The sequence below is a fragment of the Pseudoalteromonas sp. 4NS20-0020 genome (assembly GCF_057554385.1).
Map to the genome: position 1 here is coordinate 1 of NZ_BAAJMI010000007.1, position 115343 is coordinate 115343.

Annotated in this window: 94 protein-coding genes, 10 tRNA genes and 1 rRNA gene; 67 read left to right on the forward strand and 38 right to left on the reverse strand. The window is 39.7% G+C overall.

The features are described 5' to 3' along the window. Positions 1-82 precede the first annotated feature (82 nt). From rrf to ihfA, 6 genes are all read left to right on the forward strand, one after another. Positions 83-197 (forward strand): 5S ribosomal RNA (gene rrf / locus AC27JL_RS16580). Between the two features lie 700 nt (positions 198-897). Beyond that, positions 898-1953: a DUF2066 domain-containing protein gene (locus tag AC27JL_RS16585; RefSeq protein WP_243531040.1), complete on the forward strand. Its 1056-nt coding sequence runs from the start codon at positions 898-900 to the stop codon at positions 1951-1953. Further along, a complete protein-coding gene (hda, locus tag AC27JL_RS16590; RefSeq protein WP_170865585.1) occupies positions 1953-2663 on the forward strand; it encodes a DnaA inactivator Hda in 711 nt (236 codons plus the stop codon). The genes AC27JL_RS16585 and hda overlap by 1 nt, the downstream gene beginning before the upstream one ends. Before the next feature lie 82 nt (positions 2664-2745). Further along, positions 2746-3726, forward strand: a complete 981-nt coding sequence (pheS, locus tag AC27JL_RS16595; protein ID WP_487196105.1) for a phenylalanine--tRNA ligase subunit alpha — start codon at positions 2746-2748, stop codon at positions 3724-3726. Positions 3727-3741: 15 nt separating this feature from the next. Further along, the gene (gene pheT, locus AC27JL_RS16600; RefSeq protein ID WP_487196106.1) at positions 3742-6129 is read left to right on the forward strand and encodes a phenylalanine--tRNA ligase subunit beta; all 2388 of its coding nucleotides are present in this window, start codon (positions 3742-3744) and stop codon (positions 6127-6129) included. Between the two features lie 2 nt (positions 6130-6131). Next, the gene (gene ihfA / locus AC27JL_RS16605; protein ID WP_002960690.1) at positions 6132-6431 is read left to right on the forward strand and encodes an integration host factor subunit alpha; all 300 of its coding nucleotides are present in this window, start codon (positions 6132-6134) and stop codon (positions 6429-6431) included. Between the two features lie 70 nt (positions 6432-6501). Here the strand turns inward: ihfA and AC27JL_RS16610 are convergent, their stop codons facing one another. Then, positions 6502-7302: a DUF2989 domain-containing protein gene (locus AC27JL_RS16610; RefSeq protein WP_010557230.1), complete on the reverse strand. Its 801-nt coding sequence runs from the start codon at positions 7300-7302 to the stop codon at positions 6502-6504. A gap of 174 nt (positions 7303-7476) precedes the next feature. On the opposite strand from AC27JL_RS16610, the gene AC27JL_RS16615 reads away from it, so the two are divergent. From AC27JL_RS16615 to ccoG, 10 genes are all read left to right on the forward strand, one after another. Continuing rightward, positions 7477-8919 (forward strand): glyceraldehyde-3-phosphate dehydrogenase, encoded by a 1443-nt coding sequence (locus tag AC27JL_RS16615; RefSeq protein WP_006794496.1) that lies wholly within the window; start codon positions 7477-7479, stop codon positions 8917-8919. Between the two features lie 212 nt (positions 8920-9131). After that, positions 9132-10259 (forward strand): M14 family metallopeptidase, encoded by a 1128-nt coding sequence (locus AC27JL_RS16620; RefSeq protein WP_487196107.1) that lies wholly within the window; start codon positions 9132-9134, stop codon positions 10257-10259. A gap of 375 nt (positions 10260-10634) precedes the next feature. Further along, positions 10635-12137 (forward strand): alanine/glycine:cation symporter family protein, encoded by a 1503-nt coding sequence (locus AC27JL_RS16625; protein WP_008132031.1) that lies wholly within the window; start codon positions 10635-10637, stop codon positions 12135-12137. A gap of 170 nt (positions 12138-12307) precedes the next feature. Then, entirely contained in the window at positions 12308-12634 is a 327-nt protein-coding gene (locus AC27JL_RS16630; protein WP_008132029.1) for a hypothetical protein, read from the forward strand. 1 nt (position 12635) lies between these two features. Further along, on the forward strand, positions 12636-12917 hold the full coding sequence (locus AC27JL_RS16635) for a YeaC family protein (RefSeq protein WP_006794492.1): 282 nt from the start codon (positions 12636-12638) through the stop codon (positions 12915-12917). Beyond that, entirely contained in the window at positions 12907-15588 is a 2682-nt protein-coding gene (locus AC27JL_RS16640) for a DUF349 domain-containing protein (protein WP_487196108.1), read from the forward strand. Before AC27JL_RS16635 ends, AC27JL_RS16640 begins: the two co-directional genes overlap by 11 nt. A gap of 87 nt (positions 15589-15675) precedes the next feature. Next, entirely contained in the window at positions 15676-16230 is a 555-nt protein-coding gene (locus AC27JL_RS16645; protein WP_033025795.1) for a YceB family lipoprotein, read from the forward strand. Positions 16231-16311: 81 nt separating this feature from the next. Continuing rightward, a complete protein-coding gene (locus AC27JL_RS16650; RefSeq protein WP_487196109.1) occupies positions 16312-17616 on the forward strand; it encodes an ABC1 kinase family protein in 1305 nt (434 codons plus the stop codon). 87 nt (positions 17617-17703) lie between these two features. Further along, entirely contained in the window at positions 17704-19116 is a 1413-nt protein-coding gene (locus AC27JL_RS16655) for a sigma-54 interaction domain-containing protein (protein WP_487196110.1), read from the forward strand. 151 nt (positions 19117-19267) lie between these two features. Continuing rightward, positions 19268-20647: a cytochrome c oxidase accessory protein CcoG gene (ccoG, locus tag AC27JL_RS16660; RefSeq protein ID WP_487196111.1), complete on the forward strand. Its 1380-nt coding sequence runs from the start codon at positions 19268-19270 to the stop codon at positions 20645-20647. Between the two features lie 28 nt (positions 20648-20675). Here ccoG and AC27JL_RS16665 read toward each other — a convergent pair whose 3' ends face one another. Continuing rightward, the gene (locus AC27JL_RS16665) at positions 20676-21113 is read right to left on the reverse strand and encodes a hypothetical protein (RefSeq protein WP_487196112.1); all 438 of its coding nucleotides are present in this window, start codon (positions 21111-21113) and stop codon (positions 20676-20678) included. A gap of 80 nt (positions 21114-21193) precedes the next feature. Beyond that, entirely contained in the window at positions 21194-22111 is a 918-nt protein-coding gene (locus tag AC27JL_RS16670) for a M14 family metallopeptidase (protein ID WP_487196113.1), read from the reverse strand. 240 nt (positions 22112-22351) lie between these two features. Here AC27JL_RS16670 and AC27JL_RS16675 point away from each other — a divergent pair, with 240 nt between their 5' ends. Beyond that, entirely contained in the window at positions 22352-23989 is a 1638-nt protein-coding gene (locus tag AC27JL_RS16675; protein WP_487196114.1) for a type 1 glutamine amidotransferase family protein, read from the forward strand. Positions 23990-24092: 103 nt separating this feature from the next. After that, complete coding sequence (locus AC27JL_RS16680) at positions 24093-24341, forward strand: hypothetical protein (RefSeq protein ID WP_006794483.1); 249 nt, start codon at positions 24093-24095, stop codon at positions 24339-24341. Between the two features lie 147 nt (positions 24342-24488). Here the strand turns inward: AC27JL_RS16680 and AC27JL_RS16685 are convergent, their stop codons facing one another. From AC27JL_RS16685 to AC27JL_RS16695, 3 genes are all read right to left on the reverse strand, one after another. Further along, positions 24489-25073 (reverse strand): hypothetical protein, encoded by a 585-nt coding sequence (locus AC27JL_RS16685; RefSeq protein ID WP_039037915.1) that lies wholly within the window; start codon positions 25071-25073, stop codon positions 24489-24491. 523 nt (positions 25074-25596) lie between these two features. Beyond that, positions 25597-25673: transfer RNA gene (locus AC27JL_RS16690), tRNA-Pro, on the reverse strand. A gap of 110 nt (positions 25674-25783) precedes the next feature. Next, positions 25784-26407: an arylesterase gene (locus tag AC27JL_RS16695; RefSeq protein WP_010557243.1), complete on the reverse strand. Its 624-nt coding sequence runs from the start codon at positions 26405-26407 to the stop codon at positions 25784-25786. Between AC27JL_RS16695 and AC27JL_RS16700 the strand changes: the two genes are divergently transcribed. The 21 genes from AC27JL_RS16700 to AC27JL_RS16800 all read left to right on the forward strand — a co-directional run bounded on the left by AC27JL_RS16700 (position 26408) and on the right by AC27JL_RS16800 (position 40268). Further along, the gene (locus AC27JL_RS16700) at positions 26408-27121 is read left to right on the forward strand and encodes an ABC transporter ATP-binding protein (protein WP_248520297.1); all 714 of its coding nucleotides are present in this window, start codon (positions 26408-26410) and stop codon (positions 27119-27121) included. Then, complete coding sequence (locus AC27JL_RS16705; protein WP_487196115.1) at positions 27111-29612, forward strand: ABC transporter permease; 2502 nt, start codon at positions 27111-27113, stop codon at positions 29610-29612. The genes AC27JL_RS16700 and AC27JL_RS16705 overlap by 11 nt, the downstream gene beginning before the upstream one ends. Positions 29613-29741: 129 nt before the next feature. Next, positions 29742-30266 carry a crossover junction endodeoxyribonuclease RuvC gene (gene ruvC / locus AC27JL_RS16710; protein ID WP_008131991.1) on the forward strand — a complete coding sequence of 175 codons (525 nt, stop codon included), beginning with the start codon at positions 29742-29744 and terminating at the stop codon, positions 30264-30266. Between the two features lie 2 nt (positions 30267-30268). Continuing rightward, positions 30269-30886 (forward strand): Holliday junction branch migration protein RuvA, encoded by a 618-nt coding sequence (gene ruvA / locus AC27JL_RS16715; RefSeq protein ID WP_006794477.1) that lies wholly within the window; start codon positions 30269-30271, stop codon positions 30884-30886. Positions 30887-30893: 7 nt separating this feature from the next. After that, positions 30894-31901: a Holliday junction branch migration DNA helicase RuvB gene (gene ruvB / locus AC27JL_RS16720; protein WP_487196116.1), complete on the forward strand. Its 1008-nt coding sequence runs from the start codon at positions 30894-30896 to the stop codon at positions 31899-31901. A 974-nt stretch (positions 31902-32875) separates the two neighbouring features. Continuing rightward, the gene (tolQ, locus tag AC27JL_RS16725; protein WP_006794475.1) at positions 32876-33580 is read left to right on the forward strand and encodes a protein TolQ; all 705 of its coding nucleotides are present in this window, start codon (positions 32876-32878) and stop codon (positions 33578-33580) included. Next, positions 33567-33995: a protein TolR gene (gene tolR, locus AC27JL_RS16730; protein ID WP_006794474.1), complete on the forward strand. Its 429-nt coding sequence runs from the start codon at positions 33567-33569 to the stop codon at positions 33993-33995. The genes tolQ and tolR overlap by 14 nt, the downstream gene beginning before the upstream one ends. A gap of 4 nt (positions 33996-33999) precedes the next feature. Further along, complete coding sequence (gene tolA / locus AC27JL_RS16735) at positions 34000-34926, forward strand: cell envelope integrity protein TolA (protein WP_487196117.1); 927 nt, start codon at positions 34000-34002, stop codon at positions 34924-34926. 9 nt (positions 34927-34935) lie between these two features. After that, on the forward strand, positions 34936-36294 hold the full coding sequence (gene tolB / locus AC27JL_RS16740) for a Tol-Pal system beta propeller repeat protein TolB (RefSeq protein WP_010557248.1): 1359 nt from the start codon (positions 34936-34938) through the stop codon (positions 36292-36294). Between the two features lie 34 nt (positions 36295-36328). Beyond that, on the forward strand, positions 36329-36871 hold the full coding sequence (gene pal, locus AC27JL_RS16745; protein ID WP_487196118.1) for a peptidoglycan-associated lipoprotein Pal: 543 nt from the start codon (positions 36329-36331) through the stop codon (positions 36869-36871). A gap of 13 nt (positions 36872-36884) precedes the next feature. Then, complete coding sequence (ybgF, locus tag AC27JL_RS16750; RefSeq protein ID WP_008131976.1) at positions 36885-37634, forward strand: tol-pal system protein YbgF; 750 nt, start codon at positions 36885-36887, stop codon at positions 37632-37634. A gap of 171 nt (positions 37635-37805) precedes the next feature. Then, positions 37806-37881 (forward strand) — tRNA-Lys (locus AC27JL_RS16755). Positions 37882-37940: 59 nt separating this feature from the next. After that, positions 37941-38016 (forward strand) — tRNA-Lys (locus AC27JL_RS16760). A 48-nt stretch (positions 38017-38064) separates the two neighbouring features. After that, positions 38065-38140 (forward strand) — tRNA-Lys (locus AC27JL_RS16765). Positions 38141-38200: 60 nt separating this feature from the next. Then, positions 38201-38276, forward strand: a tRNA-Lys gene (locus AC27JL_RS16770). Between the two features lie 64 nt (positions 38277-38340). Then, positions 38341-38416 (forward strand) — tRNA-Lys (locus AC27JL_RS16775). 59 nt (positions 38417-38475) lie between these two features. Continuing rightward, positions 38476-38551, forward strand: a tRNA-Lys gene (locus tag AC27JL_RS16780). Positions 38552-38591: 40 nt separating this feature from the next. Continuing rightward, positions 38592-38667 (forward strand) — tRNA-Lys (locus AC27JL_RS16785). Positions 38668-38746: 79 nt separating this feature from the next. Then, positions 38747-38822 (forward strand) — tRNA-Lys (locus tag AC27JL_RS16790). A gap of 130 nt (positions 38823-38952) precedes the next feature. Then, the gene (gene nadA, locus AC27JL_RS16795; protein ID WP_008131973.1) at positions 38953-39993 is read left to right on the forward strand and encodes a quinolinate synthase NadA; all 1041 of its coding nucleotides are present in this window, start codon (positions 38953-38955) and stop codon (positions 39991-39993) included. A gap of 185 nt (positions 39994-40178) precedes the next feature. Further along, positions 40179-40268, forward strand: a tRNA-Ser gene (locus AC27JL_RS16800). A gap of 42 nt (positions 40269-40310) precedes the next feature. On the opposite strand, the gene AC27JL_RS16805 is transcribed toward AC27JL_RS16800, so the two are convergent. Beyond that, on the reverse strand, positions 40311-41969 hold the full coding sequence (locus AC27JL_RS16805) for a GGDEF domain-containing protein (RefSeq protein WP_010557271.1): 1659 nt from the start codon (positions 41967-41969) through the stop codon (positions 40311-40313). A gap of 102 nt (positions 41970-42071) precedes the next feature. Continuing rightward, entirely contained in the window at positions 42072-44741 is a 2670-nt protein-coding gene (locus AC27JL_RS16810) for a CHASE domain-containing protein (RefSeq protein ID WP_487196119.1), read from the reverse strand. A 291-nt stretch (positions 44742-45032) separates the two neighbouring features. Between AC27JL_RS16810 and AC27JL_RS16815 the strand changes: the two genes are divergently transcribed. After that, the gene (locus AC27JL_RS16815; RefSeq protein WP_487196120.1) at positions 45033-45902 is read left to right on the forward strand and encodes an alpha/beta fold hydrolase; all 870 of its coding nucleotides are present in this window, start codon (positions 45033-45035) and stop codon (positions 45900-45902) included. A 56-nt stretch (positions 45903-45958) separates the two neighbouring features. Here AC27JL_RS16815 and AC27JL_RS16820 read toward each other — a convergent pair whose 3' ends face one another. After that, positions 45959-46348 (reverse strand): DUF2750 domain-containing protein, encoded by a 390-nt coding sequence (locus tag AC27JL_RS16820; protein ID WP_010557274.1) that lies wholly within the window; start codon positions 46346-46348, stop codon positions 45959-45961. 214 nt (positions 46349-46562) lie between these two features. On the opposite strand from AC27JL_RS16820, the gene AC27JL_RS16825 reads away from it, so the two are divergent. From AC27JL_RS16825 to AC27JL_RS16875, 11 genes are all read left to right on the forward strand, one after another. After that, entirely contained in the window at positions 46563-47606 is a 1044-nt protein-coding gene (locus AC27JL_RS16825) for an alkene reductase (RefSeq protein ID WP_487196121.1), read from the forward strand. A gap of 189 nt (positions 47607-47795) precedes the next feature. After that, positions 47796-50072, forward strand: coding sequence for a TonB-dependent receptor domain-containing protein (locus tag AC27JL_RS16830; RefSeq protein WP_487196122.1), 2277 nt, complete (start codon positions 47796-47798; stop codon positions 50070-50072). A gap of 69 nt (positions 50073-50141) precedes the next feature. After that, on the forward strand, positions 50142-51266 hold the full coding sequence (locus AC27JL_RS16835; RefSeq protein ID WP_487196123.1) for an alkaline phosphatase family protein: 1125 nt from the start codon (positions 50142-50144) through the stop codon (positions 51264-51266). Continuing rightward, entirely contained in the window at positions 51263-52318 is a 1056-nt protein-coding gene (locus AC27JL_RS16840) for an alkaline phosphatase D family protein (protein ID WP_487196124.1), read from the forward strand. The genes AC27JL_RS16835 and AC27JL_RS16840 overlap by 4 nt, the downstream gene beginning before the upstream one ends. Before the next feature lie 182 nt (positions 52319-52500). Continuing rightward, positions 52501-55797 carry an exodeoxyribonuclease V subunit gamma gene (gene recC / locus AC27JL_RS16845; protein ID WP_487196125.1) on the forward strand — a complete coding sequence of 1099 codons (3297 nt, stop codon included), beginning with the start codon at positions 52501-52503 and terminating at the stop codon, positions 55795-55797. Continuing rightward, positions 55784-59350, forward strand: coding sequence for an exodeoxyribonuclease V subunit beta (recB, locus tag AC27JL_RS16850; protein WP_487196126.1), 3567 nt, complete (start codon positions 55784-55786; stop codon positions 59348-59350). The genes recC and recB overlap by 14 nt, the downstream gene beginning before the upstream one ends. Beyond that, the gene (gene recD / locus AC27JL_RS16855) at positions 59347-61362 is read left to right on the forward strand and encodes an exodeoxyribonuclease V subunit alpha (protein ID WP_487196127.1); all 2016 of its coding nucleotides are present in this window, start codon (positions 59347-59349) and stop codon (positions 61360-61362) included. Before recB ends, recD begins: the two co-directional genes overlap by 4 nt. Positions 61363-61366: 4 nt before the next feature. Beyond that, entirely contained in the window at positions 61367-61588 is a 222-nt protein-coding gene (locus tag AC27JL_RS16860; protein ID WP_487196128.1) for a hypothetical protein, read from the forward strand. 243 nt (positions 61589-61831) lie between these two features. Beyond that, positions 61832-63154: a methyl-accepting chemotaxis protein gene (locus AC27JL_RS16865; RefSeq protein ID WP_039037901.1), complete on the forward strand. Its 1323-nt coding sequence runs from the start codon at positions 61832-61834 to the stop codon at positions 63152-63154. A 402-nt stretch (positions 63155-63556) separates the two neighbouring features. Next, positions 63557-64624, forward strand: a complete 1068-nt coding sequence (locus AC27JL_RS16870; protein WP_487196129.1) for a hypothetical protein — start codon at positions 63557-63559, stop codon at positions 64622-64624. 54 nt (positions 64625-64678) lie between these two features. After that, a complete protein-coding gene (locus AC27JL_RS16875) occupies positions 64679-65734 on the forward strand; it encodes a hypothetical protein (protein ID WP_487196130.1) in 1056 nt (351 codons plus the stop codon). Between the two features lie 46 nt (positions 65735-65780). Here the strand turns inward: AC27JL_RS16875 and ttcA are convergent, their stop codons facing one another. The 11 genes from ttcA to ccoN form a co-directional block, all read right to left on the reverse strand. Next, positions 65781-66692, reverse strand: a complete 912-nt coding sequence (gene ttcA / locus AC27JL_RS16880; RefSeq protein ID WP_008126427.1) for a tRNA 2-thiocytidine(32) synthetase TtcA — start codon at positions 66690-66692, stop codon at positions 65781-65783. 95 nt (positions 66693-66787) lie between these two features. Next, a complete protein-coding gene (uspE, locus tag AC27JL_RS16885) occupies positions 66788-67714 on the reverse strand; it encodes a universal stress protein UspE (protein ID WP_487196131.1) in 927 nt (308 codons plus the stop codon). 100 nt (positions 67715-67814) lie between these two features. Continuing rightward, complete coding sequence (locus AC27JL_RS16890) at positions 67815-68546, reverse strand: FNR family transcription factor (protein ID WP_006794303.1); 732 nt, start codon at positions 68544-68546, stop codon at positions 67815-67817. A 67-nt stretch (positions 68547-68613) separates the two neighbouring features. Beyond that, positions 68614-69285: a sulfite exporter TauE/SafE family protein gene (locus tag AC27JL_RS16895; protein ID WP_008126423.1), complete on the reverse strand. Its 672-nt coding sequence runs from the start codon at positions 69283-69285 to the stop codon at positions 68614-68616. Then, a complete protein-coding gene (gene ccoS / locus AC27JL_RS16900; RefSeq protein WP_006794301.1) occupies positions 69278-69445 on the reverse strand; it encodes a cbb3-type cytochrome oxidase assembly protein CcoS in 168 nt (55 codons plus the stop codon). The genes AC27JL_RS16895 and ccoS overlap by 8 nt, the downstream gene beginning before the upstream one ends. Next, positions 69442-71817, reverse strand: coding sequence for a heavy metal translocating P-type ATPase (locus AC27JL_RS16905; protein ID WP_487196132.1), 2376 nt, complete (start codon positions 71815-71817; stop codon positions 69442-69444). Before AC27JL_RS16905 ends, ccoS begins: the two co-directional genes overlap by 4 nt. A gap of 8 nt (positions 71818-71825) precedes the next feature. Further along, positions 71826-72317 carry a FixH family protein gene (locus tag AC27JL_RS16910; RefSeq protein WP_006794299.1) on the reverse strand — a complete coding sequence of 164 codons (492 nt, stop codon included), beginning with the start codon at positions 72315-72317 and terminating at the stop codon, positions 71826-71828. Between the two features lie 149 nt (positions 72318-72466). After that, entirely contained in the window at positions 72467-73501 is a 1035-nt protein-coding gene (locus AC27JL_RS16915; protein WP_008126414.1) for a c-type cytochrome, read from the reverse strand. Further along, positions 73498-73683 carry a CcoQ/FixQ family Cbb3-type cytochrome c oxidase assembly chaperone gene (locus AC27JL_RS16920; protein ID WP_006794297.1) on the reverse strand — a complete coding sequence of 62 codons (186 nt, stop codon included), beginning with the start codon at positions 73681-73683 and terminating at the stop codon, positions 73498-73500. The genes AC27JL_RS16915 and AC27JL_RS16920 overlap by 4 nt, the downstream gene beginning before the upstream one ends. A 5-nt stretch (positions 73684-73688) precedes the next feature. Beyond that, the gene (gene ccoO / locus AC27JL_RS16925; RefSeq protein ID WP_006794296.1) at positions 73689-74363 is read right to left on the reverse strand and encodes a cytochrome-c oxidase, cbb3-type subunit II; all 675 of its coding nucleotides are present in this window, start codon (positions 74361-74363) and stop codon (positions 73689-73691) included. 12 nt (positions 74364-74375) lie between these two features. Continuing rightward, positions 74376-75809: a cytochrome-c oxidase, cbb3-type subunit I gene (gene ccoN, locus AC27JL_RS16930; RefSeq protein WP_006794295.1), complete on the reverse strand. Its 1434-nt coding sequence runs from the start codon at positions 75807-75809 to the stop codon at positions 74376-74378. 337 nt (positions 75810-76146) lie between these two features. Between ccoN and AC27JL_RS16935 the strand changes: the two genes are divergently transcribed. From AC27JL_RS16935 to AC27JL_RS16945, 3 genes are all read left to right on the forward strand, one after another. Beyond that, positions 76147-76572, forward strand: a complete 426-nt coding sequence (locus AC27JL_RS16935; RefSeq protein WP_487196133.1) for a hypothetical protein — start codon at positions 76147-76149, stop codon at positions 76570-76572. A 784-nt stretch (positions 76573-77356) separates the two neighbouring features. Beyond that, the gene (locus tag AC27JL_RS16940) at positions 77357-79801 is read left to right on the forward strand and encodes a TonB-dependent receptor (RefSeq protein ID WP_487196134.1); all 2445 of its coding nucleotides are present in this window, start codon (positions 77357-77359) and stop codon (positions 79799-79801) included. A 133-nt stretch (positions 79802-79934) separates the two neighbouring features. Continuing rightward, positions 79935-81287, forward strand: a complete 1353-nt coding sequence (locus tag AC27JL_RS16945) for a hypothetical protein (protein WP_008126399.1) — start codon at positions 79935-79937, stop codon at positions 81285-81287. Between the two features lie 46 nt (positions 81288-81333). Here AC27JL_RS16945 and AC27JL_RS16950 read toward each other — a convergent pair whose 3' ends face one another. The 8 genes from AC27JL_RS16950 to AC27JL_RS16985 all read right to left on the reverse strand — a co-directional run bounded on the left by AC27JL_RS16950 (position 81334) and on the right by AC27JL_RS16985 (position 90200). Then, a complete protein-coding gene (locus tag AC27JL_RS16950; RefSeq protein ID WP_008126398.1) occupies positions 81334-81585 on the reverse strand; it encodes a hypothetical protein in 252 nt (83 codons plus the stop codon). A 19-nt stretch (positions 81586-81604) separates the two neighbouring features. Then, positions 81605-82441 carry a peptidoglycan binding protein CsiV gene (locus AC27JL_RS16955; protein ID WP_487196135.1) on the reverse strand — a complete coding sequence of 279 codons (837 nt, stop codon included), beginning with the start codon at positions 82439-82441 and terminating at the stop codon, positions 81605-81607. After that, on the reverse strand, positions 82441-85914 hold the full coding sequence (gene mfd, locus AC27JL_RS16960; protein ID WP_487196136.1) for a transcription-repair coupling factor: 3474 nt from the start codon (positions 85912-85914) through the stop codon (positions 82441-82443). Before mfd ends, AC27JL_RS16955 begins: the two co-directional genes overlap by 1 nt. A 49-nt stretch (positions 85915-85963) precedes the next feature. After that, positions 85964-86857, reverse strand: a complete 894-nt coding sequence (locus AC27JL_RS16965; protein WP_203986798.1) for a carbon-nitrogen hydrolase — start codon at positions 86855-86857, stop codon at positions 85964-85966. Continuing rightward, positions 86854-87909, reverse strand: coding sequence for an agmatine deiminase family protein (locus AC27JL_RS16970; RefSeq protein WP_487196137.1), 1056 nt, complete (start codon positions 87907-87909; stop codon positions 86854-86856). Before AC27JL_RS16970 ends, AC27JL_RS16965 begins: the two co-directional genes overlap by 4 nt. A 106-nt stretch (positions 87910-88015) precedes the next feature. Continuing rightward, positions 88016-88621 carry a PilZ domain-containing protein gene (locus AC27JL_RS16975; RefSeq protein ID WP_006794671.1) on the reverse strand — a complete coding sequence of 202 codons (606 nt, stop codon included), beginning with the start codon at positions 88619-88621 and terminating at the stop codon, positions 88016-88018. Positions 88622-88788: 167 nt separating this feature from the next. Continuing rightward, positions 88789-89550: a haloacid dehalogenase type II gene (locus tag AC27JL_RS16980; protein WP_008126386.1), complete on the reverse strand. Its 762-nt coding sequence runs from the start codon at positions 89548-89550 to the stop codon at positions 88789-88791. After that, complete coding sequence (locus AC27JL_RS16985; RefSeq protein ID WP_487196138.1) at positions 89550-90200, reverse strand: peroxiredoxin-like family protein; 651 nt, start codon at positions 90198-90200, stop codon at positions 89550-89552. Before AC27JL_RS16985 ends, AC27JL_RS16980 begins: the two co-directional genes overlap by 1 nt. A gap of 124 nt (positions 90201-90324) precedes the next feature. On the opposite strand from AC27JL_RS16985, the gene AC27JL_RS16990 reads away from it, so the two are divergent. Beyond that, positions 90325-91212, forward strand: coding sequence for a LysR family transcriptional regulator (locus AC27JL_RS16990; RefSeq protein ID WP_487196139.1), 888 nt, complete (start codon positions 90325-90327; stop codon positions 91210-91212). Here AC27JL_RS16990 and AC27JL_RS16995 read toward each other — a convergent pair. Further along, the gene (locus tag AC27JL_RS16995; protein WP_276754741.1) at positions 91192-91707 is read right to left on the reverse strand and encodes a DUF2937 family protein; all 516 of its coding nucleotides are present in this window, start codon (positions 91705-91707) and stop codon (positions 91192-91194) included. The two genes, AC27JL_RS16990 and AC27JL_RS16995, sit on opposite strands and share 21 nt — an antisense overlap. A 120-nt stretch (positions 91708-91827) precedes the next feature. On the opposite strand from AC27JL_RS16995, the gene AC27JL_RS17000 reads away from it, so the two are divergent. From AC27JL_RS17000 to AC27JL_RS17010, 3 genes are read left to right on the forward strand one after another with little or no spacing between them, the layout of a single operon-like run. Next, complete coding sequence (locus AC27JL_RS17000) at positions 91828-92400, forward strand: RNA polymerase sigma factor (protein WP_487196140.1); 573 nt, start codon at positions 91828-91830, stop codon at positions 92398-92400. Beyond that, on the forward strand, positions 92397-93473 hold the full coding sequence (locus AC27JL_RS17005; RefSeq protein WP_010557301.1) for a FecR family protein: 1077 nt from the start codon (positions 92397-92399) through the stop codon (positions 93471-93473). The genes AC27JL_RS17000 and AC27JL_RS17005 overlap by 4 nt, the downstream gene beginning before the upstream one ends. Positions 93474-93482: 9 nt before the next feature. Next, complete coding sequence (locus tag AC27JL_RS17010; RefSeq protein ID WP_487196141.1) at positions 93483-96518, forward strand: TonB-dependent receptor plug domain-containing protein; 3036 nt, start codon at positions 93483-93485, stop codon at positions 96516-96518. A gap of 88 nt (positions 96519-96606) precedes the next feature. On the opposite strand, the gene AC27JL_RS17015 is transcribed toward AC27JL_RS17010, so the two are convergent. The 7 genes from AC27JL_RS17015 to AC27JL_RS17045 form a co-directional block, all read right to left on the reverse strand. Beyond that, positions 96607-97002: an ExbD/TolR family protein gene (locus AC27JL_RS17015; RefSeq protein WP_006794662.1), complete on the reverse strand. Its 396-nt coding sequence runs from the start codon at positions 97000-97002 to the stop codon at positions 96607-96609. Positions 97003-97253: 251 nt separating this feature from the next. Next, the gene (locus AC27JL_RS17020; protein ID WP_008126367.1) at positions 97254-97697 is read right to left on the reverse strand and encodes a ferritin-like domain-containing protein; all 444 of its coding nucleotides are present in this window, start codon (positions 97695-97697) and stop codon (positions 97254-97256) included. 175 nt (positions 97698-97872) lie between these two features. Beyond that, positions 97873-98811, reverse strand: a complete 939-nt coding sequence (locus AC27JL_RS17025) for a LysR family transcriptional regulator (RefSeq protein WP_006794660.1) — start codon at positions 98809-98811, stop codon at positions 97873-97875. Between the two features lie 16 nt (positions 98812-98827). Then, entirely contained in the window at positions 98828-100546 is a 1719-nt protein-coding gene (gene aceK / locus AC27JL_RS17030) for a bifunctional isocitrate dehydrogenase kinase/phosphatase (RefSeq protein ID WP_286889228.1), read from the reverse strand. A 142-nt stretch (positions 100547-100688) separates the two neighbouring features. Then, complete coding sequence (locus AC27JL_RS17035; RefSeq protein WP_487196142.1) at positions 100689-101174, reverse strand: DUF4124 domain-containing protein; 486 nt, start codon at positions 101172-101174, stop codon at positions 100689-100691. A 97-nt stretch (positions 101175-101271) separates the two neighbouring features. Beyond that, a complete protein-coding gene (locus AC27JL_RS17040) occupies positions 101272-102765 on the reverse strand; it encodes a DUF3413 domain-containing protein (RefSeq protein WP_487196143.1) in 1494 nt (497 codons plus the stop codon). Between the two features lie 4 nt (positions 102766-102769). Beyond that, the gene (locus tag AC27JL_RS17045; protein WP_006794656.1) at positions 102770-102982 is read right to left on the reverse strand and encodes a YejL family protein; all 213 of its coding nucleotides are present in this window, start codon (positions 102980-102982) and stop codon (positions 102770-102772) included. Positions 102983-103044: 62 nt separating this feature from the next. Between AC27JL_RS17045 and yejK the strand changes: the two genes are divergently transcribed. Further along, positions 103045-104061, forward strand: a complete 1017-nt coding sequence (gene yejK / locus AC27JL_RS17050; RefSeq protein ID WP_006794655.1) for a nucleoid-associated protein YejK — start codon at positions 103045-103047, stop codon at positions 104059-104061. A gap of 963 nt (positions 104062-105024) precedes the next feature. Here yejK and rne read toward each other — a convergent pair. Continuing rightward, positions 105025-108147, reverse strand: a complete 3123-nt coding sequence (rne, locus tag AC27JL_RS17055; RefSeq protein WP_487196144.1) for a ribonuclease E — start codon at positions 108145-108147, stop codon at positions 105025-105027. 778 nt (positions 108148-108925) lie between these two features. On the opposite strand from rne, the gene rluC reads away from it, so the two are divergent. Together rluC and AC27JL_RS17065 are read left to right on the forward strand one after the other, a co-directional pair. Then, positions 108926-109888: a 23S rRNA pseudouridine(955/2504/2580) synthase RluC gene (rluC, locus tag AC27JL_RS17060; RefSeq protein ID WP_006792311.1), complete on the forward strand. Its 963-nt coding sequence runs from the start codon at positions 108926-108928 to the stop codon at positions 109886-109888. 3 nt (positions 109889-109891) lie between these two features. Beyond that, positions 109892-110542 (forward strand): HAD-IA family hydrolase, encoded by a 651-nt coding sequence (locus AC27JL_RS17065; RefSeq protein WP_487196145.1) that lies wholly within the window; start codon positions 109892-109894, stop codon positions 110540-110542. A gap of 15 nt (positions 110543-110557) precedes the next feature. Here AC27JL_RS17065 and AC27JL_RS17070 read toward each other — a convergent pair whose 3' ends face one another. Next, a complete protein-coding gene (locus tag AC27JL_RS17070; protein ID WP_487196146.1) occupies positions 110558-111154 on the reverse strand; it encodes a Maf family protein in 597 nt (198 codons plus the stop codon). A 131-nt stretch (positions 111155-111285) separates the two neighbouring features. Here AC27JL_RS17070 and yceD point away from each other — a divergent pair, with 131 nt between their 5' ends. The 6 genes from yceD to acpP all read left to right on the forward strand — a co-directional run bounded on the left by yceD (position 111286) and on the right by acpP (position 115267). Next, positions 111286-111810, forward strand: coding sequence for a 23S rRNA accumulation protein YceD (yceD, locus tag AC27JL_RS17075; RefSeq protein WP_008126337.1), 525 nt, complete (start codon positions 111286-111288; stop codon positions 111808-111810). A 10-nt stretch (positions 111811-111820) separates the two neighbouring features. Next, the gene (gene rpmF / locus AC27JL_RS17080; protein WP_004587686.1) at positions 111821-111991 is read left to right on the forward strand and encodes a 50S ribosomal protein L32; all 171 of its coding nucleotides are present in this window, start codon (positions 111821-111823) and stop codon (positions 111989-111991) included. Positions 111992-112003: 12 nt separating this feature from the next. Continuing rightward, a complete protein-coding gene (gene plsX / locus AC27JL_RS17085; protein ID WP_010557311.1) occupies positions 112004-113044 on the forward strand; it encodes a phosphate acyltransferase PlsX in 1041 nt (346 codons plus the stop codon). Between the two features lie 53 nt (positions 113045-113097). Then, entirely contained in the window at positions 113098-114024 is a 927-nt protein-coding gene (gene fabD / locus AC27JL_RS17090; RefSeq protein ID WP_010557312.1) for an ACP S-malonyltransferase, read from the forward strand. A 10-nt stretch (positions 114025-114034) separates the two neighbouring features. Continuing rightward, positions 114035-114781 (forward strand): 3-oxoacyl-ACP reductase FabG, encoded by a 747-nt coding sequence (gene fabG / locus AC27JL_RS17095; RefSeq protein ID WP_006792305.1) that lies wholly within the window; start codon positions 114035-114037, stop codon positions 114779-114781. 249 nt (positions 114782-115030) lie between these two features. Beyond that, the gene (gene acpP / locus AC27JL_RS17100) at positions 115031-115267 is read left to right on the forward strand and encodes an acyl carrier protein (protein WP_006792304.1); all 237 of its coding nucleotides are present in this window, start codon (positions 115031-115033) and stop codon (positions 115265-115267) included. The last annotated feature ends 76 nt before the right edge of the window (positions 115268-115343 follow it).

Sequence of the window (115343 nt, forward strand, 5' to 3'; positions counted from 1 at the left end):
TGACAGAAAGACTTAAAAAATATTATCAGATATTTTCCAAATTCAGTTAGTGCGTAGAAATACGGATTAACGCCCAAATTTGCTTGGTGACAATAGCGTTTTGGACCCACCTGATTCCATGCCGAACTCAGTAGTGAAACGAAACAGCGCCGATGATAGTGTAGTATTTGCTATGTGAAAGTAGGACATTACCAGGCTTCAAATTGTAGAAAGCCGCTTCAGAAATGAAGCGGCTTTTTTACGTCTACAGAAAAGTAATCTTCAGCATTCCCTTCTCTAAAGCATCGCGTTTCTTAAGCGAAGCGCCTCTTTGTGAACAGTGTTTTGGCTATTAAATACACTGGCCTATGGTAGGTAACATTTCACTGTGACTCTCTACCGCTTTGGGCACCACGACATTAACAGGCTTCAAATTGTAGAAAGCCCGACTAGCAATAGTCGGGCTTTTTTACGTCTGTAGAAAAGTGATTTAGCAAAAAGCCAAGACCCCATGCCGAACTCAGTAGCGGTCGCTCTTGCACATCCTGTGCTCCCGGCATTTGTATTCCTATACATTATACAAAACTGTGCGAAAGCGAGCCCTTCAGAGGCTGACGCGACAAAACAGTTTTCTGTTTCCCTCAGCAGTAGCTAATAAAAGCTAGTATATTTTTAGAACTTAATACAGTTGTGTTGGCATTACTTTGAAGAGAATATGTCTTTTTAGAAGGTTTTGCTTTTGCTGCTCTTTTTTTGGCTGAGTGAATTTGTTTATAAATTTAGAGTTTCAATTAAATCAACAGTGTATGAGAGGCTTAATCTATAAGTATCAATATGTCATAGTAACAAATATAATTTTGCTTTGTTACTGGCTTTGATTTAGGATCAAATCAGTTTAAAACCAAGAACTAACATACAGTGTATAGATTATTAATAAGCATAATATCCATTTTAATTTGTTTTTCTGTTTCAGCAGTTGAGGTCACTGATCTATATCAAGATATTTTAAAAGTTGATGATAAATCAAGAGATACTCGATTAGCGGCAAGCCGTAAAGCCTTACTTAATGTTTTGGTAAAAGTAAGTGGTGATGAAACGGCGGATCAAAATCGATTAGCTCAACAGCGAACTAAAGATATCTCCGATTACATGCTTAAATTTGAATACGATGAGCGTGCTGAAGGTCAGTTAAAATTAATTGTTAAATTTGAAGCACGTAAAATTAATGCGCTTATAAAAGAATTAAGTCTACCTCTATGGGGTTCACAGCGTCCTTTAGTCGCTATTTGGCTAGGTATTGAAGATAATTGGCGAAGAGAGTTAGTCACACAAGAGAGCTATCCTCAGCTTGAACAATTAATTTACGATAATGCTCGAAGACGTGGCTTACCTGTTGTTGTGCCATTACTGGACTTACAAGATAGGCGTCTAGTAGGTATACCCGAGGTGTGGGGCAATTTCTCAGGACCTATAGAAGAGGCGTCTCAGCGGTATAGTGCTGAAAGAAGTATTACAGCCAAAATGTACAAAGACAATAACAGTAATAACTGGGTTTTAGATTGGCGATTCACAAATGATGATTTGTTTGATGAAAATCGTTTAGTTGGTGATAAACAACAAATTGTTAGTCAAATGATAGATACACTAGCTAGAGGGCTAGCAAGTGAATATGCAATTGATCCCAATGCATACTACGAGCAAGCTTCAGCTATTTTAACTTTAAAAGGGGCCGAAAATTTTGTAGATGTTGAACTAGCTAAAAGACGTTTACAGAGTTTAAGTGTAGTTACACAGGTTACGATTGCTCGAAAAACGACTGGGTTTGTTGAATACAAATTGAGTCATACAGGCGATGTTACAGATTTAAAAAAAGCGCTTGGTCTTGATTCTGCTTTTAAAGATTATGTCGACCCACGCGCTTTCTATCATGTTGTTGACAAAAATAGCCTTGAATATCAATGGATAAAACCATAGTGCTAACTCATGAACCAATGCAAATGGCGTTGCCTGTTACTCTGCCTGATGACGAGACGTTTGCATCGTACTTTGGTGGTGAGGACTCATTAGAAGTTAACCATCTAAAAGCGAGCTTTTCTGAGTTGGCAAATTCATTTCAATATACTTACTTGTGTGGATTGGGTGATTCGGGGAAGTCTCACTTGTTATACGCGACGTGCATAAAAGCGCAAGAACGTGGCCTCTCTAACATGTTACTTTCTATGCGCGAGGTTATCAATTTTGGCCCTATGGTCCTCGATGGACTCGAAGCGCTTGATGTATTGTGTATAGACGATGTCCACTTAGTTGCAGGGAACGATGCCTGGGAAAAGGCCCTGTTTAATTTTTTTAATCGCTTTAACGAACCCGGTAAAATGTTAGTCGTAACCGCAGACCTGTTACCAAATATGTTAAATATCTCGCTTCCTGATTTAGAATCTCGTTTGACTTGGGGAACCACCTTTCAAATACGTTCAATGAGTGATGATGATAAAGCGCAGGCGCTTGTTAAGCGGGCACACATGCGTGGGCTTGAGTTAAGTGATGAATGTGCACGCTTTTTACTAACGCGTCTAAGTCGAGATATGCGTGCTTTACTCGATGTATTAGACAAATTAGATCATGCATCTATGGCCGCACAGCGAAAATTAACAATTCCCTTTATAAAATCAACGTTAAAGCTCTAGTAGGTCTAGAATCTAGACCCCGCTTTCAGTTATCATTAGTCAATTAAATTGTAATCACCTTCTGTGAAAGATCAGGTATCGAATGAACTTAGAAAATATATTAGCGCAAGCACTTGAGGCGGTAGCCAGTGCCAGTGAAATCGCGCAACTAGAAGAGATCAGGGTTAACTACCTTGGTAAAAAAGGCGAAATCACTAGCTTACTTAAAACACTGGGTAAAATTGCTCCTGAAGAACGCAAAGAAGCAGGCCAGGTAATTAATCAGGCTAAGCAAGATGTGCAAGCTGCAATTAACGATAAGCGTGAGCTTTTAGTAAGCAAGGCACTAGAAGAAAAGCTAGCCGCTGAAACAATTGACGTTACTTTACCTGGGCGTGTGATGCCTACAGGTGGATTACACCCAGTAACACGTACAATTGAGCGTATTGAGAGCTTTTTTGGTGAGTTAGGTTTCGAGGTGAAATCAGGCCCTGAGATTGAAGATGATTTTCATAACTTTGATGCTTTAAATATCCCTGAACATCACCCTGCGCGTGCTGATCACGATACCTTTTATTTCAATCCTAAATTAGTATTGCGTACACAAACAAGTGGCGTGCAAATTCGTACTATGGAAACAGAACAGCCACCGCTACGAATTATCTCACCTGGGCGTGTGTATCGTAACGATTACGATCAGACACATACACCTATGTTTCATCAGGTAGAAGGGTTAATGGTTGATACCGATGTAAGCTTTACTGAGCTTAAAGGTATATTACATGACTTTTTGCGTAACTTTTTTGAAGAAGATATGGAAATTCGTTTCCGTCCTTCATTTTTCCCATTTACAGAACCTTCAGCTGAAGTAGATGTGATGGGCAAAGACGGCAAATGGTTAGAGGTACTAGGCTGTGGCATGGTACATCCAAACGTTCTTAAGTCTGTAGGTATTGATCCAGAAAAATACACTGGTTTTGCATTCGGCATGGGCGTAGAGCGCCTAACAATGTTGCGTTACGGCGTAAACGATTTACGTGCATTTTTCGAAAATGACTTAAAATTCCTAAACCAGTTCCGTTAAGAGTGAAGCAATAAAATGAAATTTAGTGAAAAGTGGTTAAGAGAGTGGGTTAATCCTGCTATTGATACGCAAGCTCTGTCGGAACAGCTTTCTATGGCTGGCCTTGAAGTTGACGGCGTTGAGCCAGCTGCAGCCAAATTTAATGGTGTGTTAGTAGGCGAAGTTGTTGAATGTGGTCAACATCCTGATGCGGATAAACTTCGCGTTACTAAAATTAACGTAGGTGGCGATGAGCTGCTTGATATCGTGTGTGGTGCGCCAAACTGTCGTGAAGGAATTAAAGTCGCGGTTGCAACCGTTGGTGCAGTATTACCTGGCGATTTCAAAATTAAAAAAGCAAAACTTCGCGGTCAGCCTTCACACGGTATGTTATGTGCATTTGACGAGCTAGGCATTAGCGAAGAAGGTGACGGCATCATGGAGTTACCGAGTGATGCACCCGTTGGCGTGGATTTACGTGACTATTTAAGCCTTGACGACAACATTATTGATGTTGATTTGACACCAAACCGTGGTGACTGCCTTGGTATTAAAGGTCTTGCTCGTGAAGTAGGCGTTTTAAACAGCATTGATGTAAACGTATTAGAAATCCCCGTTGTTGCTCCAACAATTGACGACAAAGTATCAATTGAGCTCGTGAACGAAGATGCATGTCCGCGTTACCTAGGTCGTGTAATAAAAGGTATAAATCTTGATGCAGAAACACCGTTATGGATGGTTGAAAAATTACGCCGTAGTGGCGTTCGTTCAATCGACCCGGTTGTTGATGTAACTAACTATGTATTACTCGAACTTGGTCACCCTATGCATGCATTTGATTTAAGTGCAATTGAAGGTGGCATTAAAGTACGTAGTGCAAATGCAGATGAAGAACTAGTACTGCTTGATGGTAATACAGCTAAATTAAACGAGTCTACACTCGTTATAGCAGATAATGATAAAGCACTTGCCATTGCTGGTATTTTTGGTGGTGAGCAATCAGGTGTTACTGAAAAAACAACAGACATACTGCTTGAAAGTGCGTTCTTTAACCCGGTAGCAATTGCTGGGCAAGCACGTAGTTACGGCCTACATACTGATGCATCACATCGTTATGAACGTGGAGTAGATTTTGCTCTACAACACGATGCAATGCAGCGTGCTACAGCGCTACTTCTTGAAATTGTGGGTGGTCAAGCAGGCCCTGTAGTAGAAGCCGTGGCGGCTGATAAGTTACCTAAGGTGACTGAAGTTCGTTTGCGTCGTTCGCGTTTAGACCGCGTAATAGGTCATCACATTGATGATGCTAAAGTAACTGATATTCTGACTCGCTTAGGCCTTGATGTTAAAGTAGAAAATGACAGCTGGAGTGCAGACGTACCTAGTTACCGTTTTGATATTCGCATTGAGGAAGATTTGATAGAAGAAGTTGCACGCGTTTACGGTTACAACAGTATTCCAAATGTGGCACCAACTGCAAAACTTAAGATGACCACTCATAACGAAGCGAGTATTGCACTAAGCAAATTCCGCAATACGTTAGTAACACGTGGTTACCAAGAAGCGATTACATACAGCTTTGTTGACCCTAAGGCACAAGCTATTTTGCATCCTCAAAGTGACGCACTTGTTCTACCGCATCCTATTTCAATTGAAATGTCAGCAATGCGTGTTAGCTTAATGCCGGGTCTATTGGCGTCTGTTGCATACAACCAAAATCGTCAACAACCACGTATTCGTTTATTTGAGCATGGTCTTAAATTTATAAGCGATGAAAATGCAGAAAATGGTGTATACCAAGTGCCTGTTATTGGTGGCGTTATTACTGGTTTGGTTCATGGCGAACATTGGGTTGAAGAAAAGCGCAATGTCGACTTTTATGACTTAAAAGGGGATGTTGAGGCATTACTTGCGATCACTAACGATGTAAGTCGCTTTGAAATTAAAGCAGAGCAGTCAGATGGACTTCATCCGGGCCAGTCAGCTGTTATTTATGTTGATGGTAAAAAGGTTGGTTTTTTTGGTGCATTACATCCTCAAGCGCAAAAGTCGTTAGATATCAATAACGCAACTTTTGTATTTGAAATTGAAATGTCAGCAATTGAAAAAAGAAATTTACCACAAGCAGAAAGCGTGTCTAAATTTCCTTCAAACCGTCGCGACATCGCGATTTTAGTGGCCGACAGCGTTAAATCTGGTGATATTTTAAACGCCATAGAAAAAGTTGGCGGAAATCAATTGGTTGACCTAAACTTATTCGATGTGTATAAGGGCAAAGGTATTGAGCCAAATTATAAGAGTTTGGCGATTGCTCTAACACTGCAAGCGGTTGATAGAACACTCGAAGAGAAAGATATCAATCTAGTAGTTGATAACGTGGTGGCCGAATTGGCCGAAAAGTTTAATGCATCGTTGAGGGACTAGATATGGCGCTTACTAAAGCCGACATAGCTGAACACCTATTTGAAAAGCTCGGGATCAATAAAAAAGATGCCAAAGATTTAGTTGAAGCGTTTTTTGAAGAAATCCGCTCAGCGCTAGAAAAAGGAGAGCAGGTTAAGCTTTCTGGATTTGGTAACTTTGATCTTCGAGACAAAAAAGAAAGACCAGGGCGTAATCCGAAAACAGGCGAAGACATTCCTATTTCGGCGCGTCGTGTTGTCACCTTTAGACCGGGTCAAAAATTAAAGACTCGTGTTGAAGTGGGCACCAGCAAAGCAAAATAAAAAAAGGCAGCGAAAGCTGCCTTTTTATTTATTCCTCGCTTAACTCTGCTTAAGCGGGGTTTATTATTATCTAAAATTCTCTAGGTGATACAAATTCACCCTCTAATACTTGTTGATAGGTTTGCTCGGCAAGTGAATCAAGTCCAGATAAGTTTTTACCAGTACTTAAGAGTTCCTGCTCTATTTCAAATAGATCTATATTTTCGATTCCCGACATTTGCGCTACTTTTGAAAATATATAAGCATGTTTAAATTTATCATGTTTATAAAACAGGCTGATAAGTGATGTGTACACCTCAGGATTGGGAATGCGCCCTTTTTGATTTAACTCTAGCGTTTTGTAGAGCAAATCAATCGTTTTTTCGTCATCAAACTTAATGTAATACGACGCTAAAAAAAACTGCATTTCAGCACTTTGTGTAACACTCGGATCGTCTTCTATAGCCAATAGTTTATTTAATGCACCTTGATTATTGTTTCTGGACCAATGGTAATAAAGTAAACCGGGGTGATTTGTATCAATAGTGTCTTGATAAAGGCGCGTCATTTCTTTAATGCTAGTAAGTTGTCCATCTATGCGAGACGTCTTCTTAGCTTTGAGCTTTATGTGCTCAATTTTAGCCGCCAGTGTTATACATTGGTTGTATGTTTCAAATTCTTTTAATAATTGATATTTATTTTCATCCGTTGGCTCTTTGTATTCGCTGTAACGCTTTAAGATAACTTCAGCACGCTCGTCTTTACAATGGCTGTCTTTGTTTAAATCAGAACAAAAGCCGGGTGTTTCCTTACAAACTTTTGCTAGCGTCACAGGTTCTTCACAACCCGCTAATGTTAGTAATCCAAGTAGTAAACTTGCTCTTTTTAGCATTCCTAAACCCCAAATAAATATCTACGCAGCCATTCTAGCGCAATCATTTAACGCCTAACAGTAGAGAATAACTTCAGATTAAATTAGAATAGCCGTGCCTGAAGTGCATTACTCTCAAAATATAGTGCACTTTTAAAGGCTATCCGTTCAAAATGATAAACTTAGGTAAATAAAATGACCTCATCTCACGAGTTAGAATACACAAATAGTTGGCAAGAGCGCCAAGATTACGCTGAAAGCATGCAACCTATCATTGGTAAACTTTACCGTAATCGTGGTATTGAAATCGCTGTATATGGCCGTCCTCTCGTAAATGCCAGCACTATTGAAATTATTAAATCTCACAAAACTGTTGCACAATTTGAAGGCACAAAATTACGTTTACGTGAAAGCTTCCCGTTTTTAGAAGCAATCAGCAAAATGGAATTAAACTCTGCTCGTATTGATATTGGTAAGCTTGCATACAGCTATTTATATAGCGACGTTGCTAATGGCCGTTCAGTTGAAGAGTTCGTTAAAGATGAATTAGCAGAAATAGCCGATTCAACAGTGAAAGAACCTCGCGATGTAGTTCTTTATGGATTTGGTCGTATTGGTCGTTTGCTTGCTCGCTTATTAATTGAAAAATCGGGTCCTTACGCCGATTTACGTCTACGTGCAATCGTTGTGCGTGGTGGTAAAGAAGGTGACCTTGAAAAGCGCGCTAGTTTATTACGTCGCGATTCAATTCATGGTCCATTTAATGGTTCAATCACCATTGATAAAGAGCGCAACGCGATTAAAGCGAACGGCAGTTACATTCAGGTTATTTATGCAAATTCACCTAGTGAAATTGATTACACCCAATACGGTATCGATAATGCGTTAATTGTTGATAACACAGGTATTTGGAAAGATGAAGCAGGCCTTGGTCAGCATTTAGAGTGTAAAGGTGCAGCTAAAGTATTATTAACGGCACCGGCTAAAGGCAATATTAAAAACATCGTATATGGTGTAAATAACCAAGATATTTTATCTGAAGATAAAATTGTCTGTGCAGCAAGTTGTACAACAAATGCAATCACACCCACATTAAAAGCGTTAAACGATAAGTTTGGTATTAATAATGGTCACGTTGAAACCGTTCACTCATACACAAACGATCAAAATCTAATTGATAACTATCACAAAGCCGAACGTCGTGGTCGTGCCGCAGCGCTTAACATGGTAATAACTGAAACAGGCGCAGCTAAAGCTGTATCTAAAGCATTGCCAGAGCTTGAAGGTAAGTTAACAGGTAACGCTATTCGTGTTCCTACACCTAACGTATCGCTTGCTATTTTAAACTTAAACTTAGCAACTAATACATCAGTTGAAGAACTAAATGCATTTTTACGCGATACAGCGCTGCACTCAGATTTACGTGACCAAATTGATTACACTGCATCAACAGAAATAGTGTCTACCGATTTAGTAGGTAGCCGTTATGCAGGTGTTGTTGACTCACAAGCGACAATTGTTGACGATAATCGTATTGTATTATACGTATGGTACGATAATGAATTTGGCTATAGCTGCCAAGTAGTACGTTGTATGCGAGATATGGCTGAAGTGTCATTCCCAAGCTTACCACGCTAATGTATATGTAGTATTTAAAAGCCAGCGTTTAGCTGGCTTTTTTAATGTGCAATCATTTTTAAAGTGTATGCCTTGTGCTACGCTTTGCTTATTCCAATACAGTGCGTGTTAGAGTTATAAAATACACTGTATTTACTGCGAGTAGTATTATTCGTGGTGTTAGTTCTGCGAGTTAAAATGCAGATGGGCTTATTCAAATTAAAGGTTTTTTCATGAAAATCAGTAGTAATTTCGACAGTGGTAATATCAAGGTAATTGATGCAACCGATCCGCTTAATATTCAATTAGAGATTAATAACGACCACAACTCTGAATTTTATCAGTGGTTTCACTTTCGATTAGAAACAACGCCTTACCAATTACATAAGCTTAATATTAATCAGCTTGAAAAATCAGCATACCCAGATGGGTGGGAAGGCTATCAAGCAGTCGCATCTTACGATCGCCAAACATGGTTTCGTGTTCCATCAAACTATGAAAATGGCACGCTAAGTTTTGAAATAGAGCCAGAGTGCGGCAGTGTTTATTTTGCTTACTTCGCACCATATAGCTATGACCGCCATTTAGATTTATTGTCGTGGGCGCAAATGCAAGGTGCTTGCCAACTTCAAACATTGGGTGAAACACTTGATGGGCGCGATATGAGCGTATTAAAAATTGGCGAGCCAAGCGAAGATAAAAAAGTAATTTGGGTAACAGCACGCCAGCATCCAGGTGAAACTATGGCAGAGTGGTTTGTAGAGGGATTACTCCATAAGTTACTTGATGATGAAGACCCACATGCTGCCGCATTGTTATCAAAGGCTGTATTTTACATCGTGCCAAATATGAACCCAGATGGCAGTGTACGTGGTCATTTACGTACTAATGCTAAAGGTGTTAACTTAAATCGCGAATGGCAAACACCTAGTATGGAAAATAGCCCAGAAGTGTATTTAGTCCTCAATAAAATGCGCGAAACAGGCTTAGATATGCACCTTGATATTCACGGTGATGAAGCCATTCCTTATAACTTTGTTGCTGGTAGCGAAGGTATTCCAAGTTACGATGAGCGACTTAAAAACTTAGAAGACAGCTTTAAAGCGGCGTTATTAACAATAACACCAGAGTTCCAAGACGAACACGGTTACCCGAAAGATGAGCCAGGCCAAGCTCTATTAACCGTTGCATCGTCGGCAACGGCTGAAGAGTTTAAAGCGCTTACATATACGATTGAAATGCCATTTAAAGACAATAACGATTTACCAGATCCTGATTACGGCTGGTCAGATCGTCGCTCGTACCAGTTTGGTCAAGACACGTTAGCAGCCATTGTTAATGTGGTAGATACGCTAAGATAGAGTATTGAAAAAAGGCATCAATTATTGATGCCTTTTTTATACACAAACTTAAAATTAATTAATATGTAAAATCGTTTTATAAACCCCTTCAATCAGAAGTCTATTTAAATTACTTTCTATAAACCTCCATTATATTCATACAAACCAAATACTGGTTAAATAACCCTCAAATAATACGTCGAAGCGCACGTTTTATCTGTAAATATGAAAATTAAGTGTTAACAAAGTTAGCTCACTTAAGTTAATATCAATAACAATCGAATTAAAGGTAGGCATATTTAAGCCCGATTTTTAATCGTTTTGTGTCGCGCATTCTGAGTAGCTAAAACAGAGTCTCGTAATTCATAATAAAAAATATAACTATAGAGGATATCCATGGAAGCTTTTGTAAGCGCTGTTAATGATGTTGTTTGGAGTAATGCCCTTATTTACTTATGCCTTGGCGCGGGCTTGTTTTATTCTGTATTAACTCGATTTGCCCAAGTCAGACATTTTAAAGAAATGTGTAAATTACTTTTTAGTCCTAACACATCTGAAAAAGGTATTTCTTCTTTTCAAGCACTTGCAGTGTCTCTATCGGGGCGAGTCGGTGTTGGTAACATTGCAGGTGTTGCTGCTGCTATCGGTTTTGGTGGCCCAGGGGCTATTTTCTGGATGTGGGTTGTTGCATTTTTAGGTGCAAGTACAGCCTTCGCTGAATCAACTCTTGGTCAAATTTATAAAGAAGAAGAAAACGGCCAATATCGTGGTGGTCCAGCGTATTACTTTGACCGTTGTTTAAAACAAAAATGGTTAGCTATCTTATTTGCTATTTCTGCCGTTGTTGCGTGTGGTGTTTTCCTACCCGGTGTACAAGCAAATGCGGTAGGTAACGCATTTACTCAAGTATTTGGCGACGGTACTATGGTGTCGACCAGCTTTGGCGATGTAGGCAGCTTTAAGCTAGTTGCGCTGGCTATTATTCTTATCGTTTTAGCATTTATCATTTTTGGTGGTATAAAACGTATTGCCAACTTTACTCAAATTGTTGTGCCATTTATGGCTTTGGGCTACATCGTGCTTGCCTTAATCGTAGTGTTTTTACATATCGATAGAGTGCCTGATATTTTTGCTATGATAATAAGCGACGCCTTTACTGCTCAAGCCGGATTTGGAGCTGCAATTGGCTGGGGTGTAAAGCGCGGAATATATTCAAATGAAGCGGGTCAAGGTACAGGTCCTCATGCAGCGTCTGCGGCAGAAGTAGACCACCCAGCGCAACAAGGTTTAGTTCAGGCTTTTTCAGTGTACGTAGATACCATCTTCGTATGTACTGCAACCGCACTAATGATTTTGTTAACACAACAATACAACATTGTTGGCGAGCTACCAGCTGGTCAATTTATTGTACAAAATGTTGATGCAGCAACTGAAGTAGGCTCTGCAGCATTTACGCAAATGGCTTTGTTTAGTGTATTTGGCGGTTTTGGTGAGGCATTTGTAGGTATTGCGTTATTCTTCTTTGCGTTCACTACTATTTTAGCTTACTACTTCATTGCGGAAACGAACATTGCTTACTTAAATCGTTACTTTAAAGGAAGTATTCCACTGGTTATTGTGAAGTTTGTGATCATGTTTATGGTAGCTTACGGAATGGTTAATAGCTCTGGGTATATTTGGAGCATTGGTGACATAGGTGTAGGCTTAATGGCGTGGATCAACATCTTAGGCATTTTAGCTATTTTCTTTGTCGCAAAACCGGCACTGTTATGTTTAAGCGATTACGAAGAGCAAAAGAAAAAAGGCGGTAAAATTACCTTTGACCCAATTAAGTTAGGTATAAAAAACGCTACTTTCTGGGAAAAACGCCTTGAAAAACAATCTAAAGATCCTGAGTAATTTAATACACAGTGTACTTGCAAGTTTGATTGGATAAATGGGTTTAAAACAATAAAAAGAAAGTTACATTATCTGTTATTGCTTTAAATTCAAAAAAGACAACAACAAATAAAACAAGTACAATAAAGGCGCCGCAAGGCGCTTTTTTTATGCGTAGTATGGAGAGATGTATGGCGATTATTCGTTGCCCAAAATGTGCAAAATCAATTTCAGATAAATACAAGCAATGTCCGCATTGCGAAAGTAACATTTCAGAGCTAAATGACGAGCAGGTTCAACAACTTCAGCGCGAACAGCAAATTAAAAAAAAGCAGATGTTTATAAATCACTCTTTCCTAGCACTTATTTTATTTTTGGGTGGTTTTTTCTGTTTATATTTTTTACAACCGCAAAAAGAAACCCTTGAGTGGTATGCTTACACCATCGCCATTGGCGTAGGGTGCATTTGGTATCTTATTAACCGTATTATTTTAGTGACTCTTAAAAAGAAAAGATGACATGAATATCGATAAACTCGTAGAAAATATTACTCCAGAATTATTTGAACGCCTGCAATATGGTGCATCCACTGGCAAATGGCCAGATGGCACTGTGTTATCAGATGAGCAAAAGCAACAAACAGTGCAGTTGGTTATGTTGTATCAAGCAAAGGTGGCTCAATCGAACGAGCAATTTACGATTGGTGCTAATGGTGAAATGATCCAAAAGACAAAAGCGCAACTACAAAAAGAATTCAAATCAGACAACGAAATAGCTAGGTTTAGTGAACATGATCTTTAAGCACCTTTTTACGCCAAAATGGAAACACCCTAAGCAACAGGTACGTCTTGATGCAATTGAAAAGCTAGATACGCAGCGCGATGCAAGTATTTTAAATACACTTGCATTAGAAGACAGCTCTGCAGAAATACGCCGAAAAGCGCTTCAAAAGGTAAATGATTTACCACTTTGGTGGAAAGCCTATAAGCAAGACCAAGCGTTGAAGGATATAGCTGAGCAGCAGATATCTAACGCGGTTTTAAACAGTGAAAGCACACTAACACCGCAAATTAAAAGTGAATATATAGAACGCTTTGCACCTGTAAAAACATTAGAAAAACTAGCGTTTGCAGAGAAAGAACTAAAAGTTCGCGTTAAATTACTTAAGCGTTTAGCAAACCCAAAATTAGTAGAAAAAGCTTTTAAAGAAGGCAGTGAAGAACTACAAAAGCAGCTAGTGGAGTTAGTTATTAACCACCAGCTTACCAAACCACTTGCTAAACATGCTAAAGGGGAAGCGAAAAGCACCCTTGATACGCATATTGAAAATGAGCGTCTGGCCAAAGAAATGCCACAAGAAGTTGAAAATTCAACGCGCGTTATTTTGGCAAAACTTAATGCGTTACGTGAAAAAACAGACTTTGCGTTGGTAAACCCACAAGCTGCTGAATTAATGGCTCAATGGCAAGCATTAGAGCTTAAATGGCTATCAGCAGAGCGAATAAAATCGCTAGATGAAAAGTACATAGCTATTACCAGCAAGCTTGATACTCATATAGCGCAACTTAAAGCTGAGCACGATAAAGAACAGCAACGTTTAGCATTAAAACAGCGTCAATTATTGGCATTAGCAACGCTTGAAGCATTAAGTGATGAAATTGAAAATGCGCTTCAATTAGGTTTAGAAACCCCAGAGCAAATTCAACAAGATTGGCTTGACGCTAAAGTAGCCCAAGCAAAACAAGCGATCGCAGAGACTGAGCTTGAAAATAACGCACAGTCTAAAGCGGTAATCGTAAGGCTTGAGGCTTTATTTTCACAAGTGGCTAAATTACCCGAGCTAACAACGGTAATTGCGCAATATAAAGAGGCATTGACCGCCTTACAACAAATTGAACCAGCGCAAAGCATTGAGCAATATGACGATATTCTTTCAGCGTTTAATCAAGCGTTTAAAGAAGCGCGTGGGCATATAGCTATGTTAGATAGCGCACTGCAAGGCAAGTTTAAAACTGAGTTAAACGCGCATAAAAAGCAGTTTTTAGTACCAATGAATGAGTTAGTTAAACCGCTTGAAAAAAATCAAAGCCAAGCAAAGCGAAAAGCTCGTGATGTTAAGCGCTTAATTGAAGAAGGCCGGTTCAATGTGGCATTTGGTGTATTTAAAGGTTTTGAAGAGCTATTTAATACATTAACAGCACGCTACCAGCAACCGCTTGAAAATATTAAAGCAGAGCTAGAGCAGCAGCTTGCTGACGCAAAAGATTGGCAAAAATACGCCGCTGCACCAAAGCGTGTTGCGTTACTTGAAGAAGTAGCCGCGTTAACCGAGCAAGAATGTACCGACCCGCAACAACGTGCAGAACAAGTAAAAATGTTTCGCACACGTTGGAATGAGCTTGGCCGATTAGATACAGATGAAGAAAAACAACAAGGTGTTCAGTTTGACGAACATATTGAATTGTTGTTTGCACCTTGTCGTAGTTACTTTGCCGAGCAAGAAAAAAACCGCGATGCAGCGAAGTTGCAACGAGAAAGCATCATTACTGATATGCACGCGCTTAGCACAGAGCCTACTAGCGAAGAAGGCTTTGATTGGAAACAGTTTGAAAGCCAATACAATAGGCTAAATAAAGCATGGCGCAGTGTAGGAAAAGTTGACCCTAAAACATATCGAGTTTTAAATGATCGCTATAAAAATGAGCAACAACAGGTGCTTGGTTTATTAAATGCGTTTCATAAAGGTAATGCTGCGCTTAAAAATGATTTAGTAGAACAAGCACAGCAGTTATCACAAAGTGACGACTTAGCAAGTGCTTGCCAGACGTTAAAGCAAATGCAGCAGCAATGGCAAACAATTGGCTTTGCGGGCTTGAAAGCCGAAAATGCGTTGTGGCAAAAGTTTCGTCAATATAACGATGAAGCATTTAGTAAGCGCAGCACTGAATTTGAGCAACAAAAGCTTGAACAGAATGAGTCAGACAAACAAGCCGCTGCAGAGCTTGCTGAATTAGAAGCGGTACTAGAGGCGGTTGAACAACGTGCGCAACTTCATGACCTAGAAACGAAGGTAAAGGGTTATGCACAATTCAGAACGCTTGCGCCAAAAGTGGCTACTTTGCTTAAAGCCATAGATGAAAAAGTGTCATTGCTTATGACTAAATCAGAGCAGGCTAACTTAGATGCTTTACTTAACGCGCTTCAAAATAATGAAGAAATACCTGCTCAGTATCAAGCACCGCTAAAAACAACGCTTAACGAAGAGCAACTTGTAACGCGTATGGAAATTTTAGCAAATGTGAGTTCGCCAAATGCATCACTTAGAATGGCAGAGCAAGTTGCTATGCTTGATGATAAACACCGTGGCGATCATGCTGATTTAAATTATTATTTAAAACAGTTGCTCGCGCTCAGTAACGGTTCAGTTGAACCTGACACACTAGCTCGATTAAAGACGACACTTGCAGCTTAATCATTAACATTACTTTAAATGTTGATTAAAACTTTAAAAGGCCGCTTAAATAGCGGCTTTTTATATCAACCAAACAAAGGATTTACCATGAGATTTTTATTACTTATTACTACGCTTTTTTTAACTGCCTGTAATAGCACGCAAGGTGTATCGGTATATTCATTTACAAATGCTGAAGTAGAAAGCGTATTAGCTAAAGAGTTGCCAAAATTAAGCGAAAAAGTAAAGCTAATGGGATTACCTGTTCAGCTTAACGTTAATGATTTAAGTGTTGATATAGGGCCAGATAATCGTGATGTTGTTTTACTTGGCGCTGACTCTAGCGCAGAGATCAACGCTTTTGCACTTAAGTACCCAATTCGTTTAAAGCTTCAAATAGAGGGCAGCCCATTTTACGATAGCGAGAAAAAAGCAGTGTTTTTGCGTAATATTAAACTACTGGGCTCAAGCGTTGATGCTGGTGGCTTTAGAGGCAACATTGGCGCGCTTGACGATCAAGCAATGGGTGTAATCAATACCTTTTTGGCTAACAACCCTGTATATACGTTAAACATGAACGATCCTAAAATGATGCTATTGAGCAAATTACCACTCGACATGAAAGTATCGCAAGGTGCAATTAAACTGGTTCCTAGGTTATAAATAACCAGGCTAATCAGATCGGCCTGCCTTAATTAATCGTATTAAATAACCTAACTATAAGCTAATTAGGTTCATTATATTATGGCAGCACCGCGTAACGTGCCCACATCGAGACTTTCTCGTTTTGCAAAATTAGGCTCATTAGCAACAGGCGTTGCGGGTAATATGCTGGTTGATGGCGCTAAAAGTGCACTAACAGGTAAGGGGTGGGATAACAAACGCTTACTTCTGCAGCCTAAAAATATTGAAAAACTTGCTGTGCAGCTCTCTCACTTACGCGGCGCAGCAATGAAATTAGGCCAGCTTCTATCTATGGATGCTGGTGACTTGCTCAGTCCTGAGCTCGCCCAGTTACTCGCTTTGTTGCGCTCTGACGCAAATCCAATGCCGCATAAGCAGCTGGTTGATGTTCTAAAAGAACAATGGGGAGACGACTGGCTTTCTCGTTTTTCTCATATTGAACTAAGACCTTTTGCAGCGGCTTCTATCGGGCAAGTGCATTTAGCGTATCAAGAAAATGGCGATAAGCTCGCAGTTAAAGTTCAGTACCCGGGTATTGCAAAGAGTGTTGAGAGCGACATAGATAACGTGATTACGCTGTTAACCCTATCGCGCCTATTACCTAAAGATCTCGACATTGAACCCCTTGTGAATGAGGCTAAGGCACAATTACTTGCAGAAGCAGATTACCTGCAAGAAGCAGATTATTTAATACGTTACAAAAATGCACTCAACGGCAATGCTCACTTTAAAGTGCCTGATGTTTACACTTCGCACAGTACGCAGCAAGTGCTTACAATGGAATATGTTAATGCTGAACCCATAGAGAGCATCACAGAGCAGCCACAAAGCCAGCGAAGTTTTGTTGCTGAGCAGCTTATTAATTTATTTTTTAAAGAAATGTTTGAATTTAAACTCATTCAAACGGATCCTAACTTTGCTAATTTTCATTATCAAACAGAGACGCAAAAAATCGTTTTATTTGATTTTGGTGCAACGCGAGAAATATCAACTGAGTTGAGTTCAGCTTATTTGGCGCTATTTAAAGCAGGTAGCGATAATAGCCGAGAGGGCGTATTAAAAGCAGCATCGCAAATTGGTTATTTTAAAGATGACATTATGGATAATTATAAAAATAACGTAATCGACTTGTTTTTAATGGCGTGCGAACCGCTCAGGCATGATGGTGAATTTGATTTTAAACATAGTGAGTTAGCACTTAAAATTAAGAATGCTGGGCTTGCACTTAGTGCCCAATCACAGCAGTGGCACACTCCACCAGTCGATGCGTTGTTTATACACCGAAAACTAGCCGGTTTGTATTTAATAGCTGCTCGTTTGGGGGCAAAAATTGATGTGCGTGCGCTTTTTAGTCATTTCGCATAAATGCTGAGCTAATATCGATACAAAGTTACTGGTGCAGTAATGTGTTAAAGTTGTCATAATGCTCGTGATATTTCGCGAGGTGTAGTTATGATAAAGCAATTTTTAAACGATCCAAAGTTATTACTTAATGCCGTGGGTGAGGGAATTTACGGATTCGACTTGTCTGGAAACGCTGTATTTGTAAACCCAGCAGCAGAGCGCATGACAGGGTGGAAGGCAGAGGAGCTACTAGGAAAAAAAATACACCAATATCACCACCATACTCGTGCCGATGGCACGCCTTACCCTGCAGATGAGTGTCAAATTTACTGTACCATGTTTGATGGTAAACGCCGTGAAGTTAACAATGAAGTGTTTTGGCGCAAAGACGGTAGCTCGTTTGCTGTTGAATATACATCCACTCCAGTGTATCGAAAAAATCAACTTATTGGTGCCGTTGCTATATTTCGTGATATATCGCAGCAGCAACAAACCCAAAATGATTTACAAAACGCACTTAAAAAAATAAAGCAGCTGAGTGAGCAGTTAAAAGACGAGAATAGCTATTTAATAGCAGAGTTGAATCAGGACTGGCAAGACTCTGGGCTTGTAGGGCAAAGCCATGTGTTCCAAACCATGTTAGAGCAAATCAAATTAGTGAGTGAAACCGACACTACCGTGCTTATTCTGGGAGAAAATGGCACAGGTAAAGAGCTAGTAGCACGCAATTTATATAGGTTAAGCAAACGCAGCAAGCATGCCTTTATTAAAGTAAATTGTGCAGCTTTTACACCAAGTTTATTGGAGTCTGAGCTGTTTGGGCATGAGAAAGGCGCTTTTACGGGGGCTAACGAACGTCGTAAAGGCCGATTTGAACTGGCCGATAAAGGCACACTTTTTTTAGATGAAATAGCCGAATTACCTCTAGAATCACAAAGTAAGCTACTAAGAGTGCTGCAAGAGCAAGAATTTGAACGGGTTGGTGGTAGCCAAACTTTGAGTGTAAATATTCGAGTTATAGCGGCTACAAACCGCGATTTGTGGCAAATGGTGCAAAAGGGCAGTTTTAGAATAGATTTATATTATCGACTTAATGTATTTCCTATTAAAGTGCCAGCCCTCAGAGAGCGAAAAGAAGATATTCCTTACTTATGCAGCAACCTCATACAGCAATTAAATAAACGCTTAGGGAAGCAGTTAAAAGGGCTAAGTAAAAAAGCAGTTACTAAGCTTCAAGCCTACGATTGGCCTGGTAACATAAGAGAGCTGCAAAATGTACTGGAGCGAGAAGCCATTTTGTCTAAACAATCTGTTTTACAGCTCAATCAACCACTCAATGGTGACACTACGCAAAATGTTGACGAGTCTCTTACCCTCGATGAGGCGCAAAGGCTGCATATAAGCCGTGTTTTAACACTTTGTAACGGGCAAATTTCTGGAAATAAAGGTGCTGCACTTAAGTTAGGGTTACCTGAAAGTACACTTCGCTCAAAAATGAGAAAGCTAGGAATTAGTAAATAATCGCGATATATAACGGCTTTCGTTATATATCACGATTATAAAAAGCGCGTGAATTATAAAGTTATTTAATATCAATAGATTAAATAAAGTTTCAGTTTGGTCTGAAAGTTGCAAATACTTAAACAACATCCGTTCTAATTAAGTAAGTAACATGAAGTTTGATATTAAAGAGCAAGACATGATCATTAAGCCCTATAACTCAGGGCCAATTTATATTCGCGAGCAAAAAGGCTTTTTTCAACGTATACGCCGTAATTTAGGCTGGTTGCTAATGTTAACGTTTATTGCCATTCCATGGATTCAATATAACGGTGAGCAGGCCGTACTGTTAGATGTCGCAACACAAACCTTTACTATTTTTGGATTAACACTTCTTCCTCAAGACTTTATGATTTTAGCCATGCTTTTTATGGTGGGAGCCTTTGCGTTATTTTTTGTTACTAATTGGCTTGGCCGAGTTTGGTGCGGTTACACGTGCCCGCAAACAATATGGATGTTGATGTTTACATGGGTTGAGCAACGAATAGAAGGTACACGCAATCAGCGCATTAAATTAGATAAGTCAAAATGGACATTTAGCACGTGGCGTAAAAAAATAGCTAAACACAGCGCGTGGATAGTTATTTCGGTTTTAACAGCGACCTCATTTATGGCGTATTTTATTCCGGCTAAAAATTTATACTTAGACATGCTTTCGTTTGATTGGTCTGGCATTACCACATTTTGGGTGCTTTTTTTTGCTGGGTGTACGTACGGTAATGCTGGTTTTTTAAGAGAAAAAATGTGCACCATTGCATGCCCGTATTCTCGTTTTCAGTCAGTGATGTTTGATAAAGATACCTTAGTTGTTACTTATGATGCTGAACGAGGAGAAAACCGTGGCCCACGTAAGCGTAAAGCTGATCCAAAGTCATTAAACTTAGGCGATTGTGTAGACTGTAATTTATGTGTGGAGGTATGCCCTGCGGGTATTGATATAAGAAATGGCTTGCAATATGAGTGCATAAACTGTGGTTTATGTATTGATGCCTGCGATGACACAATGAATAAGTTTGGCTACGACAAAGGCTTAATTAAATACGCGAGTGAAAAACAGATGGAAGGTAAAAAAACCAACCCATTTAGATTAAAGCTTGTTGGCTATGGTGCGTTAACTGCCTTACTTATCCTATCGATGTTTGCATGGATGATGCAGCGTACACCCATAGAGGCCTCAGTGCTTCGTGATAGAAACGCACTCTACAGAGTAAATTATGAGGGCCTAGTTGAAAACCCATACACACTAACCATTATTAACAAAACACAGCAATCAATGCACTACACAATCGCTATTGAGGGGTTACCTGGGGCAACGCTTAAAAGTCCAAAGGCAACACTCGTACAACCTGGTTTAATGAAAAAAATACCGGTTACGGTTACCGCTGATGGTTACGATATTAAACAAAAAGTAAGTAAATTAAGATTTGTAGTTACCGCGCAGGAAGATGCGAGTATTACCATCACCAAGGACAGTCAGTTTTATAAAAACTAAGTAGTTAAACGCCAAGTTGATTAAATAATTAATCCGCTTGGCTGTTTTTAAGGTGCTTAATAACGTATTGCTTGGCACTTTCAACCTCGCTAAATATACATTTAGTGCCGTCTCTGCCAACGCTATTTAAAACCCGCGACATTTGGCTGATTGCGATGGCCGATGTCATTACATACGCGCTGATGAAGCAATTTGCAGCTTGCATTTTTTTGCCAATTTTAGTGAGCAATAACTCGGCTTCAGGCGTCGCTGCCAATACCTTTCGTGAGTCGCTAATATAGCCCCAAGGGTCGCCATTAAATTGTGCAGTAGTATTAATGAGCTTTTCACCATACACACTTAGAATATCGGTATCGATGCTACCTGAAAATTCAGCAACGATTATGTTGTTATCTACATAAAAATTAACGTTGCCATAGTCATTTTTTAATGAAAAGTCATAATGCTCATTTTTATCTACTTGCAAGGCTTTCTCTCTATTTTATATGACAGACTTGTTACTACGTTTAATAAAACACACTTATGATAAACGTAGCAACTAGTAATTTAGCCTTCATTTCGTAAATAGTTTAAAGCACTGTCAATAACAGCAACTTGCGCTAGTATACATTGTTCACTGTTGGCTGAAGGGCTATCTGGGTAAACCTCTGTTGTTGTTACAAAAGGAGCATCAGTAAAGCCCATACATAAACCTAATTGGCGTGCTGCGTAATTTATAACGCCAAATTGTTCCTGTGGTACGCCAATTAATGCATTGTTTTCATCGCTTGGTGCAATATGCGTAACCTTTGCAACGCCCTCAATAATCACTTTTTGAAATTCTGGCTCTGGTTTTTTACTGTCAGCAACTAAGTAAAACCCATCAGGAATATTCCAATTTGTATTGGTTGTGCCTTCACGTGCTGCAAGTGCTGGCCTGAATTCACTGTTATCGGAGTCTGTTGTCTCGTGTAAATCAATGTGTGCTAGTAGATCAATATTTAATGATTTTACATAGGCCATTACCGCAGCCGACTCGTGTGCTGGGCTATTTTCGTAAAAGGAGCGGTTAGGATCTATTGCGCTTGGGTTCCAGCGGTTAATTGTTTCATACCCCCAAGGGCTAATACAGGGAGTAATAATTATATTAAAGTGTTTTGAATGTTTTAAAGCAGAGGTTTTTGCAAATCTAAGCGCGCCATGTACACCACTGGTTTCGTACCCATGCACGCCACCGGTAATTAAAACCGTTGGTTTGGTATCATCAAAATTAGGTGTTTGCAGGGCATATAATGGATAACAGCCATCGTTGTAATTAAGCTCACCATATTGCTCAACCGTTAATTTGCCTTTAAGCTCGTTAATTAACGTTAACACTTCATCTTGGTAGCTACGCTTTATAACTTGGCTCGCAAGCCATTGAGCTTTATCGTCGTCGTTCCATTTAGTACCGGGTGTGCCAATTGGGTATGTGCTGTCAGTCATTATAAAGCCTTGGTATATCAATATTTAATGAAATAAAGCGCTAGCTTAACGCTGACTAAAATAGCCTGCAACTTAATGCGACATATAGACATAATTGAGTTACTTCTTAAAAAACTAATCCAAAACTGTAATAAATAAAATTGAATTAAATACACCGTTAGTTATGTAAGCGAGGTATTTAGCCCAAGCCACTAAACTGATAAGCTTGCAGCGCATTTTGCCACTTTTAAGACTATTACTATGAGCAATCAAATTTTATTTAATAAATACATGCTATTAACAGCGATTTTTACACTAGTAAGTACTGTATTTTCGGTTGATTTAGCCGCGCAACAACAAAGCCAAACATTAGTTTTATTAGGATCAGAGCCACGCATGTGCGCTGAGAGTTCGTGTACTAGGAGTGAGAAGGTTGAAAATATAACCCAAAAATTATACTCACCTACTATTAATAAGATAAAGCTCATAGCAAAAAATTGGCCAACCAGTAGCCTTTCTAATAAAAAAGCGACACTAGATGTGCTAAAGCAATTACAAAAGAATGAACCTAAGCATGTGTCAAAGCAAAATTTACTGTGGCAGTGGCGTGACGTAGATAATTTGCAATTAGAAAGCTTATCGGTGCACGAATACAATTATGTGCTTGATATGCTCGAAGTGTCAGAAAGTAAGAATGATAAAAAAATAAATAGCAAAGCAATTAATACTTCACGCTATAAAAATAATGATATTTTACAATTTATTACCGGTAGCCTAAAAGTAAATAGCGCTAAACCGACCATGCTTGTTATTACTGCTGCGCGTCGTGATCCATACGCGTATGCTGAAGCGGCAACATCTCTTTTAGCAGAATCACAAATAAGTACCAAGTGGCTTGCATTAACGCCTGCACTTGCAAAGGCAATAACCACGGGTCGGTGCGATCAACTGCCTTCACTAAGAAACAGCGCTATGCAAGTGTATAACCGAGAGTCAATTTATCCTTCGCAAACTCAAACCGAATACGGCTTGTGTAAAAGTGGAGTAGTTGCATTAACCACATTAATAAAAAACAGTACCGGCGTTATGTTTCATAGTGGCGATACTGCGTTATTGCATAGCGTTTTATTTAATGATGAAAACGAGCCTTACCCATGGACAAATTCACTTATAACAAGCCCGGTTATTGTGGGAATAGGTGAGGGGAGCGCCATACAAGGTAATAGCTTAATTACAAATAAAAACGTAACAAGTACAAATGTACTAAAAGGGGAAACCCTGACCACTAAAAAGGGCTTAGCAACGTTTAATTATGGTGTGTTAAGTACGCACTTTAGTGAGCAAAACCAAACTTTTAAATTGGCCATGATGATTGACACTTTAAGCAACGGTAAAGCTACATCACAGTATGGTTTTGGTGTAGACGAGAATACCGCCTTGGTTGTCATAAAATCGCCAGAAGGTAATTTAATGACGGTCGTAGGTGAAAATGGTGTGGTCCATTTAACTCCCGAGGCAACAAACATTGCTATGCATCCCCCTGAGCAAAAGACAAATTCAAAACCTCAAAAATACCGCTATTCTTATTGGCCCTCTGGCAGTGTGATTGATATAAAAAATAACGATTTTACCCTAAGCCAGCGCAGTATTAGCCAAGCACTGCCAGCAATTAAAATACCGCCTTTACCAGTTCAGCGTTTTGGGAGCATATTGACGGATGCAAAATTACGGTCTCTTACCCAAGCCATGTGCCTCGCTCAAGAGCAAAGTGCGGTTGCTCAGCAAGATGAATTTTTAATTAGCCTGAATACAAATGCTGATACACGCTATGACCGAATAAACACCAAACCATTTGGTTGTGCTGTGAGTAATTTATCGCTGGTGGTCGAGTCGTTTTAAGTTTAAGGCGTAAATATTTGGATTTTAAGTATCAGCTCGATAAAATAACCAGCATTATGTATAACCACTTTGCATAAAGCAGAGAAATTAAAAGAGTTTTAAAATGAATAATGAAAGTGATGTAATCGATAACTTAGCTGATTTAGAGGCTTTTTTACTGGAAGTTGAAAGCGGCGGTTATGGGTTAAAAGGAGTATCTGGCGTTGGTATGGCCACTAAAAACTCAGACGGCACCCGTTTTATTGCCGTATTTGATGATAAACAGCAGCTATTATTGGCCCGCGGTATCACCGAAGATGTATATACTAATGGGCAAGATATGGTTCGTAACGGTGTAAAGCCCAAACACTAGTTACATATAAATCAATAAGCGCTATTTAGCGCTTTTTTTTTTGCAAAATTTAAAATGAGTTAAAACATCAAGCAAGGCTAAGAAATATAAAAGGTAAAAAACCGATTTAGGCTAAATAAATGAAGGCTTTACTGCATAACTCGCACATTAACGTATTTCGTTTACTAATTGACCATTTTCATATAATGCCGAATATTGGCGTTTATGCTCTTCAAATAGGTAGGTTCTTAACTGCTCTTTTCCGGTAATTATACGTGTAATTTTTGCTGCCATTCCTGATTTATTTTGCCTAATAGGCTCTATATCAATTGAAATACACTCTTCGTTTGGTAATGTAAACTGCACGTTTTTCATATTACCCAGTCGGCTGTTATCTTTTAGAGGTTTTAAAAATATCCCTGTGCTAGATATAGACTCAATATAAAAACCTTCACTTTTTATATTGAGCTGGCTCCAACGCCAACTGCGCTGTGTGCCTTTAGTATCAATAACTTCAGGCGCACTGAGTGTTGGGTTAATAACCCCAGAGGGATCTATTTTTAAATCAAGCGGAAACCACAATTGATAGTGCGCAACTTTTGCTAATAGCGTTAAGCTTGCATTACTTAATAGGTGCGCAATGCCTGCGGGTACACTACTTTGTAAAGTAAGCTTATGATTTGGTTTTACTTCCTGATCTTCTGGCTTAAATAAGTCAGAGATAAAGTTTAATTCTTCAGCTGAAAAGTCCATGTTCAACACCGTAAAAATAAAACCCTATCATATGTTAATTAAATAAAATGCTCAATAAGTGTGCAGCGTTATTTGTTTTCTTTACTATAGTTAAAGGCTTTGTGTGGATTTTAGGTAAAGTAAATGTCTAGCATTAGCTGTGCTTGTTACATTTTTAAAATTGAAAGCGTTCATTGTCATTCAAATTAGTTAAAAGCGAATAGCAACTTATTTAAAGTAAGATTTAGTGCCTTCAATGCGCTTTTTAAATCAAGAAGAGGTTTATTATTTTGCAGGTTCATTAAGTTGGCAATTTGCGTCTAGCAAAATATCGATTTTTAAGGTGGCTTTTAAAATACTTTGACCTATCAAGCAGGCGAGGAAAGCATAAAGTCTGGGTTTTAGACGTAATAGGCCGTTATTAAACTGTTGTTTAGAATGCCTTTTAACTAAATATATTTTTTAAAAAGTAGAGTGTGTGTTTAATTTTCAGGTGAATACCTGTTGGTGACTATTTTATAAACTAAAAGAGGAAGTTATGAATTGGTCGGTATGGAGAGATTCGAACTCTCGACCCCTGCCACCCCATGACAGTGCGCTACCAGGCTGCGCTACATACCGACGTTGAGTGCAATAGTACGTGTATTTTTTTAAAAATCAATAAGCGATTGTTTGTTTGGGTGTTTATTAGGCAAGTGAGCTAAAAAGCCCACTTAAGCTAGGTTATTTTTTTAGTCTTTATTCAACCAAGTTTTGATCGAGTCGTACATCTCATCACGTATCAACGGCTGTGCTTTTTTGTTAGGGTGTAACCCATCGTTTTGCATTAGCTCTGGTTTATCAGCGATATTGAGCATAAAAAAGTTTAATAAGTGCGTATTAGTTTCTTCGCTAATTTGGCTAAAGCTATCAGTAAACATTTTGCTGTAGCGAGGGCCGTAGTTAGGTGGAATGTAAATTTCCATCAGCGCGGTCATAGCATTAGCTGCTTGGCTTTTTTGTATCAGCGAGGTCAAATTAGCTTGCATTTTTTTTACCGGAAATCCGCGAAGACCGTCATTTGCACCAAGCTCTATAAGCACATGTGTTGGCTGGTATTGGGTAAGTAATGCATCTAAACGGCGCAGTGCACCGCCAGACGTTTCGCCACTAATGCTGGCGTTTACAAGTGCAATGTCGGCTTGCTCGTCATTGTACTTATCTTGTAACAATTTTACCCAGCCTTGCTCTTGTTGTAGGCCATAGGCTGCGCTTAAACTGTCACCAAGTATCAAAATCGTGTTGTCGGCTGCTGCACTCAGCGGTTTGATAACTAAAAATAAAATGAATACTAAACGAAGGATTGAATGAGTCATATGTCAGCGCTTTCTCAATTAAATATAATTCAAGTTAATGGTTTGTCTAAAATAGTAACTACCTTTGAAGGTGAGTTGCCCATCCTCAGCGACATCAGCTTTAATGTCAAGCACGGTGAGTCTGTTGCTATTGTTGGCACGTCGGGATCAGGTAAGTCTACTTTGTTGAGTTTATTAGCAGGCTTGGATACAGCGAGTAATGGCGAAATATTTTTAGACGGTGAGCCGCTTCATGATTTAGACGAAGAAGCGCGTGCAGCACTTCGTGCCGCTAAAATTGGTTTTGTATTTCAGTCTTTCATGTTGGTGCAAAGCTTAACCGCTCTTGAGAACGTAATGTTGCCTGCAGAGTTAGCGGGAAAAAGTGATGCTAAGGAGCAGGCACTTGCTTTGCTTGAAAAAGTAGGCCTAAGCCACCGAACAGATCATTACCCATCTCAGCTCTCGGGTGGTGAGCAGCAGCGTGTTGCTATTGCCCGCGCTTTTATTGGCACACCCAAAATTTTATTTGCCGATGAGCCTTCAGCTAACTTAGACAGTAAGAACGGCAAAATGATTGAGTCGCTGCTGTTCGACTTAAATTCTCAACATGGTACAACGCTAATTTTGGTGACGCACGATGAAGGACTCGCTCAAAAATGTGAGCATATTATTCAGATAGAAGCGGGCTTACTTGTAAAAAGTGAAGCAGAGGACGTTGCAAATGTGGGCTAAATTAGCGCTTAAATTATTTGCGCGAGAATTTCGAAGAGGTGAGCTAACGGTAATTAGTGCAGCTATTGCTTTAGCGGTATTAACTGTACTTACCTTGTCTATGGTGACAGATCGAATAGCACAAAGCATTGCACAAAAAAGCAGTGCGTTTATTGCTGCCGACCGAGTATTGGCAAGCAGCCATGCCATTGACATCGCTTTTATTGAGCAAGCTAAAAGTCAAAACTTACAAACTGCGCAAATGGTGTACTTCGACACCATGTTATTTGCTAATGATGAAATGCAATTTAGCTCGGTGAAAGCAGCGTCAGACGCATACCCGTTAAAAGGGCAGCTAAAAGTAAAAAATACATTGCTGGGTGAAACGGTTATTGCAAACGGCGGCCCGAACCCAGGTAATGTATGGCTCAGTGAGTCTGTTTTTTACTCGCTAAACATTGACATTGGCTCACAAGTTGAGCTAGGTGCTGCGTTATTTAATGTTGAAAAAGTGATTGTTGAGGAGCCTGATGCGCCATTTAATGTATTTTCAAGTAGCCGTCGTGTATTAATAAATATTGCAGATGTGCCAAAAACAGAGGTTGTTCAGCCTGGGAGCCGTGTTTTTTATCGTCAGCTCTATGCCGGTAGTGAAGACGACATAAACAGCTTTTATGACTGGTTAAAGCCACAAATGAAAGAAAACCAACAATGGTACGGTGTTAAAGATCGTCAATCACCAATTTCAAACAGTTTAAACCGAGCAGAGAGTTTTTTATTGTTAGCGGGTTTACTAGGTATTATTTTGGCTGCAGTAGCGATTGCTGTATCAGCCAAACGATACTGCGAGCGCCAATATGACCCTGTTGCGATGATGAAAACACTGGGCGGCAGTCGTTCAATGATCCGCAAAATTTACATGCTTCACTTATTGCTTGTATGTGCAATGGCTGTGAGTATAGGTTTATTGATTGGTTATGGCTTGCAAGAAATAGCCACCGGATACCTTTCAAAAAGTATGGGAAGCGAATTGCCCATGGGTGGATTTAAGCCTTGGCTTGTAGCAATTAGTACGGGTGTAATTTGCGCCGTTATGTTTTCTATTAAACCGTTATTTGATTTGTTCGATATTCCGCCGCTTAGGGTACTGCGTCGTAATTTAGGTGACAAACTAGCGGTGAGCCGCGTGCACTTGGGTATGAGTGCATTGACCGTGTTTTTGTTAATGTGGTTATTTAGTAACAATATAAAAATAACGCTAATATTATTTATAACCACACTAACTTTAATTGGCGTGTTGTTTTTAATATCTAAACTTATATTTGGCGGTGGCCGGAAACTGGGTTTAAAACCAGGTAATAGTTGGTCATTGGCTATTGCGTCGATTCAAAAGCGTGCCAATGTAAATGCAGTTCAACTTATTAGTTTTTCGCTCGCCATTAAACTGCTTCTGTTTTTAGTTGTGCTTAAAAATGACATGATTGCTGATTGGCAGTCGCAATTACCAAGCGATGCGCCCAATGCATTTTTAGTTAATATTACGCAAAACGACCTTGAACCAATCAATAACTACCTTGCTGAGAAAGACATTTTAGTGTCTGACTTCTACCCAACGATTCGAGGGCGTGTTAACGCGGTAAATGGTGAGTTGGTTGCACGTGAAGTATCTCTTCAAGACAATGAGAAAAAAGATGAAGAAGCGCGTTCGGGTATTGGCCGTGAGCTAAACTTAACGTGGCTTAAAGATGTACCGGCTCAAAACGAGATAATTCAAGGTGAATGGTTTGGTGAAAACGTAGTGGCCGAGGCATCAGTTGAAGAGTCGATGTTAGAGCGCCTTGATGTTGAAATTGGCGACACACTTACCTTTTTAATTGGCGCGCAGTCGTTCGATGCTAAAATTACCAGCGTTCGTACAGTTAACTGGGCAACGCTTAAACCCAACTTCTTTATCATACTCAGCCCGGATGTACTTAAAGACTTTCCGGCGACTTATATTTCGTCGGTTAGGATAGAACCTGAGCAAAAGCGCGACTTTAGCCAACTGTTGCGCACCTATCCAACCATTACTGCAATCGATGTAGACAACTTTGTAAAGCAAATACAAACCACAATATCGCAAGTCTCACTTGCCATTGGTTTTGTACTTGCCATTGTTGTTTTGTGCGGTGCATTAGTACTCATTTCGCAAGTGCAAGCGAGCTTAGGTGAACGCATGCAAGAAATTGTAATTCTTAGAACATTAGGTGCTAAAAGCCGTTTAATTAAAAATGCGACCTTGTACGAGTTTTTATTATTGGGTGGGTTAGCCGGTTTAGTTGCTGCATTTTTTAGCGACTTAGCGCTTTTAATTGTGCAGCAACAAATGTTTGAACTTACGGGCAAGCTTCATCCACATATATGGATTATAGGCCCGCTTGCTGGTGGTTTATTTGTAGCCGGGTTGGGTTATTTAATGATTGCCCGTACCCTTAAACAAAACACCCAAGGGTTAGTTCGCGCTTTGGGGTAAACTAACTATTATTGCGTTTAAAATGCTCGCTATTTAAGCGAGCATTTTTGTTTTTGCTTGGTACTGGTATTTTATACAGTGCTCTGGCATTATTAGCCTAATTTACAATAAAAACAACGAGAATGTGATTTGGCCATTATTTTAGGGATCGACCCAGGATCGCGTTTGACTGGTTACGGTGTAGTTGCTCACCAAGGTGCTAAATTTACTTATTTAGGCAGTGGTTGTATAAAATTAGCCGATCATCCTTTTCCGGTACGCCTTAAAATGATTTACCAGGGTATCACTCAACTTGTTGAGCAGTTTTCACCTGAAACGTTTGCTATAGAAAAAGTATTTATGGCTCATAATCCCGATTCTGCATTAAAACTTGGCCAAGCGCGTGGTGCTGCCATTGTGGGTGCTGCAATGGCTGATTTGCCAGTGTTTGAGTATTCGGCAAGGCAAATTAAACAAGCTGTAGTAGGCAACGGTGGTGCAGACAAAAGCCAAGTACAGCATATGGTAAAAAATATTCTAAAATTACCAGGTACGCCTCAAGCCGATGCAGCAGATGCATTAGCAATAGCAATTTGCCATGCTCATTCAGAACAAAATTTAATTAAACTAGCGGGCAGCGCAAGCAAAACCGTTAGAGGACGCTTAAGGAAATAACAATGATAGGCCGCTTAAATGGTATTTTAGTTGAAAAACAACCCCCCGAAATTTTACTTGAAGTAAGCGGCGTGGGTTATGAAGTACAAATGCCAATGACCTGTTTTTACGACTTACCAAAAGTGGGTGAAAACACGATTGTTTATACTCATTTTGTAGTGCGTGAAGATGCGCAGTTACTGTTTGGTTTTAATAATAAAACAGAGCGCGCATTATTTAGAGAGCTTTTAAAAGCTAATGGGGTAGGGCCAAAACTCGGGCTCGCTATTTTATCGGGAATGTCGGCGCAACAGTTTGTTAGCTGTGTAAATAATGAAGATGCTACATCGCTGGTTAAATTACCGGGTGTGGGTAAAAAAACAGCTGAACGTTTAGTGCTTGAGATGAAAGACCGTCTAAAAGATTGGGGTAATGATTTATTTACACCATTTAGCGATAGCGCAGTGATAGAGCCTCACAGCGATGCATTAGTGGCTAATAATGCAGCGGATGATGCCGTTTCTGCACTTGTTGCATTAGGGTATAAATTGCCACAGGCACAAAAAGCAGTAAAATCGGTGAGTAAACCGGATATGTCTACTGAGGTTCTTATAAAAGAATCTTTAAAATCGATGTTGTGAGTAACCCATGATTGAAGCGGATCGCTTAATTGACGCGACTGAAAAAACAAATGAAGACTCGATTGACCGAGCAATTAGGCCAAAACTGTTGGCTGATTACCGAGGTCAACCGCATGTTAAGCAGCAAATGGAAATATTTATTGAAGCTGCACGCAGCCGCAATGAAGCGCTTGATCATTTATTAATATTTGGTCCGCCAGGTTTAGGAAAAACCACATTGGCGAATATTGTAGCAAACGAATTAAACGTAAATATTAAAACCACCTCAGGACCTGTACTTGAAAAAGCAGGCGATTTAGCGGCACTTCTTACAAACCTTGAAGAAGGTGATGTACTGTTTATCGACGAGATCCACAGGTTAAGCCCACAGGTTGAAGAAATACTTTACCCTGCAATGGAAGACTATCAGCTTGACATAATGATAGGTGAAGGCCCTGCTGCACGTTCTATCAAACTGGATTTGCCGCCATTTACGTTAATAGGCGCTACAACGCGTGCAGGCTCACTCACATCGCCACTACGTGACCGTTTTGGCATAGTGCAGCGTTTGGAGTTTTATTCAGTAGAGGATTTATCGCATATAGTGGGCCGGTCAGCTCATTATCTGGAGCTAGAAATGTGCGACGATGGGGCTAGTGAAATAGCTAAACGGTCACGGGGTACGCCGCGTATTGCTAATCGTTTATTGCGCCGTGTGCGAGATTATACTCAGGTTAAATCTGACGGCACTGTAAATGCAGAGGTTGCGCAGCAAGCACTCGACATGATTGATGTAGATAAAAGCGGTTTTGATTATATGGATCGTAAATATTTACTCGCCATCATTGAAAAGTTCATGGGTGGTCCCGTAGGGCTCGATAATTTAGCCGCTGCCATTGGTGAAGAGCGCGAAACAATAGAAGATGTTATTGAGCCGTTTTTAATTCAACAAGGGTTTATTCAGCGAACGCCGCGCGGCCGTATTGTGTCTGACAATGCGTACCATCATTTTGGCTTGTTACCTAAAAAAGACTAATTTTAAACACCTTTCCTAAACCCTTGCTAAAAATAACCGTTAGCAAGGGCACGTCCGTTTATAACGTATTTTATCTACTAAAAGTCATTTGCCTTACCATTAACTAGCCTGAACTCTGGTTAACCAACAATTCACAGGGCGTTAAGGCGTGTGTGGCTATTGTGCCTTTCATAAAATTCAACATAGTCAGTGCTGACTATGACTGTTTAGGTTTAGTGCAAAATTTCTGGCTCAATAAACAATATTAAATGAATCTGTATATTTTGGTCTAGGCCAAATTTTAGGTAAAAAAAAGCCCGCAAATAATGCGGGCTAACAACAAGTTAAAGGAAGTAATCTGGGGGAACCATGTTTTACACTGTCAGGTTTTATCCAAATAGAGTAAAACAATGTAATACGACTTAAAATCATATTACTAAGAACAGGACATAATGAAACAGTTTCATTTAATGCGCTAGCTCGGTATGGAAGAATAATACGGAATATCTAAAAATTGTTCAAACTAGAAAATTTGTTTTTTCAGATAAAAAAAACTAATGTATTTAGTTTTGTTGTAGTTTGTAAATTGTTCGTTAAATAACCATATATTTTATAAGTTAATGAAAAATAGTACTTAAGTATATTTTTGTATAATTGTTCGGTATTAGTTTTAGTATTCTGGTAGGTAACGTTAACGTGGTTTTGCGTGTTTATGCATTAATTTTGAATAAATGGCGTGTTTTATGATGTTTATTTATATAATTACGCAGCTGAACCTGAGTTTTTATTTTGTTTGAATAAAAATTTATATAACCAGGCGTAAAAAATAAACAACATAGCCGATTTTTAACGTTTTTTGTTGGCTATTCATAGCAATATCGTTGTTAGTTTGAAATGGACTCGATACACTAGTTGCAACTAAATGACCTTAGTTGCGGTCATAATTGCACAAATCATTACAATTGACGTATTTTGATACTATTTAGGAGTTTAATGTGGGATCAGGGCTTAATTTTTTGGATCTAATTTTAGAAGCCAGTTTGCTTGTACAATTAGTAATGTTAGGGCTAGTTGCCATGTCGGTTATGTCGTGGGCTATTATTTTTCAACGTAAAAAAGCAATCTCTGATGCGCTTTCGAATGCTAAAAAGTTTGAGCAAAAGTTTTGGTCAGGCATTGATTTAAGTAAGCTTTATAACGAAATTTCATCTCGTAGTGCTCAGTCTCATGGTATTGAAGCGTTATTTACGGCAGGCTTTAAAGAATTTGCGCGACATAAAAAAAATACATTTCAAGGCGCAAGCATAGTCATGGAAGGTACGCATCGTTCAATGCGTGTAGCACTGTCACGTGAAATCGAAAAAATTGAAAAAAGTCTATCGTTCTTAGCAACGGTTGGTTCTATAAGTCCTTACATCGGTTTATTTGGCACTGTGTGGGGTATTATGAATGCCTTTATTGCATTGGGTGAAGTAAAACAAGCCACATTACAAATGGTTGCTCCGGGCATAGCAGAGGCTCTAATTGCTACGGCAATGGGCTTATTTGCTGCAATTCCGGCTGTAATTGCTTATAACCGTTTTTCAAACAGTGTTGAAAAGCTTGAATCTCACTACATCAACTTTATGGAAGAGTTTGCTAATATTTTACACCGTCAAGCAGCTACACAAATAGAGGCACAAGCGAATGTATCATCGTAAAAAGCGCCGCCCAGTAGCAGAAATTAATGTAGTACCTTATATCGATGTAATGTTGGTGCTGCTGATAATTTTCATGGCGACTGCGCCACTAATAACTCACGGTGTAAAAGTAGATTTACCAAAAATGGAAGAATCTGATTTAGTTGATACAAAAGATACACCACCAATCATTGCTTCTATTGATGCTGAGGGTAAATATTACGTCAGTGTAGGTACTGATCCAGAGGAACCAATGGAAGCACTCGATGTAGCCGCCGTGATCAAATTGCAGTTAATGAAAAATCCAGATGTACCTGTAATGATTAAAGGTTCTGGTAAAGTTTCTTATCAAGAAGTGTTATTGCTAATGGATTTTTTGAAAAACGCAGGTGTGCCGTCAGTGGGATTGATGACCGAATCCTTTGAGGGGAATTAACTGGATGAGTAGTGCATTAGTAAAATCGGTGGTATTGCATTTAGGTTTGGGCGGATTGTTGTACGCGTCAGCTAACATTCATGCACCAACCCCTAAAGTAATGGAAGTGACGTTAAACACAGCTATACCTGAACCCGACAAAGCGGTTTCTGCGGTAACGGTTGACCAAAAAATGGTTGAGCAAAAAATTGCTGAGCTACAAAAAAAAGAAAAAGATAAAAAGCGTGCTGAAGATAAGCGGATACGTGATTTAGAACGCAGGGCTGCTGATGCTCGCAAACAACGTGAATCTGAGGCTCGAAACATCAAAAAGCTTGAGCGTGAACGCAAAGCTAAAGAGAAAGAAAAAGCACAAGCTGAAGCTCAAGCAAAAAGGGCGCGTGAGATAGAGCAAAAAGAGCGTGCCAAAGCTAAGCAAGCAGAAAAGCAAAAACAAGAGGCCGAAAAGGCAGCAAAAGCGGCTGCAGATAAGCGTAAGCTTGAAGAAGAAGCGCTAAAAAAAGCAGAAGCTGAACGTATTAAGCGTGAGCAAGAAGCTAAAGAGCGTGCAGCCGAAGCTGAACGTAAGCGTCAACAAGCATTACAAGAACAAATATTACAAGAACAACTTGCTAAAGAGCAGGCTGCACGTAGTAAAATACGCCAGCAACAAGTTGCGAGTGAAGTTGACAAATACCGTGCTTTGATTATGGCGCGAATCCAACAAAACTTGTTAATTGATGAAAAAATGAAAAACCAACAATGTCGAGTGAATATTCGTCTTGGCTTTAATGGTTTAGTTACGCAAGTTAAGTCTTTAGGTGGTGATAAGTTAGTGTGTGAAGCCGCGCTCAGAGCGGTTCGTATGGCCGATACATTACCTGTGTCTAAAGACAGAGACGTGTTTGACCAGCTAAAAAATATTAACTTAACAATCAAGCCAGAATTTTAAAGGAATGATATGTTCAATAAACTAAGAGTAGCCTGTGTAGTATTGCTACTAGGGTTTCAAGGCATTGCAAATGCTGCACTTGAAATTGTAATTACCGAAGGTGTTGACGGCGCAAGGCCTATTGCTATTGTGCCATTTAAATACACCGGAATAGGTCCGATCCCACAAAAACTAAGTGATGTAATTGCAGCTGATTTAGTCCGAAGTGGTAAGTTTAAGCCGGTTGATGTTGCGCAAATGCCACAACAACCAAGCGAGGACCAAGCAATTGATTATGCCTCATGGGTTAATCAAGGTGTTGAGGCCGTTTTAGTTGGCCAAGTTGAACAGCAAACCGATGGCCGATACTTAGTCCGCTATGAATTAGTGGATGTAATTCGTGGTCAAATCACAGGTGGTAACACCCAAATGATGTCTAATGGGCAATTAGTAAAAAGCCAAGACCACATTTTAGAAGCCAGAGAAAGCGTTATTTCAGAAAGTGGGTTTCGCCGCTATTCACACCGCATTAGTGATGTGATTTATGAAAAACTAACAGGTGAAAAAGGTGCATTTTTAACTAAAATTGCCTATGTGATTGTGCGTGACGAAGACGATAAGCCGTATCAACTCGTTGTTGCCGATTACGATGGATTCAACGAACAAGTACTTTTGCGTTCTAAAGAGCCGTTAATGTCGCCCGCGTGGTCACCAGATGGTACCAAGCTTGCTTATGTAACGTTTGAAAATCGTCAAAGCCAAATATATATCCAAGACTTATATACAGGTAAGCGAGAAGTGGTAGCCAGCTATCGTGGGATTAATGGTGCGCCGCAGTTTTCACCTGATGGTAAAGAGCTTCTATTGGTCCTTTCAAAAGATAAAACAGGTGCAACAGAAATTTATTTACTAAACCTTGCAACGCGTAAAGAAACACGCCTAACAAACCACCGTAGCATAGATACTGAACCATCTTGGTACCCAAATGGTCAAGATATAGTGTTTACCTCGGAAAGGGGTGGTAATGCTCAGATTTATAAGTTAAATTTAAAAACTGGCAGATCAAAGCGCCTAACGTTTGATGGCGATATGAATCTTGCAGGGTCAGTTACGCCTGACAGTAAAGAATTAGTGATGGTTAATCGTACGAACGGTAAGTACCATCTTGCTAAAAAAGAGCTAGCTTCTGGCGCGTTTCAAGTATTAACGCGAACTCGCTTAGATGAATCACCGAGTATAGCGCCAAATGGCTCGATGATAATATACAGCACGCTCCATAATAACAAACAGGTACTGGCGTTAGTATCGATGGACGGCCGCTTTAAAGCACGATTACCTGTGCTAGACGGACAAGTAAAGGCGCCAGCTTGGTCGCCATATTTACAGTAATGTTACTGGTTTACTCAAAATAGGAATCTACTCAATGCAACTTAATAAAATACTTAAAGGCCTGCTAATTGCTGTGCCAGTAATGACATTAGCAGCTTGTAGCTCGTCTTTAGATATCGACGAAGGTGCTGCAAACCAATCTAATCAACCTGCTGTTGAGCAAACAACTAGCAACGATACAGTTGAAGTAGCAACAATTTCGCCTGAAGAACGTGCTGAAGAACAACTTCGTCAAAAATACGAAGCACTTCGTCAAGAGCAAGTAATCTACTTTGATTTTGATAAAGCGACAATTGAAAGCAAATATGCTGATTTACTTCGCGCACATGCTGACTTTTTAGTAAAAAACCCATCGGTTAAAGTATTAATTGAAGGCCATGCAGATGAGCGTGGCACGCCAGAGTACAATATTGCACTAGGTGAAAACCGTGGTCAGTCAGTTGAAAAATACCTGCTAAGCTTAGGTGTATCAGCTAGCCAAATGTCAGTAGTGAGCTACGGTGAAGAAAAACCAATGGTTAAGTCTCGCACTGAATCAGCTTTCGCTAAAAACCGCCGTGCGGTATTAGTTTACTAAGATAAGAGATATTATGAAGCCGAAAATTATTTTGGCAGCAATGATATTGAGCGGGAGCACCCAGTTATGGGCTGCTCCCGCTCCTGTTTCAGAAGCTGCGAGTTCACAGTCAAGTATTGAGAAGCGCTTAGCGTCGTTAGAAAGTATGATGCAATCGCGTAATTTCTTGCAAGCCGAGTTACAACAGCAACTTAATTTACTTCAAGATGAAGTAAGTCAAATTCGCGGAGTGACGGAAGAGCAAAGCTATAAACTAGAAAAAGTACTTCAGCGTCAGCGTGAGCTTTATCAAGAGATTGAAAACCGTGTTAGTCAAGCGTATTCACAGCCTGCAGCAGTCCCTGCAACCGACTATGCACAACCTAATGACTCACAAGCATATAGCAGTGATTTATCTGAGAATGAGGCTTACGAGCGTGCTGTTGCACTTATAATGAAAGATAAACGCTACGACCAGGCTATTCCAGAGTTTCAAACGTTCTTAAAAACATATCCAGAATCTGTGTATGCGTCAAACGCACACTATTGGTTAGGTCAATTATTAACAATTAAAAACGATGGGGTTAAAGCGGTTGATCACTTTAGAGTGGTTGTAAACGAATATCCAAATTCAAATAAACGCCCAGACGCCATGTTAAAATTAGGCACGCTTTTAAAAGAGCAAGGACTGACAGACGAATCGTTAAAAATACTTAACGAACTTGTTACGCAGTACCCAAGTACAACGGCTGCAAAATTAGCCACAGATCGCCTGTCTAATTAATTGAATCAGCTTGATTAGACTGCTTTTTGTCATAAGCGGTCTAAAATTGGTCAACTAGGCATAAAAACTTAAAAAAAGAGACAATTTCGGTTGCACTCATTTTATAAATAAGTATTATAAGCGCCCGCAGCAAACGAATGGTTACCCCACTCAAAATGTTGCAAAAAGAGCGGGTCATTAGCTCAGTTGGTAGAGCAGTTGACTTTTAATCAATTGGTCGATGGTTCGAATCCATCATGACCCACCATTTTAAAATGGTCTTTTATCGGCGGATTTACGTAGTATTCAAAGTTGTAAAATTAGAGCGGGTCATTAGCTCAGTTGGTAGAGCAGTTGACTTTTAATCAATTGGTCGATGGTTCGAATCCATCATGACCCACCATTTTTATAATGGTCTACAACAACTTTAATACAGCAGTTATACCAGAGCGGGTCATTAGCTCAGTTGGTAGAGCAGTTGACTTTTAATCAATTGGTCGATGGTTCGAATCCATCATGACCCACCACTTTTAAAGTGTCTGGATCGGCGGATTTACGCATTTATATTATTGAATAAGTTTATGAGCGGGTCATTAGCTCAGTTGGTAGAGCAGTTGACTTTTAATCAATTGGTCGATGGTTCGAATCCATCATGACCCACCACTTATTTTTAAGTGGTCATTTACTAAAGCATTAATTGCAATCAATAATTTAAAAAATATAGAATGGGTCATTAGCTCAGTTGGTAGAGCAGTTGACTTTTAATCAATTGGTCGATGGTTCGAATCCATCATGACCCACCATTCTATAACACTCTAATCGGCGGATTCACGCAAGTAAGCTTTTAAGTTTATATTTGAGCGGGTCATTAGCTCAGTTGGTAGAGCAGTTGACTTTTAATCAATTGGTCGATGGTTCGAATCCATCATGACCCACCATTTTCATGGAAATATATATTTATTAGTTAACACCAAGAGCGGGTCATTAGCTCAGTTGGTAGAGCAGTTGACTTTTAATCAATTGGTCGATGGTTCGAATCCATCATGACCCACCATTTTTGCTTTGTAAGTAAAAACTGGAACATCGGCGGATCTACGCAAACACTATCTTTTTAGTACGTACAATATTAGAGCGGGTCATTAGCTCAGTTGGTAGAGCAGTTGACTTTTAATCAATTGGTCGATGGTTCGAATCCATCATGACCCACCATCTTCTACATTCTTTTTTAAAATCCCATTCTGTTTTTTTATAAACAAGCTTAAGCAGTTTGCTGTTATTTATGTTTTTATTCTCGTATAATTCGCCGTAATTTATACACTGTAAATAAGTGGTCGAGAACATGAGTTTAGCGCAAACTATTATGCCTGAAGGCTATATTTTCCCTCCAAAGCCAGCACCGTTAACAAACGACGAGCAAGGCGAATACAAAGCACGTATTAAGCAATTACTTAAAGATAAAAACGCGGTACTCGTAGCGCATTATTATACTGATCCTGAAATCCAAGCCCTTGCCGAAGAAACTGGCGGTTGCGTTGCCGACTCTTTAGAAATGGCGCGCTTTGGTGCAAGACACGACGCTGATATGATCATCGTTGCAGGCGTTCGTTTTATGGGTGAAACTGCTAAAATTTTAACGCCAAACAAAACGGTTGTTATGCCAACACTTGAAGCAACATGCTCGCTAGACATCGGTTGTCCGATTGATGAGTTCTCAGCATTTTGCGATCAGCACCCTGATCGTAAAGTGGTGGTGTATGCAAACACCTCTACAGCGGTTAAAGCCCGTGCAGATTGGATTGTAACCTCATCGTGCGCGCTTGAAATTGTTGAGCACTTAGACGAGCAAGGCGAAAAAATCATTTGGGGCCCAGACAAGCACCTAGGCAGCTACATTCAAAAAAATACCGGCGCTGATATGATCATGTGGAATGGCGCATGTATTGTTCACGACGAGTTTAAAACTAAAGCATTGAAAGAGTTTAAGGCACTGCACCCAGATGCTGGCGTTTTAGTTCACCCAGAGTCACCTGCAGAAATAGTTGCACTTGCTGACGCCGTTGGATCTACAAGCCAGCTCATTAAAGCAGCGCAAACAATGGCGAATAAAAAGTTTATTGTTGCGACTGATCGCGGTATTTTTTATAAAATGCAACAGCTATGCCCAGAGAAAGAGTTCTTTGCCGCCCCTACGGCTGGTGAAGGCGCTTCTTGTAAAAGTTGTGCACATTGCCCGTGGATGGCAATGAATGGCTTAAAAGCGATTGAGGAGGCCTTAATAGACCCTCAAGGTAAAGAAGTATTTGTAGATATGGACTTGCGTGAAGGTGCACTTAAGTCACTTAACCGCATGCTAGACTTTACGGCGAGTATGGCTAAATAGTTTTTAGCAAATGTAAAGTAACTAGACTGATATAAAAAACGGCTAAGCCTTATGGTTTAGCCGTTTTTTATTGAAAAAGTAAATAACTGCACGATTAATAGCCATTCAACAGTACATATTTAAAAAGGCCTTGCACCTGCGTAACCTATTTCATACTATAACGCGCTGTTGCTAGGCAACACCGTGGAGGAATGGCTGAGTGGCTGAAGGCGCACGCCTGGAAAGTGTGTTTAGGTTAATCCCTAACGAGGGTTCGAATCCCTCTTCCTCCACCATCATTCAATATCAGGACGCCTTTGGGCGTCCTTTTTTGTGCTTTAAATCTGCTGGGTGGTATTGTGGTTAGTAGGCGTATTATTTTTACGAGCATATTTTGCCGCATACATTCTTTCATCAGCTAAAGTAAAACATGCTTTATAATCTGTGCACTCACTGCTGCTAGCAATGCCAAAGCTTAAACCAGATTGCGGCCACGTTTGCTTTAGTTGAATATGCGCTTTATTAAGTGCTTTAGATGTGTTGTCTGCCAATTTTTCTAGCTCGTTTAACGACGAAGCACAACACAAACATATAAACTCATCGCCTCCAGTTCTATACACATCTCCTAGGTTGGCCAGTTCTTTTTTAATTAATTCAGTGACATTGATAAGTAGTTTGTCGCCACTGGCATGCCCTAATTGATCGTTTATTGTTTTCATACCATCGCAGTCAATAAATACTATTAAGTAATAATGACCTATGGAATTTAGCTTTTCTTGTAGTAATAAACGATTGCCTACTTTTGTGAGTGGGTCAATACGTGATTGCTCAAGGGCATTAATATAATCGTTTTGCTTTATTTTCAGCCATTCGGATAATGAAAGTAATATACAAATACAATCAATAGCGAGGGCAACAAGCACCCAAAGTTCAGCTGAAGCCGTTACGAATAAATTAAGATGAGATAAAATAAAGACAACAAGTGATAGGCTGTAAACAATATTACCGGTTAAAAAGTACTTTGCTCTAAAATCGTTTAAGCTCAACATTTTAAAGCCGAGCACTAACGTTAGTACCACCCATATTGCTGCTAAAGTGTGTGCTAAATAAAATACCCAATGAAAGGGTAGTACTAGGTTTATAAAGCCACTAATAAAAGCGACATAAGAAAAATACTTTAAAAATTGGCTTATTCGTGTTTTTTCAACCGTATGAAAATTAAATAAGTAATAGGCAAAGGCGCTGGCTGAAGATATCGCAAACGAAAAAATATACATACCAAAATAATGTGAGTTTATGCTTTTAAAGCTGTAAAACACGCCAAAAACCCCAGCCGCAAACGCCCAACCAATTCCGTGTAAGCCAATATAACCTGCACAATATAACGCAACGTTTTGACCTGTTTTTAAATAAAGAATGAATGCCATGCAGGCAAGGGTGAGCATAATGGTGATGGACATTATACTGAGTGAATTTATAAAAAACTGCTGGTATATAAATGTAGGCTCATCTAAAAAGGTTACACTCACTGGTTTGGCGTAATGACGTGCATTTAAATAAAGCCACAGTACGCCTTGAGAATTTGTTTCTAGGTTTAATTGAAACGCTTGTCCATGCATTATAATTGCTGACTGCGACAAACAACCCTGAGAAAAATCAGCAATTAAACGAATTCCCTGTGTATCTTGCCAATAAGCAAAACCACCATCTAGGTAGTTTGCTTGGGGTAATACAAACCAGCGTTCTTCATTCAGAGTCGACAGTGGTATTTTAGCAACAGCGGGTCCACGCATTTCAGATAAAGAAACAAGAGGGCTTTGCTTATTTTGATATGCACTGATTATTTGTTCACCCGAAACAGGTGACTTTATATTAACTTGTTGCCAAATAGCTGGCCCAATTTTTTTAATTTGTTCATCATTAAGCGATTGAGCTAATGTACTAAAAGACAATAGGGTCAACAATATACATAAATATAAACTAAATAATCTAAGCATACTCCCCCTTTAATTTGCTTATGTGCTTATGTAAAAAATACTTTATAAGTATTTATATAACCATTTAATACCCAATATGTCAGTTTTTAAGGTATTTCGGCTTTAGCTATTTTTAATATGTAATGCGTTTATTAGTTTTTGTTTTTCAATAGGTTTTGATACGTACCCATCAAAAAACTGTTCATAAAGTTGCTTTTGTTCAGAGAGCACATTGGCTGTAAGTGCAATGACTGTTTGTGATGCATCTATCCTTTTTATGGCTTTACACGCTTCAAAGCCATCCATTTTTGGCATTTGTATGTCCATTAAAATTATATGAGGTGATAGCTTTTTGTATAAGTCTATTGCTTCATAACCATTATTAGCAATGACTAATTTAGCACCTGTAGGCTCAAGAAAAGAGCTCACAATTATTTGGTTAATTTTATTATCTTCAGCAATCAAAATAACTTTATTACTTAGATCGGGAAAATCTAAATTTTCAGTATTATCATTGCTTGGTATGTTGTCAGCTTGTTCTAACGGTAGGTATATATAAAACTGGCTACCAACACCTTCTTCGCTTGTTACTTTTATGTCACCGTCCATAAGGTTTATAAGCGACTTCGTAATTGGCAATCCAAGCCCTGTTCCACCATATTCACGCGTGGTTGAAGACTCTGCTTGTTCAAATCTCTCAAAGAGCCTGTTTACAACATTTTTTGGAATACCAATACCTGTGTCTGAAACAATAGCGCAAACTTGTTCATCGTCAGTTAGTTTAAACTCAACCGTTACACCTCCTTTGTGTGTAAACTTAATTGCGTTGTATATTATGTTTAAAAACACCTGCCTTATTCTTACAGCATCACCACGCCAGTATTTATGATGAATCGTTGATTTAAATTTTAGATAAATATTCTTTTCTTGGGCAGGTACTAATAAATCAGACTCTAAATGATGAATTAATTCGTCCAGCTCAAACACCTTCTGCTCAAGAGAAAGTTTACCGGCTTCGATTTTAGAAAAATCCAGTATATCGTTAATAATAGTGGTTAATGAGCGAGTAGAGTAGAGTGCTTTTTTTAAGTAGTCTGTTGATTTATCATTCATCGGTTGCTCTTGCAGTAACTGCAGAGTACCTAAAATACCATTCATGGGTGTACGTATTTCATGGCTCATGTTTGCTAAAAATTCAGATTTAGTCTTAGAGCTTTGCTCTGCGAGTTCCTTTGCATGAGCAAGCGCGTGCTCGTGTTTTATTTGCTGGGTTAAATCAAACGCAATGCCTAAAAAACCAACAACTTGAGCTCTGTTATTCAATAGCGACGTAACACTTAAGCTCACTTGAATATGCCTACCTTTAGAGTCTACATAGGTCCATTGATTAACATCGGGTTCTGTGGGGGTTGCTTTTACAATTAATGTTTCAAATCCAGGACTCACTATTTTATTGAGCTCAATACTCAGTTGTTTTGCTTTGCTTATCAGTTCTGTTTCTAAATGAAATATGCCACAGGTTTTTTTACCCACTACATCAAATGCCTTGTAGCCCAGTAACTTCTCTGCGGCAGGGTTAAACTCGGTGATTAAACCGTTTATGTCGGTAGCTATAATAGAGTAGCTAGCACTGTCTAAAATACTACGCTGTAACATACTAATATCAGCTATTTGCTGAGTTCGCAGTTTTACATCGGTTTCTAGTTTTAAATTGGCTTGTTCAAGAATATTTTTATGTGCTTGTTCGGCTTCACGTCTTAAATTTTCTTTTTGGGCTTTTCGAAAAAATTGTAACTGTATTGCAAGCACAATTAACATAGCAATGAGTGTTAAAAAAATACCATTCACGAGTGCTTGATACTGATAGGGCAAATGCAGGTTTTCTACAAACGCGTAAGAGCCATGCAACGTTATTTGCCACTCACGACCAATCACTTTAGTCACAGTGGATACTTTAAATTCAGTGTTATTTGCTGGATTGCCGTATGTAAAAAAGGCCACATCGGTTGCATCGTTGAGATCGCTAATGGTTAAGTAGTTTTCATCAATATCAAATAATGAGTTTAAAATATTGTCTATAAGCAAAGGGGAGTATGCCCAGCCATGCAGTGCTTCAAGGCGTTCATCGTTAGATGTAGGAGTGATCTTACTCTTATAAATAGGTAATAGAATCAAAAAACCATGGTGAGCTTTCTGATCTGCTTGGACTAACGTAATAGGTGCAGATAATTGCGCATTATCTGCAAAAACTGCGCTTAATGCTGCACGTTTACGAATAGTTTCTGAGCCAATATCTAACCCTATTGCTTGTTTATTACCACTTTCAGGAAAAATATATTGGATCACAAAATGATCATTTTTATTTTCAGTAAGTGTTTTAAAATTAAATAGGCTATCGGGGCGTTCGCTTTGTGCTTTATTTATAAACTCGGCAAGTTCGTTATGTGTTACTTTTTTTATGTACCCAACGCCGTTAGCACCAGGAAACTCTTGGGCGTAATCTCTTGCGTTTGAATAACTCTTAATTGCGGTGTAGTTTAAATTTTCTATTCCAATACCCTGTATAAACCCTTTGAGGCCAAATAACCCGTATTGATATAACTCCATTCTGTTATTTATGCCTACGGATAAACTGGTTAACTTGCTATTTAGCGCAGCTGTTACTTTTGAGTCTAAGGTTTGTTGATGCTGAATTTGTTGAAAGTAAGTTAAAACAATACCTGTAGTGAGGATTACAACCTGAAGTAAAGTACTTAATAGCACCCCTTTATTAGCTCTACTTTGCAAAGCCATTTAGCAATCCTTTTGTATGGTATTTTTTGAGACTGTATTATTACCTAAGAGCTTTGAATATAGCATTTAATAGTTAAGTTACAAGCTAATAATTAACTAAACTCTTTGTTAAATAGTACGTTGCTTAATACTTTTATTTAGCGTGGGTTCTCAGCTAATACCGTATTTATAGGTATTTTTGTAATGAAAAAGGCTTTCTCTTAATCTATGCGTTAAAGCTTGCTGGTGATTTTTCGAAGTTTATGGGTAATTGTGTTACAACAATTAAATACAAAAGTTTTGGTTCATAACATGTACTCACTTTCACAATGGCAATTAAGCGGTCAATTTATAAATATAAACGGGCATCAAATTTTTACTAAAACGGCAGGGAATACACATAACCCCGCGCTTGTTTTAATTCACGGTTTTCCAAGTGCAAGCTGGGATTGGGAAGGTATGTGGGATGAACTCAGTAAACACTACTTTTTAGTGACACTTGATATGCTTGGTTTTGGGCTTTCGGATAAGCCATTTAAAGCGGATTATAAAATTGCAGAGCAAGCTGATTTATACACACATTTTTTACAGCGTTTAAATATAAGTAATGTACATATACTTGCCCACGACTATGGCGATACCGTTGCCCAAGAGCTATTAGCGAGGCAAGTGGCTAATCAAAGTGAAGTACATATACACAGTGTGTGCTTTTTGAATGGCGGGTTGTTTCCTCAAGCACATAAACCGATATTTATACAAAAGTTGTTACTTTCAAAGCTGGGCTGGATAGTCCCTAAGCTAATGAGTAAGCAAAAGTTTGCCAAAAATTTAACCTCCATATTTGGTGCAAACACGCCACCCGCACCTGTAGTTATAGATACGCTTTGGGCGCTTTTAAATCGCAATGATGGTTTACGTGTTATGCCAAAGCTAATTAATTACATTACACAGCGAAAGCAAAACGAGCAGCGCTGGGTTACAGCAATTATTAATAGCGATATACCGGTTACATTGATTGCAGGTGAGCAAGACCCAATATCAGGAAAACACATGCTCGAACAGTATGAAAAAATAATACCTAATGCCCGCACACAAGGCTTTGCTGAGCTTGGGCACTATCCGCAAGTTGAAGATGCTAAGGCAATCACTCAGGCATATTTAAATTTTAGAAAGCAGGTATAAAAAACGCGGCTATTGTAAAGCCGCGTCCATAAACTAAATAAAGTTATGCTAGTTACTTAGTATTTTTTCTTTGGTGCTTTTAGTTGCCTTTCAAATTCATCAGGAAATAAAATAGTGCCGTCGTCTTCCTCTGTCGGGAATACGGCAATAAGTAAGTCGTCTTCTTCAAGGCCGGGTGTCCATCGGCTGAACCAGTCATTAGTAGGGATTGCTTTAGGTGTGCATCCTTCCCAGTCGCCCGTTGCCCATGCTTGTGCAAATTCTCGTGTAGGCCATACAGGCACACAATCGTCATCTTCGTTAGTAAGCATTACACAGCCGTCGTCGTCATTTAAAATCCATACTTGCTTGTACTGTTGTACGGTTTCAAACATAAAAGCGAGACGCTTTTTGGCTCCAAGGCCTAAAATTACGTCGTGTTCTTCGGTTGCATTTACGCGTGTCATGATGGGCTCACTTTTGTTGCGGTCAATTTATATTTATAGCGTACAAGTATATCGAGTTATGTGACACCGTGTTGAAAACTTCACAATTATTTTTGTTATTTAGATCTGTTTTATGGGTTAGTCAGTATATTTTGAGCAAACATTCAAAATTGATCTTGAATGTTGCCTAAATGGCCGCACTTAGTATGCATACACTTAATCAAGGATTTATAAAATGAACACAGATTTACTTACACCATATCGATTAAATGACACGATTGAACTTAAAAATCGTGTATTAATGGCACCGCTTACACGTTGTATGGCTGACGAAAATTTAGTGCCAACGCAAGATATGGTTGAGTATTATGCTCGCCGCGCAGACACAGGTCTCATTATTAGCGAAGCGACAATTATTCGCCCAGACGGGCAAGGTTACCCAACTACGCCTGGTTTGTTTACACGCGAGCAAATTCAAGGTTGGAAAAAAGTGACCGACGCTGTGCATGCAAATGGTGGTAAAATGTTTGCTCAACTTTGGCATGTTGGCCGTGTTGCGCACCCCCACTTTTTTGATGGTGAAGTACTCGCACCTTCAGCAATTGGCGTAGAAGGTTCGGTACCCCGCATGCGCGAGCTGACTTATATAACACCAAAAGCGGCAACCATTGATGATATTAAATCGTTAATTGCAGATTTTGCCAAAGCCGCCGAAAACGCAATTGAAGCCGGTTTTGATGGTGTAGAAATTCATGGCGCAAACGGCTATTTAATTGATCAATTTTTACATTATGAAGCCAATGTACGTGAAGACGAGTACGGCCAAACACCGCAAAACATGGCTCGCTTTGCACTTGAGGTTACTGATGCAGTTATTGCTGCAGTAGGTAACGAGCGTACAGCACTGCGTGTAACACCTGGCGCCTACTTTAATATGAGTGAAGATAACCGCGACAAAGCGGTATTTGACTACTTACTACCTGAACTTGAAAAACGAAACCTTGCTTACTTGCACGGTGGTATTTTTGACGACAGCACAACATTCGAATCGCTAGAAGGCAAAACTACATCAGAGTTTTTACGTGCGGGATACAAAGGAGTACTTGTTGGTGTTGGTAGCTATAGCTTTGAGTCAGCTAAAGCAGCAATTAATGAAGGTAAGTTTGATTTAATTGCGATTGGCCGCCCGCTAATTGCAAACCCAGATTATATTAGTAAAGTATCAAACGGCGAAGAGTTAGTGCCTTACAGCGACGAGATGCTTGCTGAGCTTAAGTAATTTGTAGTAATTAAAAAAAAAGACACTTAATAGCTTTATTAAGTGTCTTTTTTTTTACATATTTTCGCCATTATTTTCTCATATTTGTTTAATCTTTATGTCAATAAAACAAAGCGTTATTGTCATATTTAAAAATCATACTGTGCCCGTTTTCATAATAAACCATTAATAAAATCAAACGGGACAACAATGTACGCTTTAAAGAGTAAATCGATTTTGAGCATGGCCATTGCCATGGCGGTATCAACATCTGCTTATGCTAACGACGAAACCACTATTGAAGAAGTAACGGTTGTGGCAAAGCCAACCAGTTACGCTAATAATGTGATTGAACCTGCCATGTTAGAGCAGCAAAGCACGGTTTCAAGTGTGTTGTCAGTCATTGATAATTTGCCAGGCATTAGCATAAATGAAGGTGATGCATTTGGCGGTGACGATTGGTCTACCACAATTACGATGCGTGGTTTTAGTATTGACGGGAATCAGCAACAGTTAGGTATGACAGTTGATGGCATTCCTAATGGTGGCTCTAACTATGGCGGCGGTGCAAAAGCAAATCGCTACTTAGACTCTGAAAACCTTGCAACCGTTGAAGTCGGACAAGGCACGTCTGATATTAAATCGGCTTCACTTGAAGCACTTGGCGGTACATTTAACTTTGTCAGTAAAGCACCAAGCCTTGAAAAAAGCACTACTTTTGCTTACACGTCGGGCAGTCACGATGCTACACGATATTACTTAAAACACGAAACGGGTACATTGTTTGATAACACCCAAGCTTACGTTAGTTACTCACAAACTGATACTAGCCGTTGGATTGGTTCGGGTAGCAATGGTGGTAAAGATAACCAACACGCTGAAGCTAAATTTGTTACTACATTAACGGATTTAACCATTACCGGTCGTATATCATACGACGACGTAAGCGAAACAAATTACAACAGCGTGAGTCTAGCCCAATTTGAGCAAACACCAGACTGGGATCAACTAACGTGGAATTGGACGGGTGTGCCGCATTTTGACCAAATGTTTGCAGAAGGTTGGGGTACACTTCGCGAAAATACGTTAGCGTATTTAAAGTTTGAATACGCTATTTCGCCAACGTCATTACTTACTGTTAGCCCTTATTATCATAAAAATTCAGGACGTGGCGATTGGATCCCACCTTACCTAACAACCCCAGTTGATGAAAATGGTAACCCAACAATCGAAGGTGGCTCAAATGCAGGGTCTTACGGTTTTACCGACAGTGAAGGTAATCCGCTTGCACCCAACGCAGATTGTACAGCTAGCTTAAGCTGGCCATGGGAATCTGGCCCGGGGTTAAACCCTGCGTGTTACGATGCAGGAGCAACACCGGTTATGTCGTATCGTCATACTCATTACAATAAAGATCGCTTAGGCGTAACAGCCCATTATGCCGCTACATTTGGTATGCACGACATAGAAGCGGGCTTTTGGTATGAACAAAGTGACCGCGACGAATCGCGCGATTGGCACAAAGTGATAGATGCACGTATTTATCACCACTACGACAGCACGCCTTACTGGACTCAATATAAAAATACCTTTGAAGCCGATACGCTAAAATGGTACGCACAAGATTCAATGGCATTTGGCGATTTAACGCTTAACGTAGGTGTTAAAAAATACCTCGTTGATATTGAAAAGTTCGACCATTACCAAAATGCAACAACTGCAAAAGTAAACAGTGACTCAGATATACTGTTTAGTGGTGGTATTGTTTACCAGTTAAATAACTCAACAGAGCTATTTACTAGTTATAGCGAAAATTTTGCAGCTATAAAAGATGGTGTGCTTGAGCGCGACAGCTCTGATTTATCAGCCATTGAACCAGAAACAGCTGAAAATATTGACTTAGGTGTTCGTTACCAAAATGATGCTCTTAAACTCACCGCTACAGCTTATTCAATTGAGTTTGATAACCGTATTACCTTTATTGCACCTGGCAGTGATACTGGCGGCATTGACTATACCATTGGTACTAATGGCTCTTACTTAAATGTAGGCGGTATTGAATCACAAGGGCTAGAGCTTTCAGCAAGCTACATGCTTAGCCCTGAGTGGAGTTTTTACAGCTCGTATACAAATAATAACTCAGAGTACAAAGGTGATGCGCCAGGTTTTGAAGCGGGTGATAAGGTTATAGACTCAGTGGATGACTTATTTGTGCTTTCTACCGATTATTACAGTGGCGATTTTCGCTTTGGTTTGTCGGCTAAATATACCGGTGAGCGTGGCGACGTAGATAGCTACACTGTGCTTGATTTAAATGCGGGTTACGCAGCACAAGTTGATGCAGGGCCATTTAAAGCTATCGATATTGCTTTTATTGTTTATAACGTAACAGATGAAAGCTACTTAGCCGGCGGCACAGGTAATGGTTCAACTTACTTTATAGGCTCGCCTCGCACTGCGGCAGTTACCTTTACAGCTACGTTTTAAGCAATCAATTACGTAAATATAAGCCCGTCACTTTGATGGGCTTTTTATTTAACGTGAGGTGAAAAATTCATGCATAAAATATTAAAAGTATTATTGGCGAGCTTTATTTTACTTGCCAGTTCTGTGTATGCGGATGACGCAAACGTTGTGCTTGTAACCCTTGATGGCGTGCGCTGGCAAGAAGTATTTAGTGGTGCTGATAAAAATCTTATTAGTAATAAAGACTTTGTTAAACGGCCGAGCGACTTAAGTAATGAATTTTGGGATGAAAATCCACACAAGCGTCAGCAATTATTAATGCCTTTTTTAACGCAAGTAGTGGCTAAACAAGGCATAATTATTGGCGACAGAACAAAGGGTTCTACAATGTCGGTTAGTAATCCGTGGTATTTTTCGTATCCCGGTTATAACGAAATCTTAAGTGGCGAAGTAGATGAAAACATTAACAGTAACGATAAAGTATATAACCCAAATAAAACTATTTTAGAGCGTTTAGACGCGCAAGCTGAATTTAAAAACAGCACCGCGTTATTTGGTAGCTGGGATGTGTTTCCATACATTGTAAATACCAAGCGCAGTAACGTATATGTAAATGCAGGGTTTATGCCCGTTGCAGAGGATTTATTTGCAAATGCGCCACTTTTAAATGCAATGCAAAAAGAAATTCCCAGCCCGTGGACAAATGTACGATTAGACAGTTTTACCTATCGTTTTGCTAAAGCCTACATGTTGGCTAAACAACCGAAGTTGCTGGTAATAAGCTTAGGTGAAACAGATGATTTTGCCCACGATGGTCATTACGATGCTTACTTAAAATCAGCGAAACAAAGCGATGCATTTTTAAAAGACTTATGGCAAACCATTCAAAGTACCCCTGGTTATAAAAACAAAACAACGCTTATTATTACTACTGACCACGGCCGAGGTACTCATGCAAGCGATTGGCAATACCATAGCTCTAAACAGGCCTTAGCCAATTCAGCGCAAGGTAAAAGGGCATTCCCAGAGGGAATTGTTGGTTCGGAGCATATTTGGCTTGGCGCAATCGGCCCTGCCATTAAAGGAAATGGCCTAATAAAAATTAAAAATGTTAAACAAGCGCAAATTGCCGCTACAGTGCTTGCGGCACTTGGTCAGCAACCACATATAATAAACCCCAATATGGCACCCGCTATTAAAGAGATTTTAAAATGAAAATGTTATTAAACCCTATTTTATATTCAACGCTTGCGTTGGTTGTTAGTGCAAGCGCGATGGCTGCACCATCAAAAATATTGTTTGGCTCGTGCGGGCATCAAGACAAAGACATCCCAATATTCGACACCATAAATAAAGAGCAGGGCGATCTGTTTATATTTTTAGGCGACAATATTTACGGCGACACCAATGACATGACAGTGCTTGCTAATAAATATCAAAAACTAGGTGCAAAACCCGGCTTTAAAACCCTACAAGAAAACACACCTATTATTGCAATGTGGGACGATCACGACTTTGGTCAAAACGACGCGGGGAAAGAATACCCTCATAAAGAAGAATCGCGACAAATTATGCTCGACTTTTGGGGCGAGCCTAAAAACACAGAGCGTAGAACACGCTCAGACGGTATTTATACCTCGTATATATATGGTGAAGGCGAGCAAACGGTGCAAGTGATTATGCCCGATTTACGTTGGAACCGTGACACACTTAATCATGTAAGCGAGCTTGAATATTACACCAAGCGTAAATTAAACAACCAAGGGCCTTATAGCCCAACAGAAGTTAAAGGCGCATCAATGCTAGGTGAAGCGCAGTGGCAGTGGCTCGAGCGCGAGCTTAAAAAACCTGCTGCTATTAAGCTTATTGCATCAAGCTTGCAGTTATTGCCTGATTTTACAGGCTGGGAGTCATGGGCAAACTTTCCAGAGGATCGAAATCGTTTATTTACGTTAATTAAAAAACATAAAGTAAATGGCGTGGTGATCATTAGTGGCGATACACATTGGGGGGAAATATCTAAATACAATCAAAACCTAGATTATCCGCTTATTGAGATGACCAGCTCAGGTTTGACTGAAAAATGGAAAGACGTCAGCCCAAATAAGCATCGCGTGGGCAATTACACGCACAATGTAAACTATGGTGATTTAAGCATTGATTGGAAACAACCCGACCCAGCTATCTCATTAAAACTCAAAGGGATTGACGGCAAGGTCATTATGCAAAGTAACTTTGGCCTTTCAAGTATTAGCCCTTATAAATAAGAGCGTGATATAAATAATAAACGCACAGTGATTAAAAAGTGATTAAAGTAAGTTCTGTGCGTTTATTTTTTGTTTAACTACCTTCTAACTTGCTGTTTTATTAACGTCATTTTCCCCTTATTGCTACCCCTATAATTGAAAATATCTTACACTGGTTTTACTTCAAGTAAGGACAGTGTCGTATGCTCAATATTATTCAATCAAACCGTATGGAAGCCCTGCAGGCACAGTTTCATCAACTGTTAAAGGTAAGCCCATTGCAAAGCCCGTTCGATAAAGAAGTGGTGCTGGTGCAATCTCCGGGTATGTCGCAGTGGCTAAAAATTGGCTTGAGTGAGCATTTAGGTGTGGCTGCTCAGGTTGATTTTCCGTTGCCATCAAGTTTCATTTGGCAACTATATCAGCAGCTATTACCTAATGTGCCTAAAGAGTCGGCCTTTAACAAACCTAACCTTGCATGGAAATTATTTTCAATTTTACCCACTTGTATTGACGAACCGCTTTATTTACCCCTAAAAACCTACTTAGAGGGCGATATTGATGGCCAAAAAACCTTTGCTCTATGTGAAAAAATAGCCGATGTGTACGACCAATACCTAATGTATCGACCGCACTGGATAGCAACTTGGGATAGCGGCAATGATGAACTTAATGACGTAGATGTCACCATTGCACCATGGCAGCCTGATTTATGGCGCCGAATTGTAAAATTAAGCAAAGAGCTGGGCCAAAGCCAATTTCACCGCGCAAATATGCAGGGGCAATTACTTGCTGCGTTGGAAAGTATGGACAACAGCTTATTACCTAAACGCATTAGTTTATTTGGTATATCAGCCATTGCTAATTCTCAGCTTGATGTGTTTGAAGCATTGAGCAAAAAAACAGAGGTGTTTTTATTCTTTTTCAACCCGAGTGAGCATTACTGGGGTGACATAATTGACGAAAAAACAGCGGCCAAAATAAATGCTAAATACGCCAAAATGCCGCTGGTGGAAGCGCAGCAAAAAAAACAATCTAACCCAGATGAAGACTATTACTTTATAGGTAACCCACTTTTATCGTCGTGGGGGAAGTTAGGTCGCGATTATTTTGAACAGCTAGTGCAACTTGATGCCCGTTGGATTGATGGCTTTATAGATGCTTTTGACACTACATTACTTGGGCAAGTACAAAGCGAAATTTATCAGCTTGCGTTTAAAGGGGAGTCGCTTACCGATAACAAAGAATGGTTTATAAACGATGAAGGTAAATTACCAGTCAGTGCAAACGATACCAGTATTACCCTTAGTGACTGCCATACACCGCTTAGAGAAGTTGAGCGATTACACGACTACTTACTTAATTTGTTTAACCAAAACCCTGCGCTTACCCCAAAAGACATTATTGTAATGATGCCCGATGTAGGCACATACAGCCCCTATATAGAAGCTGTATTTGGTGGTGCGCAAGGCAGCCGCTATATTCCCTACGCGTTAGCTGATTTAGCTATAGAGCAAGAAAAACCAGTACTAAGCTCGTTTGCCAGCTTAGCTAACTTACCGTTCTCGCGGTTTGGCGTATCAGATATTTTAGATTTACTCCAAGTAACTCAAATAGCCGAAAAGTTTGGCCTTGAAGCGCACGAGTACGAACAAATACAGTACTGGCTTGAACGCGTAGGTGTTAAATGGGGCATCAATGCCGAACATAAACACAGTTTTGATTTACCCGCCATTGAACTAAATACATGGCAGCATGGTTTAAACCGTTTATTACTGGGTATTGCCATGCGCGACGAGCAATGCCCATTTAATGGTATTTATAGCGCCGACGAAGTAGAAGGAATGGCGCTTGATACGCTTAATAAGCTGGTAGACTTTATCGATGTGCTTCAAAACTTTAAAGCCAAGCTTACCCCCGACGACACCCTCACTAATAAGGCGAAAATTTTAAGCGAGCTACTTGGCGCTGTTTACGAGAGTGAAAGCGACGACAGTTGGGATTTATTAGTGCTGCAAAAAGTGCTTGAAGATATTCAAAAGCACCACGATAACGGCGACTACAATCAAGCGGTGTCGCAGCGCATAGTTAGCTATTTAATAAAACAGGGTATACAAGAAAAAGGCGTCGGTCAGCGATTTTTAGTAGGGCAAGTAAATTTTTGTACGCTTATGCCCATGCGCGCCGTGCCATTTAAAGTAGTGTGCATGCTAGGTTTAAACGACGCTGACTACCCACGTAATGTGCAGCCTATTGGGTTTGATTTAGTACCACACTCTAAAAAACAAAAAGGTGACCGATCACGAAAATTAGATGACCGTTACCTATTTTTAGAGGCGCTACTTAGCGCCCGTGAAAATCTTTACATGAGCTATATTGGCCGCTCCTGCTTTGATAACCAACCCCGTATGCCATCAACCCTGGTGAGTGAGTTATTAGAATACATAGGGCGTAGTTTTACGCTGGGTGACGACTCATCTAAAGCATTACCGGCATGTTTGATTAGCCAGCAACACTTGCAACCGTTTAATGGCCACTACTACCAAGAAAATAAAAATAGTACCGTGCTTAATAATCATAGTTATAACCCAATTTGGTTGCCAAATGAGCCCATATTCCCAGAACCAGTTACCGCACTTGATGTAAAACCACCTGAACAGTTAGAGCTTGATGTATTTATACGCAGTGTTTGCAGCGCACAAGAAAGTTTTTACAATCAAACCTTGGGTTTACGCTTGCCGCAATATAACGAAGTAGCAAAAGATGAAGAGCCATTTAGTATTGATGCGCTGCGCCGTTACTTTTATTTAGACGAAATATTAGAAGCCACAATTAACGATACGCCAATGAGTACTGAGCAAATTTTGCAACGCGGCGAGTTACCGCAAGCGAATGTGGGAAGTTTAGTTTTACAAAGCATGCAACACCGCGTTGACGCGCTTGCAGGGCAGGTGAAAGAGCAAATAAAAGCGGGTAAAAGTGAGCCTATAGAGGTGTCGTTTAATATTCAAGGAACACAAATTCAGGGCTGGCTTAACCATATTTTTATGCAAAAGCAGGTGTTTTACCGTAGCGCCAGTATTAAAGCCAAAGACATGATTAGGGGCTTTATTTATCACCTTGTGGCACAAAGTTTGGGGCATAACCTCGAAACTTTATTACTTGGGCTTGATAAACAAATTAGCTTTGCGCCTATGGGCAAAGCCGACGCTGATTTAATTTTGGCAGATTGGTTTGAATTATACAAAGCACTGCGTAAAGAGCCTGTGGCGTTTTATCCGGTAAGTGGATACGAATACATAAAAACGGGTGGCGATATGGCAAAAGCGATGAATAAATTTAGTCCGCAATACATAGGCCGAGGTGAAGGTGAAAACCCCTACATTAGATTAACGGTGCAATCACTTAACGACTGCCAAGACGAGTTTATTAGCTGGAGCGAAAAGCTACTCGCGCCGTTATATGAGCATGCTAAGGAGAGTGACCATGCAAGCGCTTAATCCACTTACTATGCCACTCAAAGGGCAAAGTTTAATAGAAGCCAGTGCCGGTACGGGTAAAACGTATACCATTACCGGGTTATATTTACGCTATTTACTTGGTATGCAAATACCGGGTGAGCTTAATGCTCCTTTAAGCGTAGAACAGATTTTGGTAGTGACGTTTACCGACGCTGCTACTCAAGAAATTAAAGACCGTGTGCGTAACCGTATTATTGCAGCCAGAGATGCATTACTTGGGCAAACTCCAAACGATGAGTTAATTGAAGGCGTAATTGCCGCAGTAGATGACAAACATAGAGCCTTTGATTTACTGGACGCTGCCGCAAAATCGATGGATGAAGCCGCTATATTTACGATTCATGGCTTTTGTCAGCGAATGTTAAAGCAACATGCGTTTGAATCAGGTGTAGCATTTAATTTAGAGTTTATTTTAGACGAGCGCGACATACTGCTCGAAACAATAAAAGACTTTTGGCGTTCGTTTGTTTATCCACTGAGTGAAGACAGAACCGATGCTATTTTAGAGGTATTTGCAGCACCCGAGTCTTTATTTTCACAAGTAGCCAGTATTTTAAATAAAGCCAATGCGCACATAACACCGCAAATAAACTTAGATGATGTATGGCAAGCTCGTGATGAATACTTAACTCTCATCCCACAGTTTAAAAAAGATTGCCAAGAACACGGATTTACTGATGCTATTAAAGGCTCAGGCCTAAGTGGTGCTAAAACACCCGCTCGCAAAGCAAGCCTTGCAGCGCTTGATGCATTTTGTGCAAGCGGTGACGTGTTTTTTGAGTTTGGTACCAATAAGTATTCGTTTGAAATATGGAGTACCGAGAACTTAAGTGACACCACTAACTATAAAAAAAATCAGCCTTTGTTTACGCATCCGTTATTAAGTCAGTTTGATACCTTATCAGCGCTTAACAACGCCATGAACCAAGGTTTAAAAATAGCGTTGGTACAAGAAGCTGCACGCTGGGTAAAATCAGCCATTGTTAAGCGCAAGCAAGAGCAAAGTGTGATCACCCCCGACGACTTACTCACTAATTTATACACTGCACTTAATAATGAGCAAGGTGATGTGCTTGCGCAAAAGATTGCGCAGTTATTTCCGGTTGCTATGATAGATGAGTTTCAAGACACCGATCCGATTCAGTATGGTATTTTTAGTCAAATTTATGGCCAAGCCAATACTACACTTGCCATGATAGGCGATCCTAAACAAGCTATTTACGGTTTTAGAGGCGCAGATATATTTACGTATATAGGCGCAAAAAAGGCGGTAGACGAGCCTCAACAATTTACACTGGGCACAAATTTTCGCTCAAGCAACGATATAGTAAACAGCGTAAATAGTTTATTTAGCAAACACGACAACAGTTTTATTTATAACGATGTTATTCCGTTTAACAAAGTGAGCGCTAAGGGTAAAAAAGCAGATGAATCGTTTTTAATTGATGGTAAACCGGCTAACGCCTTTGAATTTAACGTGTTTGTAGATGAAGCCGCCGATGAAAAAAATAAACCCACCAGTAAAGGATTAGGGCAAGCACACCTAGCCACTTACTTTGCTAATAAAATAGTCACTTTGTTAGAACGCGCTAAACAGGGCACTGCGTGCATTGGCAAAACGCCAATAAGTGCGGCAGACATATGTATTTTGGTACGTGACCGCGTTGAAGCGCAAATAATGAAAAAGGCTTTGAGTGAGGCTAAAATTGCCAGTGTATATCTATCCCGCGACAGCGTGTTTAGCCAAGAGTTAAGCCATCATTTACTTAATTTTTTAACTGCATTACATGGTCAATATGACGAGTCATTACTTCGTGGTGTGCTCGCAGGACCGTTATTTTGTTTAAGCTATAACGATGTATACGCACTTGCCGATAACGAAAACGCTTGGCAAGAGCACTTAAACTTTTTTGCTCAGCTTAGCCATATTTGGCATAAGCAAGGGGCAATGGCCATGCTTGAGCGATTACTAAGCCATAATCAGTTAAGTGCTAAATGGCAAGGTTTAGGCTACAACGTGGAGCGGTGGCTTACCGACTTTAGACACCTTGGTGAAATATTACAGCAAAAACAAATTGAGCTTGAAGGCACATTACGCTTACTGCGCTGGTTTGCGCAAAAGGTGAGTCAACAAGATGGCGAAACCGTACAGGTACGTTTAGAAAGTGATGCCAACTTAGTTAAAATTGTGACAATGCATGCTTCAAAAGGGCTCGAATATCCATTGGTATTTATGCCGTTTGCCAGTGGTTATCGTGAAACTAAAGAAGCGCTTTATCATAAAAATGGCAAACTTATTTATGATTTAAGTAAGGATGAAGACGCACTCCAGCAGGCTGAAAAAGAGCGCTTAGCCGAAGATTTACGTTTATTGTATGTAGCGCTTACGCGCGCAGTGCATTTTTGTGCGCTGGGTGTTTATAACATAGGGCAAGGGCAAAGTAGTCGGTTAGCAATTCAAAGTAGTGCGCTTGGGCATGTGCTGTTCTCAGAGCTCGAAATTTCAAGCAGCCAAATATGGCGAACACATTTAAGTGAGTTTTGCGACAAGCACACATTTATGTGTTATCAGCAATTTACCTCTGAAGAATTACGCCAACAGGGAACCTTACAGTTTGCTAATACCGAGGTTGCTCAGCAAATTCTGAGTGTAAAAAATAGTAAGGCGCACATAGAACGAGATTGGCGTGCAACCAGCTTTAGTGCATTGAGTTTTAAAAAACACAGTGATGAATTAGCCCCAGGGCGAAGCGATGAAGATCACGAGAAAGACGAGTTTGCCGTTCAACAAGACGAACTCCCTTCACCTTTTAGTTTTCCTAAAGGGGCAAAGCCAGGAAGCTGTTTACACGAAATTTTTGAACAAATTGATTTTACAAGTCCCGTTGTTCATCCTACAAACAGCGAGCAAAATTTGTCACAGGTAATTAAACGGGCCTTTGAAAAATATCACATTAGCGACACATGGCAGCCAATTACCCAGCAGTGGGTGCTCGATGTACTAAATTGCCCATTGAATACTCAAACTGATTTAAGTTTAAGTAAGCTAGCGCCCAGTGACTGCTTAGTCGAAATGGAGTTTAATTTACCGCTGACTAGTTTAAGTGCCCCCAAGCTTAACGAAGTGCTCATTAAACACTTTGGCTTTGTGCAAAGTAAGCTGGATTTTTCTCATGTTAAAGGGCTTTTAAAAGGCTTTGTGGATTTAATATTTTGCTACCAAGGGAAATATTATATTTTAGATTATAAATCTAATTACTTAGGTAATACGCCTAAAGATTATGAACCCGAGCAGCTAGAGCAAGCCATGAGCAGCCATCAATACCATTTACAGTATTTAATATATACCGTAGCGCTGCATAGGCTATTAAAGCAACGCATCAGTGACTACTCAATTGAGCGTCACTTAGGGGGCGTGTATTACACCTTTTTACGTGGCATGCCAGCAGGGCAAGGTGTTTTCTTTAATCAATTGACACTAGAGCAAGTAACTATCTTAGATGGCTTATTTAGCCAAGGAGCCATGCTATGAGTGAGTTAAATCAACAGCCGGGTTTATTTGACTCGCTAGAAGAAGACGTTGAACAAACGCCTTTAGCGTATGAGCAACAGGCAGTATCTAATAGCGTGGTTACTGAAGTCCCTTTACTGGATTATTTACTAGGCGAAAATAGAATACGCGTCGTTGATGTAAAACTTGCGCAGTTACTCTCAAATACGGATGAAAGAACACATAATGAGCTGTTTTATATTGTATTATTGTTATGTATAGCCCAACAAAGCCAGCACAGTTGCTTAACATTAAACACCATAGACTGGGCCAATCCGTTTAATTTACGCCAAAGCGACTTTAATAAAGTTGAAGGAAATATTCCCACTACGTATAGCCCATTTGTGCAAGGGTTTAACCAACAAACTGCGTTAACCTATTTACAAAATCATCAAAGCGTTGGGGATGCCAAACCACTTCAGTTATTTGACCAACGCCTTTATTTTTCGCGTTTGGCAGCTTATGAGCACATACTTGCAGAGCGGCTATTAGGCATGAGTGAGCGAGCGCTTAATATTGATAGTCAAACTCTTACTGTTTTATTGCAGCATTATTTCCCAGAGCCCCCCGTGGCCGACGTTGACTGGCAAAAAGTGGCGTGCGCCATTGCAGCAACTAAAGGGTTTAGTGTAATAACCGGTGGGCCAGGAACAGGTAAAACAACCACAGTAACTAAGTTGCTGGCTATATTGCAATCGCTTTACAAAGCAGCGCCATTAAGCATAAAGCTGGTGGCACCGACGGGTAAAGCTGCGGCAAGGCTAAGTGAGTCTATTTTAGGGGCTAAAAATCAGCTAAGTAGTATACCCGACGATATTAAAGCGCTGATCCCTGATACCGCGCAAACTATTCATCGCTTATTGGGGGTAAAACCTTTTACTAATAAATTTAGACACAGTCAAAGCAATCCTCTGCACTTAGATGTTTTAATTATTGATGAAGCAAGCATGGTGGATTTATCGCTAATGGCGAAATTAATTGAAGCTTTGCCTGCTCATGCTCGATTAATACTGCTTGGTGATAAAGACCAACTTGCCTCGGTTGATACAGGCAGCGTTATGAGCGATTTGTGCCAAGGGCTAGCACTTGGGCGCACACCTAACTACTCAAAGCAGCGGTGTGATGAATTAAATGCGCTTTGTTTTGATGATCAGCCTACATTAATATCGCAGGGAAATAGCCTATTTAAACTAGCCGATTGCATTGCCTTTTTACAACGCAGTTACCGCTTTGACGCTAAAAGTGGCATAGGGCAACTGGCATTGGCAGTTAATACAAATAATAGTGGCTTATTAAATTATGTAGAGCAAGAAAGTGTTGATGGGCGTTTCAGTGATGTTATTTTGGATTACGACTTTATAGGTAAACCAATAGAAAACCTAGTAAATCGAGCAGCCAAACATTATGCACATTATTTAAATTTAATTGCCCAAGGTGAGAGTGTAGCCAAAGTGCATGCTGCGTTTGCAGGTTATCAATTATTGGCCGCAGTAAAAGAGGGCGACTACGGCGTTAATAGTTTGAATCAACGCATCGAACGCACCCTGCAGCAACAAGGGTTAATAAACGTAAACCCAAACCAGCGCCACTATAGTGGTATGCCCATAATGGTTAGCCAAAACGATTACCAATTAAAGCTCTTTAATGGCGATATTGGTATTTTAATGAATGATGAAGCTGGGCAGCTTAAGGCTATATTTATTGACGAGCAGGGCAGCACACGTGCATTTTCACCGGCTCGTTTACCCGCCCACGACAAAGTGTTTGCAATGACAATACATAAGTCTCAAGGGTCAGAATTTAGCTATACCGCAATGGTTTTACCGCCACTACAGCAGGCAAGTGTTGGGGTTAATCGCCAGCTTGTTTATACCGGAATTACCCGTGCTAAACATACTTTTGAGTTAGTTGCCGATAAAAAGGTACTGCAGTTAGCAATGAATAAAACTGTATCGCGCTCATCTGGTTTATATGAGCGGTTACAAGTGAAATAACCTTATGAAAACCTCATTTACAATAAATCGCATTACTACAAGTTCTGGCATATTTAGAGTAAAAGGGCTGTGGTGCACTCAATACGAAAACATCGATAGCGTAGAAATAACCTCGCTAAAAATAATGGGAACAGACGGTTGGGTACGTATAAGTCACCAATATGAAGAAAACGCCCAGTGCATAGAAACGTTATTACCTGCACTATTACTGCATTTAAAAGCGTAAATGGGGCTTAAACAGTGATTTTAGTAAAATAGCCCATCGTAAAGTTTGACTTATATGGAGGCTATATTAAAGTAATAAATGGTCCCAAATGTGTGTTAAGTGTTTACTTTACCATGTAAAAGTCTTGGTTTTGGTTGAACTTTAAGCAAATTATTTAACGCTAGGGCAAATTTCATTTATCACGTAGATAAATTAGCCTCTGCATTTATAAATTTCATACCTCGAGTATTAGTAAGGATATTAATGTTTTTTTCTAATAGTAAACAAAACGAAATAGCATCTTTAAAAGCAGAGCTTTACCCACTACAGCAAGTATGGGAAGGCCTTAATCGTGAAATGCTAGTAATTAATATTCTTTATGACGGACGAATTTCCCACGCAAACGAGCAGCTCCTTAATATGCTGGGCTATCGAGAAAATCATATTATTAATACTCCGCTTTTAGATATTATTTCTGAACATTCCCAGCACTCAGACGAGTACAAAAGCTTACAAAAAGCGATTAAAAAAGAGGGCCATTGGGGGGGCGCGTTACAATTTATTCGCCAAGACGGTCAAGTAGAGTGGTTACGTTTAATTGTTCACCCTGTAAAAGGAGAACAAGATCAGCTTTTATATTTTTCTATTTTTTGTACTGTATTAACCAAAACAATTTCAGCATCGCGTGAGCAAAGTGACACAATCAAGGCGATTTACCGATCAATGGCGGTTATTGAATTTGATTTAGAAGGACATGCATTAAAGGCTAATCAGCAATTTTTAGATGCAATGGGCTACAAAGAAAAAGAAATATTAGGTCAACATCACCGTATTTTTTGTGAGCGCGAAGAGTCAGAATCACAAGAGTATCAAGCCTTTTGGTCAAAACTCAGGCAAGGACAGTTTATAGCGTCTCGATTTAAACGTGTTGATAAGCATGGCAACATTGTCTGGTTAGAGGCCTCTTACAATCCTATTTCTAATGATGCCGGAAAGCTTTATAAAGTAATGAAGTTTGCGACTGTTATTACGGAGCAAGTAAACCGAGAAATTGCGATTTCTCAAGCTGCCGAAATTGCCTACAGCACCTCAACACAAACAGATAAAAAAGCAGAACAAGGCGCTGAAGTAATTAAAGACACAGTGGCTGTTATGACAGAGCTTGCTATAAATATGGAGCAAGCGGCCAGCGAAATCTCTGCATTGGATCAACAATCTCAACAAATAGCGAGCATTGTGCAAAGCATTAGTAGTATTGCTGAGCAAACTAATTTACTTGCACTCAATGCAGCTATTGAGGCCGCCCGTGCTGGTGAGCAAGGTCGGGGGTTTGCCGTTGTAGCAGACGAGGTTCGTTTACTCGCATCACGTACATCTAAAGCAACAGAGGAAATTGTTGAAGTTGTACAGCGTAACCAATCGCAAACCCAAAACACGGTAGATGTAATCGAAAAAGGAAAAGAAAAAGCAGAGCAAGGCTTAGCTTTATCTAAAGAGTCGGGCAATGTGATGAGTGAAATACAAAATGGTGCTCAAGAAGTTGTAAATGCTATAGGGCAATTTACAAGCGAGCTTAAAGGTCAATAAAGTCAGTTAAAAATTTTTGCCAAGGCTAAACCACGTTTAGGCTTGGCAAAATAGATTGCACTCCTCAGCTATATTTTTTACAAACCCACCATATAATTCCAAAAAAGACAATTTTTAAATTATTGATTAAAAATAAATTTTGTTTTGATCCAATATAAATGATAATAAATTGTTGCATTTTTGTTCTTTGTTCCTAATACTGGTCATTGTCTGGACTGATCAGTCATACTAATTTGCTTAACTAAGTACGTTACTAAAGGCAGGTAAAATAGGGTTATAACTCGCTGATACTAGAGTCAGGTTAATCCTGTAATGCTTAATTAATATTGAAGATCAGTAAAAAAAGACATTAATAGTGAATACCTTAACTAATAATATTTAACACACACATTAAGGAATTTTATGAACAACACACACACACACAAGTGGATAAAACCTCAGCATATAGTGGGCGCATGCCTTGCTATGCTAATGAGTTTTTCAGCTGTAAGTAAAGATCACAAAATAATATTAATTCATGGTTTACAGGTATCTCAAATAACCAATAAATCAGGTAGCGACGTTGTAAATGATGGCGAAACATATTGGCAGTCGTATTGGAATAACAGAGCAGATGAACGAATTGATTGGCCTGCCTACGAGCGTGTTGAAGGTAAAATAGCAACAGATTGGGTTTGGCCTAAATTAAAGCAGTTATCTCGCTCAAACTTATGTGCTGATGGCTGTGTATTAGTGACACACTCTACTGGGGACTTAATTGCTCGCCATATTATTGATAACCAAGCAAACTGGTTAGAAAACGCAGGGCTTTCTCCACTCAATATTGTTGCTACATTTGATTTAGCCGGTGCTGGTGGCGGTAGTGAACTTGCTGATGTTGCTGTAAGCGCACTTACAGGTGCATCGTGGAATTTTGCTATAGATGCAGCACTTAGATGGTGGCTAGGAAGCGATGTTACCGAAGCGGTTGGCGTGTTACACGATTTAAAAGTAAATAATGCGCGTAAAATATCTCCATTTCCAGATGCGCGTACACCTCGTTTACGTTTTGTTGCCGACGGTAATGAATACTTAGGGATCACAGGCGCATTTTTAAAAGGTAATGATGATTCGGTTGTTGCGTCGCACTCATCATGTGGTGCAAGCTCAGCACGATCATTTGGTAGCTGTAGCAGCAGTATTGATACTGATGGTCGATTAAAATCACAAAGTGATGCGGTAAATAGTTTTATGCCTAACCATTACCCTATGATGATGAGTGACAGCTACAGTCATAATGAAATTCATAACGCCCAGCGTAAAGGTAATGTAACCATTGCTATGAATAACATTAATGTCGACGGACAAAATGTTGGCTTTAATACATTTGATCAAACAACAGGGTCGTGGTTTTGGAAAAAGAACTACCGTTATATTAAAAACTCAAACACAACGAGTGCTTCTGCATTAATTTATAATGTGATCCCATAAACGTTAAATGTGCAGCTTAATTAAGCTGCACTTTTTATAAGGATTGAGCTATTAATGATAAAAAAAATCCTAGTAGTCGTTTCAGTAATGGCTGTATTGGCTTTATTAGTTTGGCCCTCTCAAGAAGAGGCTAAAGTTGAAGTCGCTGTTGTTAAGATAAAACAGCCTTTAACCGCTGAGAGTAAATTAAACATACAAGCAACCACTGCAAACTTACCCGCTAAATCACCACCAAAACAAAAAGTAACAACAGATTATAATAGCAACTTAGCAAAAGCAGCAGAGCAGGTTGCCACTCAATATGAGCGTGCGCTTAAATATCCGCCATATTCACAACCATTGTCTGAATTTGATGAAGACCGTTTAAAACCTAATCAATTTTACCCTGTTGAAAGTCCAATAGACGACAAAGGAAATGCGGTTACAGTCAGCCTTAGTAAATATAGATTTGTGTATCCAGAAGAAATAACATTAAAAGTCAGCGCAGGTGGCCTTAAAAATGTGAATGTAGAGCTTGCCAATACAGATACAAAAGAGACTGTAACAACCTATAAAAGTAATGCACAAGATGGCGAAGCCAATGTTATTTTTAAAGCTGAGGAAGACTATCCGCGAAATTTACAAATATTTGTTGAAGCAAATGTTGATGGAAAACAAATCCCTGTAGTGGCGCAAATTCAATATATGCCACCGAGTGCGACACTTATTGGTTTTGAGTCGGCATACCCACAAAGCGAAAACATGCTTATACCCGCCAATTTAAAAGTAGTAAAAAAGGGCTTGTACCGTATTCGGGCGAACCTTTTTACTGGCGACACACCACTTGCGCACTTGGTGAGTAAACAACGTTTAAGTGAAGGAAGCCAAACTATTGATTTAAAAGCGCACTGGTCAATTTTGCCGCAAGGCATGGCTGATATGCGTTTGAGTGGATTTGTAATTGAAAGGATGTCGCCAAGTCCTGGCGAGCGAAACAGTTTTGGTAATAGTGAAATTAGTCACTTTGATATAAATGACTTTCCTTTTGACAGTTTACAACAGCTGCCATACCAACCTAATGAGCAAGAAAAATTAAGCTTGGAATTTTTGAAAGGGTTAGCCGACGGTTAAACTAGTTTTGGGTTTGCTTTAATGCAAACCCAAAAATACAACTTAGTTAGCTTAAGTTAATTGTTACAACGCCAGCGTTTTCTTCGTCTGTATCGCTGTTGACAGGCACTTTAGGAATATCTGGCTTGTCGAGTGCAATATCGCCGCCATCAATCACTTCACCCGTTTTTAGGTTTTCAAAATCAAATAATTCAGCATCGGCTAAATGAGATGGCACAACATTTTGCATGGCTGTAAAAATACTCTCAATGCGACCCGGATGATCTTTATTCCATTGCGCTAACATGTTTTTTGTATGTTTACGCTGCAAGTTTTCTTGAGAGCCACACAAGTTACACGGAATGATAGGATAGCCTTGAGTAAACGCGTATTTGCTAATGTCTGCTTCTTTACAGTAGGCAAGCGGGCGGATAACCATATGCTCGCCGTTGTCGCTCATTAATTTAGCAGGCATACTTTTTAGTTTTCCACCATAAAACATGTTTAAAAACAGTGTTTCAATCATGTCGTCACGGTGATGACCAAGAGCAATTTTAGTTGCACCAAGCTCTTTAGCTGTGCGGTATAAAATACCACGGCGTAAGCGAGAACACAGCGAGCAGGTGGTTTTACCTTCAGGAATTATGTCGGTTACAATACTGTAGGTATCTTCTTCTACAATTTTGTACTCTACATCGAGTTTATCTAGGTACTCTGGCAATACATGTTCAGGGAAGCCGGGCTGCTTTTGGTCTAAATTAACAACTACAAGATCAAATTTAATGGGGGCAACACGTTTAAGGTGCTGCAGCATTTCAAGCATTGTATAGCTATCTTTACCACCAGAGAGGCAAACCATTATACGGTCACCTTCTTCAATCATGTTAAAGTCCATAACCGCTTGGCCAGTTAAACGGCGTAAACGCTTTTGTAACTTATTAAAGTTATATTGAGCTTTGGCTTGAGCTGAGTTAGACACTACGCCCCCTTAGTAAACAATGCAGCAAATTACTTGCTAGAAATAAAGGGGCGTATTATATGTTATTAGCATATCGGGAGCTACAGCAAAATTTATTAATCTTTTGCCAGTGGGCTAACGTAGCCGTCTGGTTTTAGTGCTAATACATCGCAGTCTAGGCTATCTATTACATGCTCTGCAGTATTGCCAACTAGCGCAGCACTTAACCCAGTTCGGCCAACAGTTCCAATAACCACTAATTCACTATTCAAACGATTTGCAATATCAGGAATTACATCTTCTGGTAAGCCTTCTTCAATAAAGCATTGCTCAGTAGTTAATGTAAATTCAGTAGCCAGTGCATTAGTTGATTCTATATGGTGTTTTTTAACTGATTCGTTGTAAAGACTTGGATTAAACTCTGGTATTTCAATAGCTATATTAATAGGGGTGGCAGGGTATGCATTGACTAAGTTAAGTTTTGCATTAGCAAGCTCACATAAAAATTGCGCGTCTTTAATTATTCGTTTGTTTAACGCTATATGCTGATCATTTTCGCTCACTGCGTTAACAGCAGCTAAAATATTGCCATTTTCAGGCCATGCCATTTCTTTTACAAATAATACTGGAGTAGGGCATTTACGCACCAAATGCCAATCTGTAGGGGTAAATATTACCGATTTTAGTGCGCCATGTTGATGAGTACTTTTAATGACTAAATCGTAATTTTGATCGATAACTGTTTCAATAATGGCTTCGTAAGGGCGGTTATGCCAAACGACTAATGTTTCAATATTTAAGTTATTGTAAGGTGAAACTAAATCGTTGAGCCAGAGTTCGCGGTCTTTTAAAACGGCTTCGCGCATCGCTTCACGCTCATCGCCTGAAAGCATCGTTGTCATTTCATAAGAGAAGTCATAGACCGTCATGAATGCTGTAATTGTTGCGCCAGATTTTTTTGCCAGTTCGACTGAGCGCGCTAAACCATGTTGCTCGTCTTTGGTGGGGTCAATAACCGCGAGAATGCGTTTAATTGTGTTCATGTGCTACTCCATTTATCTAACTGGTGTACTTTTAGTGTAACTCAAATACAAAACAGTTAAAGGCTTAGCACATAAATTGTTGTTCTATATCAATGTATACCTATTTAACAATGGCTGCTGCTTTAGCGAGTGCATCATTATCTAAAATAGTAATAAACTTGCCTTCTACTTTAATTAAATCGGCTTTTTGAAAGCGACTTAATAAACGGCTAATGGTTTCTACTGTCAGGCCTAAGTAATTACCTATTTCACCACGGGTCATAGTAAACCTAAACTCTTTACGCGAAAAACCACGCTCACCAAATCGCTCAGACAAGTTATAAATAAAACTAGCTAGGCGTTCTTCTGCCGATTTTTTGTTAAGCAGTAAAAGCATTTCTTGATCGTAGGTAATTTCACTGCTCATTAAACGCATTATTTGCTGGCGTAGTTTAGGTAATTTACCTGCAAGCTCGTCAAGAGTGTCGAAGGGAATTTCGCAAATCATTGAGGTTTCTAGGGCTTGAGAAAAGCTCTGATGTGCCATTTTACTAATGGCATCAAAACCAACTAAGTCACCTGCTAAATGAAAGCCTGTAATTTGCTCATCACCTTGCTCAGACAAGGTGTATGATTTAAATGAGCCAGAGCGTACAGCATAAATCGCTTTTAATGGTGCACCCGATTCAAATAAATAGTCACCTTTGTGTAATGGTTTTTTTCGCTCAATAATTTCGTCAAGCTTATCCATTTCTTGGCCATTTAACGAAAACGGTAAACACAACTGGCTTATGCTGCAGTTATTACAGCTAATAGCACAATTACCTTTAGCGCGACTTTGAGTGAAATCCATAATTTTATCCGTTTTAGTTTTTATATACAGGGGCAAATAAACCTGAAAAGGTTAGTAAATTTTAACATTAATGTACTAACTTGTCGGTTGCAATAATCAATAAGTAGATACCATACCAAATTATAACACTGCCTAATACTATTCGGGTCCAAGGATGATTTATAATGCTATTGAGTTTTTGCGCAGTGATCCCTACTGTGATCATGGCAGGAAATGTACCTAGTGCAAAACATAGCATAACCATTGCGCCATCAAATGCTGTGGGGCTCGTCATTGCCCAGGTTAGCGCTGAATAAACCAAACCGCACGGAAGCCAGCCCCATAAAGCCCCGTAGCCTATGGCTTTAACTGTTGAGTCAACCGGCATTAAATATTTGTTAAGCTTAACAATATGCCGCCAAATAAGTGTTTTACCCACTTTTTCAAGCCATTGAAGTGTAGGTCCTAAGCGCATTATGTAAACGCCTACCAACAGCATAAAAATTGCTGCAATAAATGAAAGCGTTATAGAAAATGATGTGTTTTGTTTAGCAAATTGGCTGCTTATACCCGCAACGAGTGAGCCTGCAAGCATGTAACTTATTGCTCGCCCTATATTATAAGCAAATGAATAGGTAAGTGTTTTACGTTTGTCGCTGGCTAATTGTAACGAGCTGGCAATTCCTCCACACATTGCTATGCAGTGGCCGCTGCCAATCAAACCCATTAAAAATGCGCTAATGTATAAAGGGTCAATCATTACTTTTGTTATGCTGCTCTTTGTCATCTTCAAACAAAATACTGTGGCCTTGTTTGTTCAAATCAGAAAACTGCTCGCTTCTTACCGCCCAAAAAAATACACCAATGGCAATAAGCACAAACAATATGGCAATGGGGATCAAAATATAAATTATGCTCATAACTTTAATAGCCTTAGTGAATTACAAATCACAATAATTGAGCTAGCAGACATACCAATGACGGCCATCCATGGAGCAACTAACCCAAGTGCTGCAAGCGGTAATATTGAACCATTATATAATAAAGACAATGTTAGGTTTTGTTTAATAATACGCCGGGTCTGTTTAGCTATATTGAGTAAGTGATCAATAGACGCTAAATCGCTATTTAGCAGTACAACATCGGCGCTGTTTTTTGATATATCAGCGCCAGTTTCCATTGCAATAGACAAATGGGCGCTTGCAAATACAGGGCTATCGTTTATGCCATCACCCACCATAGCTACCACCTCATTTTGAGATGAAAATGCCTCTACGGCTGTTTGTTTATCTTGTGGTGAGCAACCAGATTGCACGCTGTCTAAGTTTAATTGCTTAGCTACTTTTTTGCCGGCATCTGACGCATCGCCAGTAAGCATGTGGCAAGTTAATTGCTGCGCATGTAACGATTTAATTAAACTTTGAGCATCGTGCTTTACTTTATCTACAAAATAAAAACGTGCCACAACGCGTTTGTTTATATACAAACTGGCTTGCGCGTTTGTTTTTTGACTATCAAACCAACCACTTTTGCCTATAGCGTAGTGGGTGGTTTCATCTTGTGCACTAATCCCTAAACCTGCGTGCACTTCAATGTTATGAAGACTATGCTTTGCTGGAGTGTAGCCGTCAAATGCACTTGCAATCGGGTGCTCAGAAAAGCGCTCCAACATTGCTGCAATAGCCATTACATCATCCTTTGAGTAGCTGTTGTCGATAATATCTACTTCATCAAGGCTAAATTTACCTTGTGTGAGTGTGCCTGTTTTATCAAACGCAAATAAGGTTAGTTTTGAGAGGGTTTCAAGCACATGGGCTTGTTTTATTAAAATCCCCTTTTTGGTTAGGCTGGCAATTGCACAGGTTAGGGCTGTCGGTATTGCTAGGCTTAAAGCGCAAGGGCAGGTTGCGACTAATACTGAAATAGTAATCCAAAAAGCATGCTCGGGATCAATTTGATACCAACCAATGGCGGTCAACGAGGCAAATACCAACAAGCAAGCTACAAACCCTTGTGCTACTTTATCGGTTATTTCGACCAGCTTAGGCCGTTTTGTGAGCGCATTGTGTTGCAGACGAATAATTTGATTTAAAAGGGTGTTTTGGCCTATTTTATTTATTTTAATTTCAATAACACCATCGTGGTTTACACAGCCGGCATACACATTATGGCCTATGAACTTGTTAACCGGTTGGTGCTCGCCGGTCATCATTGATTCATCAACGGTCGTTTTACCTTTAATGAGTTCGCCGTCGGCGGGAATGGTTTCACCTGCTTTAATTAGCACAACATCATTAAGTTTAAGCTTTTTAGCCGCAATAATGAGTTCTTCACCACTATCTGTAAGCGTGCGAGCCGTTAGTGGTAGTAACTTTTGAAGGTTTGCTGTGTATTCACTCGCTTTTAAACGCGCTCTAAATTCTAAATATTTACCTAGTAATAATAAAAAGGTAAACATGCAAATAGATTCAAAATATACCTCACCAACTTGCATAACAGTTGCATAACAACTGGCTCCGTAGGCGCCAAAAATTGCTAAAGAAACAGGTAAATCCATATTAAGCTGTTTAGCTTTTAAGCCGTTAATTGCGTTGGTTAAGAAGGGCAGCGCACTATACAAAATAACAGGAGAAGCTAATACAAGGCTTATCCATCTAAAGTACTGTTCAAAATTACTATCCATACCTGAAAACATGCCAAAATACATGGCAAATGCAAACATCATTACTTGCATTGTCATTAGGCCTGCCACACCCAAGCGGCGAATGTATGCTTTTGCAGTTTGTTGTTTTTGTTGTGCTTCGGTATCGGCCTGAAATGGATATGCTTTGTAGCCTATTTTAGCCAAGGCGGTAATAACATCACTCAGGGGGGTCGCTGTTTTGTCCCATTGGATCATCGCACGGTTAGTTGAGGTATTTACATCCACCCGTTTTACAGTGTTTAAACTCAATAATTGCTTTTCTATAAGCCACGCACATGCGGCGCACGTAATGCCTTCAACACTCAGTAATACCTCTGAAATATTGTTACTTGTGGCTATAAATTCATCTTGAATATCTTCGTTGTCGTAACTTTTAATAAATGCCAATTGCTCAGGAACAAGTTGCTCTACTTTACCCGCACTGACTGTGCGGTATTTGTAGTAATCAGTCATTCCTTGCTCAACAATATTTTGCGCTACGGCCTGGCAGCCAATGCAACACATTGGCTGAGGGGTATCGTCTATTGATACTGTGGCGCTAAATCCCTTTGGCACACTTTCAAGGCAATGAAAGCAAGAATTAGACATAATAATAACTACTTATAGTTAGGCGTAACTAAAACGGTTTCAACCGTAGGTAGGGTAATGTTTTCTTTTAGTTTCCATGTTTTATCGATAGGTTCAACAAAAATGGAATAGGCACCTTCAGTGTAATTTTCAAGAAGTGCGGTGAATTCTTTGTTTGCATTAGCTGTAAGTGTCGCTTCAAAGTCGTGTGCTTTGATTGTGCGGTGATAAAACGATACTTTTAAAGCCGATACATTACTGCTATCGCCTTTGGTAAATTTAAAACTCACTCGGTCGTTAGTTACGGCTAATTCACCATGTAAGTAAAGTGCTTTTGCTTTCTCGAACTTACTGAGCTCTAAATTAATTGCTTTACCTTTTTTATAGTAATCATCAACGACCATATCTGGGCCATTGCCAATTGCCGTTATTAGTAAAGTAATACAGCCAACAATAGCTGCTAGCGGGAAAAAAATTAAAAACCAAGGCCAAAAGTTTTTATACCACGGAGTAGGTTGCATAGTGACTCTAATATTAGTTTCGAAGAGGTTATTTTATAGTAATTGTACGTAAAAGACTAAAAAAAAGCCTCCAAGTGGAGGCTTTTTTGATCTGGATTAATCTATTGAATTTAATAAATTAATTTATAAACATTCTATTAACAGCGTGCTTATTTATCTTGTGATAAGTTGTAAACGTACGCAGTTAAAAGGTGGATTTTATCTTCACCTAAAATGTCTTTCCACGCTGGCATTACACCGGCACGACCGTTAAGCAGTGTTTCTTCAACGGCACGTTGAGAACCACCGTATAACCATATGTTGTCGGTTAAGTTTGGTGCGCCAAACGGTAAGTTATGAGCAACAGAGCCTTTGCCGTCTGCACCGTGACACGCTGCACACATAGCAAACTTAGCTGCACCAGCGGCTGCATCTTTTTGGTTAACTGTACGACCAGAAAGGCTCAACACGTGTGCTGTCATTTCTTTTATACCTTGCTCACCTAATGCTGCACCCCAAGGAGGCATAGCTGCAACTCGACCAATTAGGAGTGTTTCTCTAATTTTGTCTGGTGTGCCACCATATAACCAATCTTTATCAGTTAGGTTAGGGAAGCCAATACCACCACGCGCGTCAGACCCGTGACATTGTGCACAGTTTTGAGAGAATAAACGCTGACCAATTTCTAGCGCTAATTGACCATCTGTTTGCTCATGCTCTGTGCCATTTTCAAGAGCTAGCTGCTGCGCTGCATCACCATCAATTTTAGATTGAACTAAATCTAAAACAGGTACTTTTGCAAGTCGGTTAAAAATAGGACCAAAACGCTCTTCTGCTGCTTCATACTCTTTATCAAGTTTTACAAAACGGCCTTCTTCAGCTGCTAACTTAACGGCTTCTTTCGATTCCGCTAAAGAGGTAATACCCTGGTTAGAGCTTGTCCATTTACCTAACCCTTCCCAGTTACCTAAACCTGGGTATGCTGCTAGGTAATAAACAGACCAAATAAACGTTGCGAAGAACATGTAAGTCCACCACTTAGGCAGCGGATTGTTCAGTTCGGTAATACCGTCATACTCATGCCCACAATCTTCACCTTCTTCAACACCAGCGTAGTTTTTTAAGTTCCACACTAATAGGCCAAAGATAATAAGTAAGCATGCTAGGGTTAAAACAATAACCCAAATACTCCAAAAGCTAGTCATTTTTCAGACTCCTTTTCCTCGTTAGAGAGTGTGTTGTTATGTTTTTTTTCATCTTCAAAAATGGCATTAGCGGCGTCGTCAAAACGATTTTTGGTACGCTTGCTGTATGCCCATACAACAATCACAATAAACAATACTAAAATTACCAGAGTTAAAATGCCTCTGTATGTTCCGTAATCCATAATAATTACTTCAAGTGCGTGCCAAGCTGTTGCAAATAAGCGATAAGGGCTTGCATTTCTGTTGCACCTTTACCGTCATTCATTGCATCAACTTTGGCAACGTCAGCTATTAGTTCTTCATCGCTACCGTAACCTAAACCCGGATGTTTTGGGTTTTCTGGGTTAATAGCGAATGTATCACGGAAAATTTGTAGTTTTTTCAGAGTTAAGCTGGTATCAACTGTGTTCTCTGCTAACCAAGGGAAACCTGGCATATTAGACTCAGGGACCACATCACGCGGGTTCACTAAATGAGCATAATGCCAATCGTCCGAGTAACGTTTACCAACACGAGCAAGGTCAGGTCCAGTACGTTTAGAACCCCATTGGAAAGGGTGATCCCATACTGACTCGCCTGCTACAGAGTAGTGGCCGTAACGTTCAACTTCGTCACGAAAAGGACGGATCATTTGTGAATGACAGTTATAACAACCTTCACGCACGTATATATCGCGGCCTTCCATTTCTAATGCATTTAGAGGACGTAAGCCATCTACTGGTTTTGTTGTGTCGTCTTGGAACATAAGTGGAGTAATTTCAACTAATGCACCAAAGCTAATAGCAAATACAGTCAGTATGGCCATAAGGCCAACGTTTTTTTCTACTATTTCATGTTTGTTTTGTGAATTTTTATTGCTCATCATCTCACTCCGTTATGCTAATTGTGCTTGCGCGTCTAACTTCAGTGATTCTTTTTCAGCTGAAATTGTACGGAAAACGTTATAAGCCATAACTAACATACCTGTTACGATGAATACACCGCCAACAAAACGCATTATGTAGAAAGGATGTGATGCTTCTAAAGACTGAACAAAGCTATACATTAATGTACCGTCAGCATTTACTGCACGCCACATAAGACCTTGCATTACACCTGAAATCCACATTGCAACAATGTATAAAACAACACCAACAGTGTGTAACCAGAAGTGTGTGTTAACAAGCTTAATGCTGTACATACGACCTTGTGCAAATAGTGCAGGGATAAGGTGATAAATAGCACCAATAGAAATCATAGCTACCCAACCAAGTGCACCTGAGTGAACGTGGCCTACAGTCCAATCTGTGTAATGAGATAATGCGTTCACAGATTTAATTGCCATCATTGGGCCTTCAAACGTAGACATACCGTAGAAAGATAATGATACAACTAAGAAGCGAAGTACTGGGTCAGTACGCAGTTTGTGCCATGCACCCGATAAGGTCATTATACCGTTAATCATGCCACCCCAAGATGGAACAAATAAGATAATAGACATAACCATACCTAAACTTTGCGTCCAATCTGGAAGTGCAGTGTAGTGAAGGTGATGAGGACCAGCCCAAATGTATAGAGATACAAGTGCCCAAAAGTGAACGACCGATAAACGGTAAGAGTATACAGGGCGACCTGCTTGTTTAGGTACAAAGTAGTACATCATACCTAAGAAACCAGCGGTTAATAAGAAACCTACAGCGTTATGACCGTACCACCATTGAACCATCGCATCTACTGCACCTGCGTAGATAGAGTATGATTTAGTTAACGATACAGGCACTGCCATGCTGTTCACAATGTGCAATACTGCAACAGTGATGATAAAGCCAGCATAGAACCAGTTAGCAACATAGATATGCGATACTTTACGTTTAATTAAAGTACCAAAAAATACAACTGCATAAATAATCCAAACAACAGCGATTAAAATATCGATTGGCCATTCTAGTTCAGCGTATTCTTTAGAGCTTGTAATACCTAATGGTAAAGTAATTACTGCTAATACAATAACTAGCTGCCAGCCCCAAAATGAAATTGCGGCAAGTTTGTCTGAGAAAAGGCGCGTTTGACAAGTACGTTGCACGACGTAATAAGACGTCGCAAAAAGTGCACTTGTACCAAATGCGAAAATTACTGCGTTCGTGTGTAACGGACGTAGTCGAGAGTAAGTTAACCATGGTGTATCAAAGTTAAGTGCTGGCCAAGCTAATTGGGCAGCAATCAGAACCCCAATACTCATGCCAACGATGCCCCAAATCACTGTCATAATAGCGAATTGGCGTACAACTTTATAGTTATACTCAGTTTGTGATGCTACTGTTTGGCTCATTTTCTGGCTTCCGCTGCAATAAATGCGTTTAGAAATGAATTACCCACTTAAAAAGTGGGGCCTACTATTACTTCACAAGCATGTTACCTAAAACGTTCAAAGCATGAATGCTTCAGAAAACAAACTCGAGAAACCCTAATTTTTGCGAGGGAAATAATAAATTTTTTGGCCTAAAAAAGATAGGTCAATTACGTAATATTATGACATCAATCAAACTTTGTGGCTTTGTTGTCTATTTTTTGATTAGCTGACTGCCTAAATTTGATTATTTAGTGGGCCATGCTTGTCATTTATAAGCTTGATTATTAGTATCTGCTTTTATTCGGAGCGAATTTTTATGAAAGCAACCCAACTATGTTATGTGTTTTTGCTACTTTTATTGTTGACCGCCTGTGATTTTGATAATCAAAAAGACGCAAGCATACATAAAAATTCAAACTGCGAACCTAACCAAGAATGTACCTTCCCAAATAAAGTGAAAGTGTGGCTCAGTGATCAATCTCTATCACCTGAAACACCTTTTACAATTTTCAGCAAATTACCCAACAATACAAAAATCAGCCAAGCAAAATTAAAAGGCGTAAGTATGTACATGGGATTTATCCCGCAGCAGTTTGTACAGCGAGGGGATTTGTGGCAAAGCGAAACCATGGTTGGCATTTGCTCAGAAAACAATATGCTTTGGACCCTTGAATTAACTGTTATAAATACAATCACTTCAACCGAAGATACCCTTAACTATTACTTTTATGTTACCTACTAACGAGCTTTAATAATATTACGAATTAACCAGTTAACCGATCACGTTTTATCCCAAATTTGTTGTTTACCTAAGCTTATAAACTTTTCTTTTTGATAGGTTCAAACTTGAACCTGTAATGCCAATGCGCAGCAAAACGTAATTAATTAAATGCACTAACCCTTTAGTCATTAGTGCTAAAATTTCAAAAAATACATCTAAAACTAATTTTTTAATTAGTCCTGTCAAAAGTGCGTAGTCACAAAGTTAAGCTCTCGCAAATGCCGTATTTATTCCAGCCAACTAATTTGATTTATAACCATAGTTAATATCAAAATCTCACGTTATTCATATAGTGTAGACCAAATTATGAGCAGTAATACCCACGCAAAATAAGCGAACTTATTATTCACTATGAACCAAAAGCTTTTCTTATGAGTTAGCAACTTTCAGGTGCTTTTACCTTTTTAATAATGGGGTGTGATTAAGTTGTTAATACCTGAATTATTGCTAAACAACAGGTGTAATTACATTTGATTACAAAGTAGAGGTGTTTGATTTCATCTGTACTTTAATTGTATAAAAATTATTTTAACTTATTAATTTTAAATTGTATTTTTATATTAACAATGAAACAAGTAGTAACCTTTGTACCTTTTTTAGGTTGGTCTTTTTTGTCTTTGTCAAAAACCACTCAAGCGTTAAGTTTTCGTTCAGTTAAGTGCGCTTAAGTTGCCTGCCGACTCATTCTTCTTATAACAAATGAGTTTTACCAATCTTGGTAAATTCCAACAAGTAGGATTCTTTCATGACTAAATCGACTCTTGGTCTAGCTGTAATAGCAGCCATCCCAATGTTTTCAAGTGTACATGTACTAGCAGCAGACGAAGCTGCAAATTCAATCGAAAAAATTCAGGTCACGGGTTCACGTATCAACCGTACTGATATGGAAACAGCCAGTCCAATTACCGTTATTGGCGATGACTTTATTGCAAAAAGTGGTTTCACTTCTGTTGCCGATATTCTCTCAACTCAGCCATCTGCTGCGGGTATAAGCCTTGGTGCTTCAAGTAATAATGGTTCAGGTGGTTCTGCAACTGTTAACTTACGTGGCATGGGGTCACAACGTACCCTAGTGTTATTAAATGGTCGTCGTATGGTTTCTTCTGGAACCGGTGCAGACTCTTCAGTTGATTTAAATACCATTCCTGTTGCAATGATCAAATCAATTGAAATCTTAAAAGATGGTGCATCAGCGGTGTATGGATCTGATGCAATTGCTGGTGTTGTTAACATTATCACTAAAAAAGATTTTGAAGGTACTGAGCTTAATGTTGAAGGAAGTCGCACAACTAAGGGTGATGGTAACAACTACGGTATTAGCTTATTACATGGCATGCAGGTTGCGGATGGTAACTTAGTTGTTGGTGCACAGTTTTCAAGCCGTGGCGAGGTGATCCAATCAGATCGTAGCTTTGTGCCTGCAGGGCAGTCTTCGTTTATTCCACAAGGTACGCTGGGCGGTAAAACATACGAAGGTAATGGTGAGTTTGCCGATAGAACAACATCGTACGACTTTACTACATCGAGTTATGCACAAACACCAAACGATCTGTACAGTTTATTTACAAGCTTTGATAAAGAGCTAGACGCTGATACCACATTCAATGTTGACCTTATGTATACACGCCGTGATTCATCACAGCAATTGGCACCTCAACCAGCCAGTGTAGATTTACTTACAGCAAACCTTGATAACGACTACACCAATGCGTTTATTGTCGACGGTGAGCTTGCCGATTCGCTAGAGTATCGCAGAAGAATGGTTGATGCTGGCCCACGAATATACGAGCAAACAACAGACACATATCGTGCATCAGTGGCATTACAAGGTGTCTTAGATAACGATGCAAGCTGGGATGTAAGTGCTACATACGGCAGAAACGATTCTAAAGATAAAGTACAAAACTCTATTAATGCAAGCCAAGTAGAGCAAAGTATTTACGCAAACCAAGCAGTTTGGTTTAGTGGTGATTCACTTAGCCGTGACTTTTTAACTGCTAACGATTCTATTTACACTGAAAGCAATGAAGGTGGAAATGAGCAGTTTATCTTATCTGCAGGTTACAGCGCACTTACTGATAACGATATTGGTTACGCAATAGGTATAGAGAACCGTTTTGAAAGTGGTTTTTACACACCTGATTTAATTACACAATTGGGCCAAAGTACAGCAGCACAGCAAGATCCTACTGAAGGTGACTATTCGGTACAGTCTATCTACTTTGAAACATCGATGCCGGTATTAGAAGTCGTGACACTTGAAGGGGCTGCACGTTACGATAATTACTCTACGTTTGGTGGTGAAACAACCTGGAAACTGGGTGCTACATGGGATGTAACAGATTCATTTATGGTTCGTTCTGTACTAGCCACCGGCTTTAGAGCGCCAAACGTTGCTGAACTATTTGGTGGCAACTCGGGCTCTTACGATTACCTAGCCGATCCATGGGGCAACGAGCAAGACGCACAAATTTTGGTAAATTACACCAGTGATGCAGACTTACAAGCAGAAGAAAGCCGTTCGTTTACCTTTGGTATGGTGTGGGAAGTAGTTGATGGTTTATCTACAACACTTGACTACTGGAAGTTTGACATTACAAACGCCATCACGCGTTTAGATGTACAAAACGAAATGAACAACTGTTTTGCGGGCGACACGCAATCGTGTGATTCGGTAAATATTACTCCAGCGGGTGATTTATCAAACTTAAGCTCAGCATTAACCAATGTTGGCTCTCAAAAAACGTCAGGTATTGATTGGAACATTGGTTATACCGCCGATAACTACCGTATTAACTTAGATACAACTTACTTGGTTGAATTTGAGCAAGATGATATTGATTATACGGGGACTATTGACGGTAACATTGGTGGCTACTCTAAAATCAAATCTAACTTATCTGTAAACTACGATTTGTCTGATGCGTTTAGTGTGCTTTATAACGCACGCTTTATTCGTGGCATGAGTGGCGACTACTACGGCGAGTCGTTCAGCACAGACAATATTATTTACCATGATATTTCAATGACGTACAACCTAAATGAGTCACTGAAAGTGACAGGTGGCATGAATAATATTTTTGATAAAGAGCCAGAAGAAGTACTAGGCGGAAATGACATGGGCACCGTACCTGAGATTTACGACGTAATTGGTTCACGAGTATTCGCAAGTATTAACTATAAGTTTTAACTGCAAACAAATACGTTAACCAGTGTTTAAGTTAAATATTTAAACGAGTAAGGCTCCGTGTTTACGGGGCCTTTTTTATTGAACAAATTACTGGAGGCAAGTAAACTAAAACGAATAGAAAAAGGAGAGTTGATTGTTAAAACAAGACGAAAATTTATCTTTTGTCATTGAGCCCGAGTTAAATGCGCGTTCAGAGCAGCGTATTGATCTGTACTTTTCTATTCCTAACGAAATGGGAATAAACCCTAAAACACTGAGCGAAGAATCTTACTTCAACAATCAGTTCAAATCTCACTTAGCTTACAACGCTAACAATATTCACTTGCCATTAGTACGAAGCCGTTTTGTAAGTAAAAACAAAGGCGAACAGCAAGACTACAGGCAAAATCTAAACTTATTTTGTTACCAAGTGCGTTTAGCGCTCGATGCTGATATTAAGGATGCGCTTAAGTTAAGCGAGGCAGAAGAGTTTTATAATCGTGCAAATGAATTATTTGAGCAAAGTGAAGGCCTATTAAAAAAGCTACGCCGTTATACGCCCGATGATGAAAAGTTACTGCCGTTTTATACAAACGCAGATAACTATCTGAGTTGGCACGTTGAGCAATCATTTTTAAAATTACTAGATGAAGGCCCGCGCAGTAGCGATTTTGCTAAAGAGCGGAACGACCTTTTACAATTTTGTAAAAGCGAAAACGTGTACAGAGCAGATAAAAACTATAACTCTGAAACCACCCTTCAAGACGCCAATCGAATCACAAATAAAATGCGTTTATTGCAACGTTTAATTGAGCATGGAGTAATACTTCAGCGCAATACTCGCTTTTTAAATAGTTACCTAAAGCGCTTGGTAAAAGGGACGGTAACGGCGGTTATTATGGCGTTTGTGATGCTGGTAATTCTTAATGCACGTTCCAGTTTTACAGAGGTAACAGCGACTCTTATTTTGATACTGGGTGTAATTTATGGTTTGCGTGAAATATTTAAAGAAGATATCACCCGTGTAATTTGGCGCGCAATAGTTCAAGGGCGGCCAAAATGGCGATTTACCTTTAAAAATAGTATTACCAAAGACAAAATAGCCAGCCAGTTTATTTGGCTTGAGTACACGCGTTTTAAAAAAATACCGAAAGAAGTTCAAACCATTTTTTCAAAACGTCGCCAGCAAAACAAACAGGCTGCGCAATGGCTGCACTTTGCAAGTGAGACGCGCGTGTCGGCCAAAGAGTTTTTACCTGGATACGATACGTTGCAGCAAACACTGCAATTTAACCTAGCGCCATTTGCCCGTTATTTAAAACGTGGTGAAGGTAAGCTTTACCATTTAGATAGCAATAAAATATCAAAACAAGCCGTTGAGCGACGTTATCAATTAAATATGGTATTGGTGCACACAGAAGGTGATAAAACACTTTATCAACGTTATAAAATTACCTTAAATCGCAGTAAAATAGTCAACATTGAGCTCATTTATTCTAAAAAATAAAAAAGGGGGATAGACCACAGTCTATCCCCCTTTTTTATACACGACTTTATTGAGTTAAGCCGTGCTTACTGTATAAAGTCACTTTGTCTGAAACGAGTGTAATCTCTATATTTTTAGACTCGTCGCCCCACACACAGTTAGTATGAAGTGTTTTTTCTACGCAGTTGTCAGCACTACCTAATACAGCCTCTACTTCAGCTTTATCCATACCAATCTTAATTTTTTCGTAGTTTTCTACTGTTACTTTAGAGCATGCAGCCAGACTTAGTGTAGCTGCAATAATTAGGAGTTTTTTCATTGTTGTATCCTATTAAGTATTAATGTTTAAATTTTCTAATTTGGACAATCATGCCCATGCGAGGGTGGTCAAAGTAATGAATTTCACCACTTATTACACGTTTAAATTGTGAAAACCGTGATGACTCTACATCACCACTTTGTAGTTTTTGGCTAATATCAAAATCTGCAGTGATAAATAAATAGTGACGCAAGTGAATTTTAAATAACCCTTCTAATTCCCATTTACTAGTTGATTCATCGGGGTCGTTAAATAAGCTAGGCTGCGGCTCTAATAAACTAACAAAGTCTGGATTTGAATAGCGCGGCACATCAAAAACGCGTGTTTTGATAAGCTCACCGGCAAATAAGTGCATGCTTGGCGCACGTGATTTACTTTTTGCTTCAAAACGCCAACCAGTATGTAAAATAGGCGTTAAGCCTTTACGGTCTAGTTGCTCAAACTGCGTTTTAAATTGTAACTGCTCTGGGGCAAGTAAGTAGGGTTGCTCCATGGTATCAAGTGTCGGCGCCACAGGTGTAACAGGTAATTCATCGTAACTTTGAACATAGTCGGTGCTTGCATCGCAAACACCCGAGCGTGGATTGTCGTTAACGAGCGAATCTGTAAATGAACGCTTTTGAAAACGTGTATCGCCATCAATACAGGCTTGCATGGCTTGCTCGGTATAAAGTGGCGTTAATAAATCCAGCGTGTTTTTATCTTCAATAGCCTCGTGTTTTAAACTAAAGTCTTCTTGTAAATAGGGGGCTGGGCGCTGTTTAAATATCAGCACCTCAGCTTCAAACCAACGCTCTGCAACTGCAGTGCTGCTAAATAAGCAACATAAAACTACCAGCGATTTTTTTAGCAACATTAATGGCTAACCTTTTTCTCGAAATCTGCAATCATAGCAGTGACCATTTTTAAGCGTTCGCGGGCATTTGCCTCACTAATCGCGAAGCGCAATTTATTTGCGCCTTCCATTTTATAAATATGCGGTGCACTTTGTATCAGCCCAATAATGAAGCTAGGATTAACCTTGGTATTTTGGCTAAATTCAAAGTAGCCGCCTTTAGGGTTTGCCTCTATTTTTGTTATCCCTAAATTACTGGCTTGCATTTTAAGTTGTTGCAAACTAAATAAGTTTTTAGCTGCATCAGGTAATAAACCAAATCGGTCTATTAGTTCTACCTGTAACTCATCAATGTCGCCTAGGTTAGCACAACTAGCTACACGCTTGTACATACCTAATCGTGCATTTACGTCATGTATATAATCATCAGGCAGTAATGCAGGCAGTTTTAAGTCAACTTCGGTTTGTTTTTGTAAGAGGTTTTCAAGAGTAGGTTCTTTACCTTCACGCAGTGCATTTACTGCTTGCTCAAGCATTTCCATATACAAGCTAAAGCCAATAGTTTGCATTTGCCCAGATTGATCGTCACCCAATAACTCACCTGCACCACGAATTTCTAAATCGTGTGTAGCAAGTGCAAAACCAGCGCCTAAATCTTCCAATGATTCAATTGCTTGTAGACGTTTGCTGGCATCTTTTGATAATGCTTTAGGGTCGCCTGTGAGCAAATAGGCATATGCCTGATGGTGGCTTCGGCCTACACGACCACGCAATTGGTGTAATTGTGCTAAGCCTAGTTTGTCGGCTCTATCCATAATAATGGTATTTGCTGTGGGTACGTCAATACCGGTTTCGATAATGGTTGTACACACAATTACATTGTATTTTTGGTGATAAAATTGGGTCATTATTTGCTCAAGCTCTTGCTCGCGCATTTGCCCATGAGCGGTAATTACATTTGCTTCAGGTACCCATTCACTTAATTCTTGCGCCACGCGTTCAATTGTTTCAACGTTATTGTGCAAAAAGTACACTTGGCCACCGCGTTTAATTTCACGCAAAATGGCTTCGCGAATAAGCTCCACATCACGTTGGCGAACAAATGTTTTAACCGCCAAGCGTTTGGCGGGTGGTGTAGCAATAATAGATAAGTCGCGCATGCCACTCATTGCCATATTGAGCGTTCGAGGAATAGGTGTTGCGGTAAGCGTTAAAATATCGACATCTGCACGTAGCGCTTTAATTTTTTCTTTTTGGCGTACCCCAAAACGATGCTCTTCATCTACGATGAGTAGCCCTAAATCGTTAAATTTAATGTCTTGCTGAATAAGTTTGTGGGTACCAATAACAATGTCTAGCTTGCCATTCGCCATATTTTCTAGAGTGTCTTTTTGTTCTTTGGTTGAATTAAAACGAGAAAGCACACCCACTTCGATAGGAAAGTCAGCAAAACGGTCTTTAAAATTCTCATAGTGTTGCTGCGCAAGCAGGGTAGTGGGCACTAAAATGGCAACTTGTTTACCATCGTTAACAGCAACAAAAGCTGCACGCATAGCGACCTCGGTTTTACCAAAGCCTACATCACCACACACTAAACGATCCATCGCTTGTTTTGATTGCATGTCGCCTAAGACAGCTTCAATTGCATTACGCTGGTCGTCGGTTTCTTCAAACGGAAAGCTTTCACTAAACTGGCGATAGGCTTGTCCGTCTAGGGTAAATTTATTGCCTGGTTTAGCTTGGCGCTGTGCGTATATATCAAGTAACTCTGCGGCTACATCACGAACTTTTTCTGCAGCACGTTTTTTTGCCTTTTCCCACGCATCAGAGCCGAGCTTATGCAGTGGTGCACTGCTTTCTTCGCCGCCTGAGTAACGGCTAAGCATATGTAGTGCCGACACAGGCACATACAATTTAGATTCACCGGCGTATATTATGGTCACAAATTCTGTAATTACACCTGCTGCATCAATAGTTTGTAAACCTTGATAGCGGCCAACACCGTGGTCAAGATGCACAACAGGCTGACCTTCTTTAAGCTCGGCTAAGTTACGAATTAGGGCGTCTTGGCTTGCTTCGTACTTATGTTTACGGCGTCTGCGCTGCGAGACTTTAATACCTAGCAGCTCTTGTTCGGTAATAATTGATAATGAAGGTTTAGAGCCAAGCACAACGCTTTGTTCAAGCGGACTTACAATTAAGCCTACATCACTATCGCTTTGGGTAAATTGTTCAAAGGTATCAAACTCTTTAAACTTTAAACCGCTGGGTTTTAAAATATTGAGTAAAGATTCACGTCGACCATCCGACTCAACGCTCAGTAATATGCGACTTTTCTTCTTCTTTTGTGCTGTAACGTAATCTATAAACGCCGCATAGGGCTCGTGTTGTTTATGATCTATTCTAATTGCAGGTAATTCACATACGGATAAATTTTTATTACCCGCTTTTGTGCCCAGTTTGGCAAGCGATAAACGAATACGCGCAAATTGCCCTAAGTTAGAAAACAGCTCTTCAATTGGCTGATATAAGGTATTTGGTTCAAGTAGTGGGCGCAGAGGGTCCACTTTACGGTTTTCATAACGAACATTAACATCGTGCCAAAAATTATCCGCAGCGTGTTCTAAATCGCCCAATTGCATAACGGTTGTATTATCAGGCAGGTAGTCAAAAATAGTGGCTAGGCTTTCAAAAAATAACGGCATGTAGTATTCAATACCAGCTGGCCAGTTTCCTTTACTAACTTGCATGTAAACAGAGTCTTGCTCTGAACTTGCACCAAACTTTTCACGGTAACCAATCCTGAAACGCTCAATATCTGACTCATTTGTTGGAAATTCATGCGCTGGCAGCAGTTCAATTTTATCTACTTTTTCATCAGAGCGCTGCGTTTCCACATCAAATAGACGAATGGTGTCTAATTCGTCATCAAAAAAGTCGAGCCTAAATGGATGCGGACTACCCATAGGGTATAAATCGACGATTGAGCCACGAATTGCGTACTCACCATGTTCCATAACTTGTTGCACGTTTAGGTAACCGGCTTGCTCTAAGTTTTGCCTAAAATTATGTGTGTCGAGTTTATCGCCTACTTTAAAGTTTATTGTCGAACCATAAATAAACGAGGCCGGAGCGGTTCGCAGCATAAGCGTAGACACAGGCACAATTAATACGCTTTGCTGTTCTTTTTTTAGGGTATTTAATGTAGCTAAACGCGCAGAAATAATATCTTGATGAGGAGAAAAATGATCGTAAGGCAAGGTTTCCCAATCAGGAAATACCATTACCGGATTATTAGGTAATAAATATTCTAGCTCTGTTTCAAGGCGCAGCGCGCTGGGGGTGTCGGGTGTAATAATTAATACTAAGTTCTCTTGCTGTTTAACACCTTCGGCAATGGCAATACTTAAACCACTTCCGCTTAGCTGCCCCCACTGAATTTTATCTTTTTGAGATTTTACCCAAGGCAAGGCTGCCCATTGCTCAAACGCCATTTATTACTCCATTTGATTGGCCCTTAACAGGTAAGAGCCATTCTTTAAGTTAGTCGCGGTATATTTTTGTAAGGTCGCTGTAGTGATCAATTCGGCGATCACGCAAAAACGGCCAGATACGTCTTACGTTTTCTGAGCGTTTTTGATCAACTTCTACCACTAATATTTGTTCATCGATGTTGTTAGCTTGCGCTAAAAACTCACCCTGAGGACCCGCAATAAAAGAGTTACCCCAAAATTGAATGCCGCTGCTATGTCCGCTTGGGTCGCTCTCGTGGCCAACACGATTACAGCTAATCACCGGTACTCCATTTGCGACCGCATGGGCACGTTGACTAATAACCCATGCATCTTTTTGGCGTGTTTGTTCATTTTGGTCGTCATTGGGATCCCAGCCAATAGCGGTTGGGTAAATTAATAGCTCAGCACCAGCCATAGCCATTAAACGCGCTGCTTCTGGAAACCACTGATCCCAGCATACCAACACACCTAATTTACCTACCGATGTTTGAATAGGCTCAAAGCCCAAGTCGCCTGGGGTAAAGTAAAACTTTTCGTAAAAACCAGGGTCATCAGGTATGTGCATTTTGCGATATTTACCTGCAATACTACCGTCTTTTTCAAGCACCACTGCAGTATTATGGTACAAGCCTGTTGCGCGCTTCTCAAACAGTGACGCCACAATCACAATATTGAGCTCTTTAGCGAGTTCACCTAAGGTGTTACTGCTTGGCCCAGGTATGGTTTCTGCCAGGTCAAAGACATCAACGTCTTCGGTTTGGCAAAAATAAAGGCTACGATGAAGCTCTTGTAAAACAACAAGCTGAGCCCCTTTTTGAGCAGCTTCACGAATGGCTTTTATTGATTTAGCCATGTTTTCATCGGCGTTATGGTTGTTGCTTTGTTGCACTAAAGCAACGGTTAATTTTGCAGGGCTTGTCATTGTGCTGCTCCAGCTAAAAATCCACGCGGTAATTGCATTGTAATACAGTGAAGGCTACCAAATTGCTCAATTATAGGCTGGCAATTCACGCCAATAATAGTGTGCTGCGGATACGCTATTTGAACCTGTGCTAATGCAAGGTCGTCGTTTACATCGTTGTATGTAGGCACAAGCACTGCATTGTTAATAATTAAGTAATTGGCATAGGTTGCAGGTAAGCGTGAATTTTCATCGTCATACGCTGCCTTAGGCCACGGTAGTTCAATTAAATTATATGGGGTGTTACCTGCCGTTTTAAAGCTTTTCAGTTGGTTTTCCATTGCTTTTAGTGCGGTGAAATGCTCGTCATTTTCATCATCACATTGTACATATACAAGCGTATTGTTTGGTGCAAATCGTACTAGGGTATCAATGTGGCTGTCAGTATCGTCGCCAGCTAAATAACCGTGATCGACCCATAAAAAATTGGTGGCACCTAAATGCGTTTTTAATAAGGCTTCTATGTCTTGGCTCGATAAGTCAGGGTTACGGTTTTTGTTAAGCAAACATTCGCTTGTTGTTAGCAATACGCCGTGCTCGTTTATTTCAATACCGCCACCTTCAAGCACCATATCTAGGGCTTGGTAATCATTGTTTGCATGGCTTAGCTTTTCAACAACCGCTTTATTAATTTGGTTGTCGAGTGCGCTTTCAAATTTGTTGCCCCAACCATTAAATGTAAAATCATAGACCTTTAATTTGGTCTCATCATTAATATTTGCACATGTTAGTGGGCCATGATCGCGCGCCCAGGTGTCATTAGTGGGTGTTACAACAAAATGAACACGCTCTAAATTAATATTTGCTTGGTTAAGTAGTGCAGTGATATGTGCTTTTAAGGCTTCGTCGTGAGCAACAACAACTAAAAATTGGTAGTGTGTTATATGCTTTGCAAGCTCAACATAGACAGGCTCAACACGGGCTAGATTATCGGCCCAATCGGTATGTTTATGTGGCCAAGTTAGCATTACAGCGTCTTGCTCAGCCCATTCAGTTAAAAGTCTAAAGTTCATGGCATTTTTATACAAATAGAGATTTTGCTAGTTTAGCAGTTGTGCTACTTCCAAGTCACTTGAAAAATAGGTTTGCTTTGCCATATAAACTGTATTGTAAAACCAATTATTCAGAGCTTGAATCGTCTAATGGTTGCTCTAGTTCTTGGCGTTTTTTTAGTTGGCGCGTTTGCGCATGTAAACTTGCTCTTACTATTAATTCTTGATCAGTGTTTCTTATAGATGTAAAAAGCACTGTGTATTGGTAGTGGTCGTTATCTTGTTTTTCTATGGCAACCACTTCTGTGTAGCAGTAAACAGCCGATGCCTCATGATGCAAAAAAAGTTTTGTCCTAAAGGATTGGCCAATAGAATAAACATCAGACGACGTAAACTTAATACCTCCGCCGCCATAGCTATCGCAGTGTATTGCATTTTCTTGCGCTTGTTCTGAGGCCAAAATATGGCTCATAATTAAATCTATTTTTCGCGATTGTGCCTGTAAAAATGCAGCAAGCTCTTGGGCTACATCGCCTAAGTTTCGAAGTGGACGTAACGAGCTTTGTTCAAGCTCACTCACTTCGTTAGCTAATCTAAAAAGAGGCGGGATATCATCGTCAAGTGCTAGCTGAGATTTAGGTACTTGCTCATTAGATACAGCAAACAAATTAACCCTAATGCTCTCGTTTATTTGAAAATACTCTTCAAACTCGCTTAATCTTTGACTATTCATAATTATCTCCACAACGTGTTATTTTAAATAGTAGCGTTGTGAGGGGTAAATTGCTAGCAGTTAAAAGGGCTAAATACATTGTTTACACGCGGTTTTTAGCAATAAAAAAGCGGTCAAACTCTTCCTGAGAATGGCCGCTTGGGTATTGATTTTATAATTTGCGCTTGTTATTTAAGTAGAGCGGCTAATTCATGTAAATCTTTCACAACGTGATCAGGTTTTTTCGCAAGCGGATATAACGCTTTCCCTGGGCGTGCAATAAAAGTTGTTTGTAAGCCCGCTTGTTTAGCGCCCGCTACATCCCAACCATGTGCAGCAATCATCATAGCCTCGTTCGGCGCGACGTTTAACTTTTTAAGTACCCATTCGTAGGCACGTAAATCAGGTTTATATATTTTTATATCTTCAATGCTGTAACGCGCGTCAAAATATGACAATAAACCTGCGTTTTCAAATTGAGTTTTAACGCCTTTATTTGACGAATTAGTTAAGCTTACTAACTTATAGCCCTGCGCTTTTAGTTTTGCCAGTCCGTCTTTCACATCGCTATGTGGAGGTAATGATAAAAGCGGTGTAACAATGGCCGTTTTAGCTTGCTCATTGGTAATTTTAATATTGTTATTATTTGCCACCATAGCAAGCGAAGCCACACCAATTTGGCCAAAATCGTGATAATCACCGGTCACTGTATCTACTAACGAGTTATGTAACATGGTTGAAAACCAAAGAGGCAGTAAATCTTCTCTGCCACCCAACGCTTTACCAATCGAGGCGCGCATACTTGTTAGGTCAAGCAGGGTCTCGTTTACATCAAAAATGAGTACTTTTGGTTTTTCTTTACTTTCTTCAGCGTTCACTGAGCTACTCAGTAAGCTTGCGCCAAGGGCAAGTGTAAGACTTATTAGCTTTAATGATTTTAATAAAGGCATTATTTATTTTCTCCATCAAGTGCGGTCATTACATCACTTGGCTCAGCGCGAAGTGTGTAGTCTTCGTCTAAAAATGCATAAGTGATTACACCTTCTTGGTTAATCACGTAAGTGGCAGGTAGGGGAAGTTGGTATGTTTTATCGCCGTAAGTGTGTTCAAAATCAATACCAAACCCGGTGTATAATTCTTGAATACGTTTATCGAGTGTAAATAATAAGCCAAATTGCTGTGCAACCTTATTACCAACATCTGAGAGCACATCAAACTCTAGCTCATTTTTTTGGGCAGTTGTTAAGGTTTGATCTGGTAGTTGAGGAGAAATTGCCACCAATTGAGCGCTCTTAGTTTTAAATTGAGGTAAAAAATCGTTCAGTGCTTTTAATTCTAAATTACAATAAGGGCACCATGCGCCACGGTAAAAACTAACAACGACAGGGCCTTTATTTAATAAATCGGCCAATTCTATATTTTTGCCTAGGTGGTTTGCCAAAATAAAGTTTTCTATTTTATCGCCAACCTGTAAGGCGTTATTTCGTATGTGCTGAGCAATTAATTCTTCGTTTGTTGTATTCATTAATGCTAAAACGTCTGCGGGTAAATTAGCTTCTTTTTGCACATTAAATGCATCTATTTGTGCTTTTAAACTCATGGCTTAGTCTCATCAATTATTAAACTTGATTAAAATTATATGGTTTTAAATATTTAAATAAACATTGCAAAACTGAAAGCTTCATTCGAAAATATTAAACATTGAAAAGACATTGTGGGTTTTTATGTATAGTTTAAGTGACCTAGAAACGTTTATTGCCGTGGTTGAAAATAAAGGGGTGCTGGCAGCCGCTCGTGAACAGCGTTTATCACCTGCAACAGTCAGTCACCGCTTAAGTAAATTAGAGCGAGAGCTCGCTACTGTGCTTGTGTTTAGAGATAGCAGAAGAGTGCGCTTATCACCCGCGGGAGAAGTGTTTTATACCCGCATAGGTGCCATAATTGAAGCATTACGTGATGCAGAACACAGTATTGGCGCACGTAGTTCATCGGTAAGTGGGTTATTAAGAGTAACCATGCCACCTTGGGTTTTCTCTAAATATGTAATGCCTAGGCTTAATGAATTTGAGCATGCTTTTCCAGATCTAAAACTAGACTTTTTAATAACCGATCAGTTTGTAAACGTAGTTGATGATGCGCAAGATGTCGCTATTCGTGTAGGGCAATTAAATGATTCAGGATTGCTTTCTCGTAAAATAGTCAATAACAGTCGTGTATTATGTGCAGCGCCTAGTTATATAAAAAAGCATTCAATGCCAACAAGCATCACTGAGTTAGAAAAACACTTTTGGGTCTGTTTGCCATGGCAACGCCAATTAAAGCTTTATGATACCCAACAAAAAATTCACACGTTTAATGCACAAACGCGCTTTACCATTTCAAATTCAGACAACATGACCCAAGCTGCTATTGCGGGCCACGGCATTGCTATAAAGTCTAGGCTTGCAATAAACGATGAGCTAAAAAATGGCACATTAGTAGAAGTGATGCCTAACGTACTTGCACAAAGCGGTGCCCCTGTATGGTTTTTACGGCCACAAAATAGCTTAACAACTCGAAAAACAGATGTGTTTTTTGACTTTATGAAATCGTTATTTGCACGCACTGATTAATCGCAGATAAACGCGTTTAATTAAAACCATAAACAAAAAGCCTGTAAGCTCTGCAATAAACGCAATGATTATTGCGGTGATAATTGCTGCGGTAATTGAGTCTGTTTTTAAAATTATTTGCCCTTCAAAACGTTGCCATACTTGCTGTTTTATAGTGTGAAGCTCGCTACGTAGTGTAAACAGATAAGGCGAGTTTGAAAACTCATCAACAGCCCTCGCCAAAGTTTGCTGACGCTGGCTGAGAGTTTGAATATGATTGGCACCTTCTCCCACAATTTCATCGCCTAAATTTTCATAGTGCTTTATTAACTTAGCAAGGTCGTTATTAAAGTATTTTTTAGCGTCTTTTTGAAAAGGCGCTATTGCATTATTTGCCTCCACTAATTGTGCGTTCAATGCTTGGCCAAAATCACTCACAAACGCGGGTATTTGTACGCCTAAAAGTAGCCCGCAAGCAAAAAAACTCAGTCGGATATAGTCTAAAATTTTACCCATTAATTCTCCTAATAAAAAAATATGACATTTATACAACTAAAAATTTACATTTAACTAGTTTTTTATATTCAAAACTCGTAATCTTACGCTAACAATAATAACAACAGGTGTTTACTAAGCATGACCAAAAAGAATAAATTTGCGTCAACATTTGTTGATATTTCAAGCCAACTTAAACGCTTTGTTTCAAGAATAGTACAGCCCGATGATGTAGACGACATTGTGCAAGAAACATTTATAAAAAGCTACGAGGCTGATTTAAAACAAGATATCCAATATACCCGTAGTTACATGTTAAAAACCGCTAAACATTTAGCATTAAACCATGTTGCTAAGTGGGACAACAAATTTAATGATTCGCTAGACGACGACAGTGAATTACCTGTGTTGCTAAAGTCAATGCAGCTCGAAGATGAATACACGTCAAAAGAACGTTTTTTACTGTTTTGTAAAGCAACAGAGCAGTTAAGCCCATCAACCCGTAAATGTTTTATACTTAAAAAAGTATATGGCATGAGCCAAAAAGAGATCGCAAGCGAGATGCAGCTTAGTCAGAGTACTGTTGAAAAACACATTGCTAAAGGGTTATTAAAAACCATGCTTTATATGCGCGAACACGATCAAAGCCAAGTGGCAAAAACTAAGCAAGACAATTCTCTTCATCCGTTAACAGTAAAGAGGGTTGCAAAATGAGCAATGTTCATCAATTTACTTCAAAAGATTTAATATTAGAAACAGCTTGTAACTGGATCAGCGCCATTGACCGCGGCTTATCAAAAGATGAAAAAGAGCAGTTTACATTGTGGATGATGCAGAGCAACGCCCACCAAGATGCGCTTTACGAGCTAGCCCACTTATGGGATGAAATATCTGTTTTAAACGAGCTCAGTAATTTATTCCCTCATCGTAATAGTAAGCAACCCAAAAAAAGATGGCTGGTTTCAACGTCTATTGCAGCCAGTTTATTTGCAGCACTTATGGTGTGTAGTTACCTATTAATCAACTTAGAAAATGGTTACAGCCAACAATTAGCAAAAGTTAATTACACTAAAATTTATAAAACTAAAGTTGGCGAGCAAGCAACTTACGCATTACCCGACGGCACTATTGTGCAGTTAAATACCAATAGTTTATTAGAAGTTGCCTACAGCAAAGGCCGCAGACAGTTATTGCTCAACAGAGGAGAAGGGCGTTTTAACGTTGCTAAAGATGCATCTCGTCCATTTAGTGTAATGGCTGGCAATAAGAGTTTTACAGCATTGGGTACTGTGTTTAATGTTCAGCGTAATACATCTTCAGATTTAGAACTGGTGGTAACCGAAGGTAAAGTAATGATCACCGACCCGAGTGTGGCGGTTGATGCCAGTGACTTTAAAGCTTACCAGTCAGCTGACAAAAACGCAGATAAAATTCGCCAAATTAATGCCAATATAGTTACATCTGGCGAAAAAGCCGTTATAGAAAAAAGCATCACCAAACCAATTACCCAGCTCTCTATTGATGATGTTGAACGTGACTTAGCATGGCAAAATGGCATGCTTGTTTTTAATGGTGAGCCGCTTAGCGATGCCTTAAACGAAGTGAGCCGTTATACTTCTACACGTTTTAAATTATCGTCTGAAGAACTTGCGTCTATTAAAGTAGCGGGTGTTTTTAAAGCAGGTGATGTGGCTGGGTTGCTAGAAAGTTTACACACTAACTTTTCTATTAATCATGAACGCCAAGGTAAACACACAGTTACGCTTACGCAAAATACAAAATCATAAGAAGCAGCTATGCAAATCAGACATATGTTAGATAAAGTTGCATCTTTAAATCCTGCACGTAAAAAAAAGATTAAAAAAAAGAAACAAAACCATAGAGGATTTTTGTTTGCCAGCTGTTTATATACAGTGCGCAGTAACCAATTGCATTTATTGAGTGGTTTATGTGTGTTTGCACCAGCTATGTTTAGCCTAAGCGTGCAAGCCGCAAGTCAAACTACCGGGCAAATGGTGCAATTTGATATAAAAGCGCAGCGAGCAGACAAAGCCTTAATTGAATTTGCTAAACAAACCAAGCAAACCGTGGTGTTTTCATACGAGTTAGCTAAAGAGTATGAAGCAAATTCTGTCTATGGATTCTATACCCAACTAGATGCGCTGGAGGCATTATTGGTGGGGACTGAGCTCGATGCGGTTGTTGATCAAAATGGATTACTGAGTATAAAACTCAAACAAATCAACAGGAATGATAACAACATGATGAAGCTTTCAGCAGTCAGTGCAGCAGTATTACCGGCATTACTGGCGGTAAATTCTCAAGGTGTAAATGCAGCAGAAGACGTTGCTCAAGACAAAATCGAAAAAATTGCAATTGTCGGTAGCCGAGTAGCAGGGCGTTCGGTTGAAGATTTACCCGTTCCGGTCGATATTTTAAGTGCTGAAGCACTTGAAAATACAGGACAAACTGAAGTGGGTCGTATGCTACAAGCTATTGCGCCTTCATTTAACTTTTCAAGTTCATCTATTAGCGACGGTACCGATGCATTAAGACCTGCAACATTACGTGGTTTAGGTCCCGATCAAACATTGGTGTTGATCAACGGTAAACGTCGTCATCAAGCTAGTATTATCCATATTAATACATCGGTTGGTCGTGGTACTGCCGGTACCGATATGAATGCTATACCGGCATCTGCTATTAAGCGTATTGAAGTACTTCGCGACGGTGCGGCTGCTCAATATGGGTCTGATGCAATTGCTGGTGTTATCAACATTGTATTAAAAGATGGTAGTGAAGGTGGCAAAGCAGCCATTAACTATGGTGAATACTCTGAAGGTGACGGCGAAACAGTTAACGTTGACTTCAACAAAGGGTTTGCACTGGGTGACAATGGTTACTTAAACACAACGATTAACTACCGTGACCGTGCGCCAACTAATCGTGCAGGTTTGCATGGTTCATGTCAGTTTTACGGCTGTGAAGAACTTAGCGATGGTACTTTGTTAGCCGGCGATCCGCGTGAATTAACAGCTGATCGTAACACATTTAGAATCGGTGACGCTGATTCACAACAGTTTGGCTTAACGGTAAATACTGGCTACGAGTTAGGCGATGGCGAATTATATGGTTTTATTACGTATTCAACACGTGATAACGAATCAGCCGCATTTTTCCGTCATAATGCTAATGCGGGTGGTAACCCAGTATTGCAAGATGGTGACGCAACAATCCCACTTGGTTTTTTACCGAAAATAAACACTACCATTGATGATATTTCTTACAACTTTGGTTACAAAACAGAGTTTGATAACGATTCAAGCCTTGATTTATCGTACACCTACGGTGAAAACAGTATCGACTACACAACAAGCGATACAATTAATGCATCATACGCTAACTTTTTGCGTTACGAACAAGGTTTAAGCGCTACTGATATTCGTACTACTATCCCGCGCGAAGCATACGCATACGGTATGGAACTATCGCTACAAACAATTAATTTAGATTTTACTAAAAACTTTGATGACTACTCACTTGCGATGGGTGCAGAGATGCGTACTGATGAGTATCGCATTTTAGCCGGTAATGAGTACGCATATCGTGACTACGATACAAATAATGGCGTAAGTATTTACAGCGGTTTAAGCGGCGGTGTTGGCAGCGAAAATGCTTCTGGTGGCACGCAAGGCTTTGGTGGTTCGTCACCTGCATCTTCAGTAGATGAGTCACGCGATGTAATTTCGTTTTACTTAGACGCTGAAGCATATGTTATTGAAGACGTTATTTTATCTGGCGCACTTCGTTACGATAACTACAAAGGCTTTGGTGATACGGTTAACTTTAAGTTAGCAGGTAACTGGGCAATTACAGACGATATTTCATTACGTGGCGCATTAAGCTCAGGTTTTAGAGCGCCATCTATGCAACAACTTTACTTTAACAACATTAGTACACAGTTTGTTGTAGGTCCAAATGGCACATTAGTAGCCGAAGAAGTGGGCACGTTTAGAAACGATTCAACACTGGCGCAAAGTTTAGGTATTCCAAAACTTAAAGAAGAAAAGTCTCAAAACCGTAGCTTAGGTATTGTATATAACGTTACAGACAGCATTAACGTAACAGTAGATTACTACTCAATCGATATTGATGACCGAATTGTTATTAGTAACCGTTTAGGTAAAGGGCTGTCTACTAGTTTAGATGCAGCGCTTGTTAGCTCTGGTGCAGGTGCTGGTCAGTTTTTCTTGAACGGCGCAGACACTGAAACCAGCGGTATAGATTTTGTTGCAACATATAACACTGAAGGGTTTGGCGGCACACTTGATTTTACCCTTGCTGCAAACTTTACAGAAACTGAAGTTGTTTCGTTATTCACACCTTCTGGCTCAGGTCTTGAAACTGTGCCGGTAGAAAGTGTGTTTTCAGATCAAGAAATTTCGATTATTGAAGAGTGGCAACCAGAAGATCGTATTAACCTAAGTGCGCTTTACCAAAACGAAGATTGGACCGTTAATCTGTCGCTTAATCGCTTTGGTGAATACACAGTTGAAGACGGTGGTCGTCAAACTTACGGTGCCGAAATATTAACAGACGTAAAAGTTAATTACTTCATTAACGAAAACCTATCTGTGAATGTGGGCGCTAATAATTTGTTTGATGTATACCCAGACAAAAATGAAATTGGCAACTCTCGTACAGGCACAATTGTAGATGCTAACGGCAATACCGTTGTAAGTAGTAACGGTGTGTTTGAATACTCTCGTCGTTCAGCACCTTTTGGCTTTAACGGCGCGTACTACTATGTAGGTGCAGAGTACCGTTTTTAATAAATAACTCTCCCTTTCGTTATTTAACTCAAAGGGCCTCAAGGCCCTTTTTTTGGGTTTATATTTAAGGCTAATTAGCTAACAGGTTTTAGTCAGAAACCAAGCTAATAGCGTAGTTGTCGTACTCTTTAATGCTGTTCATCACAGTCATCAGTGTGTTGTGCTTGCTGTTTTCATCTGCTTTTATAAGCACAGAGCTTATTTTATATTTAGCTGCAAACATGGCTAAGTTGTTCGACACTTGCTCCAAGTCAATTAACCTCCCTGAAAAGTAAACGCCGTTATTTGCATCAATACTGAAAACCGCATTTTTACTTTGTTTTTCAATACTTGGTTTGTCTAATGGGCGATTTAATTCAATAGCGACGGGTTTAACAAATGAGGTAGTAACAATAAAAAATATGAGCAGTATGAACACAATATCAAGCATTGGGGTCATGTCTACGTCGGCATTATTTTGCAGTTTAGCTGTTTTATTTTTCATATTGGACCTTACTATTTTAATTAAAGCTGCGGCGCCACAGCGAGGTTTTTAGGATCCTATTAACAAAACTAGCACAGCTGAAAAATAATACAGTTAAATAAATATTCTAATAACATTAAATATTTGTATAAACTATGTTCTGACATGTTACTCAAACAGGTTAAATGATTTTAAAGCAATAAAAAACCCAGCCTATCGCTGGGTTTGTATGGGGAATAATTTACTGAATAGCTAAAATACATTCAGGTTATTTAGCTTTTTTGCATACGGCTCATTTCAGCATGACAGCTTTGCATTGTAAGAAGTGTTGCTGCAAGCGCGGCTTCACAATCTGCGGGTTGTGGCTTATCCATCGCTTCTTTAATTTCAGCAAGTGTTTTGTCTTCAACTTCTTCCAGCTCGCTTACATACGTGCTGTCGTTGTTTGAGCCAAATGTAGTAAGAAGTGCGGTGTATGCTCTGCGCGCTTCTACAGCAAACGAAGAGCCTTCTTCTCGCTCACCTTGCTCGTTAATAGCATAGGGTTGCAGGCGTTCAACGCTGACTCTGCGTGCGTCAATCATGCGCTGGAATAATGCTCCAATAGCAGGGTCTTTAATATTTTCTTGTGCTTTTTGGTAAAAATCGATACCGCTGTTCATTACTTGAATGATGTCTGAAATATGATTAGCGTCAGTTCCTTGAAGGGTGTTCATAATGACCTCTTTAATGTTATGAATGAAACTTATCATAACTAAAGCAAGGGCCATTCCATTTTAAAAAGGTAACTTAAGTCGCTGATATTTATAGGTATATTTTTATTATTAAAAATAGCTAGGCGAAAAAACAATATTACGCCTAGCAAATCTTACAAATAACCGTGTAATAAGTTTATTTTAGCTCATCAGCCACTTCAGCTACTTTTTGACGAAGCCAAATATGGCTTGCATCCCTGTGTAGCAGTGGGCTCCAGATCATGTCTAACTCAAAAGGAGGAATAGGAAATGGCGGCTCTAAAATTTTAAGGCCGGCATCGTCTAAATAAATATTAGCGGCTTTTGATGGCAAAGTGGCCACTAAATTTTGCTCTTTTGCTAAGTGAATGGCTACATGGTAATTACGTGTAAATGTGGCAATATTTCGGTGTTTCCCAAAGTGAGCAAGTGCTTCATCAACCCAACCTAGCTTTTGCACATCTTTAGGGTCCATACCAACGCCCACACCAAACCCCGTTTTACTCACCCATATATGGCGCGCTTTAAGATAGCTATCAAGGCTGAAGTTTTCAATAATTGGGTTGTCTGCTTTTACAAGGCAGCAAAAGCTGTCTTTCCATATACGTTTGTGGTGAAACGATTGTGGCAAATTTTCAAAGCGGTTGATTGCCATATCTACTTTACCATTTTCAACATCATGAAAGGTCACGTCACTTGGCGTAAGTATATCTAACGTTGTATCTGGGGCTTCTTCGTGCAGTTTGCTCAGTAGTTTTGGTGCAAGTGTGCTTGCTGCATAGTCACTGGCCATTATCCTAAATACACGTTTACTTTGGCTGGCTTCAAACTCTCTATTTGGTGCGAGTGTTTCTTCAAGTGTCATAAGTATGCCACGAATAACTGGCTGTAACTCTATGGCACGTTCTGTTGGTACCATACCATCGCTAGTACGAACTAAAATAGGGTCATTAAAAAGGTTTCGAAGGCGCTTTAGGCCGTTACTCATGGCAGGTTGAGTAATGCTAAGTTGATTTGCTGCGCGTGTAACGTTGCACTCTCGAAGTAGCGTATCGAGGTATACAAGTAAATTTAAATCTATTTTGCTTATATTCATGTGTGTGTCCTTGCGTTTACCAGTGATGGATAAAACGCTGTGCTGTCGGGTACGGGTAAATATGATTTATTAGGCCATTTTTTATATTTTGTTGGGCCTGCTTCCAAAAGTTAACATCAATCAGTTCAGGGTGTGTGCTTATTAAAAACTGTTTGTATGTTGGATTGGGTGTTACAAATGTGCAAAGTTGCTCCGGAAAAACGTCTTGCGGGGCAACAGAGTAAGTTTGTTCATCCATTAAGTAATCATCGTAACTTTTCGCTTTAGGTAAAGCTCTAAAATTCATGTCTGTTAAATATTGTACTTCGTCGTAATCATAAAAAATAATGCGCTTATGTTTACTTACGCCAAAGTTTTTCAATAGCATATCACCAGGAAAAATATTAACCGCTATCATTTCTTTTAAGGCTTGGCCGTATTCCTCTATTGCATCTGCAGCGCTTTCGTCGTCAGCATTTTCTAAAAATAAGTTCAGTGGCGTCATACGGCGCTCAATATACAAATGTTTTATGATCAGCCAGTCACCTTCAATGACCATCGACGAGCCAATTGTTTTGTGCAGTTGCTCAAGTAAATTACTATCAAAGCGCGCCAAAGGAAATACGACGTTTGAATATTCTATTGTATCGGCCATTCTGCCAACTCGGTCATGGCTTTTTACGAGTTGATACCTTTTCAAAACTGTATCGCGGCCAAATGGTTTACTCTCACCAAATTTGTCTTTAATGACTTTAAATACATAACCAAAAGAAGGCAGAGTAAACACCATCATCACCATACCTGGAGTACCTGGTGCAATGGTAAATTCGTCATTCGAATGTGCTAAATGATTTAAAAATTCTCGATAAAACTCGGTTTTTCCCTGCTTATGAAAGCCTATGGCGTTATAGAGTTCTGCCATAGTTTTATTGGGCATAAGTTCATTTAAAAAGCGTACCAGCGCAGAAGGTGCATGGGTTTCAACCATAAAGTAAGCGCGGGCAAAACCAAAAATAACACGCATCTGTGATGACTTAGTGAGTAGGGCATCTAAATATAAGCCTTTATCTTCGTGATGAAGAACAGCAATTATAAACGGCTGAACACCACTTTCAGATACAACCCGTCCCACTATGTAAGCTGCTTTATTGCGATAAAACGCGGTATGTAAAATATCAAAGCGCATTTTCCAGGGTTGATGATGAGTGTCGGGGGCTTGCTTATAAAATGCTTTTACTAGCAGACGAATATCGCGTTCTAAATCAACAAAAGGTGCTTTAAAGTCAAAGTGGTTAATAATGCGTTTAATTGTGGGTTTAAGACCATCAACAACCGGAAAGTAACTTCGGTATTCTGACTCAACGGGAACCGATGGCGCATCTTTTAGGGTTGCTTGTACAAATATAAAATCGTTATGAAAATAGCGTCTATGGTAAAGCCTGCAAAACACCGAATTATAAAATGTTTCAGCAAGTTCAGCCTGAGGGTGAAAGCATAAGAATTCTTGGTATAGCTTTTTAACTTCAAGCCAAAGGGTTTCGTCAAGTTCGTGCGAAGGATGGTCTTGCTTTAAGGTATGTATTGTTTCGTTAACACGCTCATCGTAATAACTAATACGTAAACGGCTAATATCATTAATTGCTTGCCAGTCTTGTTTGGCAAAGGCAAGGGGCGCTTGCGCGGTTATTTTTTGAAAAAGCTGATAGTGCTTTTTAAAGCCAGTTAAAATTAATTCAGCAATACTACGTGGCTGCATTAGCACTCCTTAATTGACACTAGAGTTTATACTCTATTTTGTTAAGGGTATGTTATTTTAAGTTTAAAACCAAGCTAAATTAATTAGGGCTAAATTAATCGATAAACTAAAAGTGCAAATTGTAAGTTAAGTAATATGTTTGCTAATTACTTTTTTTGTAACGTTCGATTTTTTTCTCAAGTTTTTTAATGCGTTTGGTGATTGTAGATACTTCTTTTTTATATTCTTTATTTATTAGCTTCAGTTTTTTGGTAATGTCTTTTGCAATTTGCTTTTTATCGTCGTCAGCCAGAATATGATTTAGGCGTTCTTTTTGCTTGTATTCATTACGTTGTTTGTTTCTGTCGAGAATAGCAAGCTTATGGTTATTACTGCGTAGCTCTGCCTCTAAGCCTTTTAAAAGCTGTTCTCGTTCAAGTGCATTTAATTGTTTTGAATAATCAATATCAGGACCTGACTCTGTGACATTAGCGGTAGTCACTTTATAAGCTGTCGCTTGGTTATCGCAAGGGAACTGAGAAAAGGTTGTGCCTTTTTCGGTCACGCATTTGTAGTAGGTAGTTGCGTTGCTATGTGTACTCAATAAAAGAGTACCAAGCACAATAAAAAGGTAAGTAGGTTTAGTCATAATAGCCATCCATGAACGTATTTTTTTGCTAAGTAATTAACGTGTTATAAAACTATAACCTAGCTTGGCATTATCGCAAGCTAGGTTAACATCATGACTATTCAGAGAAGGTTTTTAGCTTTTTAATACTTTGTACTAAAAATGGGATATCTAAGCGTTGTTCAATAGAAAACCCCTCAGCGGCAGAAATATTTTTAAAGTTACCATCTGAGTCTATTAAAGTGATTCGATCTTTTTTATATGCAATTACAACACCTTGGCTGTAGTTAACACCCATGTCATCTTTTTTCTTGTATAAATTTACACCGAGCATTGTTTGCTTAGCAATGGCGCTACAATTTAAGTATTTGCCAACGCTTGTTGTAATTAAATCGCTAGGTTGGATAAGCCCATTTACTTCAGCAATGTTTTTATCAGAAGTATATAAGGTTGATGTAGTGACTACTTCAGCGTTATCGCTTGCTAAACTAAAGGCAAAAACATGCGAATTGTTACGTGGCGCTTGCTCGACAGCACCATTAATAACTCTAATGGCATTATTGGTATGAGCTTGATCATTAATAAAGCTAAGGCTATCAATACCCATAACTTCAATACTACGGCGCTGGCTTTGCCATGCGGGCAGTATTTGTTCTTGTAAAATAGCGGCTTTGTAAAATGAAGGTAAACCATATACTAAACCAAACAGCGTATCGTCATGGTTAGTAGGCTGTAAAAACAGTTCTGTTTTATGAAGCTCTTTGTGGTTATTTGCAAACTCAACTAATTGTGCATCAGTTTCAAATACAAATATATCTACATTAGCCTGAGTAAAGTCATCACACTTTACCAGTGGAGCCGGTGGCTGATAATTAATATTTTGGTTATTAATTTTTACGCTATGAGCTTGATTATAAGTTTCTATATCTAGTAAATCGTTTTTAGCTAATAAGCTTTTAGCAGTGGTTGGGTACGAAAGCGGCAACACATTGTCTTGCTTGGTAATATCAAATTTTAAGTTAGCGTCTGCCCAAATATGAATGCTGTGGCTAAAAGCAAAACAGATCACTAAAAACGAAATTGCATAGCGTGCAAATTTAAACTGTTTTAAGCGTGCCAAATGGTGCCAAGTATAATTGCTTACCACTAATTGAAAACCTAAAATCAATAGTACAATACCGCCCGCAAGAAACGTAGTAAGCGCTGGAGAAGTGGTTAAGCGGTTCCAAAGTAAGGAAATAATTTCAGGCAGGGCTGAAGGGTTTAAATGATAACCCAAGTTAACATATACATAGGCGTCTAACGTTAATAAAGACGCGCCACAGGTTGCAATAACAGCGGCCATGCCACGAATATGGCGTGGGTAAGGAAACACTAAACTTAAAGGAAATACCGTCAGCACAAACGCCAAAAAGGCAATAAAGCTAGTATGGCTAAGCCATGTCACTAGCATGTATGTAATGCCCATGAAGCTTGTTGGTGGCGAGTCAGCAAATAAATAGCTTAAGCTAATTAGTAGCGCTAAACCTATGTTGGCAAAGGTAAACCAATGCCCCCAACTTAGCAACTGACTTGCTTTTGATGAAAACTGATTGTGCTGCGATAAATTCATGCGTTTATTTAACCGACTGTGAAAGTGCTTTTGCAAAGTTCTCAGTTACAGCTTGTCTTTTCCCTGTTGGTACATGCTCTTTTAGGATATGCGTGATAGAATTTCCTAAACACATAAGACTTAAATCAACCGGTGCTTTGTGTTGAGTTAGCACATCAATAAGCTGGTCGACGATTTGTTCTACTTCTTCATTAGAGTATTTTGATAAGATTGGCATCAGTTGGTTCAATAAAATAGTTATATTCCCGTATTTTAACACTTGAGGCGTGAAAAACAAAGATGACAACAGACGTTAAAAAATTAGTCGTTCATTATGTAGACAAAAAAGATGACGATACGCAAATTCACCTTCGCAACGACGAAATGATCATTAATGATAAAGTCGCTGTTTTTATCGAACAATTACACCATGCATTCACGGGCAAGCCAGGTAAAGGTTACTGTGCCTTTAGTGGCGAGAAAAACAGTATTGTTGCGTCATCTATGCAAAGTTACCGCAATAACGAGCTGGGCTTTTGGCATTTAACTGAGCAAGCATCTACCGTGTTAAAAGAAGAGCTAGATAAATACGCATTTAACGAAACAGGCTATTTGGTATTTTGTCATTATCAGTACGTGGCTACGGACTACATGTTAATTGCTATGATTAATATCAAAGAGCATTACTCAATGACCTCTGAGCTTGATTTAGCAGCATCGCGTCATCTTGATATTTCTCGTATGCAATTAGCAGCACGTATAGATTTAACGGCTTGGGATACACAACCTGAGGATAATCGTTATATTTCGTTTATTAAAGGCAGAGCAGGGCGAAAAGTTGCTGACTTTTTCTTAGACTTTTTAGGCTGTGAAGAAGGTGTTGATCCTAAACAACAAAGCCAAGTTATGCTAAATGCAGTAGAAGATTACCTATCTGAGCAGCAGTTTGATAAATCAGAAAAAGACGATTTACGTAAGCAGGTTTTTGATTACTGTAACGATTGTGTAACGACAGGTGAAGAAGCAAGCGTAACCGAACTATCAGCGGCTATTTCAAAAGGCGATGACAGTCCGTTTGACAGCTTTTGCAAGGACCAAAGTTACGATTTAGAAGAAACATTCCCAGTCGATAAAAAAACCGTGACCAGTATGGTTAAATTTTCAGGCTTAGGCGGCGGTGTAAGTGTAAGCTTTGAGCGCAAGCATTTAGGTGAGCGTGTAACCTACAACGAAGCAACAGATACGTTAGTGATTAAAGGTATTCCACCAAACCTTAAAGATCAACTGCAACGCTTTATGGAAAGTGAAGGCGAATAAGCCAAGTATTCCCACAATAAAGAGATTTAAAGCGTGATATTTATATCGCGCTTTTTTATTGCCTGTTACGCCAATAGTTAATTTAAAGCTAGCTGCTAATTTTTCGCACCTTTTATTAAATTAAAGATTCAAATTGCACAAAGAGAAGAAAATGAGGAGCAAATGAGCAGACAAACAAGTTTAAGCCGTATTTTCACTCCTCTAAAAGCACAGCGTCTCTTATCCTCTTTGTGAATATTTGTTTTCAGGATAAAAACCCGGTGTTTAAAGCCAGTAAGTAGTCCGTTTAAAGGCGCTATGCTTAAGTCGAGCTTGCTCACTTGTAAAGCGTAGCTTCAAACCTTAAAGATCTTATTTGCACAAAGAGAAGAGAATGAGGAGCAAATGAGCAGAAAAACAAATTTAAGCGGTATTTTCACTTCTCTAAAAGCGCAGCGTCTCTTAACCTCTTAGTGAATATTTTTTTCAGGATAAAACCCGGTGCTTAAAAGCCAGTAAGTAGTCCGTTTTAACGAGCTATGCCTTTGCATAGTCGTTACTTGTAGACGTTGAGCTTGCTCACGTTAGAAGCGTAGCTTCTTATTACTTATAATTTAAAAATTACCGCCGAGGTAATTTGCTAAACCTTAAAGATCTTATTTGAACAAAGAGAAGAGAATGAGGAGCAAATGAGTAGACAAACAAATTTAAGCCGTATTTTCACTACTCTAAAAGCGCAGCATCTCTTAACCTCTTAGTGAATATTTTTTTCAGGATAAAAACCCGGTGTTTAAAAGCCAGTAAGTAGTCCGTTTAAAGGCGTTATGTCACTGTTTAATATTTACTTGTAGACGTAGAGCTTGCTCACGTTAGAAGCGCAGCTTCTTGTTACTGTATTTTGTGCTAAGTAAAAGCATCACCCATTTAAAACAAAAAAGCCCCGCTATTTAAAAATAGCGAGGCTTTTAAATTAAGCGTTATTTACTAATCAGCGCTTAACGTTTTTGTCATCGCAGAACTTGCACGACCAGCAGGTTTAATTGAACCCGGGCGTAAACCACTATCAGGGATAAGTTCACGTTTATCGTGAGCCATAGCCACTGGTACATGTTTTACTTCACTATCTGCTGCTGGAGCAGGTTGTGCCATTGGTGCACTTGCGTGTCCTTTAGTGATCACTGTTTTAGAATTTAAAGTTGCCTCAGCCGCTTTTTCAACTACTGGTGCTTCTTTAGCTTCTACAGGCGTCTCTGTAGTCTCAACCGGTACCACTTCAGCTTCTAAAGCTGGTTCGTCAGCTTTAACTGATTCTTCAGCTTTCACTGATTCTTCAGCTTTAACTGGCTCTTCAGCTTGCACTGGTTCTTCAGTTTGTACTGGTTCTTCAGTTTGCACTGGCTCTTCAGTTTGCACTGGTTCTTCAGCTTTAACTGGTTCTTCAGTTTGCACTGTTTCTTCAGCTTTTACTGGCTCTTCAGTTTGAACTGGTTCTTCAGCTTTAACTGGTTCTTCAGTTTGAACTGGTTCTTCAGCTTTTACTTGCTCTTGAGCAACTTCAACTTTAGCTAAATCTTCAACAGCAACTGCTTGTTCAACCTGTTCAGAAGCGTCAACAGCCTGTTCTTCCGATTTTGCTTTAAGTTCTGCTTCGTACTCTGCAGCAGCTTGGTCAGCAACCGGTACGAAAGCAGGCGCTTCATCAGATTTAGTTTCAGCACTTTCACCTTCAGGGCGGCGGCGACGCTGACCTGATGCACGAAGATGGCGAGGAGAACGACGCGAACGTGTACGCGTTTGCTCTTCTTCAGTTGCTACAGTTTCATCTTTCGACTCAACAGTCTCTACTTTTTCTTCTTTTACAGGTGTAGGCTTTTCAGCGGCTACTGGCTTTTCTTGAGCTTCAGGCTTTGCTTGAACCTGCGGCTTTTCTTCTACTGCAGCTGTTTCAACAGAAGTTTGTTCAGTTGCTTGTAGTTGCTCAGCGTTTTCGTCTTGAATACGTACTTTCTTACGAACGTTACGACGTTGACGACGAACCTTAGGCTTATGCTCTTTAGGTGTTTCTTCAGCATTCGTATCAGCATTTGCTTTTGCAGGCGCATCTGCTGCTTTAGCTTGATCTTTATCTGCTTTGTGCTCAGGGCGCTTACGAGAGTTAGAATTACGACGACGCTTGTTGCGGTTTTCGTTCTTTTCTTGGTTCTCGTTTGCTACCGGTGAATTAGTTTTTGTTTCTACTTCATCAGTATTGCGTTCTGTGCGCTGTTTAGAGCGTGGGTTATTGCGACGACGTTGATTGTTATTACGACGACGATTATCGTTTCCACGACGTTTATTATTACGTGCTTCTTCTTGCTGCTTTTCAACGGCTTCTTTTTTCTGCTCAGGTGTTTCGCTAGCAAAAATAGATTTAAACCAGTTAGCAACTGCAGTAAATAATCCCGCTTCTTCTTTAGCGGCTACCGCTGCAGGTTTAGCTGCTGGAGCCGGCGCTGCTTGTGGAGCAGGGCTTGAAGGCATAACAACACCTTTTAGCATAGGCTCTTCACGAACAGGTGCTGCAGGCGATTTTGACATTTCAAACGCTTCTGGTTCAGGCGCAACAACTTGCTCGTAACTTACTGTTTCAAGTGTTTCGTCTTTACGTAAGCGCATTACTTCGTAGTGTGGTGTTTCCATGTGTTGATTAGGAATAATCACTACATCACACTTGTGATGCTTTTCAATACGGTGAACACTACGGCGTTGTTCGTTTAACAAGTAGGCGGCAACAGCAACAGGTACTTGTGCATTTACTTGAGAAGTGTTGTCTTTAATTGCTTCTTCTTCAATTAAACGAAGGATAGACAGAGCAATAGACTCGTTAGAACGAACCGTACCTTGGCCACTACAACGAGGACACACACCTTGGCTTGCTTCACCTAATGAAGGGCGTAGGCGCTGACGCGACATTTCAAGTAAACCAAAGCGAGAAATTTTACCAATTTGTACACGAGCACGATCTGGGCGCGCAGCGTCTTTTAAGCGGTTTTCTACTTCACGCTGGTGACGTGGCGGTGTCATATCGATGAAATCTATAACAATCAAACCACCTAAGTCGCGTAAACGTAATTGGCGTGCAATTTCGTCAGCTGCTTCAAGGTTAGTATTAAGTGCTGTTTCTTCAATATCGCCGCCTTTTGTTGCTTTAGACGAGTTGATATCGATAGACGTAAGTGCTTCAGTAGGGTCAATAACAATTGAACCGCCTGATGGTAAACGCACTTCACGTTGGAACGCAGACTCAATTTGGCTTTCAATTTGGTAATGTGTAAATAACGGTGTGTCGCCTTGATAAAGCTTAACGCGGCTCATAAAGTCAGGACGAAAACGCTCAATATGCGCTTTAGCTTCTTCAAAAACACGTGGCTTATCAATTAAAATTTCGCCAATATCACGACGTAAGTAATCACGAATCGCACGGAAAATTACGTTGCTTTCTTGGTGGATTAAAAACGGCGCTTTAGCACTGTCGGCAGCTTGTCTAATAGCTTCCCAGTGAACTAATAACGCTTTTAAATCGTAATTTAATTCTTCAAACGATTTACCAACACCCGCAGTACGCACAATTAAGCCCATACCTTTAGGTAGTTCTAAACGGCTGAGTGCTTCTTTAAGTTCAGTACGCTCATCACCTTCAATACGGCGAGAAATACCGCCAGCACGAGGGTTATTAGGCATAAGTACTAAGTAACTACCAGCAACACTAATAAAAGTTGTTAACGCTGCGCCTTTTTGGCCACGTTCTTCTTTATCAACTTGAATTATTACTTCTTGGCCTTCTTTGATCACGTCACGAATATTCGGACGACCATTAAAGGTGTAACCAGCAGGGAAGTAAGTGCGGGCAATTTCTTTTAAAGGAAGGAAACCATGACGATCAGCACCGTAATCAACAAATGCTGCTTCTAAAGATGGTTCAATGCGTGTGATTTTGCCTTTATAAATATTGGCTTTTTTCTGTTCGTGACCTGGGCTTTCTATATCTAAATCATATAGGCGCTGGCCATCAACCAGTGCTACGCGCATTTCTTCTTGCTGCGTTGCATTGATTAGCATACGTTTCATATTGTTACTCTATTAAATTATGTCGCTGACATGACGATGTTTTCTCGCCTGTTCAGTTGTTCCTATTTTTAGAATGTGCAGCCTCACGACTGGGTCTTTAACGGAACGGCTCTGTATTTTCGTAAGCAGTATTTTTTAAATGCTGGCAAACAATAGCGTACTAAACGCTATTAAATTCTTAATGGTGTTAAAACTTTCGGCTTTTCAGCTACGTCTACAAGTTTTACCCAGAAGTCGGCCTGTCATATCAATCTTATTAAATGTCATTCATATTAGGCGCGTAGGGCTCATTAAGTGGGTGAGCAATACAGTGTGATGTATCGCTAAATCCTGGTTTAAGAGCAAAATTCGCTGCCGATGTTAATGAATACTTATTTATTAGATTTTTTTAGTTCTAAATAAGCTGCTTTACGGTACTACAATAATTGAGCAGTTGCTGAACGGCGCTTTTTACGCCGTCACTATCAGACAAATTATCTGTTCATTGCTTTTTCAATCGCATTAAAAACCACTTCATGTTCAAACTTAACCTGCAATATATTACGCGCATTGCTGTTAGTTGACCGCACGTGTTTACTAGGTATGTATAAAAGCTTTGGAAAACTTAACTCGGATCTGTATGATCGGCTACCCAGAATGTGCATCACGAATGTTTTAATGTGTTAAGTTAAAAAGCACCGTTGTTATTTGCAAATACTAAATATTTGCGCTGCTGATTATCCCACTATTATAACAGTGTTAGCAACTAAATTATTTTACTTAAATCAGTGATTAGGCAATGTCAGAAAAAACCGGCTTACAAGTATCTTTTGTCACAATCAACGAAGACCATTTAGGTCAGCGAATTGATAACTTTCTTATTACCCATTTAAAAGGGGTGCCTAAAAGCGCAATCTACAAAATTCTTCGTAAAGGCGAGGTGCGTGTAAATAAAAAACGTATTAAGCCAGTATATAAATTACAGTTAGACGACATCATTCGTATCCCACCTATAAAAGTGGCAGAGCGCGAAGAGTTTGTGCCTTCAAAACTAGATAAAGTAACGCGCCTTGAAGACGATATTTTATTTGAAGACAAATACCTTATTGTTATAAATAAACCGTCGGGCATGGCAGTTCATGGCGGCAGTGGTTTAAGTTATGGCTTAATAGAAGCGCTGCGCGTACTTCGCCCTGAAGAGCGTAACCTTGAGCTAGTACACAGGCTTGACCGCGATACATCGGGGTGTTTACTTATTTCAAAACGCCGCTCAGTTTTAACATCGTTACACGAGCAACTTCGTGAAAAAACCATGGAAAAAAACTATTGGGCGTTAGTTGATGGCCAGTGGGATGGTAAAACTAAAAACGTAACCGAAGGCCTGCGCAAAAATACACTTAAATCGGGCGAGCGCGTTGTACGTGTTGACAACGTTGAAGGCAAACCGTCGCATACTCGTTTTAAAGTACTAGAGCGTTTTAACGAATGTTCACTTGTACAAGCGTCGCCAGTAACAGGGCGAACACACCAAATTCGTGTGCACACCCAATGCAAAGGGCATCCAATTGCATGCGACGATAAATACGGTGACCAAGCGTTTGACGCAGGAATGCGCAAAGTAGGTTTAAATCGCTTATTTTTACACGCGCACGATTTAAGTTTTTATCACCCTAAAAACGAAACCACTATGCGTGTAGAAGCACCCCTTGATAAAGCCCTTAGCAATTGCTTATTAAAGTTACGCGCAGCTAAAGAGTCTTAATGTATGGCCAGTAATCAATACAAATTAGTTATTTTTGATTGGGACGGCACCATCATGGACTCAATTGGCAAAATAGTTAACTGTATTAAATGCAGTGCACAATCTTTAAATATTGCACCGCCAAGCGACACCGCAATAAAAAATATTATTGGGCTGTCGCTTGAAAAGGCAATGGAGGTGCTATTCCCCAGTCACCCAACAAAGCAAACCGCACTAATTAATGCATACAAGGCACATTATAAAGTTGACCCAACACCTACACCTGTATTTGATGATGTAGCAAACGTACTCAATGCCCTTAAACAAAGCGGGGCAGTACTTGCTATTGCAACAGGTAAAGGAAGAGACGGTTTAGAACGCTTATTAGATCAAAGCCAGCTGAGGCATTTTTTTAGTGCCACCCGCACAAGTGACGACGCACAGTCTAAACCCTCACCCGATATGCTTTTTCAATTATTAGCGGAGCTTGGCGTAAGTGCCAACGAAGCTGTAATGATAGGTGATACACAAATTGATATGGCAATGGGTAAGGCAGCAAACATGGACAGAATAGGCGTTACTATGGGTGTACACAATGCACAGCAATTAAGTGAGTATGACCCAATTGCAACAGTCGATAGCTACCAACAGTTGCAACAGGTTTTAATAGGCTAACACTTAAAGCAAGCGTTATTTGGTTTGAAGGCTCAATACATCAACATTAAACTCAGCTAATAATTGGCTGAGTTTAATGAGTGGCAATCCAATTAAACTATTGGGATCGTCACCGCTTAGTTTTTCAAATAAACAAATGCCGAGTCCTTCACTTTTAAAGCTACCAGCACAATTATAAGGCTGTTCTGCATCGCAGTAAGCGCTAATTTGTGCTGTAGTGAGTGTTTTAAAAGTCACATTAAATGGTTCAACAAGGCTTTTACTTTGCCCACTTTGAATATCAAAAACACATAATCCGGTTAAAAAAGTAACTGTTTGGCCACTAAACAGGCTCAATTGCTTTACGGCGTTTTCTTTAGTGTGCGGCTTACCTAAAATTTGGTCATTAAACACAGCCACTTGATCAGAGCCAATAACTAAACCTTCGTTAAAATGTTTAGTAGCTTCAGTAGCTTTAAGTTCACTTAAACGCTTAACTAACTCATTGGGTGTTTCGTTTTCAAGTGCTGATTCGTCAACATCGGGTGAAAAGGCTTTAAACGGTAAATTAAATTTTTGTAATAAAGACTGCCTAAAAGGCGAGCTTGAGGCTAAAATAAGCAAGTGCTTCATGAATGGTTTTCCTAAGATAAATCAGATTGAGTTAGGATAAATCAGATCCGTAAGTAAAACACGTGAAAAACCTAGTAAAAATGGTTTTTTACTTTGACTAACAAACTAACTATCTATATGATGCAGCCCCTATGCAAAAGGTAAAAATTCCCTTCACTCTTCATCCTGGGAAAGCAGCGCAACACCGTTTATCATACGATGGTATTGTACCGCTTGAAAAACTGACTCGTTTACGAGGTGTTGTACAGGAAGAAGTAGGTGAAATAGCGGTAAAAATTCAGTGCAAAAACGATGAGCAAGGTTTAGTTGTGATTAGCGGCAATTTGTCCACACACGTTACTGTAACTTGTCAACGTTGTAATGATGATTTAGGGTTGGATTTGGATCAAGACTTTATGTATTCGCCAATTGGTTTGGATGCTGAGTCGGATGATCTTCCAGAAGACTACGATGAAGTAGCGCTTGATGAAAACGGTGAAATTAACGTGTTTGAGTTAATCGAAGACGAATTAATTTTAGCGGTGCCATTAGTGCCTACACACAACGAAGCTTCGTGCAATTACTCTTCAAAGCCTGCCAGCTTTGGTGTGTTAAAAGCGGAAGATGATAAACCAAATCCATTTGATATTTTGAAACAACTTAAGAAAGATTCTTAGGAGAAGACTAATGGCTGTACAAAAAAGCAAAAAGTCTCGTGCAAGACGCGGCATGCGCCGTTCACACGATGCGATCAACGGTCCAACTTTAACAGTTGACCAAACTTCAGGTGAGACTCATCGTCGTCACCATGTAACTGCTGACGGTTACTACAAAGGCGTTCAAGTAATTTCTAACTAAGAGATTGCTTTGATGCTGAATAATCTAACCATAGCGTTAGATATGATGGGGGGCGATTACGGCCCCCGTTCATCTATTCCTGCTGCTGTTAGTGCAGTAAACGCTCACGCCAACCTTACACTTATACTGTGTGGTAACGAGCAAGTTATATCTAAAGAACTCGAATCCCTCGACTCTTTATCTCACCCAAGACTCATAATTCGTCATTGCAGTGAAATAGTCACTAATGCCTGTGAACCTGCTGTTGCTGTTCGTTCAAAAAAAGATTCTTCAATGCGCGTTGCCCTTGATTTAGTTAAATCAGGCGAGGCTCAAGCATGCGTAAGTTCAGGTAATACTGGCGCGTTATTTTTTATGGCGCATTACGTATTAAAAATGTTGCCTGGTGTAAAACGTCCCGCACTTATTTCATCTGTACCAACAGAGCGTAAAAATCCAGTGTATTTACTCGACTTAGGCGCAAACGTACATTGTGATAGCGAAATACTCTACCAATTTGGCCTAATGGGCTCAGTGGTTGCAGGCCAAGCACTTGGTTGTGATAACCCGCGCGTAAGTTTGTTAAACATTGGTGCCGAAGACATAAAAGGCCACGACGACATAAAACACGCTGCGCAATTAATGCAGCAAAGCCCACATATAAATTATATTGGTTACAGTGAAGGTAGCGATATTTTTACAGGTAAGGCCGACGTTATCGTATGCGAAGGGTTTGTTGGCAACGTTGCCCTTAAAACCTGTGAAGGCATAGCCAAACTTATCATGAATAAGTTCTCAAAAGCCCTCGAAAAACACCTTATATATAAATGTATGGCGTTTATCCTTAGCCCAATCATAAAAAAACTCTATAAAAGGGTGAACCCCGACCAGTATAACGGTGCTTCTCTGGTAGGATTGCGCGGTATTGTCGTTAAAAGCCATGGAAACGCCTCAGCTAAGGCATTTCAAGCAGCAATCGATGAAGCGGTAAAAGAAGTTGAACGCCAACTTCCCACTAAAATAGCCGCTATTTTCGAAAAAACACATTCTAAAGACACGGTGGCCAATCAGTAAATTGATGTGCCGTGTATTTCATTATTTATTTGTTTAATTAAAAAGAGCAAAGTATGGCACAAAAAATTGCACTTCTATTCCCAGGTCAAGGTTCGCAAAGCGTAGGTATGTTACAAGCGCTTTTAGAAACCTCCGACATTGTAAAATCAACGTTTGCAGAAGCATCAACCGCATTGGGATACGACTTAGCAGCGTTAGTTCTTAACGGTCCAGAAGAAAAACTAAACGAAACCCACCGAACTCAACCTGCATTATTAACCGCAAGCGTTGCGATTTATCGCGACTGGTTAGCTAAAAATCCAGACGCCGATGTTGTCATGGCAGGGCACAGCTTAGGTGAATATTCAGCACTGGTATGCAGTAACGTAATTAGTTTAAGCGAAGCTGTAAAATTAGTAGAAAACCGTGGCTTGTACATGCAAGAAGCCGTACCAGCAGGTGTGGGATCGATGGCGGCTATTATTGGTTTAGGCGACGACGAAATTAAAGCGGCGTGTGCAGCATCAGCGCAAGGCGAAGTTGTATCGCCTGTTAACTACAATTCACCAGGTCAAGTAGTAATAGCCGGGCATAAAGCGGCGGTAGATAGAGCCTCAGTAGCCTGTAAAGAAGCGGGCGCAAAACGCGCATTACCGCTATCGGTTAGTGTGCCTTCGCACTGTGAACTGATGAAGCCGGCAGCAGAAAAACTGGCGAATGATTTAGCTGCTTTAACATTTAATACACCTAAGTGTGATGTAATTAATAATGTAGATGTAAAAGCAGAAAGTTCAGCTGACGCGATTAAAGATGCACTTGTACGCCAATTATACAGCCCAGTACGCTGGACAGAAACCGTGCAAGCATTAGTAGCGCAAGGCGTAACGCAAAGCTACGAATTTGGTCCGGGTAAAGTATTAACAGGCCTGGCAAAACGAATTGATAAAGCAATGGTATGTGGTTCAGTAAACGACGCCGCTTCAATTGATACAGCTAAATAAGAGTAAAAAAATGTCTAACTTATTTTCTTTAGAGGGCAAAGTTGTCCTAATTACAGGCGCAAGCCGTGGTATTGGTAAAGCAATTGCAACTATGCTGGTTGCACAAGGCGCAAAAGTCGCTGGTACAGCAACAAGCGAGTCGGGTGCGGCTAACATTAGTGACTATTTAGGTGATAACGGTAAAGGTTATGCATTAAACGTCACCGATCCTGCTTCAATTGAGGCTACTTTGGCTGCAATTAAAGCCGACTTAGGCGATATTGACGTACTAGTAAATAACGCAGGTATCACGCGCGACAATTTACTTATGCGAATGAAAGAAGCCGAGTGGGACGATATTATCGACACCAACCTAAGCTCTATTTTCCGCTTATCTAAGGCAGTGTTACGCCCAATGATGAAGAAAAAGAACGGCCGTATTATCAATATTGGTTCGGTAGTAGGCACTATGGGTAATGCAGGGCAAGCTAACTATGCTGCGGCTAAAGCGGGTGTTATTGGTTTTTCTAAATCATTAGCACGCGAAGTTGCCTCACGCGGGATTACAGTGAACGTAATTGCACCGGGTTTTATCCAAACAGATATGACCAACGAGCTAACCGATGACCAAAAAGCAGCTACTTTAGCTAATGTGCCAGCAGGCCGTTTAGGTCAACCTGACGAAATTGCAGCTGCAGTGTGTTATTTAGCATCTGACGCTGCTGCGTATGTATCAGGCGAAACTTTGCATGTAAATGGCGCGATGTATATGGTTTAATAACCATATAGCCATTACAAAAGTAAAATTAAGTTGGCATGATTCACTAAAAAACATTGAATTATTTGTGAACTTGCTTTAAACATACTTGAAATTGCTATTAAAATAAGCGATAACAGGGAAAACACACACTCAGAGGTTTGACCAGACAATTATTTACGGTCAGATCATTGAATCAGAGAATTATGCGGCGTAAACTACCCCGCAATCTGAAAATAACGCATTGGCGTTTTAATAAAGGAAAGAAGAATGAGCGATATCCAAGAACGCGTAAAAAAAATTATCATTGAACAACTAGGTGTTAAAGAAGAAGAAGTTAAAAACGAATCTTCTTTCGTAGATGACCTAGGTGCAGATTCTCTTGATACTGTAGAACTAGTAATGGCTCTTGAAGAAGAGTTTGACACTGAGATCCCAGACGAAGAAGCTGAAAAGATCACTACAGTTCAAAGCGCAATCGATTACGTAACAGCTCACGCTGAGTAATCAATTGTATATTAAAGGCAGCATTCGCTGCCTTTAATCTATGTATCCAAACCACCTCAAAGTTCATGATTCAAAA

Coding starts and splice junctions, on each gene's coding strand:
- pheS (WP_487196105.1), top strand. CDS start 2,746: ATGAACTTAGAAAATATATTAGCGCAAGCACTTGAGGCGGTAGCCAGT.
- pheT (WP_487196106.1), top strand. CDS start 3,742: ATGAAATTTAGTGAAAAGTGGTTAAGAGAGTGGGTTAATCCTGCTATT.
- ihfA (WP_002960690.1), top strand. CDS start 6,132: ATGGCGCTTACTAAAGCCGACATAGCTGAACACCTATTTGAAAAGCTC.
- AC27JL_RS16610 (WP_010557230.1), bottom strand. CDS start 7,302: ATGCTAAAAAGAGCAAGTTTACTACTTGGATTACTAACATTAGCGGGT.
- AC27JL_RS16615 (WP_006794496.1), top strand. CDS start 7,477: ATGACCTCATCTCACGAGTTAGAATACACAAATAGTTGGCAAGAGCGC.
- AC27JL_RS16620 (WP_487196107.1), top strand. CDS start 9,132: ATGAAAATCAGTAGTAATTTCGACAGTGGTAATATCAAGGTAATTGAT.
- AC27JL_RS16625 (WP_008132031.1), top strand. CDS start 10,635: ATGGAAGCTTTTGTAAGCGCTGTTAATGATGTTGTTTGGAGTAATGCC.
- AC27JL_RS16630 (WP_008132029.1), top strand. CDS start 12,308: ATGGCGATTATTCGTTGCCCAAAATGTGCAAAATCAATTTCAGATAAA.
- AC27JL_RS16635 (WP_006794492.1), top strand. CDS start 12,636: ATGAATATCGATAAACTCGTAGAAAATATTACTCCAGAATTATTTGAA.
- AC27JL_RS16640 (WP_487196108.1), top strand. CDS start 12,907: ATGATCTTTAAGCACCTTTTTACGCCAAAATGGAAACACCCTAAGCAA.
- AC27JL_RS16645 (WP_033025795.1), top strand. CDS start 15,676: ATGAGATTTTTATTACTTATTACTACGCTTTTTTTAACTGCCTGTAAT.
- AC27JL_RS16650 (WP_487196109.1), top strand. CDS start 16,312: ATGGCAGCACCGCGTAACGTGCCCACATCGAGACTTTCTCGTTTTGCA.
- AC27JL_RS16655 (WP_487196110.1), top strand. CDS start 17,704: ATGATAAAGCAATTTTTAAACGATCCAAAGTTATTACTTAATGCCGTG.
- ccoG (WP_487196111.1), top strand. CDS start 19,268: ATGAAGTTTGATATTAAAGAGCAAGACATGATCATTAAGCCCTATAAC.
- AC27JL_RS16670 (WP_487196113.1), bottom strand. CDS start 22,111: ATGACTGACAGCACATACCCAATTGGCACACCCGGTACTAAATGGAAC.
- AC27JL_RS16675 (WP_487196114.1), top strand. CDS start 22,352: ATGAGCAATCAAATTTTATTTAATAAATACATGCTATTAACAGCGATT.
- AC27JL_RS16680 (WP_006794483.1), top strand. CDS start 24,093: ATGAATAATGAAAGTGATGTAATCGATAACTTAGCTGATTTAGAGGCT.
- AC27JL_RS16685 (WP_039037915.1), bottom strand. CDS start 25,073: ATGGACTTTTCAGCTGAAGAATTAAACTTTATCTCTGACTTATTTAAG.
- AC27JL_RS16695 (WP_010557243.1), bottom strand. CDS start 26,407: ATGACTCATTCAATCCTTCGTTTAGTATTCATTTTATTTTTAGTTATC.
- AC27JL_RS16700 (WP_248520297.1), top strand. CDS start 26,408: ATGTCAGCGCTTTCTCAATTAAATATAATTCAAGTTAATGGTTTGTCT.
- AC27JL_RS16705 (WP_487196115.1), top strand. CDS start 27,111: ATGTGGGCTAAATTAGCGCTTAAATTATTTGCGCGAGAATTTCGAAGA.
- ruvA (WP_006794477.1), top strand. CDS start 30,269: ATGATAGGCCGCTTAAATGGTATTTTAGTTGAAAAACAACCCCCCGAA.
- ruvB (WP_487196116.1), top strand. CDS start 30,894: ATGATTGAAGCGGATCGCTTAATTGACGCGACTGAAAAAACAAATGAA.
- tolR (WP_006794474.1), top strand. CDS start 33,567: ATGTATCATCGTAAAAAGCGCCGCCCAGTAGCAGAAATTAATGTAGTA.
- tolA (WP_487196117.1), top strand. CDS start 34,000: ATGAGTAGTGCATTAGTAAAATCGGTGGTATTGCATTTAGGTTTGGGC.
- tolB (WP_010557248.1), top strand. CDS start 34,936: ATGTTCAATAAACTAAGAGTAGCCTGTGTAGTATTGCTACTAGGGTTT.
- pal (WP_487196118.1), top strand. CDS start 36,329: ATGCAACTTAATAAAATACTTAAAGGCCTGCTAATTGCTGTGCCAGTA.
- ybgF (WP_008131976.1), top strand. CDS start 36,885: ATGAAGCCGAAAATTATTTTGGCAGCAATGATATTGAGCGGGAGCACC.
- nadA (WP_008131973.1), top strand. CDS start 38,953: ATGAGTTTAGCGCAAACTATTATGCCTGAAGGCTATATTTTCCCTCCA.
- AC27JL_RS16805 (WP_010557271.1), bottom strand. CDS start 41,969: ATGCTTAGATTATTTAGTTTATATTTATGTATATTGTTGACCCTATTG.
- AC27JL_RS16810 (WP_487196119.1), bottom strand. CDS start 44,741: ATGGCTTTGCAAAGTAGAGCTAATAAAGGGGTGCTATTAAGTACTTTA.
- AC27JL_RS16815 (WP_487196120.1), top strand. CDS start 45,033: ATGTACTCACTTTCACAATGGCAATTAAGCGGTCAATTTATAAATATA.
- AC27JL_RS16820 (WP_010557274.1), bottom strand. CDS start 46,348: ATGACACGCGTAAATGCAACCGAAGAACACGACGTAATTTTAGGCCTT.
- AC27JL_RS16825 (WP_487196121.1), top strand. CDS start 46,563: ATGAACACAGATTTACTTACACCATATCGATTAAATGACACGATTGAA.
- AC27JL_RS16830 (WP_487196122.1), top strand. CDS start 47,796: ATGTACGCTTTAAAGAGTAAATCGATTTTGAGCATGGCCATTGCCATG.
- AC27JL_RS16835 (WP_487196123.1), top strand. CDS start 50,142: ATGCATAAAATATTAAAAGTATTATTGGCGAGCTTTATTTTACTTGCC.
- AC27JL_RS16840 (WP_487196124.1), top strand. CDS start 51,263: ATGAAAATGTTATTAAACCCTATTTTATATTCAACGCTTGCGTTGGTT.
- recC (WP_487196125.1), top strand. CDS start 52,501: ATGCTCAATATTATTCAATCAAACCGTATGGAAGCCCTGCAGGCACAG.
- recB (WP_487196126.1), top strand. CDS start 55,784: ATGCAAGCGCTTAATCCACTTACTATGCCACTCAAAGGGCAAAGTTTA.
- recD (WP_487196127.1), top strand. CDS start 59,347: ATGAGTGAGTTAAATCAACAGCCGGGTTTATTTGACTCGCTAGAAGAA.
- AC27JL_RS16860 (WP_487196128.1), top strand. CDS start 61,367: ATGAAAACCTCATTTACAATAAATCGCATTACTACAAGTTCTGGCATA.
- AC27JL_RS16865 (WP_039037901.1), top strand. CDS start 61,832: ATGTTTTTTTCTAATAGTAAACAAAACGAAATAGCATCTTTAAAAGCA.
- AC27JL_RS16870 (WP_487196129.1), top strand. CDS start 63,557: ATGAACAACACACACACACACAAGTGGATAAAACCTCAGCATATAGTG.
- AC27JL_RS16875 (WP_487196130.1), top strand. CDS start 64,679: ATGATAAAAAAAATCCTAGTAGTCGTTTCAGTAATGGCTGTATTGGCT.
- uspE (WP_487196131.1), bottom strand. CDS start 67,714: ATGAACACAATTAAACGCATTCTCGCGGTTATTGACCCCACCAAAGAC.
- AC27JL_RS16890 (WP_006794303.1), bottom strand. CDS start 68,546: ATGGATTTCACTCAAAGTCGCGCTAAAGGTAATTGTGCTATTAGCTGT.
- AC27JL_RS16895 (WP_008126423.1), bottom strand. CDS start 69,285: ATGATTGACCCTTTATACATTAGCGCATTTTTAATGGGTTTGATTGGC.
- ccoS (WP_006794301.1), bottom strand. CDS start 69,445: ATGAGCATAATTTATATTTTGATCCCCATTGCCATATTGTTTGTGCTT.
- AC27JL_RS16905 (WP_487196132.1), bottom strand. CDS start 71,817: ATGTCTAATTCTTGCTTTCATTGCCTTGAAAGTGTGCCAAAGGGATTT.
- AC27JL_RS16910 (WP_006794299.1), bottom strand. CDS start 72,317: ATGCAACCTACTCCGTGGTATAAAAACTTTTGGCCTTGGTTTTTAATT.
- AC27JL_RS16915 (WP_008126414.1), bottom strand. CDS start 73,501: ATGACTAGCTTTTGGAGTATTTGGGTTATTGTTTTAACCCTAGCATGC.
- AC27JL_RS16920 (WP_006794297.1), bottom strand. CDS start 73,683: ATGGATTACGGAACATACAGAGGCATTTTAACTCTGGTAATTTTAGTA.
- ccoO (WP_006794296.1), bottom strand. CDS start 74,363: ATGAGCAATAAAAATTCACAAAACAAACATGAAATAGTAGAAAAAAAC.
- ccoN (WP_006794295.1), bottom strand. CDS start 75,809: ATGAGCCAAACAGTAGCATCACAAACTGAGTATAACTATAAAGTTGTA.
- AC27JL_RS16935 (WP_487196133.1), top strand. CDS start 76,147: ATGAAAGCAACCCAACTATGTTATGTGTTTTTGCTACTTTTATTGTTG.
- AC27JL_RS16940 (WP_487196134.1), top strand. CDS start 77,357: ATGACTAAATCGACTCTTGGTCTAGCTGTAATAGCAGCCATCCCAATG.
- AC27JL_RS16950 (WP_008126398.1), bottom strand. CDS start 81,585: ATGAAAAAACTCCTAATTATTGCAGCTACACTAAGTCTGGCTGCATGC.
- AC27JL_RS16955 (WP_487196135.1), bottom strand. CDS start 82,441: ATGTTGCTAAAAAAATCGCTGGTAGTTTTATGTTGCTTATTTAGCAGC.
- mfd (WP_487196136.1), bottom strand. CDS start 85,914: ATGGCGTTTGAGCAATGGGCAGCCTTGCCTTGGGTAAAATCTCAAAAA.
- AC27JL_RS16965 (WP_203986798.1), bottom strand. CDS start 86,857: ATGACAAGCCCTGCAAAATTAACCGTTGCTTTAGTGCAACAAAGCAAC.
- AC27JL_RS16970 (WP_487196137.1), bottom strand. CDS start 87,909: ATGAACTTTAGACTTTTAACTGAATGGGCTGAGCAAGACGCTGTAATG.
- AC27JL_RS16975 (WP_006794671.1), bottom strand. CDS start 88,621: ATGAATAGTCAAAGATTAAGCGAGTTTGAAGAGTATTTTCAAATAAAC.
- AC27JL_RS16980 (WP_008126386.1), bottom strand. CDS start 89,550: ATGCCTTTATTAAAATCATTAAAGCTAATAAGTCTTACACTTGCCCTT.
- AC27JL_RS16985 (WP_487196138.1), bottom strand. CDS start 90,200: ATGAGTTTAAAAGCACAAATAGATGCATTTAATGTGCAAAAAGAAGCT.
- AC27JL_RS16990 (WP_487196139.1), top strand. CDS start 90,325: ATGTATAGTTTAAGTGACCTAGAAACGTTTATTGCCGTGGTTGAAAAT.
- AC27JL_RS16995 (WP_276754741.1), bottom strand. CDS start 91,707: ATGGGTAAAATTTTAGACTATATCCGACTGAGTTTTTTTGCTTGCGGG.
- AC27JL_RS17000 (WP_487196140.1), top strand. CDS start 91,828: ATGACCAAAAAGAATAAATTTGCGTCAACATTTGTTGATATTTCAAGC.
- AC27JL_RS17005 (WP_010557301.1), top strand. CDS start 92,397: ATGAGCAATGTTCATCAATTTACTTCAAAAGATTTAATATTAGAAACA.
- AC27JL_RS17010 (WP_487196141.1), top strand. CDS start 93,483: ATGCAAATCAGACATATGTTAGATAAAGTTGCATCTTTAAATCCTGCA.
- AC27JL_RS17015 (WP_006794662.1), bottom strand. CDS start 97,002: ATGAAAAATAAAACAGCTAAACTGCAAAATAATGCCGACGTAGACATG.
- AC27JL_RS17020 (WP_008126367.1), bottom strand. CDS start 97,697: ATGAACACCCTTCAAGGAACTGACGCTAATCATATTTCAGACATCATT.
- AC27JL_RS17025 (WP_006794660.1), bottom strand. CDS start 98,811: ATGAATATAAGCAAAATAGATTTAAATTTACTTGTATACCTCGATACG.
- aceK (WP_286889228.1), bottom strand. CDS start 100,546: ATGCAGCCACGTAGTATTGCTGAATTAATTTTAACTGGCTTTAAAAAG.
- AC27JL_RS17035 (WP_487196142.1), bottom strand. CDS start 101,174: ATGACTAAACCTACTTACCTTTTTATTGTGCTTGGTACTCTTTTATTG.
- AC27JL_RS17040 (WP_487196143.1), bottom strand. CDS start 102,765: ATGAATTTATCGCAGCACAATCAGTTTTCATCAAAAGCAAGTCAGTTG.
- AC27JL_RS17045 (WP_006794656.1), bottom strand. CDS start 102,982: ATGCCAATCTTATCAAAATACTCTAATGAAGAAGTAGAACAAATCGTC.
- yejK (WP_006794655.1), top strand. CDS start 103,045: ATGACAACAGACGTTAAAAAATTAGTCGTTCATTATGTAGACAAAAAA.
- rne (WP_487196144.1), bottom strand. CDS start 108,147: ATGAAACGTATGCTAATCAATGCAACGCAGCAAGAAGAAATGCGCGTA.
- rluC (WP_006792311.1), top strand. CDS start 108,926: ATGTCAGAAAAAACCGGCTTACAAGTATCTTTTGTCACAATCAACGAA.
- AC27JL_RS17065 (WP_487196145.1), top strand. CDS start 109,892: ATGGCCAGTAATCAATACAAATTAGTTATTTTTGATTGGGACGGCACC.
- AC27JL_RS17070 (WP_487196146.1), bottom strand. CDS start 111,154: ATGAAGCACTTGCTTATTTTAGCCTCAAGCTCGCCTTTTAGGCAGTCT.
- yceD (WP_008126337.1), top strand. CDS start 111,286: ATGCAAAAGGTAAAAATTCCCTTCACTCTTCATCCTGGGAAAGCAGCG.
- rpmF (WP_004587686.1), top strand. CDS start 111,821: ATGGCTGTACAAAAAAGCAAAAAGTCTCGTGCAAGACGCGGCATGCGC.
- plsX (WP_010557311.1), top strand. CDS start 112,004: ATGCTGAATAATCTAACCATAGCGTTAGATATGATGGGGGGCGATTAC.
- fabD (WP_010557312.1), top strand. CDS start 113,098: ATGGCACAAAAAATTGCACTTCTATTCCCAGGTCAAGGTTCGCAAAGC.
- fabG (WP_006792305.1), top strand. CDS start 114,035: ATGTCTAACTTATTTTCTTTAGAGGGCAAAGTTGTCCTAATTACAGGC.
- acpP (WP_006792304.1), top strand. CDS start 115,031: ATGAGCGATATCCAAGAACGCGTAAAAAAAATTATCATTGAACAACTA.